Source organism: Curvibacter fontanus (genome assembly GCF_054780335.1).
Genome location: NZ_BAAGWN010000012.1, coordinates 1 through 109,469 on the forward strand (window position 1 = coordinate 1; position 109,469 = coordinate 109,469).

General features: G+C 65.8%; 117 protein-coding genes (1 of these 117 running past the window's edge). 70 read left to right on the forward strand and 47 right to left on the reverse strand.

What is annotated here, in order from left to right; all coding sequences use genetic code 11:
* Window positions 1-313: 313 nt before the first annotated feature.
* The 5 genes from ACYVH8_RS07730 (at window position 314) to ACYVH8_RS07750 (ending at window position 3,067) form a co-directional block, all read left to right on the forward strand.
* Window positions 314-775: a methyltransferase family protein gene (locus ACYVH8_RS07730; protein WP_460488268.1), complete on the forward strand. Its 462-nt coding sequence runs from the start codon at window positions 314-316 to the stop codon at window positions 773-775.
* Window positions 776-788: 13 nt separating this feature from the next.
* Window positions 789-1,322 (forward strand): DUF7482 domain-containing protein, encoded by a 534-nt coding sequence (locus ACYVH8_RS07735; protein WP_460488269.1) that lies wholly within the window; start codon window positions 789-791, stop codon window positions 1,320-1,322.
* A 107-nt stretch (window positions 1,323-1,429) separates the two neighbouring features.
* Window positions 1,430-1,876, forward strand: coding sequence for an SRPBCC family protein (locus ACYVH8_RS07740; protein ID WP_460488270.1), 447 nt, complete (start codon window positions 1,430-1,432; stop codon window positions 1,874-1,876).
* 64 nt (window positions 1,877-1,940) lie between these two features.
* Entirely contained in the window at window positions 1,941-2,360 is a 420-nt protein-coding gene (locus ACYVH8_RS07745; RefSeq protein WP_460488271.1) for a PaaI family thioesterase, read from the forward strand.
* Entirely contained in the window at window positions 2,357-3,067 is a 711-nt protein-coding gene (locus ACYVH8_RS07750; protein ID WP_460488272.1) for a DUF429 domain-containing protein, read from the forward strand. The genes ACYVH8_RS07745 and ACYVH8_RS07750 overlap by 4 nt, the downstream gene beginning before the upstream one ends.
* Window positions 3,068-3,244: 177 nt before the next feature.
* Here ACYVH8_RS07750 and ACYVH8_RS07755 read toward each other — a convergent pair whose 3' ends face one another.
* The 4 genes from ACYVH8_RS07755 to ACYVH8_RS07770 form a co-directional block, all read right to left on the reverse strand.
* Window positions 3,245-4,930: a sensor domain-containing diguanylate cyclase gene (locus ACYVH8_RS07755; protein WP_460488273.1), complete on the reverse strand. Its 1,686-nt coding sequence runs from the start codon at window positions 4,928-4,930 to the stop codon at window positions 3,245-3,247.
* Between the two features lie 122 nt (window positions 4,931-5,052).
* On the reverse strand, window positions 5,053-6,276 hold the full coding sequence (locus tag ACYVH8_RS07760; protein WP_460488274.1) for an NAD(P)H-dependent flavin oxidoreductase: 1,224 nt from the start codon (window positions 6,274-6,276) through the stop codon (window positions 5,053-5,055).
* A 117-nt stretch (window positions 6,277-6,393) separates the two neighbouring features.
* Window positions 6,394-7,935, reverse strand: coding sequence for a methyl-accepting chemotaxis protein (locus ACYVH8_RS07765; RefSeq protein ID WP_460488275.1), 1,542 nt, complete (start codon window positions 7,933-7,935; stop codon window positions 6,394-6,396).
* Window positions 7,936-8,205: 270 nt separating this feature from the next.
* Window positions 8,206-8,964, reverse strand: a complete 759-nt coding sequence (locus ACYVH8_RS07770; RefSeq protein WP_460488276.1) for an IclR family transcriptional regulator — start codon at window positions 8,962-8,964, stop codon at window positions 8,206-8,208.
* Between the two features lie 106 nt (window positions 8,965-9,070).
* Here ACYVH8_RS07770 and ACYVH8_RS07775 point away from each other — a divergent pair, with 106 nt between their 5' ends.
* Genes ACYVH8_RS07775 through ACYVH8_RS07785 form a run of 3 tightly spaced genes read left to right on the forward strand, consistent with a single transcriptional unit; the run spans window position 9,071 to window position 11,690 of the window.
* On the forward strand, window positions 9,071-10,042 hold the full coding sequence (locus tag ACYVH8_RS07775; RefSeq protein ID WP_460488277.1) for a Bug family tripartite tricarboxylate transporter substrate binding protein: 972 nt from the start codon (window positions 9,071-9,073) through the stop codon (window positions 10,040-10,042).
* 32 nt (window positions 10,043-10,074) lie between these two features.
* Entirely contained in the window at window positions 10,075-10,758 is a 684-nt protein-coding gene (locus ACYVH8_RS07780; RefSeq protein ID WP_460488278.1) for an RraA family protein, read from the forward strand.
* A gap of 2 nt (window positions 10,759-10,760) precedes the next feature.
* On the forward strand, window positions 10,761-11,690 hold the full coding sequence (locus ACYVH8_RS07785; protein WP_460488591.1) for an NAD(P)-dependent oxidoreductase: 930 nt from the start codon (window positions 10,761-10,763) through the stop codon (window positions 11,688-11,690).
* Between the two features lie 53 nt (window positions 11,691-11,743).
* On the opposite strand, the gene ACYVH8_RS07790 is transcribed toward ACYVH8_RS07785, so the two are convergent.
* Entirely contained in the window at window positions 11,744-12,667 is a 924-nt protein-coding gene (locus ACYVH8_RS07790; protein ID WP_460488279.1) for a LysR family transcriptional regulator, read from the reverse strand.
* Window positions 12,668-12,791: 124 nt separating this feature from the next.
* On the opposite strand from ACYVH8_RS07790, the gene ACYVH8_RS07795 reads away from it, so the two are divergent.
* From ACYVH8_RS07795 to ttdB, 3 genes are read left to right on the forward strand one after another with little or no spacing between them, the layout of a single operon-like run.
* The gene (locus ACYVH8_RS07795; protein ID WP_460488280.1) at window positions 12,792-13,760 is read left to right on the forward strand and encodes a Bug family tripartite tricarboxylate transporter substrate binding protein; all 969 of its coding nucleotides are present in this window, start codon (window positions 12,792-12,794) and stop codon (window positions 13,758-13,760) included.
* A gap of 29 nt (window positions 13,761-13,789) precedes the next feature.
* The gene (gene ttdA / locus ACYVH8_RS07800) at window positions 13,790-14,689 is read left to right on the forward strand and encodes a L(+)-tartrate dehydratase subunit alpha (protein ID WP_460488281.1); all 900 of its coding nucleotides are present in this window, start codon (window positions 13,790-13,792) and stop codon (window positions 14,687-14,689) included.
* The gene (gene ttdB / locus ACYVH8_RS07805) at window positions 14,686-15,294 is read left to right on the forward strand and encodes a L(+)-tartrate dehydratase subunit beta (RefSeq protein ID WP_460488282.1); all 609 of its coding nucleotides are present in this window, start codon (window positions 14,686-14,688) and stop codon (window positions 15,292-15,294) included. Before ttdA ends, ttdB begins: the two co-directional genes overlap by 4 nt.
* A 139-nt stretch (window positions 15,295-15,433) precedes the next feature.
* Here ttdB and ACYVH8_RS07810 read toward each other — a convergent pair whose 3' ends face one another.
* The 4 genes from ACYVH8_RS07810 to ACYVH8_RS07825 form a co-directional block, all read right to left on the reverse strand.
* Window positions 15,434-16,102: an RluA family pseudouridine synthase gene (locus ACYVH8_RS07810; protein WP_460488283.1), complete on the reverse strand. Its 669-nt coding sequence runs from the start codon at window positions 16,100-16,102 to the stop codon at window positions 15,434-15,436.
* Window positions 16,086-18,161 (reverse strand): PAS domain-containing hybrid sensor histidine kinase/response regulator, encoded by a 2,076-nt coding sequence (locus ACYVH8_RS07815; RefSeq protein WP_460488284.1) that lies wholly within the window; start codon window positions 18,159-18,161, stop codon window positions 16,086-16,088. The genes ACYVH8_RS07810 and ACYVH8_RS07815 overlap by 17 nt, the downstream gene beginning before the upstream one ends.
* A gap of 12 nt (window positions 18,162-18,173) precedes the next feature.
* Window positions 18,174-19,091, reverse strand: coding sequence for an adenylate/guanylate cyclase domain-containing protein (locus ACYVH8_RS07820; protein WP_460488285.1), 918 nt, complete (start codon window positions 19,089-19,091; stop codon window positions 18,174-18,176).
* A 111-nt stretch (window positions 19,092-19,202) separates the two neighbouring features.
* Entirely contained in the window at window positions 19,203-19,718 is a 516-nt protein-coding gene (locus ACYVH8_RS07825) for a 3'-5' exonuclease (protein ID WP_460488286.1), read from the reverse strand.
* 158 nt (window positions 19,719-19,876) lie between these two features.
* On the opposite strand from ACYVH8_RS07825, the gene ACYVH8_RS07830 reads away from it, so the two are divergent.
* Window positions 19,877-20,410 (forward strand): cyclic nucleotide-binding domain-containing protein, encoded by a 534-nt coding sequence (locus ACYVH8_RS07830; protein ID WP_460488287.1) that lies wholly within the window; start codon window positions 19,877-19,879, stop codon window positions 20,408-20,410.
* Between the two features lie 22 nt (window positions 20,411-20,432).
* Here the strand turns inward: ACYVH8_RS07830 and ACYVH8_RS07835 are convergent, their stop codons facing one another.
* On the reverse strand, window positions 20,433-21,398 hold the full coding sequence (locus ACYVH8_RS07835) for a MerR family transcriptional regulator (RefSeq protein ID WP_460488288.1): 966 nt from the start codon (window positions 21,396-21,398) through the stop codon (window positions 20,433-20,435).
* 163 nt (window positions 21,399-21,561) lie between these two features.
* Between ACYVH8_RS07835 and ACYVH8_RS07840 the strand changes: the two genes are divergently transcribed.
* The 8 genes from ACYVH8_RS07840 to ACYVH8_RS07875 all read left to right on the forward strand — a co-directional run bounded on the left by ACYVH8_RS07840 (window position 21,562) and on the right by ACYVH8_RS07875 (window position 28,495).
* Complete coding sequence (locus ACYVH8_RS07840) at window positions 21,562-22,854, forward strand: NAD(P)/FAD-dependent oxidoreductase (protein ID WP_460488289.1); 1,293 nt, start codon at window positions 21,562-21,564, stop codon at window positions 22,852-22,854.
* Window positions 22,851-23,639: a DUF1365 domain-containing protein gene (locus ACYVH8_RS07845; protein ID WP_460488290.1), complete on the forward strand. Its 789-nt coding sequence runs from the start codon at window positions 22,851-22,853 to the stop codon at window positions 23,637-23,639. The genes ACYVH8_RS07840 and ACYVH8_RS07845 overlap by 4 nt, the downstream gene beginning before the upstream one ends.
* Window positions 23,640-23,646: 7 nt before the next feature.
* The gene (locus ACYVH8_RS07850; RefSeq protein ID WP_460488291.1) at window positions 23,647-24,870 is read left to right on the forward strand and encodes a class I SAM-dependent methyltransferase; all 1,224 of its coding nucleotides are present in this window, start codon (window positions 23,647-23,649) and stop codon (window positions 24,868-24,870) included.
* Between the two features lie 89 nt (window positions 24,871-24,959).
* Window positions 24,960-25,415 (forward strand): chalcone isomerase family protein, encoded by a 456-nt coding sequence (locus ACYVH8_RS07855; RefSeq protein ID WP_460488292.1) that lies wholly within the window; start codon window positions 24,960-24,962, stop codon window positions 25,413-25,415.
* 13 nt (window positions 25,416-25,428) lie between these two features.
* The gene (locus ACYVH8_RS07860; protein ID WP_460488293.1) at window positions 25,429-26,703 is read left to right on the forward strand and encodes an MFS transporter; all 1,275 of its coding nucleotides are present in this window, start codon (window positions 25,429-25,431) and stop codon (window positions 26,701-26,703) included.
* Window positions 26,700-27,260, forward strand: coding sequence for a DUF3833 domain-containing protein (locus tag ACYVH8_RS07865; protein WP_460488294.1), 561 nt, complete (start codon window positions 26,700-26,702; stop codon window positions 27,258-27,260). Before ACYVH8_RS07860 ends, ACYVH8_RS07865 begins: the two co-directional genes overlap by 4 nt.
* A 3-nt stretch (window positions 27,261-27,263) precedes the next feature.
* On the forward strand, window positions 27,264-28,070 hold the full coding sequence (locus ACYVH8_RS07870) for an SDR family NAD(P)-dependent oxidoreductase (protein ID WP_460488295.1): 807 nt from the start codon (window positions 27,264-27,266) through the stop codon (window positions 28,068-28,070).
* Window positions 28,067-28,495, forward strand: coding sequence for a nuclear transport factor 2 family protein (locus tag ACYVH8_RS07875; protein WP_460488296.1), 429 nt, complete (start codon window positions 28,067-28,069; stop codon window positions 28,493-28,495). The genes ACYVH8_RS07870 and ACYVH8_RS07875 overlap by 4 nt, the downstream gene beginning before the upstream one ends.
* 1 nt (window position 28,496) lies before the next feature.
* Here the strand turns inward: ACYVH8_RS07875 and ACYVH8_RS07880 are convergent, their stop codons facing one another.
* Window positions 28,497-29,369, reverse strand: coding sequence for an NUDIX hydrolase (locus ACYVH8_RS07880; RefSeq protein ID WP_460488297.1), 873 nt, complete (start codon window positions 29,367-29,369; stop codon window positions 28,497-28,499).
* Window positions 29,370-29,451: 82 nt separating this feature from the next.
* On the opposite strand from ACYVH8_RS07880, the gene ACYVH8_RS07885 reads away from it, so the two are divergent.
* A complete protein-coding gene (locus tag ACYVH8_RS07885) occupies window positions 29,452-30,363 on the forward strand; it encodes an SDR family NAD(P)-dependent oxidoreductase (protein WP_460488298.1) in 912 nt (303 codons plus the stop codon).
* A 3-nt stretch (window positions 30,364-30,366) separates the two neighbouring features.
* Here the strand turns inward: ACYVH8_RS07885 and ACYVH8_RS07890 are convergent, their stop codons facing one another.
* On the reverse strand, window positions 30,367-30,645 hold the full coding sequence (locus tag ACYVH8_RS07890) for a hypothetical protein (protein WP_460488299.1): 279 nt from the start codon (window positions 30,643-30,645) through the stop codon (window positions 30,367-30,369).
* Between the two features lie 26 nt (window positions 30,646-30,671).
* The gene (locus tag ACYVH8_RS07895) at window positions 30,672-31,016 is read right to left on the reverse strand and encodes a DUF1294 domain-containing protein (RefSeq protein WP_460488300.1); all 345 of its coding nucleotides are present in this window, start codon (window positions 31,014-31,016) and stop codon (window positions 30,672-30,674) included.
* Window positions 31,017-31,158: 142 nt separating this feature from the next.
* On the opposite strand from ACYVH8_RS07895, the gene ACYVH8_RS07900 reads away from it, so the two are divergent.
* Window positions 31,159-31,686, forward strand: a complete 528-nt coding sequence (locus ACYVH8_RS07900; protein WP_460488301.1) for a hypothetical protein — start codon at window positions 31,159-31,161, stop codon at window positions 31,684-31,686.
* Here the strand turns inward: ACYVH8_RS07900 and ACYVH8_RS07905 are convergent.
* The gene (locus tag ACYVH8_RS07905) at window positions 31,576-31,920 is read right to left on the reverse strand and encodes an oxidoreductase-like domain-containing protein (protein ID WP_460488302.1); all 345 of its coding nucleotides are present in this window, start codon (window positions 31,918-31,920) and stop codon (window positions 31,576-31,578) included. The two genes, ACYVH8_RS07900 and ACYVH8_RS07905, sit on opposite strands and share 111 nt — an antisense overlap.
* Window positions 31,921-32,020: 100 nt before the next feature.
* On the opposite strand from ACYVH8_RS07905, the gene gshA reads away from it, so the two are divergent.
* Entirely contained in the window at window positions 32,021-33,577 is a 1,557-nt protein-coding gene (gene gshA, locus ACYVH8_RS07910; RefSeq protein WP_460488303.1) for a glutamate--cysteine ligase, read from the forward strand.
* On the opposite strand, the gene ACYVH8_RS07915 is transcribed toward gshA, so the two are convergent.
* Window positions 33,539-33,772, reverse strand: coding sequence for a hypothetical protein (locus ACYVH8_RS07915; protein ID WP_460488304.1), 234 nt, complete (start codon window positions 33,770-33,772; stop codon window positions 33,539-33,541). The two genes, gshA and ACYVH8_RS07915, sit on opposite strands and share 39 nt — an antisense overlap.
* 156 nt (window positions 33,773-33,928) lie before the next feature.
* Window positions 33,929-36,829, reverse strand: a complete 2,901-nt coding sequence (locus tag ACYVH8_RS07920; RefSeq protein WP_460488305.1) for an Rne/Rng family ribonuclease — start codon at window positions 36,827-36,829, stop codon at window positions 33,929-33,931.
* Between the two features lie 494 nt (window positions 36,830-37,323).
* Between ACYVH8_RS07920 and ACYVH8_RS07925 the strand changes: the two genes are divergently transcribed.
* From ACYVH8_RS07925 to ACYVH8_RS07940, 4 genes are all read left to right on the forward strand, one after another.
* Window positions 37,324-38,358: an RluA family pseudouridine synthase gene (locus ACYVH8_RS07925; protein ID WP_460488306.1), complete on the forward strand. Its 1,035-nt coding sequence runs from the start codon at window positions 37,324-37,326 to the stop codon at window positions 38,356-38,358.
* 7 nt (window positions 38,359-38,365) lie between these two features.
* Window positions 38,366-39,031 carry an HAD family hydrolase gene (locus ACYVH8_RS07930; RefSeq protein WP_460488307.1) on the forward strand — a complete coding sequence of 222 codons (666 nt, stop codon included), beginning with the start codon at window positions 38,366-38,368 and terminating at the stop codon, window positions 39,029-39,031.
* Between the two features lie 93 nt (window positions 39,032-39,124).
* Window positions 39,125-39,493 carry a Rieske (2Fe-2S) protein gene (locus tag ACYVH8_RS07935; RefSeq protein WP_460488308.1) on the forward strand — a complete coding sequence of 123 codons (369 nt, stop codon included), beginning with the start codon at window positions 39,125-39,127 and terminating at the stop codon, window positions 39,491-39,493.
* Between the two features lies 1 nt (window position 39,494).
* Window positions 39,495-40,475: a S49 family peptidase gene (locus ACYVH8_RS07940; protein ID WP_460488309.1), complete on the forward strand. Its 981-nt coding sequence runs from the start codon at window positions 39,495-39,497 to the stop codon at window positions 40,473-40,475.
* A 17-nt stretch (window positions 40,476-40,492) separates the two neighbouring features.
* On the opposite strand, the gene ACYVH8_RS07945 is transcribed toward ACYVH8_RS07940, so the two are convergent.
* From ACYVH8_RS07945 to ACYVH8_RS07955, 3 genes are all read right to left on the reverse strand, one after another.
* Window positions 40,493-41,686, reverse strand: a complete 1,194-nt coding sequence (locus ACYVH8_RS07945) for an HD-GYP domain-containing protein (RefSeq protein ID WP_460488310.1) — start codon at window positions 41,684-41,686, stop codon at window positions 40,493-40,495.
* A 62-nt stretch (window positions 41,687-41,748) separates the two neighbouring features.
* Window positions 41,749-42,513: an SAM-dependent methyltransferase gene (locus ACYVH8_RS07950; protein WP_460488311.1), complete on the reverse strand. Its 765-nt coding sequence runs from the start codon at window positions 42,511-42,513 to the stop codon at window positions 41,749-41,751.
* Window positions 42,510-43,112, reverse strand: a complete 603-nt coding sequence (locus ACYVH8_RS07955) for a Maf family nucleotide pyrophosphatase (RefSeq protein WP_460488312.1) — start codon at window positions 43,110-43,112, stop codon at window positions 42,510-42,512. The genes ACYVH8_RS07950 and ACYVH8_RS07955 overlap by 4 nt, the downstream gene beginning before the upstream one ends.
* A gap of 25 nt (window positions 43,113-43,137) precedes the next feature.
* On the opposite strand from ACYVH8_RS07955, the gene ACYVH8_RS07960 reads away from it, so the two are divergent.
* From ACYVH8_RS07960 to ACYVH8_RS08075, 24 genes are all read left to right on the forward strand, one after another.
* A complete protein-coding gene (locus tag ACYVH8_RS07960) occupies window positions 43,138-43,686 on the forward strand; it encodes a YceD family protein (protein WP_460488313.1) in 549 nt (182 codons plus the stop codon).
* 152 nt (window positions 43,687-43,838) lie between these two features.
* A complete protein-coding gene (gene rpmF, locus ACYVH8_RS07965; RefSeq protein WP_057676887.1) occupies window positions 43,839-44,021 on the forward strand; it encodes a 50S ribosomal protein L32 in 183 nt (60 codons plus the stop codon).
* Window positions 44,022-44,130: 109 nt separating this feature from the next.
* Window positions 44,131-45,156 carry a phosphate acyltransferase PlsX gene (plsX, locus tag ACYVH8_RS07970; RefSeq protein WP_460488314.1) on the forward strand — a complete coding sequence of 342 codons (1,026 nt, stop codon included), beginning with the start codon at window positions 44,131-44,133 and terminating at the stop codon, window positions 45,154-45,156.
* A gap of 48 nt (window positions 45,157-45,204) precedes the next feature.
* Window positions 45,205-46,182, forward strand: coding sequence for a beta-ketoacyl-ACP synthase III (locus ACYVH8_RS07975; RefSeq protein ID WP_460488315.1), 978 nt, complete (start codon window positions 45,205-45,207; stop codon window positions 46,180-46,182).
* 52 nt (window positions 46,183-46,234) lie between these two features.
* Window positions 46,235-47,185: an ACP S-malonyltransferase gene (fabD, locus tag ACYVH8_RS07980; protein WP_460488316.1), complete on the forward strand. Its 951-nt coding sequence runs from the start codon at window positions 46,235-46,237 to the stop codon at window positions 47,183-47,185.
* Window positions 47,182-47,928, forward strand: a complete 747-nt coding sequence (gene fabG, locus ACYVH8_RS07985; protein WP_460488317.1) for a 3-oxoacyl-ACP reductase FabG — start codon at window positions 47,182-47,184, stop codon at window positions 47,926-47,928. The genes fabD and fabG overlap by 4 nt, the downstream gene beginning before the upstream one ends.
* 110 nt (window positions 47,929-48,038) lie before the next feature.
* Entirely contained in the window at window positions 48,039-48,278 is a 240-nt protein-coding gene (gene acpP, locus ACYVH8_RS07990; RefSeq protein WP_174251417.1) for an acyl carrier protein, read from the forward strand.
* Between the two features lie 112 nt (window positions 48,279-48,390).
* Complete coding sequence (gene fabF, locus ACYVH8_RS07995; RefSeq protein WP_460488318.1) at window positions 48,391-49,635, forward strand: beta-ketoacyl-ACP synthase II; 1,245 nt, start codon at window positions 48,391-48,393, stop codon at window positions 49,633-49,635.
* A 68-nt stretch (window positions 49,636-49,703) separates the two neighbouring features.
* On the forward strand, window positions 49,704-50,120 hold the full coding sequence (locus ACYVH8_RS08000) for a hypothetical protein (RefSeq protein ID WP_460488319.1): 417 nt from the start codon (window positions 49,704-49,706) through the stop codon (window positions 50,118-50,120).
* Entirely contained in the window at window positions 50,114-50,740 is a 627-nt protein-coding gene (gene rpoE, locus ACYVH8_RS08005) for an RNA polymerase sigma factor RpoE (protein WP_460488592.1), read from the forward strand. The genes ACYVH8_RS08000 and rpoE overlap by 7 nt, the downstream gene beginning before the upstream one ends.
* 50 nt (window positions 50,741-50,790) lie before the next feature.
* The gene (locus tag ACYVH8_RS08010; RefSeq protein ID WP_460488320.1) at window positions 50,791-51,351 is read left to right on the forward strand and encodes a sigma-E factor negative regulatory protein; all 561 of its coding nucleotides are present in this window, start codon (window positions 50,791-50,793) and stop codon (window positions 51,349-51,351) included.
* A gap of 8 nt (window positions 51,352-51,359) precedes the next feature.
* Window positions 51,360-52,391: a MucB/RseB C-terminal domain-containing protein gene (locus ACYVH8_RS08015; protein ID WP_460488321.1), complete on the forward strand. Its 1,032-nt coding sequence runs from the start codon at window positions 51,360-51,362 to the stop codon at window positions 52,389-52,391.
* Window positions 52,392-52,510: 119 nt separating this feature from the next.
* Window positions 52,511-53,920 (forward strand): DegQ family serine endoprotease, encoded by a 1,410-nt coding sequence (locus ACYVH8_RS08020; RefSeq protein ID WP_460488322.1) that lies wholly within the window; start codon window positions 52,511-52,513, stop codon window positions 53,918-53,920.
* A gap of 499 nt (window positions 53,921-54,419) precedes the next feature.
* Window positions 54,420-56,228: a translation elongation factor 4 gene (lepA, locus tag ACYVH8_RS08025; protein ID WP_460488323.1), complete on the forward strand. Its 1,809-nt coding sequence runs from the start codon at window positions 54,420-54,422 to the stop codon at window positions 56,226-56,228.
* The gene (gene lepB / locus ACYVH8_RS08030; protein WP_460488324.1) at window positions 56,228-57,202 is read left to right on the forward strand and encodes a signal peptidase I; all 975 of its coding nucleotides are present in this window, start codon (window positions 56,228-56,230) and stop codon (window positions 57,200-57,202) included. Before lepA ends, lepB begins: the two co-directional genes overlap by 1 nt.
* 28 nt (window positions 57,203-57,230) lie before the next feature.
* A complete protein-coding gene (locus tag ACYVH8_RS08035; RefSeq protein WP_460488325.1) occupies window positions 57,231-57,587 on the forward strand; it encodes a DUF4845 domain-containing protein in 357 nt (118 codons plus the stop codon).
* 1 nt (window position 57,588) lies between these two features.
* A complete protein-coding gene (gene rnc, locus ACYVH8_RS08040) occupies window positions 57,589-58,275 on the forward strand; it encodes a ribonuclease III (RefSeq protein ID WP_460488326.1) in 687 nt (228 codons plus the stop codon).
* A gap of 4 nt (window positions 58,276-58,279) precedes the next feature.
* On the forward strand, window positions 58,280-59,215 hold the full coding sequence (era, locus tag ACYVH8_RS08045; protein ID WP_460488327.1) for a GTPase Era: 936 nt from the start codon (window positions 58,280-58,282) through the stop codon (window positions 59,213-59,215).
* Window positions 59,216-59,223: 8 nt separating this feature from the next.
* Window positions 59,224-59,973 carry a DNA repair protein RecO gene (gene recO, locus ACYVH8_RS08050; RefSeq protein ID WP_460488328.1) on the forward strand — a complete coding sequence of 250 codons (750 nt, stop codon included), beginning with the start codon at window positions 59,224-59,226 and terminating at the stop codon, window positions 59,971-59,973.
* A complete protein-coding gene (locus ACYVH8_RS08055) occupies window positions 59,970-60,719 on the forward strand; it encodes a pyridoxine 5'-phosphate synthase (RefSeq protein WP_460488329.1) in 750 nt (249 codons plus the stop codon). Before recO ends, ACYVH8_RS08055 begins: the two co-directional genes overlap by 4 nt.
* A complete protein-coding gene (acpS, locus tag ACYVH8_RS08060) occupies window positions 60,716-61,129 on the forward strand; it encodes a holo-ACP synthase (protein WP_460488330.1) in 414 nt (137 codons plus the stop codon). Before ACYVH8_RS08055 ends, acpS begins: the two co-directional genes overlap by 4 nt.
* A 10-nt stretch (window positions 61,130-61,139) precedes the next feature.
* Window positions 61,140-62,198 (forward strand): beta-N-acetylhexosaminidase, encoded by a 1,059-nt coding sequence (gene nagZ / locus ACYVH8_RS08065; protein ID WP_460488331.1) that lies wholly within the window; start codon window positions 61,140-61,142, stop codon window positions 62,196-62,198.
* Window positions 62,199-62,342: 144 nt separating this feature from the next.
* Window positions 62,343-63,890 carry a methyl-accepting chemotaxis protein gene (locus tag ACYVH8_RS08070; RefSeq protein ID WP_460488332.1) on the forward strand — a complete coding sequence of 516 codons (1,548 nt, stop codon included), beginning with the start codon at window positions 62,343-62,345 and terminating at the stop codon, window positions 63,888-63,890.
* Between the two features lie 55 nt (window positions 63,891-63,945).
* Entirely contained in the window at window positions 63,946-64,281 is a 336-nt protein-coding gene (locus ACYVH8_RS08075; RefSeq protein ID WP_460488333.1) for an antibiotic biosynthesis monooxygenase family protein, read from the forward strand.
* A gap of 9 nt (window positions 64,282-64,290) precedes the next feature.
* On the opposite strand, the gene ACYVH8_RS08080 is transcribed toward ACYVH8_RS08075, so the two are convergent.
* Entirely contained in the window at window positions 64,291-64,809 is a 519-nt protein-coding gene (locus ACYVH8_RS08080) for a YgjP-like metallopeptidase domain-containing protein (RefSeq protein WP_460488334.1), read from the reverse strand.
* Between the two features lie 24 nt (window positions 64,810-64,833).
* On the reverse strand, window positions 64,834-66,366 hold the full coding sequence (gene lysS / locus ACYVH8_RS08085) for a lysine--tRNA ligase (protein ID WP_460488335.1): 1,533 nt from the start codon (window positions 66,364-66,366) through the stop codon (window positions 64,834-64,836).
* Between the two features lie 92 nt (window positions 66,367-66,458).
* On the opposite strand from lysS, the gene ACYVH8_RS08090 reads away from it, so the two are divergent.
* Complete coding sequence (locus ACYVH8_RS08090; protein ID WP_460488336.1) at window positions 66,459-67,019, forward strand: YggT family protein; 561 nt, start codon at window positions 66,459-66,461, stop codon at window positions 67,017-67,019.
* A 52-nt stretch (window positions 67,020-67,071) separates the two neighbouring features.
* Here the strand turns inward: ACYVH8_RS08090 and accD are convergent, their stop codons facing one another.
* From accD to ACYVH8_RS08185, 19 genes are all read right to left on the reverse strand, one after another.
* On the reverse strand, window positions 67,072-67,944 hold the full coding sequence (accD, locus tag ACYVH8_RS08095) for an acetyl-CoA carboxylase, carboxyltransferase subunit beta (RefSeq protein ID WP_460488337.1): 873 nt from the start codon (window positions 67,942-67,944) through the stop codon (window positions 67,072-67,074).
* A 57-nt stretch (window positions 67,945-68,001) separates the two neighbouring features.
* Window positions 68,002-68,820, reverse strand: a complete 819-nt coding sequence (trpA, locus tag ACYVH8_RS08100) for a tryptophan synthase subunit alpha (RefSeq protein WP_460488338.1) — start codon at window positions 68,818-68,820, stop codon at window positions 68,002-68,004.
* A complete protein-coding gene (gene trpB, locus ACYVH8_RS08105; RefSeq protein WP_460488339.1) occupies window positions 68,817-70,106 on the reverse strand; it encodes a tryptophan synthase subunit beta in 1,290 nt (429 codons plus the stop codon). Before trpB ends, trpA begins: the two co-directional genes overlap by 4 nt.
* Window positions 70,107-70,112: 6 nt before the next feature.
* Entirely contained in the window at window positions 70,113-70,877 is a 765-nt protein-coding gene (locus ACYVH8_RS08110) for a phosphoribosylanthranilate isomerase (RefSeq protein WP_460488340.1), read from the reverse strand.
* Window positions 70,874-71,656, reverse strand: coding sequence for a tRNA pseudouridine(38-40) synthase TruA (gene truA / locus ACYVH8_RS08115; protein ID WP_460488341.1), 783 nt, complete (start codon window positions 71,654-71,656; stop codon window positions 70,874-70,876). Before truA ends, ACYVH8_RS08110 begins: the two co-directional genes overlap by 4 nt.
* A 30-nt stretch (window positions 71,657-71,686) precedes the next feature.
* Entirely contained in the window at window positions 71,687-74,185 is a 2,499-nt protein-coding gene (locus ACYVH8_RS08120; RefSeq protein ID WP_460488342.1) for a FimV/HubP family polar landmark protein, read from the reverse strand.
* 205 nt (window positions 74,186-74,390) lie between these two features.
* Window positions 74,391-75,530: an aspartate-semialdehyde dehydrogenase gene (gene asd / locus ACYVH8_RS08125; protein WP_460488343.1), complete on the reverse strand. Its 1,140-nt coding sequence runs from the start codon at window positions 75,528-75,530 to the stop codon at window positions 74,391-74,393.
* Window positions 75,531-75,602: 72 nt separating this feature from the next.
* Window positions 75,603-76,685 (reverse strand): 3-isopropylmalate dehydrogenase, encoded by a 1,083-nt coding sequence (leuB, locus tag ACYVH8_RS08130; RefSeq protein WP_460488344.1) that lies wholly within the window; start codon window positions 76,683-76,685, stop codon window positions 75,603-75,605.
* A gap of 153 nt (window positions 76,686-76,838) precedes the next feature.
* Window positions 76,839-77,486 carry a 3-isopropylmalate dehydratase small subunit gene (leuD, locus tag ACYVH8_RS08135; protein WP_460488345.1) on the reverse strand — a complete coding sequence of 216 codons (648 nt, stop codon included), beginning with the start codon at window positions 77,484-77,486 and terminating at the stop codon, window positions 76,839-76,841.
* Between the two features lie 155 nt (window positions 77,487-77,641).
* The gene (gene leuC, locus ACYVH8_RS08140) at window positions 77,642-79,063 is read right to left on the reverse strand and encodes a 3-isopropylmalate dehydratase large subunit (protein WP_460488346.1); all 1,422 of its coding nucleotides are present in this window, start codon (window positions 79,061-79,063) and stop codon (window positions 77,642-77,644) included.
* Between the two features lie 28 nt (window positions 79,064-79,091).
* On the reverse strand, window positions 79,092-80,015 hold the full coding sequence (locus tag ACYVH8_RS08145) for a LysR substrate-binding domain-containing protein (protein ID WP_460488347.1): 924 nt from the start codon (window positions 80,013-80,015) through the stop codon (window positions 79,092-79,094).
* Between the two features lie 139 nt (window positions 80,016-80,154).
* Window positions 80,155-80,535 (reverse strand): hypothetical protein, encoded by a 381-nt coding sequence (locus tag ACYVH8_RS08150; RefSeq protein ID WP_460488348.1) that lies wholly within the window; start codon window positions 80,533-80,535, stop codon window positions 80,155-80,157.
* A 61-nt stretch (window positions 80,536-80,596) separates the two neighbouring features.
* Entirely contained in the window at window positions 80,597-81,907 is a 1,311-nt protein-coding gene (gene gltA / locus ACYVH8_RS08155; RefSeq protein ID WP_460488349.1) for a citrate synthase, read from the reverse strand.
* Between the two features lie 9 nt (window positions 81,908-81,916).
* The gene (locus tag ACYVH8_RS08160; RefSeq protein WP_460488350.1) at window positions 81,917-82,195 is read right to left on the reverse strand and encodes an FAD assembly factor SdhE; all 279 of its coding nucleotides are present in this window, start codon (window positions 82,193-82,195) and stop codon (window positions 81,917-81,919) included.
* A 23-nt stretch (window positions 82,196-82,218) separates the two neighbouring features.
* Window positions 82,219-82,923 carry a succinate dehydrogenase iron-sulfur subunit gene (locus tag ACYVH8_RS08165; protein ID WP_460488351.1) on the reverse strand — a complete coding sequence of 235 codons (705 nt, stop codon included), beginning with the start codon at window positions 82,921-82,923 and terminating at the stop codon, window positions 82,219-82,221.
* Window positions 82,924-82,945: 22 nt separating this feature from the next.
* Complete coding sequence (gene sdhA, locus ACYVH8_RS08170) at window positions 82,946-84,742, reverse strand: succinate dehydrogenase flavoprotein subunit (RefSeq protein WP_460488352.1); 1,797 nt, start codon at window positions 84,740-84,742, stop codon at window positions 82,946-82,948.
* Window positions 84,743-84,745: 3 nt separating this feature from the next.
* On the reverse strand, window positions 84,746-85,111 hold the full coding sequence (gene sdhD, locus ACYVH8_RS08175; RefSeq protein ID WP_460488353.1) for a succinate dehydrogenase, hydrophobic membrane anchor protein: 366 nt from the start codon (window positions 85,109-85,111) through the stop codon (window positions 84,746-84,748).
* A 15-nt stretch (window positions 85,112-85,126) separates the two neighbouring features.
* Window positions 85,127-85,570, reverse strand: a complete 444-nt coding sequence (gene sdhC, locus ACYVH8_RS08180; RefSeq protein WP_460488354.1) for a succinate dehydrogenase, cytochrome b556 subunit — start codon at window positions 85,568-85,570, stop codon at window positions 85,127-85,129.
* Between the two features lie 132 nt (window positions 85,571-85,702).
* Window positions 85,703-86,500 (reverse strand): GntR family transcriptional regulator, encoded by a 798-nt coding sequence (locus ACYVH8_RS08185; protein WP_460488355.1) that lies wholly within the window; start codon window positions 86,498-86,500, stop codon window positions 85,703-85,705.
* 185 nt (window positions 86,501-86,685) lie between these two features.
* Between ACYVH8_RS08185 and ACYVH8_RS08190 the strand changes: the two genes are divergently transcribed.
* From ACYVH8_RS08190 to acnB, 3 genes are read left to right on the forward strand one after another with little or no spacing between them, the layout of a single operon-like run.
* Window positions 86,686-87,672, forward strand: a complete 987-nt coding sequence (locus tag ACYVH8_RS08190) for a malate dehydrogenase (protein ID WP_460488356.1) — start codon at window positions 86,686-86,688, stop codon at window positions 87,670-87,672.
* Between the two features lie 5 nt (window positions 87,673-87,677).
* Window positions 87,678-88,757, forward strand: a complete 1,080-nt coding sequence (locus ACYVH8_RS08195) for an HpcH/HpaI aldolase/citrate lyase family protein (protein WP_460488357.1) — start codon at window positions 87,678-87,680, stop codon at window positions 88,755-88,757.
* Between the two features lie 39 nt (window positions 88,758-88,796).
* Window positions 88,797-91,382, forward strand: a complete 2,586-nt coding sequence (gene acnB, locus ACYVH8_RS08200; protein WP_460488358.1) for a bifunctional aconitate hydratase 2/2-methylisocitrate dehydratase — start codon at window positions 88,797-88,799, stop codon at window positions 91,380-91,382.
* A 21-nt stretch (window positions 91,383-91,403) separates the two neighbouring features.
* Here the strand turns inward: acnB and ACYVH8_RS08205 are convergent, their stop codons facing one another.
* Complete coding sequence (locus ACYVH8_RS08205; RefSeq protein ID WP_460488359.1) at window positions 91,404-92,411, reverse strand: LysR family transcriptional regulator; 1,008 nt, start codon at window positions 92,409-92,411, stop codon at window positions 91,404-91,406.
* Window positions 92,412-92,514: 103 nt separating this feature from the next.
* Between ACYVH8_RS08205 and ACYVH8_RS08210 the strand changes: the two genes are divergently transcribed.
* The 6 genes from ACYVH8_RS08210 to ACYVH8_RS08235 all read left to right on the forward strand — a co-directional run bounded on the left by ACYVH8_RS08210 (window position 92,515) and on the right by ACYVH8_RS08235 (window position 97,521).
* Window positions 92,515-93,390, forward strand: coding sequence for an amidohydrolase family protein (locus ACYVH8_RS08210; RefSeq protein WP_460488360.1), 876 nt, complete (start codon window positions 92,515-92,517; stop codon window positions 93,388-93,390).
* The gene (locus tag ACYVH8_RS08215; RefSeq protein ID WP_460488361.1) at window positions 93,387-94,352 is read left to right on the forward strand and encodes a substrate-binding domain-containing protein; all 966 of its coding nucleotides are present in this window, start codon (window positions 93,387-93,389) and stop codon (window positions 94,350-94,352) included. The genes ACYVH8_RS08210 and ACYVH8_RS08215 overlap by 4 nt, the downstream gene beginning before the upstream one ends.
* Window positions 94,353-94,387: 35 nt before the next feature.
* Entirely contained in the window at window positions 94,388-95,350 is a 963-nt protein-coding gene (locus ACYVH8_RS08220) for a tripartite tricarboxylate transporter substrate-binding protein (protein ID WP_460488362.1), read from the forward strand.
* 41 nt (window positions 95,351-95,391) lie between these two features.
* Window positions 95,392-95,760, forward strand: coding sequence for a DMT family protein (locus ACYVH8_RS08225; protein WP_460488363.1), 369 nt, complete (start codon window positions 95,392-95,394; stop codon window positions 95,758-95,760).
* An 80-nt stretch (window positions 95,761-95,840) separates the two neighbouring features.
* Window positions 95,841-96,488: a DUF47 domain-containing protein gene (locus ACYVH8_RS08230; protein WP_460488364.1), complete on the forward strand. Its 648-nt coding sequence runs from the start codon at window positions 95,841-95,843 to the stop codon at window positions 96,486-96,488.
* A 19-nt stretch (window positions 96,489-96,507) separates the two neighbouring features.
* On the forward strand, window positions 96,508-97,521 hold the full coding sequence (locus tag ACYVH8_RS08235; RefSeq protein ID WP_460488365.1) for an inorganic phosphate transporter: 1,014 nt from the start codon (window positions 96,508-96,510) through the stop codon (window positions 97,519-97,521).
* 130 nt (window positions 97,522-97,651) lie between these two features.
* Here ACYVH8_RS08235 and ACYVH8_RS08240 read toward each other — a convergent pair whose 3' ends face one another.
* Window positions 97,652-98,098, reverse strand: a complete 447-nt coding sequence (locus ACYVH8_RS08240) for a hypothetical protein (protein WP_460488593.1) — start codon at window positions 98,096-98,098, stop codon at window positions 97,652-97,654.
* Between the two features lie 197 nt (window positions 98,099-98,295).
* Here ACYVH8_RS08240 and rpsP point away from each other — a divergent pair, with 197 nt between their 5' ends.
* The 6 genes from rpsP to ACYVH8_RS08270 all read left to right on the forward strand — a co-directional run bounded on the left by rpsP (window position 98,296) and on the right by ACYVH8_RS08270 (window position 102,439).
* Window positions 98,296-98,550: a 30S ribosomal protein S16 gene (gene rpsP, locus ACYVH8_RS08245; RefSeq protein WP_460488366.1), complete on the forward strand. Its 255-nt coding sequence runs from the start codon at window positions 98,296-98,298 to the stop codon at window positions 98,548-98,550.
* Window positions 98,551-98,642: 92 nt separating this feature from the next.
* Window positions 98,643-99,206 (forward strand): ribosome maturation factor RimM, encoded by a 564-nt coding sequence (rimM, locus tag ACYVH8_RS08250; protein WP_460488367.1) that lies wholly within the window; start codon window positions 98,643-98,645, stop codon window positions 99,204-99,206.
* Between the two features lie 186 nt (window positions 99,207-99,392).
* Complete coding sequence (gene trmD / locus ACYVH8_RS08255) at window positions 99,393-100,154, forward strand: tRNA (guanosine(37)-N1)-methyltransferase TrmD (protein ID WP_460488368.1); 762 nt, start codon at window positions 99,393-99,395, stop codon at window positions 100,152-100,154.
* A gap of 120 nt (window positions 100,155-100,274) precedes the next feature.
* Entirely contained in the window at window positions 100,275-100,649 is a 375-nt protein-coding gene (gene rplS / locus ACYVH8_RS08260) for a 50S ribosomal protein L19 (protein ID WP_460488369.1), read from the forward strand.
* A 68-nt stretch (window positions 100,650-100,717) separates the two neighbouring features.
* A complete protein-coding gene (locus tag ACYVH8_RS08265; protein ID WP_460488370.1) occupies window positions 100,718-101,419 on the forward strand; it encodes a CoA pyrophosphatase in 702 nt (233 codons plus the stop codon).
* Window positions 101,420-101,467: 48 nt separating this feature from the next.
* A complete protein-coding gene (locus ACYVH8_RS08270) occupies window positions 101,468-102,439 on the forward strand; it encodes a CobD/CbiB family protein (RefSeq protein WP_460488371.1) in 972 nt (323 codons plus the stop codon).
* 2 nt (window positions 102,440-102,441) lie between these two features.
* On the opposite strand, the gene rsgA is transcribed toward ACYVH8_RS08270, so the two are convergent.
* The 3 genes from rsgA to ACYVH8_RS08285 are packed head-to-tail and all read right to left on the reverse strand — an operon-like array spanning window position 102,442 to window position 105,001.
* Window positions 102,442-103,401: a ribosome small subunit-dependent GTPase A gene (gene rsgA / locus ACYVH8_RS08275; RefSeq protein ID WP_460488372.1), complete on the reverse strand. Its 960-nt coding sequence runs from the start codon at window positions 103,399-103,401 to the stop codon at window positions 102,442-102,444.
* Window positions 103,362-103,688 carry a 4a-hydroxytetrahydrobiopterin dehydratase gene (locus ACYVH8_RS08280; protein ID WP_460488373.1) on the reverse strand — a complete coding sequence of 109 codons (327 nt, stop codon included), beginning with the start codon at window positions 103,686-103,688 and terminating at the stop codon, window positions 103,362-103,364. The genes rsgA and ACYVH8_RS08280 overlap by 40 nt, the downstream gene beginning before the upstream one ends.
* The gene (locus tag ACYVH8_RS08285) at window positions 103,685-105,001 is read right to left on the reverse strand and encodes a M48 family metallopeptidase (RefSeq protein WP_460488374.1); all 1,317 of its coding nucleotides are present in this window, start codon (window positions 104,999-105,001) and stop codon (window positions 103,685-103,687) included. Before ACYVH8_RS08285 ends, ACYVH8_RS08280 begins: the two co-directional genes overlap by 4 nt.
* A gap of 37 nt (window positions 105,002-105,038) precedes the next feature.
* Here ACYVH8_RS08285 and orn point away from each other — a divergent pair, with 37 nt between their 5' ends.
* Entirely contained in the window at window positions 105,039-105,608 is a 570-nt protein-coding gene (orn, locus tag ACYVH8_RS08290; protein ID WP_460488375.1) for an oligoribonuclease, read from the forward strand.
* 253 nt (window positions 105,609-105,861) lie between these two features.
* A complete protein-coding gene (locus tag ACYVH8_RS08295; protein ID WP_460488376.1) occupies window positions 105,862-107,703 on the forward strand; it encodes a DEAD/DEAH box helicase in 1,842 nt (613 codons plus the stop codon).
* Window positions 107,704-107,760: 57 nt separating this feature from the next.
* Here ACYVH8_RS08295 and ACYVH8_RS08300 read toward each other — a convergent pair whose 3' ends face one another.
* Window positions 107,761-108,219, reverse strand: a complete 459-nt coding sequence (locus tag ACYVH8_RS08300; RefSeq protein ID WP_460488377.1) for a hypothetical protein — start codon at window positions 108,217-108,219, stop codon at window positions 107,761-107,763.
* 71 nt (window positions 108,220-108,290) lie between these two features.
* Here ACYVH8_RS08300 and ACYVH8_RS08305 point away from each other — a divergent pair, with 71 nt between their 5' ends.
* Window positions 108,291-108,437: a hypothetical protein gene (locus ACYVH8_RS08305; protein WP_460488378.1), complete on the forward strand. Its 147-nt coding sequence runs from the start codon at window positions 108,291-108,293 to the stop codon at window positions 108,435-108,437.
* Between the two features lie 55 nt (window positions 108,438-108,492).
* Here the strand turns inward: ACYVH8_RS08305 and ACYVH8_RS08310 are convergent, their stop codons facing one another.
* Window positions 108,493-109,469: the 3' portion of a M20/M25/M40 family metallo-hydrolase gene (locus ACYVH8_RS08310; RefSeq protein ID WP_460488379.1), read on the reverse strand. 274 nt of this gene lie beyond the right edge of the window; the window shows 977 of its 1,251 coding nt (coding positions 275-1,251); its start codon lies off the right edge, out of view; it ends in the stop codon at window positions 108,493-108,495.

Genomic DNA, 109,469 nt, shown 5'->3' on the forward strand with positions numbered 1-109,469 from the left:
CAAGGCGCAAGGTGCTGGCTACCAGTCCCGGATCAATGCAGCGCTTCGCATGGAAGTGGAGCGAAATTTAACTGGTCGTCCAAGAGCGACAACGCGTAAGCGCGTCGCGGCTTGACTGCGCGTTGGGCAGACATGAACCTCGGCCCTTGGAACACATCCGATTTCGAGTCCATGTCATGGCATGACGTCCACGTTCAGCTGCCGCATATACTTTGGGTCCAGGCCCGCTGACACGGGGGCATCGCATCCCCCGGCGTGATGGAATGCCTTTGGTGCAGGCCTGTTTTCCATGCCGAGGCTCAGACCCGAGAACATGCGACGGCTTGAAACCAAGATACCCGCTCCTGTGGTCACCATCGCCATCGCCGCAGCCATGTGGCTGCTGCCGCACGCAGAGCCCGTGGCCGATGCGGTCGATGTGGTGCGGCTCGCCGCCATCGACCTCAGCATGAACCTGAGCGCGCTGGTGGCCATTGCCGCCTTTGCCGGTTTCTGGCAAGCCCGGACCACGATCAATCCGCTGCAGCCCGAGCGGGCCTCGGTGCTGGTCACCCATGGCATCTACCGCTACACACGCAATCCCATGTACCTCAGCCTGCTGCTGCTGCTCGTGGCCTACGCCAGCCACCTGGGGTGCTGGGCGGCCCTGGCCGGCCCGATGGCCTACGTGGCCTACGTCACCCGCTTCCAGATCCTGCCCGAAGAGCGGGTGCTGTTGGCCAAGTTCGGCGCCGAGTACGAGGCCTACAAGCGCCGCGTACGCCGCTGGATCTGAAGCGGGATCTTCCGTGCCCATCCGCGCCATGCGTTTCCCGCACCTCTGGCTCCTGGTCTGTACCCTGTTGCCGGTGGCTTGCGCAGCCCCGCGCACCAGTGGCCCGGCCGAGACCACGCTGCCCCTGCACCGCGCCTGGGTCGACGGCCACCAGGTCGAGTACGTGACGACCGACATCTCGGACGCCGCCATGGCCCGGCAGGAGGGCGTCAACCACGTGCCGCGCCTGGCCCTGGCCCTGGGCGCACCGGGCCGCCCCGGTGTGACCGAGCGGGTCTACAAGTTCGTGAACGGCGAACAGATCACCGTCTTCCAGTCCGCGCCGCTGCCCACGGGCGGGGCCAATGCCGACCGCAGCTATAGCCCGCTGTGGCGCATGGTGCTGGTGCGCTGGCGCCAGCCCGCGGCCCCGCGCGAGCTGCGTTCCGAGGAACAGGTGCTGGCGGCGCAGGAACGGGGCGAGATCGCCCTGGAGCTCACCGGCATCGTGGTCAACTGCCCCATCACGCGCTCGGTGGACGGGCAGGCGCTCAAGGGCGTGCGCTGAACAGTACGCCCGGGGGGGTCTGCGGGGCTGACCTTTGTCGAAACCGGTCCGGCCTATTCGTCGTACAGTCTGAGGGACTGCCTCGAACCATCTGAAGGGAACACACCATGAGCACCAACACCGTCCGCCTGCACCGTGTGCTGCGCGCCCCGGCCGAACGCGTCTACCTCGCCTTCATCGATCCCGCCGCCATGACCAAGTGGCTGCCGCCGCACGGTTTCACGGGCAAGGTGCACGAGATGGACGCCAGGGTGGGCGGGGGCTACAGGATGTCCTTCACCAACTTCAGCAACGGGCAGAGCCATTCCTTCGGCGGCACCTACCTGGAGCTGGTGCCGGGAGAGCGCATCGTGCACACCGATGTCTTCGACGACCCGAACCTGCCCGGGGAAATGCGGGTCACGTTGACGTTCAAGGCCGTGTTCTGCGGCACCGAGCTCAACGTGGTGCAGGAGGGCATTCCCGAGGTCATTCCTGCCGAAGCCTGTTACCTGGGCTGGCAGGAGTCGCTCACGCTGCTGGCCCAGCTGATCGAGGCGGAGATTCCGGGCTGAGCGTGCGCGGTACCCGGCCAGCCAGCCCGCGCCGGTGTGCGCGCCATGACATCCAGGAGTTTTCATGCCCACCCTTCACGATTTCAACCAGCGCGGCGCGGCCATGTTGCCGGGGCATCTCGGCATCGTCATCACCCACATGGAGGCCGGCGAGGTGCGCGCCGAGATGCCGGTGCGCACCGAGGTGATGGCGCCCAACGGTTTCCTGCACGCGGGCAGCATCGTGACGCTGGCCGACACCTGCGCCGGCTACGGCTGCATCAACAGCCTGCCCGAGGGGGCCAGCGGCTTCACCACCGTCGAGCTCAAGTCCAACCACCTGGGCACGGCGCGCGACGGCGTGGTGCTCTGCGTGGCGCGAACCGTGCACAGCGGGCGCACCACCCAGGTCTGGGATGCGGTGGTGACGCACCGCGAGAGCGGCAAGACCCTGGCGCTGTTTCGCTGCACGCAGATGGTGCTCTACCCCAAGGCCGGCGCTTGAGCCTGGCGGGGCCCATCACCGGCGTCGATGGCTGCCCGGCGGGCTGGTACGCCGCGCATCTGCCGCCGGGCCGCAGCGAGGTCGAGGCCTGCGTCCATGCCCGCTTCGCGGACCTGCTGCGGGCCTGCCCGGCGCCGGCCTGCGTGGCGGTGGACATGCCGATCGGCCTGGGCGAGCAGGGCGAGCGCGCCTGCGACGAGGCCGCGCGCCAGCGCCTGAAGCAGCGCGGCAGTTCGGTGTTTGCGGCGCCCCTGCGGGCGGTGCTGGGCGCCGCCTCGCATGAGGAAGCGTCGGCGCGCCGCCGGGCCATCGACGGCAAGGGCATGTCCATCCAGGCCTACAACATCCTGCGCAAGGTGGAGCAGGTCGATGCCGCCTTGCGCGCCTCGGCCGCCGACGCGCTGCGCGTGCATGAGGTTCATCCCGAGCTCTGTTTCATGCAGATGAACGGCGGCCTGCCGCTGGCCCATGGCAAGAAGAGCGCCGCAGGGCGCGCGCTGCGCATCCGCCTGCTGGCGCCGCATTTCCCGGGCCAGGCCGAGCGCCTGCTGGACGGATTTCCCCGCAGGCAGGTGCAGGCCGACGACGTGCTGGACGCGCTGGCCTGCCTGTGGACGGCGCAGCGCCTGCTGCGGGGCCAGGCGCTCAGCCTGCCGGCCCGTGCGCCGCGCGACGCCTGCGGCCTGGCCATGGCCATCCACTGCTAGTAGACTGAATCCGTGAGATTCACTGGCACTCGTCTGCCCCTCGCTGTGCCATGCGGCGTTGCAAATGCTCGCCGGGCCTACGGGCCCGTCTGTGCTTTGCGCCTTGCCTGCCGCAGCGCTGGTCAGCCGCTTGCCGGCGATCTCTCAGATTCAGTCTACTAGCGCACGGCGGGGCCCCTACAGGGTCACGACCCGGTTGCGCCCCAGCTGCTTGGCGGTGTAGAGGGCCCGGTCGGCGCGCTCCAGGACCTCGGCAGCGCTCGTGTCGCTGGCCAGCGCCTGACTCAGGCCCAGGCTGACGGTGGCCTGGCCCGCCACGGCGAAGGGGGCGCTGGCCACGGTCTGGCGGATCTTCTCGGCCACGGTCAGCCCTTCCTCGTCGCTCTGGGTGTCGGGCACCAGCACGACGAATTCCTCGCCGCCATAACGCGCCACGAAATCGGTGACGCGGGTGCACTGGCTCAGCAGGCGGGCCAGCTGGCGCAGCACCTCGTCGCCGGCCTGGTGGCCGTGGCTGTCGTTGATCCGTTTGAAGTGGTCCACGTCCAGCAGGATCAGGCAGAAGCCGCGGCCCGTGCGGCGCAGCCGCTGGAAGCCCTCCACGAGCCGGGCGTCGAAACGGCGCCGGTTGTTCAGGCCGGTGAGGGCGTCGATGGTGGCCAGGCGTTCGAGCGCCTGGTTGGCCCGCGACAGCGCCTCGGTGCGGTCGCGCACCTGCAGCTCCAGCGAGGCGTTGAGGGCTTCGAGCTGTTGCTCGTGGCGCAGCAACGAGGCCGTCATGGACTGGATGGAGCCGCTGAGCTGGCTGATTTCGTGGAGCTGCCTGCCCGCCGGGTAGACCGGCTCGGCATCGCGCCGCTCGACATGGCGCACGGCCCGGGCCAGCTGTTCGATGGGCAGGCTGACGCGGGCGGCAAAGCGGTAGGCGATCAGCGAGAACAGCAGGGCCACGCCCAGGCCGAACAGCAGCAGCTGCTGGCGCAGGATCTGCACCGGCTCCAGCGCGACCTCCAGCGGCTGGCGCAGCACGACATGCCAGCCCAGCGAGACGCTGGTTGCGGCCGTGACCTCGGCCATGCTGGTGAGGTAGGCCTTGCCGTCGTCCCAGCGCAGGACTTCGTAGGGCGCGGTGCGCTGCTGGCGCGGCGGCAGCGACTTGCCGAGCTGCTTGTAGGGATAGAGGATGTTGCCCGACTTGTCGGCGATCAGCACCTCGATCTGGTGCCCGGAGGCGCTGCGGGTGACGACCGATTCTACCGTGTGGGTCACCCAGCTCCAGTGCGCATGCGCGCCCAGCACGCCGCGCAGCCGGCCCTGATCATCCAGAATGGGGGCGGCGAAGTCGATGAAGCGCAGCGGTTCGTTCGCGGCGCGCCGGGGCAACTGCCGGGCCAGCAGCAGGGCTTCGTGCACCACGCCGGTGTAGGGCCCCTTGAGCGCGGCCTGGAACCAGGGCCGCTGGTCCACCTGCAGTCCCATCAACATGCCGCCCGTGGCCTGCAGGACGCGGCCCTTGAGGTCGGCGATGCCGATCCAGGCGTATTCCTCGGAGCTCTGCTTGCGCAGATCCAGCTGCTTGCCGAGTTCGGGTGCGTGCAGATCGCCATGGGTGAAGGTGGGAATCTGGCGCAGCAGGCGGATTTCCTTGTCGCGCTCCTCCAGATTCGAGGCCAGCAGGTCGGCCGCCGAGCGCGCGCTGATGGACAGGGTCTGACCGCCGAAGTCCGCCAGCTCCTGGGTGGCGATATGCCCGACATAAAGGCCCACGCTCAGCAAGGTGGCGAGCGACAGGCCGCCGAACCAGAGGGTCAGGCGACCGCGGAAATGGCCCAGGCTGAAGTAGTGCCTCGGGGAAGATGGCATGCGCGATCCTTGTGTGACCCCCTGTCTGTCGGTTTTTTTTGGAATGCGCGCGCGCAGTGTAGGGGCAAATGCACCCGCAGCCCTGCCCGGGTCGGGCCGGCGATGCGGAATTTGTCACTTTTTCAGGCAGGCTGAAGCGTTTCCGACGGCGTCAGCAGCCTTTGCACCAGATCGCGCACGCCGCGCATCTGCGCGCCGAAGGGCAGGGCGCCGACGCCCCGGAAGAACAGGCCCTTTTTCAGGTCACCGCGCAGCGCGGCGGCGAGCTGGTGGTCGATGCAGAACTGGCCCCAGCCGGGCAGGCCGTCGCGCAGGCCGCACTGGGCCAGGCAGTCGAAGCTCTTGGTGCAGCGCGGCTTGGGGTGGGCCACGGCCTGCAGCTTGTGCTCGATCCTGAGGTAGGCGCGCAGCCAGGGTGTGGCCACCGCGCGCGCGGGCAGGCCGGCCACGCTGGTGAATTCGATCATGTCCTCTTCCTTCGCCTCGGCCAGTACGCGCTTGAACTCGGGGTGGGCGTCGCCCTCGGTGGTGACGGCAAAGGGCGTGCCCAGCTGCACGCCCGCCGCGCCCAGCGATTGCAGGCGCGCGATGTCGGCATGCGTGCGGATGCCGCCGGCGGCGATCAGCGGGATCTCCTTCTCGATACCGGCCGATCTGAGGAATTCGATGGATTGCGGGATCACGTTCTCGAAATCGAAGCGCGGGTCGTTGAGGTCGGCGATCTTCGCAGCACCCAGGTGGCCGCCGGCCAGGCGCGGATGCTCGATGACGATGGCGTCGGGCAGGCGCTTCTTGCGTTCCCATTTCTTCACGATGAGCTGCACGCCGCGCGCATCCGAGAGGATGGGGATCAGCGCCGCCCGGGGATGGTCCTGCGCCAGCTCGGGCAGGTCCAGCGGCAGGCCGGCGCCCACCACCACGGCGTCGATGCCGGCTTCGAGCGCGGCGGTGACGGAAGGCGCGTATGCGCCCACCGCGCGCATGACGTTGACAGCCAGCAGGCCCATGTCCGGTGAGAGCGCGCGCGCGGCACGGATCTCGCGCCGCAGTGCTTCTAGGTTGGCCGCGTCGATGGCGCGCTTGGCCGCCTCTGCGGCCGGCAACTGGCCGGTGGCCGCCATCAGGTCCGGGTGATGGCGGCGCAGGTCCACCGAGGACAGGGTGCCGACACCACCCAGCGCGGCCACGCTGCCGGCCAGGCGGTGTGCCGAGACACCGATGCCCATGCCGCCCTGGACGATGGGCAGCAGGGTGCGCCCGCCCAGCGTCAGCGCCCGCAGGCCGCTGTGCGCCAGCCAAGCGGCGCTGTCTGCGGGAATATGAGGAAAGCGAAGGGCAGCATGCATGAGGGGTTCCAGGCAAACGGGAACCCACGGCCCCCACGGCAGTACATGGCAGTACATGGCAGGCAGTCTAGGCAACTGCAAGCCGCAGGGTTTTGCGCTGCGTCAAGGAAAAAGACTTCAGCGCAGGCGCAATGGCGCGCTGCCCAGGCGGTAGCCGCCCACGCTGCCGGCCAGCTGGCGCGCCTGCTGCTCCAGGGCCTGGGCCGATGCGGCCGAGCGGTCCAGCACGGCGGTGTTGTCGCTGACCATCTGTTCCAGCTGCGTGATGGCGTCCTGCAGCTGGCTGAAACCCTGGTCCTGGGCCTGGCCTTCGCGTGTGATCTGCGCCATGGTTTCGGCGACCTGGCGCACCTGCCCCACCATCTCCTGCATGGTGCGGCCGGCCTGCTCGACCAGCTTGCCGCCTTCGGCCACGCTGCCGACCGAGGCATCGATGAGCTGCTTGATCTCCTTGGCCGCGGCGGCGCTGCGCCCGGCCAGGCTGCGCACCTCGCTGGCCACGACGGCAAAACCCCGACCCTGCTCGCCGGCCCGCGCCGCTTCCACCGCGGCGTTGAGCGCCAGGATATTGGTCTGGAAGGCGATGCCGTCGATCACGCCGATGATGTCGGCGATGCGGGCGGACGATGTGCGGATGTCCTGCATGGTGTCCACCACCTTGTTCACCACGGCGCCGCCGCGCTCGGCCACCTTGGCGGCTTCGGCCGCCAGGGCCTGGGCCTGGCGCCCGCTGTCATGGCTGTGCTTCAGGGCGCCGGCCAGGGCCTGCATGCTGGTCTGGGCCTGCTCCACGCGTGCCGCCTGCGGGCTGCGCCGGGCCTCGGCCTGTTCGGGGGCGGCCAATGCGCGTGTGCTGCTGGCCAGCTGCTCGGCGTCCTGGTGCACCTGCGCGATCAGCTGCTGCACGCCCTGCTGGATCTGCGCCAGGGCGGCCTGCACCTGGCCGCTTTCGTCGTGTGCGTGCGCTTCAATCGGGGTGTCGAGTTCGCCGCCGGCCAGCTGCCGCGCCGCGCGCAGGTTCTCGCGCAGGCCACGTGCGAGCGGCAGCAGCAGCCACAGGCCCCAGAGCGCGGCCAGCAGCACGGCGGCCACGCCGCAGTAGAGCAGCAGGGTGCGCGCGGCGGCGATGCTGCCGCGCTCCACGCTTTTGCGCTGCAGGGCGGTCAGGGTCTGGATGGACTGCTGCAGGGCCTTGAGCGCGGGCAGGGTCTCGCCGATGAAGAGCAGGGAGGCCTCGGGCCGCAGGTTTTCCTCGACCAGCTTGACCACACGTTCGGCCGATTCCGTATGGGCGGCGCGGTGGCGCTTGAGATCGGTCAGCACCTGGGCGTCGCTGCGCGAGCCCAGGCGCTCCAGCGTGGCCAGGGCCTGGTCGATCTGGCGGTTGGCCGCCGTCTGCTGCTCGCGGATCTGGCCGGTGGGGGCGGCGATGGGGGCGGTGATCTGCTGCTGGGTCAGGCGCGAGAGCTGCTCGGTGCTGGCCGTGATCTGCTGCGCGGCCTCGGTCTGGGCGCGGTCGCTGGCGCTCATGCGCTCGCTGGCGATACCGACCTGCTGCAGCTGTTGCAGGGCCAGCAGGGTGAGGCCTGCCAGCAGCAGCAGGGGCAGGCCCAGGGCCAGTCCGAGGCGGGTACCCAGTTTCCAGTCAGCGATACGCATGGATCCAGTCTCCTCATACGCCAACGGTCCGCGGGCCGGACGGGGCGCGCTAGGGCTTGTGCTCCTGGCGGGTGCCCCCGGCAGTCGCCTGCTGCGGCCGGTAGCTGTCGTCGATTTCGTTGAACAGCGCTTGGGCCATTGTGTCATCAGAGTCGGCACAGGGTCCAGTGCCGCTGTGCATGGCGCTGGAGGCCGGCACGAACCGCCCGCTTTTCACGTCGAACACATGCAGTGGCGGGACCGGGCCAGGGTGGCGGTGGGCAGACCGCTTCAGGGGTGCCAGTTGGAGATCACGGGCGGGGTGTCGGCGGAGCGGCTGCCGGCGAGGGCGTAGGACAACGCATTGGCCGCCCGGATCACGCTCTTCGCGTACTTTTGCAATTTTGTTGCCGAAAGCCGGGAGACCGGCCCCGAGATGCACATGGAGCCCAGCAGGCGCCAGTTCAGACCGAAGACCGGGGCCGCCACGCTGGCCACCTCGGGCTCGCGCTCACCCAGTGAGAGGTGATAGCCCCGCTTGCGGATCTCCTCGTAAGTCTCTCCGCGTTCGCCGCTGAAGGCGAGGATGACGCGCCCGGGGGCGCCCTTGTCCAGCGGCAGGCGCTCTCCGATGCGCACGTGGTGGCGCACCGCCTGGGAGCCTTCGACGCGGGCGATGCAGGCGCGGATTTTCCCCTCTCGCACGTAGAAGGTCGCGCTCTCCCCCGTCAGCTGCGCGAGTTCGCGCAGCACAGGTTCCACGGCATTGTTCACGTCGAAGCCGGCCTGGTACCTGGCGCCCAGCCAACCTGTCGCCGGCCCCAATCGCCATGGACCGTCCTCAGCCTGCACCATGTAGTTGGACAAGGCCAGCGTGCGGGCCAATCGCAGGACGGTGGTCTTGTGCATGCCTGTTCGGCGGCTCATTTCTGCCAGCGAAAGCGTGGATTCGTCGACCTGGAATGCCTCCAGCAGGGAGAGCGCGCGCGTGACGGCGGTGACCCCCTCCTCTTTGTCTTTCGGCTCGTTTCTTGGAGGATTGCGCACCATGGACCTTGTTTCATTGAGTGAAACGGCATTGTATCGAGTGCACCGAGCATCTAGAGTACCGGCGGATGGCAACCCTCGTTTGCCTGACTACAAGGAGATAAGCACCATGAAGTTTTTCAGTCGCGCCTTGATCGGCCTGATGTTCTCGTCCATCGTCGCCTCCCTGGCCCACGCACAGGCCTGGCCCGGCAAGCCGATTCGTCTGGTGGTTCCGTTTCCGGCCGGTGGAGGCACCGACATCATCGGCCGCGAGCTGACCCAGAAGATCACCGAAGCCAGCAAGTGGACTTTTATCGTTGACAACAAGCCCGGCTCGGGCGGCAATATCGGGATCGACAACATCGCGAAGTCGCCGGCGGATGGTTACAACCTCGTGCTGGGCCAGACCAGCAACCTGGCGATCAACCCCAGCCTCTATGCCAAGCTGCCCTATGACCCGGTCAAGGACCTGACGCCCATTTCCATGGTGGCCAGTGCGCCGCTGGCGCTCGTGGTCTCGGCCAACTCGCCGCTTCAAACCCTGGCAGATCTGGTGGCCGCGGCCAAGGCGCGCCCCGACCAGATCAACTTCGCCACCTCCGGTAACGGCACCGTGGCCCATCTGGCCACGGAGCTGTTCAAGAAAGAGGCCGGCATCAAGCTCGTGCACATACCCTACAAGGGCGCGGCGCAGGGCCTCAACGATGTGATCGGGGGGCAGGTGGAGGTTTACGTCTCTTCCATCCCCACCCTGATCGGACACATCAAGAACGGCAAATTGCGCGCGCTGGCCGTCACCTCCCTCAAGCGGGTGGATGACCTGCCGCAGGTCCCGACCATCGCCGAGTCCGGCTACAAGGGCTTTGAAGCCGTCACCTGGTTTGGCGTGCTGGGCCCGGCCAAGCTGCCCAGGGACATCACCGCCCGACTGAACGCCGAAATCAACAAGGCCCTGCAAACCGCCGAACTGAAGAAAAAACTGGGGGACCAGGGGGCCGATGTCGCCGGCAGCACCTCCGAGCAGTTCGCCAGGACGGTCCGTGAAGACATGGTCCGTTGGGGTGTGGTCGTGCGGGAATCCGGCGCGAAGATCGATTGAGTAACGACGACCAACAAGAAACCGATACCACCATGACACAAGCCGACATCATTCGCGACTTCGAGCGCGTCCCGCCCCAGGTCGTGACACAAGCCGCCGGGTATCAGGCGGCCATCCTGGCCGACGTGGCCGGCCGGCGTGGCGCCCTGCATGGACGCATCCGCGCCCTGCATCCCCGCGTGAAGGTCGCGGGCACGGCCTTCACCGTGGAGGTCCGCCCGGGCGACAACCTGATGATCCACGCCGCCATGTCCCTGGCCAAGCCGGGGGATGTGCTGGTGATCGACGGCAAGGGGGACCAGACCGCCGCGCTGATGGGCACCATCATGATCACGGCCTGCCGCAAGCTCGGCATCGCCGGGGTGGTCATCGACGGCGCCGTGCGGGATGCGCTGGAGCTGGAGGAAATAGGCTACCCGGTGTTCAGCGTCGGCACCAATCCGAACGGTCCGACCAAGCTGGTGCCGGGGCGCATCGGGCATCCGGTCACCGTGGGCGGCGTGACGGTCCATCCGGGCGACTTCGTCCTGGGCGATGCCGATGGCGTGGTGGTGGTCGAGCGCGACAGGATCGAGTCGCTGCTGCCCTTGGCGGCCAGGAAGGTGAAAGACGAGTCCGAACGCATCGCGGGCATCCACAAGGGCGACACCGCCGCCAAGTGGCTCGATGCCGCCTTGCGCGCCGCGGGGGTGCTCAAGGAAGGGGAGCGTCTGTGAGCATGGCGCCTGGACTGGGCAAGCCGGTGGTCCTGGTCACGGCAGCCGATCTGGCGCCGCAGGCCCTGGAGTTGCTGCGCGAATTCGAGGTGGTCTACGCGGGCAAGACACCGACCGAGGACGACATCGTGGCGCTCTGTGGCCGGCACAATCCCGTGGCCATCATCGTGCGCTACGGCGCCGTGGGCGCCCGGGCGATCGATGCCGCGCCGGCGCTGCGCGTGATCTCCAAGCACGGCAGCGGAACCGACACCATCGACAAGGTGGCGGCCCAGGCGCGCAAGGTGGAAGTATGCGCAGCAGCAGGGGCCAATGCCGCGGCTGTGGCCGAGCAGGCGCTGGCCTTGCTGCTGGCCTGCGCCAAGTCCGTACCGGCATTGAACGCACGCATGCACAGCGGCTTCTGGGACAAGGCAACGCACAAGAGCCTGGAGCTGGGCGGCCGTACCATCGGCCTGATCGGACTCGGGGCCATCGGCTTGCGATTTGCCAGGATGGTCCAGGCCCTGGACATGCGTGTCATCGGCTTCGATCCCTATGCGCGTGCCTTTCCGCCGGGGGTGGAGCCGGTGGATCTGGACACGCTGTGGCGGACATCGGATGCGATTTCGTTCCACTGCCCGCTGACCAGCGAGAACCGGAACATGCTGAACGAGAGCGCCCTGGCCTTGTGCAAACCCGGGGTCATTGTGGTGAACACCGCGCGCGGGGGATTGATCGACGAAGCGGCGCTGCTCGGTGCGTTCCGGTCGGGCCGGGTCGCCTCTGCCGGCCTGGACAGTTTTGCCGTGGAGCCCATGAGCGCAGGGCACCCGTTCCGGAACGAGGAGCGCATCGTGCTCAGTCCGCACATCGGCGGCGTCACCTCCGACGCCTACGTCAAGATGGGAGTGGCGTCGGTGGAAAATCTGCTGACCGTACTTCGTGCTTAGCTTCACTGCCTATGGCAGGCGAGCACGCTCCCCGGGATCGGGAGCCGGCGCGCCTACGCGGCGCCTGACGCCGCGGCCACGAAGTCCAGAAAGGTTTTGACGCGCAAGGACGTCCTGTGCTGCTGGGCGTAGACGGCATAGATGTCGGCGTCCGGGCTGTTGTAGCGGGGCAGCAGCTGCACCAGGCGACCCGACTGCAGGTATTTCTTCACATCCCATTCGGCCCGCAGCAGGATGCCGTGGCCGTCCAGCGCCCAGTTGACGGCAATGCCGCCGTCATTGCTCGTCAGGTTGCCCCTTACCCTCACGCTCTGGGTGGACTCGGCCCTGCTCTTGCCTTTGCCCTTGGGCGTGGAAAAGCGCCATTGCCCGTAGGCCTCATCACCCTGGCGTATGCCGATGCAGTTGTGCCGGGTGAGGTCGCCGGGGGTCTGGGGTTCCCCGTGCTTCTTCAGGTACATGGGTGACGCGACCACGACCCTGCGGTTGGCGGCGATGAACCTGGCGACGGAGCGGGAGTCCGGCGGGTTGCCGAACCGGAAGCAGATGTCGTAGGCATCGTCGCCGCTGGGTGGCGGGTTGACCGACAGCTGCAGCTGGATGTCCACCTTGGGGTATTTCCGGACGAACTCGGAAACCAGGGGGGCGATGTGGCTGCGCCCGAACCCCAGCGTTGCATTCACCCGCAGCAGTCCCTGGGGCGCGACGGTGGAGCCCAGAAGCTGGTCCTCCATCTCGCTGATGTTGCCAACGATCTTGCGTGCGTGGTCCAGATAGACCTCGCCTTCCGGCGTCAGGCCCATGCTCCGCGTGGTCCGGTTGAACAGCGGGACACCAAGCCGCGACTCCATGAGCGAGAGGCGCCTGCTGACCGCGGCCGGGGTGACGCTCAACTCGCGTGCGGTCTTGCTGATGGAGCAGGCGGTGGCCAAGGCGAGGAAGAACTCGATGTCGGCCGGGTTGATCAGCTTGGCCATATTTTTGATATCAAGTTAAGAATGCTTTGAATATTCGGCTGAATTTTAAATTCAATGCGCACTAAAGTTCAAGCCATCCGATGCCGGCAGGCTGACGAAAGCCCAAAGATCCAAGGAGACAAACATGGCTCACAAGTTCACCCTACAGGTCCTCGCCGCCGTCCTGTGCAGCGCGGCCGGATTCGCCTCGGCACAAGCCTGGCCCGCCAAAAGCGTCACGATCGTGGTCCCGTTTCCCGCGGGCGGAACGACGGATGTCCTGGCCCGCGCCGTGTCGACCAAGCTGTCGGCCGTCATCGGCCAGCCCGTGATCGTCGAGAACAAACCCGGTACAGGCGCCACCCTGGGCGCGGCCTTCGTGGCCAAGGCGCCTGCGGATGGCTACATCCTCCTGATGGGCGCGGTTCATCACACCGTGGCCACCAGCGTCTACAGGAACCTGCCGTACAGCTTTCAGAAAGACTTCGCACCCATCACGACCGTGGCACTGGTGCCCAACGTGCTGGTGGTGAGTGCCAAGGCGCCCTACACCAGCGTGAATGATCTGGTGGCCGCCGGCAAGGCATCCCCGGAGAAGCTGTCCTATGGCTCCAACGGCAACGGCACGGCGCAGCACATGATCGGCACCCAGTTCCAGATCGAAACCGGCGCCAGGGTCCTGCACGTGCCCTACAAGGGCAGCGCCCCGCTGACCACCGACCTGCTGGGTGGCCAGGTGGACATGTCTTTCGACACCATCACGCCGGTTCTCCCCTTCATCAAGGAGGGCAGGCTCAAGGCCCTGGCGGTGACCACGGCCAAGCGCTCCTCCACCCTGCCCGATGTGCCCACCCTGCAGGAATCCGGCATTCCCAACATCGCGATCGGCACCTGGTTCGGTCTGCTGGCGCCGGCCGCAACGCCCGGGAACGTGGTGGCACGGCTGAATACCGAGGTGGTCAAGATCATCCACTCGCCGGAGTTCAGGAAGCAGATGCAGGACATCGGCGCCGAGCCCGTCGGCAACAAGCCCGAAGAGATGGCCCGGCAGATCACGGAAGAGACCGAGAAGTTTGCCCAGCTGGTCAAGGCGGGCAAGGTCACCCTGGACTGAGTCCAGGCGTCGCATACCAGGAGAACCCCATGGACAAGCAAGCCGCCGCCGCCGACCTGACCCACCTGATGTCGAAGTTCACTTCCTACATCGGCAAGCGGCTCCCCACCGACGTGACCCAGAAGCTGGGGGAGCTGCGCGCGAAGGAGGTGAACTTCCTGGCCAAGGAAGTCTACGAATCCATGCGCCTGAACCAGGAAGCCGCCGACAAGCTGGACCGCCCCAGCTGCCAGGACACCGGCGTGATCCAGTACTTCCTCACGGCCGGCGCAAACTTTCCGCTGCTGGGTGAACTCGAAAGCATCCTGCTGGGCGCCACCGAAGGCGCCACCAGGGACGGCCCGCTGCGCCACAACGCGGTGGAGACCTTCGTCGAGAAGAACACCGGCACCAACACCGGCACCAAGATCCCGTGGCTGGACTGGGAGATCGTCCCCAACGACGACAGCGTCACCATCGACGTCTACATGGCCGGCGGCGGCTGCACGCTGCCGGGCGCCGCCAAGGTGCTGATGCCGGGCCAGGGTTACGAGGGCGTGGCCGAGTTCGTGTTCGACGTGATCACCTCGCGCGGCGTCAACGCCTGCCCGCCGCTGCTGGTGGGCGTGGGTGTGTCGACCTCGGCCGAAACCGCGGCACGCCTGTCGAAAAAGGCCATCCTGCGTCCGGTGACCTCGCGCCACAGCAACGACAACGCGGCCCTGATGGAAGAACTGATGACCGAAGGCCTGAACGAGCTGGGCCTGGGCCCGCAGGGCCTGACCGGCAACGCCAGCGTGATGGGCGTGAACATCGAATCGTCGGCCCGTCACCCCTCCACCATCGGCGTGGCGGTGTCCACGGGCTGCTGGGCGCACCGCCGCGGCAAGATCAGGATCCAGGCCGACATGTCTTACGAAGTCATCTCGCACGAAGGGTTCAAGCTGTGAAAAAGATACTCACCACCCCCATCCGGGACGAAGACCTGGAGTCGCTGAACATCGGTGACGTGGTCTACCTGACCGGCACCCTGGTCACCTGCCGTGACGTGGCGCATCGCCGCCTGATCGAGCTCGGCCGCGAGCTGCCGGTGGACCTCAAGGGCGGCGCCATCTTCCACGCCGGGCCGATCGTGCGGCAGAAGGAAGACGGAGAGTACGAGATGGTCTCCATCGGTCCGACCACCAGCATGCGCATGGAGAAGTTCGAGAAGGAATTCATCAGGCAGACCGGCGTGAAGCTGATCGTGGGCAAGGGCGGCATGGGGCCGGAGACCCAGGAAGGCTGTGTCGAGAACAAGGCGGTGCACGCCATCTTCCCCGGCGGTTGCGCTGTGCTCGCTGCCACTCAGGTGGAGAAGATCGAGGCCGCCGAGTGGACAGACCTGGGCATGCCCGAGACCCTGTGGGTCAACCGCGTGAGGGAGTTCGGCCCGCTGATCATCTCGATCGATACCAAGGGCAAGAACCTGATCGAGGAGAACAAGGCCATCTTCAATCAGAAGAAGAAACCCATTCTGGAGCGGATCAACGCCCAGGTGCGCTTCATCAAGTGATCGGCAGGAGACCGGGAAGCCGCCGCTTGCGGCGGCTTTTTCTTTGTCACAAAAAAACAGATGGGTGCAGGTCCATCCGGGTTGTTGATCGGCGCAATAGCCGCACCCCAAGTGCGGCCGGACTGGTCCTGCGCGCAGATCAGAAAGGGGGTGGGCTGCGCCAGCGCAGGGCGGCCCCCGTGATGGGGTGCGTGAGCGCCAGTTCGCTGGCGTGCAGCAGCAGGCGCGTGCTGCGCGCCAGGCTGTCCTCATCGGCGTAGAGCGCATCCCCGAGGATGGGGTGGCCGATGGCCTGCAGGTGCACGCGCAACTGGTGGGTGCGGCCGGTCACGGGTTCGAGTTCCAGCCGGGTCCGGGGCCGGCCCCGGGCGTCGCTTTCCTGCGCGAGCACGCGCCAGCGGGTCTGGCTGGGTTTGCCGTCGGCATCCACCCTCTGCCGCGGCCGGTTCGGCCAGTCGCTTTTCAGGGGCAGGGTGATCTCGCTCCAGGCGCCGGCGGTCGGGTCCAGGTGCCCGCTCACCACGGCCACATAACGCTTGTGCACCTCGCGTGATTCGAAGGCCATGCTGAGCCTGCGCTGCATGGCCACGCCGCGCGCCATCAGCAGCAGGCCCGAGGTGGCCATGTCCAGCCGGTGCACGATCAGCGCGTCGGGCCAATGCGCCTGCGCGCGGGTGCTGGCGCAGTCCTGCTTGTCGGCGCCACGGCCGGGCACCGCCAGCAGGCCGGCCGGTTTGTCCAGCACGAGCAGGGCCTCGTCGGCGTGCAGGCAGGAGATGCCTGCGCCAGGCTCAGGGCTTGATCTCACCTTGGATCAGGCGCTGCACGGTGTCGCAGAGCTCCGAGACGTCGTTGGGCTTGTGGATCAGCGCGCGCGCGCCGGCTTCCAGCGCGTTGGCCTCGATCTCCGGCGTGATGTAACCCGAAGCCAGGGCCATGGGCAGCTGGGGGCGGATGCGGCGCGCGTCGTTGAGCAGCTCCACGCCGCTGTAACCGGGCATGTTGTAGTCGGTCACCAGCAGGTCGTAGTCGTCGGGTTGCCCACGCAGCGCGGCCAGCGCAAGTTTCGGGTCGGTGTAGGCGCTGACCTTGAAGCCGCGCCGTCCCAGCACGCGCTCGACCAGGAAGGACAGGGCCTGGTCGTCGTCCACGTACATCACGTGACGGCCGAAGCCCATCACGGTCTGCAGGCGCGTGGGCTCGGCCGGGACCGAGGGGACGTCGTCATCGGCCACCGGGAAATAGAGGGTGAACTCGCTGCCCAGGCCGGGTGTGCTGCTCACATCCACCGTGCCCAGGTGGGTCCGCATCACGCCGTGCACCACGGCCAGACCCAGGCCCGTGCCCAGGCCCACGGGCTTGGTGGTGAAGAAGGGCTCGAAGATGCGCTGCAGGGTCTCGGGCTCCATGCCGCTGCCGCTGTCGCGCACGGCCAGGGCCACGTAGCGCCCGCCGGCCAGGCCCAGGCGCTGGCATTCCAGCAGGTCGGGGCTGGCGCTGTTGAGTTCGATGCTGACCGTGCCGCGTGTGCTGCCGATGGCGTGGATGGCGTTGGTGCACAGGTTGATCAGCGCCTGCTCGACCTGGGTGGCGTCGGCCAGCACGGCCGGCGTCTCGCGCAGGCGCACCTGGAGGTCCACCGTGGGCGGCAGCGTGACTTTCATGAGGCGCACCGATTCCTGCACCACCTCGATCAGCTGGATGGGGTGGCGTTTCGGGGTTTCGTTGCGGCTGAAGGTCAGGATCTGGCGCACCAGGTTGCGCCCGCGCCGGCCGGCCTTCTCGATCTCGCTCAGACTGACCTGCACCGGCGAGTCGGCCCCGGCATCCTGGCGCGCCAGCGTGACGTTGCCCAGGATGGCGCCCAGGATGTTGTTGAAGTCGTGCGCGATGCCACCGGCCATGGTGCCGATGGCCTGCATCTTGTGCGCCTCGCGCAGCTGGGCTTCGAGGATGTTGCGCTGCGCCTCCATCTGGCGGCGTGTCGTGAGGTCGCGCGCGAAGACGGTGGTGATGTCGCCGTCGCCCTCGGGCTGGCGCTCGCGCGAGACGCTGACCTCCAGTGCCAGCGGGTGGCCGTCGGCGGTGCGGCCGTTGACTTCGCCCAGCGTGGCCTGGGTCGAGAGGCGGGTGGCGGCGATGGCGTCGATCGATTCGGGCAGGAAACGCCCGAGCGAGGTCTTGAGCGCTTCTTCCGGCGGGCACTGGAAGAGCGCGGCGGCGGCCGGGTTGAAGACGGTGATGCGTTGTTCGGCGTCGACGCAGAGGATGGCGTCCAGGGACGAGTTGATGATGGCGGCCAGGCGGTTTTCGCTCAGGCGCAGCTCTTCGTTGCGCTGCTGCAGGGCCAGGGCGCTTTCCTGCAGGGCGCGGCGGCGTTCCTGCAGGGCGCGTCGTTCGGTCAGCAGCGGGCCCTGGTCGATCACGGCGCAGATGAAGTGGGTCAGGTCGCGGTCCTGCGAATACTGGATGCGCGCGATGTGCAGATCACCGGTGAAGCGGGCTTCCAGACCGCTGGAGAACACCACCTCGTTGGTGTCGCTGTGGCCCTGCAGCTTGGCCTCGTCCAGGGCCTGTTGCACGCGTTCGATGTGGTCGGGGGTGACCAGGGGCAGCAGGAAATTCAGCGGGGGGTCGGATTCCTTGGGGCGGAAGAGCTTGAGCGCCATGGCATTGCTCTGCTCCACCATGCCGAACTCGTCCACCACCATGAGCCCCAGGGGCACGTTGGAGAACAGGGATTCAAATCGTTCGGAGGCGCCCTCGGCGGCGATGCGGCTGAATTCGAGCGCGCTGTTCTGGGCTTCCAGTTCGGCCTGGTAGGTGCGCAGATCGTCGATCAGCTTGGGGAGGGCCCGGCGGCTCATGGCCCTGTCTCTCTAGTTGTTCTTGTTGGTGAACCAGAAGCTGACGACCGGCGCGGTCGGATCGTCGAAGGAGGCGCCCAGCGCCATCTCGCCCTTGTCCAGCAGCACGCATTCCTGGCGGCGCAGGGAGATCACGGCCGTGGAGCCGGCAAACCGCACCCAGGTGCCGTAGCTGCTGATGTCCGAGAGCACGAAGAGTTCACCGCGGCGGTCCAGCCGGGCGTGCAGGCGCGAAACGCGGGGGTCCAGCACCGCGAACTGGGCGTCGTTGCCGCGGCCGAGGAAGACCGGCATGTCCATGGCCTCGAACAGGATGTTGTGTTCGCGCCAGGTCAGCTCGATGGTGCTGGGCAGGCGGCTGCTGGGGGCGCCGACCGTTTCCAGCCCGGCCTGCATCGTCATGATCTCGGAGGTGGTCTCGCGCTGCCAGTCGATGCGGTAGACCGTGGCCGGCTCGCTCTTGCCCCGGATGTCCATGGGCCCGAGGTTGCGGAAGTTGATCTCGCCGTCGCTGTAGAGCGCGTCGATCACGCTCTCAGACGCGAAGATCTGCTCGGCGCCCGAGAGGTCGCTCAGGCGCGAGGCCATGTTGACGGCATCGCCGAAGCAGTCACCATCCTGTTCCACGACCTCGCCGCGCGCCAGGCCCACCTTGATCTGCATCTTGCTCATGCCGGGCAGGCCGCTGCTGCGCTCGCGCTGCATGCGCTGCATCTCGACCATGGCCAGCACGGCGGCCTGGTTGTCGCCAAAGGAGGCCAGCACACCGTCGCCCAGGTACTTGATGACACGGCCGCCGCGGCTCTGAAAGAGCTTGCCGATCCAGTGCGTGGTGCGGGTCACCACCTCGGCCGCTTTGGCATTGCCCAACGCTTCGAACAGCCCGGTGCTTCCGGTCAGGTCGGCAAAGACGATGGTGAGAACGGCCATGCGATCGGAATCTTCGAGAGTGTGGGTATGTTTATTATGCCGGCCCCGCCTCGCCTGCTCGCTGCCATGGGGACGACCTCTTAGACGCCGAGTATACGGGGCGTCCGGTCCTCAGGACGGCAGGGCGGCGCCCTGGCGCACACGCTGCAGGGTCAGTTGCAGCAGGCGGGCATCGGCGCTGGCGCGGTGGCGCTGGGGCCCGCGTTCATCGGCGATCTGCTGCTTGATGGCATGCCAGCGCTCGGCCTCGTCTTCCCGCAGCAGGGCGCGCAGGTTCTCCAGCTTGAAGCGCTGGCGCTGGCCGGCCGCGTCGTACAAGAGGGCCAGCCAGGTGTAATCGTGGTTCCAGCCGTCGGAGTAGACCGTTCGGCCCTGCAGTTGCTCGTTGAGCAGGGTGGCCACCTCGACCGCGGACCGGCCGCGGTTCAGCAGGGCGGGGCGGGGAATCTGGTGCAGGCGCTCGGCCTGCGGGTCCCAGTGGGTCCACTGGGGTTCAGGCCGGATCAGGGTGCAGAAGACGCGGCCGTCGGGCAGGGCGTAACCGACTTCGATGGGGTAGCTGTCGCGGCCGAAGCCGGACGCTTCCACGTCCAGCACGGCGGGCCTTGCCTCGGGGATGGGCTTCATCGCGGTCATTATGTTGAGGCTGGGGTTTCTGTGCAATCGTTCGCAAACTGCTGCGCAACGTTGCGCCGGGTTCGCCCGGAAACCCCGTCGGTGTGTAAGATGGGTAAAGGTGTTTCATGCATGCCGTCTTCCGAGGGTGTAACCAGGGCTACCAGAACATGGGTATCGATCCAGCCATCGTCCAGAACATCGCCGAGCGGGTGCGGGCCGAGATGTTGCCGCAACGTGCGGCCCCGGCCCTCAAGCTCGACCCGGCCATCATCCAGAAGATTGCGCAGAAGGTGCCGATCTTCGCCGGCATGAGCCAGCCCTGTCTGCTGGACACCCTGGCCACCGGCGAGCATTTCACCATCCAGGCCGGCGAGGCGGTGTTCCGCGAAGGCGACATGGGCAACTCCTTTTATGTGCTGATTGCCGGGGACGTGGTGGTCGAGAAACTGCGTGACGGCAAGCCGGTGGAGCTGGCCCGCCTGGGCCCCGGTGAATGCTTCGGCGAGATGGCCCTGGTGGGCAACGATGTGCGCTCGGCCACGGTGCGCGCCGCCGGTCCGCTGGTGGCCATGCGTTTCTACCGCGAGCTGATCGACGCCAACCCCGAAAGCGCCTCCGCCATCTACCGCAATATCGCCCGCATCCTGGCGTCCCGCCTGGGCGAGTCCAGCCTCATGCTGGCCGATCTGAAGAAGCGTTGACGCGGCGTCCATAAAGTCGGGTTCAGTCGGCTGCGGTTTTTTCGGGCCGGTGGCCGGCAGTCCAGGGCGCCAACAGGCCACCGATAGCCTCCAGCCTTGCCACCGTTGTCACGCCGGGAGGCGCGCGGCGCTGCAGCATGGGATGGCTGCCACCCGCCCAGAGCTGCACCTCAGCCGGCAGGCGGCTGCGCAGATCCTGCAGGCCGCGTTGCAACAGCTGCGAACTGAACGAGGGACTGAAGCTCAGGCCGACGATCTGGGCCCGGTTGGCCTGGGCCGCCTGCACGATCTCGGTCACCGGGGTCTGCGCACCCAGCGACACGCATTCGCAGCCCTCCAGCACCAGCATGATCTCGGCCATCAGCAGGCCCAGCACATGGGGTTCCTGTGGCAAGGTGGCCAGCAGCACGCGCGGCATGCCCGGGCGCGGCATGGAGGCCGTGCTGCCCAGCGCGCTGCGCAGCACGGCAATGACGCTCTCGGTGTACATGTGCTCTTCGAAGACCTGGATCTCGCCACGCACCCAGGCCTCGCCCACCAGCACATTCAGCGGCGCCAGCAGTTCGGTCAGGAAGTGGCCCAGGCCCAGGCGCAGCACGGCCTGGTTCAAGGTGCGGCGCAGGGTCATCACCTCATGGCGGCGCACCAGCATCAGGATGGCCTGCAGCTCGGGTTTGGCCAGCGCATCAGCGTCGACCGGGGCCGCCTCCTGCAGCATGGCATGCAGTTCGGCCAGGGGCAGGGGCACCACGCGCCCGGGACGCTGGCCACTGCCCAGCAGGCGCGCGATCAGGCGCAGGCGCTCGACCTGCTCGGGCGGGTAGTGCCGCTCGTCAAAAGCATCGCGCACCGGCTGCGGAAAGCCATAACGCCGCTCCCACACGCGCAGCGTGTCCTTGGAAAGACCGGTGTCGCGTTCGACCGCGGCAATAGGCAGGGCGCCGGGAATTGCAGTTCCTTTGCCTGAGTATTCGCTATGGTCTTTCACTTTTGCTATTTTTGTCTAGGACAAATAAAGATAATCTAGCCTGTAAAGTCGATATTAACGGTTTAAATAAAAATTTGTCTATGTCAAATATGAAAATCCCTGACAGACAATGTCAGGCAAGCCCAGCGCTGGCAGCTTCGAGCACACAGCCGCAGGTGCCCGCATGAAGATCGCGATTGTCGGTTCGGGCATTTCCGGCTTGGCCGTGGCCCATGCCCTGCAGGGGCAGGCGGAACTGACCCTGTTCGAAGCCGGGGACTATTTTGGCGGCCATACGCACACGGTGGACGTGACGCTGCCCACGGCGCATGGCCCCACCACCTGGGGCGTGGACACGGGCTTCCTGGTCTTCAACGAGCGCACCTATCCCAACCTGATCCGCCTGTTCGACGAACTGGACATCGCCACGGCCAAGACCGATATGTCCTTCTCGGTCCAGGCTGGTGTGACCGGCCGCCGTCTGGAATGGAATGGCGCCAGCCTCAACAGCGTGTTTGCCCAGCGGCGCAACCTGCTGAACTGGCGCTTCCTGCGCATGCTGCGCGAGGTGCTGCGTTTCAATCGCCTGGCCACCGCTCTGGCCGAAGCCGGCGCCGACGCGCAACTGGCCCAGCCCCTGGGCCCCTGGCTGGACGCGCAGGGTTTCAGCGCCGAATTCCGCGACTGGTACTTCCTGCCCATGATGGCCTGCATCTGGAGCTGCCCGACGGCGCAGATGCTGGAATTCCCGGTGGCCACCATGGTCCGCTTCTGCCACAACCACGGCCTGATCCAGGTGAACGGCCGGCCGCAGTGGTGGACGGTGACTGGCGGTGCGCGCCGTTATGTCGAGAAGATCGTGGCCCGCATCCCCGACAAGCGCCTGAACACGCCGGTGCGTTCCATCGAGCGCGACGGCCACGGCGTGACGGTCACCACCGAGCACGGCGCCCAGCGTTTCGACCAGGTCGTGCTGGCCACGCATTCCGACCAGGCCCTGGCCCTGCTGCACCAGCCCTCGGCCGAAGAGGAGCGCCTGCTCGGCGCCATCCGCTACCAGGCCAACCGTGCCGTGCTGCACACCGATGCCAGTGTGCTGCCTGAGCGCCGCCTGGCCTGGGCCGCCTGGAACTACGAGCGTGCCCCCGCCACCGGACAGGAAAACAGCCGCGTCTGCCTGCACTACCTGCTCAACCAGCTGCAGCCCCTGCCTTTCGAGCAGCCGGTACTGGTCTCGCTCAACCCCTTGCGCGAGATCGACCCGCAATATGTGCTGGGCAGCTACGACTATGCCCACCCGGTGTTCGACCTGGATGCCATCGCCGCGCAGAAGGCCTTGCCCCAGCTGCAGGGCCGCCAGTGCACCTGGTACACCGGCGCCTGGACAGGTTACGGTTTTCATGAGGACGGCCTCAAATCCGGCCTGTCGGTCGCGCAGCAACTGCTGGCACGCTTGGCGTACCGGGAGGCGGCATGAGCGATATTGGTGTGCCGCTCATCGGCCGTGGCCAAGTGCGCCACACGCGCCTGCGCCCGGCGCGCCATGCCTTTGCCTACGCCACCTTCTTCCTGATGCTGCCGCTGCGCAGCATGCGCCGCTACGGCAGCGGCGAGCTGGCGCACAACCGCGCCGGCTGGCTCAGCTTCCATGACAGCGACCACGGCGACGGCCGCAGCGCAGCCCAAGGCGGGGCCCTGGGCTGGATGGAAGAGCTGCTGCGGCGCGAAGGCATTCTTGATGCCGACGGCGAGGTCTGGTTGCACTGCTACCCGAGGGTGCTGGGCTACACCTTCAAGCCCGTGAGCTTCTGGTATTGCCACCGCGCCGACGGCACGCTGCGTGCCATTGTGGCCGAGGTCAACAACACCTTCGGCGAACGCCACTGCTACCTGCTCGATGCGCCGCGTTACGGCCAGGAGCAGCGCGCCAGCAAGGTCTTCCATGTGTCGCCGTTCTGCCGTGTGGAGGGCGAGTACCGCTTCCGTTTCCTGCGCACCGTGCGCGACGGCATGGAGCGCACCGTCGCCTGTGTCGACCTGGACGACAGCCAGGGCCTGCTGCTGCAGACCAGCGTCAGCGGCGTGCTGCAACCCTACACCACCCGCAGTGCCAGCCGTGTGCTGTGGCGCCAGCCGGCCATGACGCTGGCCTTGATCGCCCACATCCACTGGCAGGCCCTGCGCCTGTGGCTCAAGCGCGTCCCGTTCGTCCGCAAGCCGGCACCGCCGGCCGATTTCGTCACCCGTTCCCTTTCCAGCTGACATCGCCATGAACTCCACCACTGCCTCCCGCATGACGCTGCCGCGCAGCGCGCCCGCCAGTGCCCGCTCCGTCCTGCGCCTGCTCGAGCGCCTGCGCCACGGCACGCTGAGCCTGCAGTTGCCCGATGGCACGCAACTGCGCTACGGCAAGGGCGATGCGCCCCATGCCAGCCTGGTGCTGCATGACTGGGCCGTGTTCGGCGCCACCATCAAGTCCGGCGACATCGGCTTTGCCGAAAGTTACATGGCCGGCCAGTGGAGCAGCCATGATCTGGCCGCGTTGCTGCGCCTGTTCATCCGCAACCGTCAGGACCTGGAAGACCTGGTCTACGGCAGCTGGCTGGGCAGCCTGTACTACCGCCTGCGCCACCTTTTTCACCGCAACACCAAGGCCAACAGCCGCAAGAACATCCACGCCCATTACGACCTGGGCAACGCTTTCTACCGCCTGTGGCTGGACGAGACCATGAACTACTCCTCGGCCTGGTTCGAGGGCAATCTGGCCGGCGACATGGTCGCGGCCCAGCAGGCCAAGGTACGGCGCGCGTTGCGCATGGCCGGCGTGCAGCCGGGCGACCGCGTGCTGGAGATCGGCTGCGGCTGGGGCGCGCTGGCCGAGATGGCGGTCACCGAATTCGACGCCTCGCTCACCGGTGTCACGCTCAGCACCGAGCAGCTGGGCTGGGCCCAGGAACGCATGGGCAAGCTCGGCGCCGAGGCTGCCGGGCGCGCCGACCTGCGCCTGCAGGACTACCGTGACATCAACGACGGCCCCTATGACGCGGTCTGCTCCATCGAGATGATCGAGGCCGTCGGCCGGGAATACTGGCCCACCTACTTCGAAAGCGTGGCGCGCCTGCTCAAGACCGGCGGCCGCGCCTGCATCCAGAGCATCGTCATCGAGGACCGCCTGTTCGATCGTTACGTCCAGTCGACCGATTTCATCCAGCAGTACATCTTCCCCGGCGGCTGCCTGCCCTGTCCGGCCGAATTCCGCCGCCAGGCCGAGGCCGCGGGCCTGAAGGTGGTGGACGCGCTGCCCTTCGGCCCGGACTACGCCGAAACCCTGCGTCGCTGGCGCCACCAGTTCCTGGCCGAACGCCAGCGCATCCTGCCCCTCGGATTTGACGAAAGGTTCATGCACCTATGGGAGTTCTACCTCGCCTACTGCGAAGCCGCGTTCGACGAAGCCAATATCGACGTGGTGCAGTACACGCTACAAAAAATGTAGCAATTGCTGCCGGTCTGGCCCTGCTGCTGGCGATTGCGCCGGCCTGGGCCGAGATCGCCTCCGCAGCGGCAACGCCCCCCGCGCCGCTGTTGGCACAGCCACGCCAGGCCGGCAGCGGCCTCTACACCTGGTGGGGTTTCGAGGTCTACCAGGCCAGCCTGTGGGTCGAGCCCGGCTTCGATCCGCAGGCCCTGGCACGCCAGCGTTATGCGTTGGACCTGCATTACCTGCGCAACTTCAGGGGCCGCGACATTGCCGAGCGTTCCATCGCCGAGATGCGCCGTCTGGGCAGCTTCAGCGAGGCGCAGGCGCAGCGCTGGCTGCTGGCCATGCAGGCGGTTTTCCCCGACGTGGCAGCCGGCGACCGTCTGACCGGTGTGCATCTGCCCGGACGCGGTGCGCAGTTTTACGCCAACGGCGAACCCACGGGAGAAATTGCCGATCCCGAATTCGCCCGCCTGTTCTTCGGCATCTGGCTGTCGGAACAGACCTCGGCGCCCAAGTTGCGCCTGGCCCTGCTGGGCCAGTCCTTGAGCACCCGCTGAACGGCATGCTCCCATGACAGCCGCTGCCACGCTCTCTGTCGCGCAAGCCTGGCGCTACGGCCTCATGGGCCTGCCCCTGGCTTTCGTGGCGCTGCCGTTGTACGTGCTGCTGCCCAACCACTATGCGCGCGAGTTCGGTGTGCCCTTGGCCACGCTGGGGGCGCTGCTGCTGGCCACGCGCCTGGCCGACGCGCTGATCGACCCGCTGCTGGGCCGCCTGAGCGACCGGCTCTACCGCCGTTCCGCATCGGCCTTGCTGGCCTGGGCGGCGGCGGCCTGTGTGTTGATGGGTGCGGGCTTCGCGCTGCTCTTCTTTCCGCCGCTGCGCAGTGGCGGCGGCCTGCTCATCGTGAGTGCCTTGCTGCTGATGCTCACCTACGCCAGCTTCAGCGGCGTGACCCTGTCGCACCAGGCCTGGGGCGCACTGCTCGGTGGCGACGCGCTGAACCAGAGTCGCCTGGTGGCCTGGCGCGAAGGCCTGGGCCTGGTCGGTGTGCTGCTGGCATCGGTGGCGCCCGTGCTCTGGGGGCTGGAGGCCATGGTGGGTCTGTTCTGGCTGGCGCTGGGGCTGGGCTGGCTGGCCTGGCGTGCGGGGCCGCGCCCCGCGGACCACGCCCTCACGGGCACGGCAGCCGAGGCTGGCAAGCTGTGGCAACCCTGGCAGCGCGCACCCTTTCGCCGCCTGTTGGCCGTTTTCATGCTCAACGGCATTGCCAGCGCGGTGCCGGCCACCCTGGTGCTGTTTTTCGTGCAGGACCGCTTGCAGGCGCCCACCCGCATGGAACCGCTCTTTCTCGGCAGCTACTTCCTGAGCGCCGCGCTGTCCATGCCCCTGTGGCTGGCCGCCGTGCGCCGCTTCGGCCTGGCGCGCAGCTGGCTGGGCGGCATGGCGCTGGCCGTGGTCGTTTTCGCCTGGGCGGCCATGCTGGACACGGGGGACGCATGGTTTTTCATCGCCATCTGCATACTCTCGGGCGCGGCGCTCGGGGCCGATCTGGTCATGCCCGGCGCCATGCTGGCCGGCCTGATCGCCCGCGCCGGTGACCTGGGCCGCACGCAAGGCGCTTATTACGGCTGGTGGAACTTCGCCACCAAACTCAACCTGGCCCTGGCCGCCGGCCTGGCTCTTCCGCTTCTGGGCCTCTACGGCTACGCGCCCGGCGCGCGCGAACCGCAGGCCCTGCAGGCTCTCACCGCCGCCTACTGCCTGCTGCCCTGTGCGCTCAAGCTTGCAGCGGGCGGCCTGCTGTATTCATTCTTCATCCATCGCAACAAGGATTCCATATGAAACGACGTCTGCTGCTGACCGGTACCGCGGCCCTGGGCGCGGTTGCACTCTCGGGCTGCGCCTCGCCCTCCATCGCCGATTACGCGGGCGAAAAACCCGAGCTCGACCTGCGCCGTTATTTCAGCGGCACGGTCGATGCCTATGGTGTCTTCACCGACCGCTCGGGCAAGGTGGTCAAGCGTTTCACCGTGGTCATGAACTGCCGCTGGAGCGGCGAGAGCGGCCGCGAAGTGGGCGTGCTCGACGAAGACTTCACCTACTCCGACGGTACGACACAGAAGCGCGTCTGGACGCTCAAGCGCCGGCCCGGCGTGGGCGGCCAGGGCCTGTACATCGGCACCGCCGGGGACGTGGTGGGCGAGGCCCTGGGCGAGGAGCGCGGCAACGCCTTCTACTGGGCCTATGAGCTCGATCTGCCGGTGGACGGGCGCAACATCGTTGTACATTTCGAGGACTGGATGTACCAGATGAACGACCGTGTCATGCTCAACCGCGCCACCATGAGCAAATGGGGTGTGCGCCTGGGTGAAGTCACCCTGTCTTTCACCAAGCGCTGAAACATGTCCCTCAATCCCCACCTGCGTGACTGGGCCGGCAAGAGGGTCTGGCTGGTCGGCGCCTCCAGCGGCATCGGCCAGGCCTGCGCCGATCTGCTGCACGCACAAGGCGCTACGGTTTTTGTCTCGGCCCGCAAGGCAGCGCAACTCGATGCCTGGGTGGCCGCGCATCCGGGGCAGGATGCCCAGGGTCGCGTGCGTGCCATGGCCCTGCCGCTGGATGTGACGGACCGCCACGCCCTGAGGCTGGCCAGCGATGTCATCATCGAGCGCGGCCCGCTGGACCTGGTGGTTTACTGCGCCGGTTATTACCTGCCGGTCGATGCCCGGGCCTACAGCCTGGAGGAAATGCTGCGCCACGAGCAGGTCAACTACGTGGGTGCGCTCTACCTGCTGGAAGCCGTGTTGCCTCATCTGAAGCAGCAGGCCGAGCGCGGGCAGGGCGGGCATCTGAGCCTGGTCAGCAGCGTGGCGGGTTTCCGTGGCCTGCCCAGGAGCCTGGCCTACGGGCCGACCAAGGCCGCCCTCATCAACCTGGCCGAAGCCCTGTACCTGGACCTGGGTCCTCTGGGCCTGGGTGTGAGCGTGGTCAACCCCGGGTTCGTCGAAACGCCGCTGACCGCGCAGAACGACTTCAAGATGCCGGCGCTGATCACACCCGAAGTCGCCGCGCGCGAGATGCTGGCCGGCTGGGCGCGTGGTGACTTCGAGCTGCACTTTCCCAAACGCTTCACGCGCTGGCTCAAGTTCATGCGCCTGCTGCCCTACCGTCTTTATTTCCCCCTGACCCGAAAATTCACCGGACTATGAGTCACGCCGTCGAAAAAATCGCCGTCTTCTTCGAAACGCTGAGCCCGCAGGGCGTGGAGCGTTTCAGCCAGTTCTATACCGAAGACGCCTGCTTCAAGGACCCCTTCAACGAGGTGCGCGGCGTGCCGGCCATCCAGCGCATCTTTCAGCACATGTACCAGTCGCTGGATGAACCGCACTTTGTGGTCACCAACCGTCTGGTCGAAGGCGACCAGGTTTTCCTGAGCTGGGATTTTCACTTCCGTTTCCGCAACTTCAAGGCCGCCCAGTTGCAGACCATACGGGGCGCCACCCACCTGCGCCTGGCGCAGGACGGCCGCATCCGCACCCACCGCGACTACTGGGACGCGGCCGAGGAGCTCTACGAGAAGCTGCCGATGGTGGGGGGGCTGATGCGCTGGTTGAAGAAGCGCGCGAACAGCTGAGTCAGCACAACAGCACCTCGAAGCCACCCTCGGGCTGGAAGCGCTTGCCGCTGTAGCGCAGCCGCGTGGGGCCGGGCAGGGCGCGTACGCTCACGCTGTGGCGTGGATCCCCCGGGTAGCACAGCACGCGCACGCCGTTTTCATCGTCATAGGGCTCGGGCTGCACCAGGGCCGGACTTTTGCCCCGGGCCTCGGTCAGCACGCTGGCCACGCTGGCGTGGCGCGCCAGATGCGCCAGGCTCATGATCTGCGGCGGCGCCAGGTCGATGTGCCCGTCACGGTACTGTTCCAGCGCGGCGCGGGGCGCCACCCATACGCTCTCGGTCGCCTCATGGTTGTCGTGCCGTGCGGTCTGTACCGCCGGTACGGCGGCCACGAAAAAACGCGTGTCGAAACGCCTGGAACTGACCGAAGCCATCCTGGGCGTGACCCAGCGCGACCAGGGCAGCACGCTGCGGGTGTCGAGCTTGAGGCCCAGGCGGGTGAGCACCTCGGCAAAACCATGGCCCTCGCGCAGCAGCGCCGTGGCCTGTGCCACCTGCTGCGCGCTGGCATCGTGCGCGTACAGCACACCCGATTCCTCGAAGGCCTCGCGCAGCGCCGCCACGTAGCAGCTCGCGGCGAGCTCCGCCGCCGTTCCGGGTTCGCCCAGCGCACCGTGCAGCGCGGCCAGGGGCTGGTCCAGCTGGGGAATGAGCGCGGCGTCTTCGGCGTCGATCTTGCCGCCGGGAAACACATAGGCCCCGCCCAGCACGTCCGAGGCGCTGTGCCGCTTGAGCAGGAAGACCTCCAGCCCGCCGGGCGCGTCGCGCAGCATGACCACGGTGGCCGCGTCGCGGGGCGGGGTTTCGATGACGGTGCGGTTCAGTTCCATGTCGCTGTCCGTCAGGTGACCTGACGTGAAGTGTTGGTCCAGTAAGATTTGAACATACGCTGACAGTCAACAAGGAGACAGCATGATCGACTTCAAGGGCCGCGTGGCCATCGTGACCGGGGCCGGCGGTGGTCTGGGCCGCCAGCACGCGCTGGCCCTGGCCCGGCGCGGCGCCAGGGTGGTGGTGAACGATCTGGGCGGCGCGCGCGACGGCTCGGGCGGCTCGGCCGGCGCCGCGCAACAGGTGGTGGACGAGATCCGCGCCGCGGGCGGCGAGGCCATGGCCAACGCGGCCTCCGTCACCGACTTCGAGGCCGTCCAGGCCATGGTGCAGCAGGCGGTGGATGCCTGGGGCCGCGTGGACATCCTTGTCAACAACGCCGGCATCCTGCGCGACAAGACCTTCGCCAAGATGGAACTGGCCGACTTCCGCCTCGTGCTGGACGTGCACCTCATGGGCGCCGTGCACTGCTGCAAGGCGGTGTGGCCGCACATGACCGCGCAGAAATACGGCCGCATCGTGATGACGACGTCTTCCAGCGGCCTCTACGGCAACTTCGGCCAGTCCAACTACGGCGCGGCCAAGCTGGCCCTGGTCGGGCTGATGCAGACCCTCTCACTCGAAGGCGCAAAGAACGACATCCGCGTCAACTGCCTGGCCCCTACCGCCGCCACGCGCATGACCGAAGACCTCATGCCTGCCGAAGTGCTGCGCGCCCTGCAGCCCGAGGCCGTGGTCCCCGCCATGCTGGCGCTGGCCAGCGCCGATGCCCCCACGCGCACCACGCTCTGTGCGGGCGCCGGCAGCGTGGAGGCGGCCCACATCACCATGACCCGAGGCGTCTGGATCGGCCTCGACGAGAACGCCGACGTGCGCCTGCAGCAGCACCTGGCCGAAGTGCTGGACCGCACCCACGAGACGGTGCCGGGCAGCGGCAGCGCCCAGGGTACGCATGAGGTGGGGCGGGCGATGGCGATGCTGGGTAAGCAGTGAGTGTCAGCCTCGTTCGCGCATGGCGAACCACCACACTCCGGGCATTACTGGGGGCGTCAAGATGAAGGTCACAACTGCAAGCAGAAAAGCCTCGAATGCCAGGCCATAGTTTTCACTTTGCTCCGCTCGGGTTTGACCGGTTTGGAACAGGTGAATTGCCATCTGGATCTCGGTAACGATAAAGGCCGCCAGGATCGGGAATATGAAGCGGACAAGCAGGAAGATCAGATGTGTCATCCATCGATGACGCAACAGAAAGAATTTTTGTATTTGTTTTTTCATGCTTGGCCCTCTTGCGAGGGGATAAGTTATTTTGTCCAGTGCCAGTTACCTCCCCAAGGTGAACTCAGCAGAACGAAGCCGGCGATGTTGATCAGTACGGTGAGCCAGAACAGCAGCAGAAAGCGCGTCTTGCTCGTTTTGTGACGCAAGCGCTGCTGCGCGAGCAGTGCACCCGGCCAGCCACCGAGCAGGGCCAGCAGATGCAGGGTGCTCTCGCGAGTTCGCCATTGCCCCGAGCATGCGGCGGACTTGTCTCGCGCATAGACCACAAAGCAGAGCAGGCTCAGGCCCAGATAGCCTGCGCCGACCTGGAGCGGGACGTGCCAGAGCCGCGTGAGAGCCGCATAGAGCAGAAGGAAGAGCAGGAGCATGCGCGTCCCTGCAGTCTGCCACAGCGTCCGGATTCGCTGCACGTCTGTGGGCCAAGACGCATGGTGGACTATCTTTGGCCATGCGCCTGTTTGCAGGGTATTCAGGCAACCATCACCGGTCTGCACGTGAAAGAATGGTCCCGTGTCCCGATCGCTGCGCTCTGCTTGCCGGCCTTGCCTGCAAGGTCTGGTGATCTGCGGGATATTGCTGGTGACCGTGACGGGCCTGGCCGCGGAGCCCGAAGTGCCTCTGGCACCAGCCAGCGACGCGGTTTGGCAGGTGGTCGTCAGTCCCTGGACGCATCACTACCAGGCCAGGCCGGAGTACAAACAGGTGTGGGCCTTGGGGCTGGAGCGCGAGATGCCCGACCATTCCCTCTACGGCCTGGCCCTGTTTTCCAACTCCTATGGCCAGCCCAGTGCCTATGCCTACTATGGCCACGTCTTCAACAATGTCACCAGTTGGTCCGAATCGATCTACGTGAAGCTGACGGTCGGCGTGATCTACGGTTATGTCCAGCCCTATGAGGACCGGATGCTGCTGAACTACCATGGCTTCTCACCCGCCATCATTCCAGGCATCGGCTGGCGTCTCGATCCCGACTGGAGCATCCAGGCGAACTTTCCCGGCACGGAAGTTGTCATGTTCACGCTGAGCCGAGGACTCTAGACCGGCTCGGGGCTGCAGCAGCGACTCCGCTTCCTGCCGCCAGTACTCCGCTGCGGCATAAAAACCTTCCCACACGCAACCATTGCAACCCCGCCCGCAGCAGCCCGTGGGCAGGGGCGGCGGGCTGCGCAGGATCACGCTGGTGACCTGTGCCTGCTGCTGCAGAGCGGCAAACATGGCCTGGGTGTCGGCCAGCGGGCCTTGGGTTATGACGATGCTCGGACTGTCGCTCATTTGGGGAAAGGGACGGGTCTTGACCCCGCGCAGCAGGGTTTATCCCGTCATGGTAACTTCCGGGTCCGATTACAAATAGAACAGCCGCAGGATTTCCCGCATGAGCAGCCCCGTCGCCCACCCTCTCCCCGACTCCGAGCGCCTGCTGGGCATTCGCCGCGGCATCGAGAAGGAGAGCCTGCGCGCGCTGCCCGACGGCAAACTGGCGCTCACGCCGCATCCGGCCGCTCTGGGTTCGGCGCTCACGCACCCGCATATCACCACCGACTATTCCGAGTCCCAGCTCGAACTCATCACCGGTGTGCATGCCGGCGTGCAGGCCTGTCTGGACGAACTCACCGAAACCCACCAGTACACCTACCGCACCCTGCGCGATGCCGGGGAAGAGATGCTCTGGGTCTCCAGCATGCCCTGCGGCCTGCCCACGGACGAGACCATCCCCCTGGGCCGTTACGGCTCATCGAACATCGGGCGCGCCAAGAGCGTCTACCGCATGGGCCTGGGCCATCGTTATGGCCGGCGCATGCAGACCATCTCGGGCATCCACTACAACTGGTCACTGCCCGGCGTGAGCAATGCGGAGTATTTCGCGCTGATCCGCAACTTCCGTCGCCACGCCTTCCTGCTGCTCTACCTCTTCGGCGCTTCGCCCGCCCTGTGCCCCACCTTTGTCGAAGGCCGCCAGCACGAGCTGCGGTCGCTCAACGGCCAGGCGCTGTACATGCCGCACGGTACCTCGCTGCGCATGGGCCGCCTGGGTTACCAGAGCGATGCCCAGGCCTCACTGGCGGTCAGCTACAACAGCCTGGAGGGCTACGCCGCCTCGCTGCACGACGCGCTCACACGTCCCTGGCCGGCCTACGAAGCCCTGGGTGTGCTGAACCCGGGTGGTGACTACATCCAGCTCGCCACCAGCCTGCTGCAGATCGAGAACGAGTTCTACGGCACCATCCGCCCCAAACGCACCATCTTCCAGGGCGAACGTCCGCTGCACGCGCTGCGCGAGCGCGGCGTGGAGTACGTGGAAGTGCGTCTCATGGACCTGGACCCCTTCGAGCCCGTGGGCATCAACGCACAGACCATGCGTTTCCTCGATGTCTTCCTGCTGCACTGCCTGCAGAGCGAGAGCCCGCCCGACACGCCGCAGGAAATCGCCGAGCTCGCACGCAACCAGCACCTCACGGCCGCGCGCGGGCGCGAGCCGGGACTGCAACTGCTGCGCGGTGGACAAGCCGTCACGCTGAAAGACTGGGGCAGTGAACTGGTGCAGGCCTGCGAGCCCATCGCGCGCGCGCTGGATGCTGCGCACGGCGGCAGCGACTACAGCGCGGCCCTGGCCTCGGCCCGTGCCGGCCTGGCCGATCCTTCGACCCTGCCTTCGGCCCGTGTGCTGGCCGAGATGGCCAGCGGTCACGACAACTCTTTCCTGCGTTTCGTGCGCGCCCGCTCGCAGCAGACCCGTCAGGACCTGTTGGCCCGCTCGTGGACTCCGCAGCAGCAGTTGCGCTTGGAGGCGATGGCGCGCAAGTCGCTCGAAGATCAGCGCGCCATCGAGGCGGCCGACACCATGCCCTTCGAGATCTTCCGCCAGCAGTACGTTTCGCCCACGCGACTGGGGTTACCTTCTCGCGCGACGACGCAGGAAGTACTGGCCTAAAAAGGCTATTCCCAGGACGAGGGCGAACCAGCCCACGACGGCACCGCCGGTCAACAACTCCTGCACAGACGGCGAACGGCTGACGTAGGGGCCCAGGAGGATGACCACGCCGATCAGAGCGATCACGAGGCCCTTGAAGAGCAGGTCCTGATCGGCTTTGCGGCGCTCGGCCTCTTGTCGGGTTGGATTCGTCATGGGGTGATTATCGTTGCTGGTCTGGTTCTCGCTTTCTCTTTTGCTGGCTTGGCATTTGCGGGCGCACATTCCGACAACACCTCGCTAAAAACAGCGCCATGCAGAAACAGAAAAGGCACCCTAAGGTGCCTTTTCTGACTGCGAGCGCAAAGAGACTCAGCCTTGAGCAGAACCCTGCTCAAAAGGCAGCTTCATCTCCCGCAGATCCTTGCGGGTCTCGACCAGGATCAGCGGACCCTCATCGATCACCACCGGCGCCGGCCGCTCGCGCGGCACGTGCACCGGCTTGGGTTCTGCGGCAATGGCGGCCTGCACGACGGCGATCTTGTCGGCGTCGGAGTTGATCCATTGCAGGCCGGCCGTGCTGGCGATCTGGTTCAGGTCGGACAGCGGCAGGTTATAGGACGGCACGCGCGGCAGTGCACGCCCAGACTGGGCTGCTGCAGGCGCAGCGGTCTTGGCCGGAACAGGCGCGCTGCGAACTTCGGCCGCCAGCGCCGGTGTGCGCTCGGTGGCGTCGGCTGTCTCAGAGGCGGCAGCATCCTGGGCCGGGCGTTCCTGGCTTTCACCACGTTCACCGCGCTCGCCACGTTGGCGGTCACGGCCGTAACGGTCACGCGAACGGCGCTCGCGCTGGCCGTTGCTCTCGCCTTCGGGGCGGGCGTCAGCCATGGGTTGCGTGTCAGCGCCGTTCAGGGCTTCGACGGGCAGTTGCTGCTCGACAGCACCGTCCTGCGGGCGGATGTCTTCGGCGGGACGACGCTCGCCCTCGGGGCGCGGGCCACGCTCCTGGCGTTCTCCACGTTCCTGGCGCTCGCCGCGTTGCTGATCACCACGTTCGCCACGACCACGCTGCTCGCCGTTGCGCGGCGCGCGTTCCTGGCGCGGCGGCTGCTCACCGCCGGCCTCTGCCGTCTGGGGGGCGCGTTGCTCGGCATCGCCACGCTGGCCTTGACGATCACCACGTTCGCCACGGCTGCCACGTTCCTGGCGCTCGCCGCGTTGCTGATCACCACGTTCGCCACGACCACGCTGCTCGCCGTTGCGCGGCGCGCGTTCCTGGCGCGGCGGCTGCTCACCGCCGGCCTCTGCCGTCTGGGGCGCGCGTTGCTCGGCATCGCCACGCTGGCCCTGGCGCTCGCCACGGTTGCCGCGTTGTTCATTGCGCTCGCCGCGTTCCTGGCGTTCACCACGCTCGCCGCGGCCACCGCGGCCGCCACGACCCCGGCCTTCACCGCGGCCTTCGCTGCGGTTGCCGTCACGGCCGCCACGGGCTTCGCGTTTCTCTTCCTTCTTCTCGGCGAGCTTGGCCGGCTCGGCGGCCGGCTTGCTGCCGAACAGGCCCTTGAGCCAGCCGACGAAGCCTGCGCTGGCCGGCTGCTCGACCTTGCGCGCCGCGGGCTTGGCGGCCGGCTGCGGCTCGGCCACCGGCTTCGGCGCCACGATCGGAGCCGGTGCATCGGGCAGCACACCCTTGATGACCGGGGTCTGCCTGTTGGTCGGCTCCTGCGAGCGTCGTGTGACGGCGGTGGGATCCTCGATCTCCTCGACCATCTGGTAGCTGGCTTCGATGTGGTCCAGGCGCGGGTCGTCGTGCTTGAGGCGCTCGAGCTTGTAGTTCGGCGTTTCCAACGACTTGTTGGGCACCATGAGCACGTTGAGGCGCTGCTTGAGCTCGATCTTGGTGATCTCGTTGCGCTTCTCGTTGAGCAGGAAGGAGGCCACGTCCACCGGCACCTGCACATGCACGGCGGCGGTGTTGTCCTTCTGGGCCTCTTCCTGGATGATGCGCAGGATCTGCAGGGCCGAGCTCTCGGTGTCGCGGATGTGGCCGGAGCCGCCGCAACGCGGGCAGGGGATGGACGCCCCTTCGGAGAGGGCCGGGCGCAGGCGCTGGCGGCTCATTTCCATCAGGCCGAACTTGGAGATGGTGCCGAACTGCACGCGGGCGCGGTCCTGGCGCAGCGCGTCGCGCAGGCGGTTTTCCACTTCGCGGCGGTTCTTCGACTCTTCCATGTCGATGAAGTCGATCACGATCAGGCCGCCCAAATCGCGCAGGCGCATCTGGCGCGCCACTTCGTCGGCGGCTTCCAGGTTGGTGCGGGTGGCGGTTTCCTCGATGTCGCTGCCCTTGATGGCGCGCGCCGAGTTCACGTCCACCGAAACCAGGGCCTCGGTGTGGTCGATCACGATGGCGCCGCCCGAGGGCAGGGTCACGGTGCGGGCGTAGGCCGATTCGATCTGGTGTTCGATCTGGAAGCGGCTGAACAGCGGCGCGTTGTCGCGGTAGCGTTTCACGCGGGCGGCATGCTCGGGCATGACGTGCGCCATGAACTGCTGGGCCTGCTCGTACACGTCGTCGGTGTCGATCAGGATGTCGCCGATGTCGTTGTTGAAGTAATCACGGATGGCGCGGATCACCAGGCTGGATTCCTGGTAGATCAGGTAGGCGCCCTTGCCGCCCTTGGTGGCGCCGTCGATGGCGGTCCACAGCTTGAGCAGGTAGTTCAGGTCCCACTGCAGCTCGGGCGCGGCGCGGCCGATGCCGGCGGTGCGCGCGATGATGGACATGCCGTTGGGGTATTCGAGCTGATCGAGTGCTTCCTTCAGATCGGCCCGGTCGTCACCCTCGATGCGGCGGCTGACGCCACCGCCACGCGGGTTGTTGGGCATGAGCACGACATAACGGCCGGCCAGCGAGACGAAGGTGGTCAGGGCTGCGCCCTTGTTGCCGCGTTCCTCCTTTTCCACCTGGACCAGCAGTTCCTGGCCCTCCTTGATGGCGTCCTGGATGCGGGCCTGGCTGACCGAGACACCCTGCTGGAAATACTGGCGGGAGATTTCCTTGAAAGGCAGGAAACCGTGGCGGTCTTCGCCGTAGTCGACGAAGCAGGCTTCGAGCGAGGGCTCGACGCGCGTGACGACGGCCTTGTAGATATTGCCCTTGCGCTGTTCGCGCCCTTCAACCTCGATTTCGTAGTCGAGGAGCTTTTGCCCGTCGACGATGGCCAGGCGGCGTTCTTCAGCCTGCGTGGCGTTGATCAGCATCCGTTTCATGGGATGTTTTCCTTTACATCAGTACACATGCCCTGTGCGGGCGCACGATGCCGGAACTGACGCTTCGAAACGGATGGAATTGCCGGAGAACCGCAGGCTCAGGGGGTGAGCCGCGGCATAGGCGCGTGGATGGGGGCGAGGGGAGGTGAGTGTGGGGCCACCACCAACTTGGTGGCCCAGGCAGCCCGCACTGCGGGCGCTGACGGCTGACCCGTGCCGAGGAACAGCACGCGTACGCGCTGCAGGCACATGAGGTTCAGGCTCATCATCACAAACATTTCGCTTAGATCCGGCTGCCAGCTTGTGGCTGGCAGCACTGGGTATTCCGTTCAGTGTTTCAAGGCGTCGGTTGCGCCTTCCACTGGGCAGGCCACGGCAAGCAGCTGGCTTGCGGTTTGCGTACCCGGTGGTCGGTGACATCGACCTTCCAGCGCGGCCGGTGGTGTCATGTGGACTAAACTCCAGACAAATCAACCACTTACAGCGCGTCGCTAGTGAAACACATTATAGGGGGCAAATCGGCTCCCGCGAGTCCAGAAGTCAAACAGGTGACGGTCGATGAAGAATCGGCCGGCCAGCGCCTGGACAACTTCCTGCTGCGCCAGCTCAAAGGGGTGCCCAAGACCCATGTCTACCGCATCATCCGCAGCGGCGAAGTGAGGGTTAACAAAGGCCGGGCCTCTGCAGATACAAGGGTTCAGGCGGGTGATGTGGTGCGCGTGCCGCCCGTGCGCCTGTCCGAACGCGCGACGGAAAAGGCCGAGGCCATGGCGGGCCTGGTGGCCAAGGGGGCGCCGGGGAGGGAATTCCCAGTGCTGTACGAGGATGAGGCAGTGCTGGCCATCGACAAGCCGGCCGGGGTGGCCGTGCATGGCGGCTCGGGCGTGAGTTTCGGGGTGATCGAGCAGCTGCGCATGGCGCGGCCGCAGGCCAAATTCCTGGAACTGGTGCACCGGCTGGACCGCGAGACCAGCGGCATCCTGCTGCTGGCCAAGAAGCGCAGCGCCCTGAAGCACCTGCAGGACCAGTTTCGCGAGCGCGAGACCGGCAAGACCTACCTGGCCCTGGTGGCCGGGCAGTGGCCGCTGAACAAGAAGGTGCTGGACAAGCCCCTGCACAAATACCTGCTGGACGATGGCGAGCGCCGCGTCAAGGTGGTGGCGCGCGACGACCCGGAGGGCATGAAGGCCGTCACTCTGGTCAAGGTGCGCAGCCGCTCGCCGGGGGCGCCCGGCTACAGCCTGCTGGAAGTGACCATCAAGACCGGTCGCACGCACCAGATCCGCGTGCACCTGGCCTCCGAGGGGCTGCCCATCGTCGGTGACGACAAATACGGTGATTTCGAGCTCAATAAAGCGCTGCAGAAACCCACCGCCACAGCGGGGCGTGTGCCGCTCAAACGCATGTTCCTGCACGCCTGGCGTTTACAGTTCAACCATCCGGTCAGCGGCGAGCGCATCGAGTTGCTGGCCCCCTTGCCGCCGGAGCTGGAACAATTCCAGGCCCAGGTTATTCCTGACAAGACTTGAAGATTTCATGAGTTCTCGACCCAGACAGTACGACCTGATCGCCTTCGATTGGGACGGTACGCTGTTCGATTCGACCGCCATCATCACGCGTTGCATCCAGGATGCGGTGCGCGATGTGGGCGGCACCGTGCCCAGCGACAAGGACGCCGCCTACGTCATCGGCATGGGCCTGATGCAGGCGCTGGCCCATGCGGCGCCCGATGTGCCGGCCGACAAATACCCTCTGCTGGGGGAACGTTACCGTTTCCATTACATGGCGCGTCAGAACGATCTGAGCCTGTTCACGGGTGTGCTGGAGTTGCTGGCCGACCTGAAGCAACGCCACCACTGGCTGGCCGTGGCCACGGGCAAGAGCCGGCGTGGCCTGGACGAGGTGCTGCAGACGGTGCAGCTCAAGGGCGTATTCGACGGCTCGCGCACGGCCGACGAGACAGCAGGCAAACCGAACCCGCGCATGTTACAGGAGCTCATGCGCGAGTTCGGCGTGGAGCCCGATCGCACGCTGATGATCGGTGACACCACGCACGATTTGCAGATGGCGCTCAACGCCGACTGCGCCAGTGTGGGGGTGAGTTACGGCGCGCACGAACCCGAGGCCTTTCATGCCCTGCAGCCTCTGCATGTGGCCCACTCGGTGCGTGACCTGCACGACTGGCTTTTGGAAAATGCTTAGCCCCCACGGTCGTCACTGCGTGTACTCCCTGCCCCCCCGAGGGGGCCGTCGCCGTCCTTGGGGCGGCCCGGCGGACGGCGATCGCCTGACATCATGGACGAGGCCCTGATCCCCCTGTGCAATGCGGCCGACCTGGCCGACGGCGGGCTGGCCGTGCCCTTCGACGTGGTCTACGGTGGCCAGACCTGCCGCGCCTTTGCCGTACGCTACCAGGGCCGTGTGCAGGCCTACCTGAACCGCTGCACGCACGTGGCCATGGAGCTGGACTACCAGCCCAACCAGTTCTTCGACCTCACCGGGCACTGGCTGATCTGTTCCACGCACGGCGCCCTGTACTCGCCCGAAACCGGAGCCTGCCGTGGTGGACCCTGCCGCGGGGGGCTGGTCAAGATAGCCCTGACCGAGCACGATGGCGTCGTGCACTGGCATACTGCCTACAACCTGAAACCCCTCGAGTTCTGACATGAGTGACAACCTTGGCGCCGAGTCCGGCAGCCGCCAGCAAGAAACCTCCGCCACGCCCGGCTGGGAACGCGCTGTCCTGGAAAAGCTGGCTTTTGCCGCGCTGGAGGAGCAGCGCGCCGCGCGCCGCTGGAAAATCATCAGCCGCCTGACCACACTGGCGATCCTGCTCCTGCTGGCCTGGCTGGTGTTCGGCCTGAGCCAGAGTGGCAATGCCCCCAGCACGCGTCACACCGCGCTGGTGGAAATCAAGGGCGAAATTGCCTCGGACAGCGAAGCCAGCGCCGACCTGGTGGTGGCCGCCATCCGTAATGCTTTCGAAGACCAGGGTGCGCAAGCCGTGGTGCTGCTGATCAACTCCCCCGGGGGCAGCCCGGTGCAGGCCGGCATCATCAATGACGAGATCCGCCGCCTCAAGGCCAAGCACAGGAAGCCGGTGTATGCGGTGGTGGAAGAGTCCTGCGCTTCGGCGGCCTACTACATCGCCGTTTCGGCCGACAAGATCTACGTCGACAAGGCCAGCATCGTGGGCAGCATCGGCGTGCTGATGGACGGTTTCGGTTTCACCGGTCTGATGGACAAGCTGGGCGTCGAGCGCCGCCTCATGACGGCGGGCGAGAACAAGGGTTTTCTCGACCCCTTCAGTCCGCAGACCGAGAAGCAGCGCGCCTTCGCCCAGGCCATGCTGGACCAGATCCACAAGCAGTTCATCGGTGTCGTCAAGGAAGGGCGTGGCAAGCGTCTGAAGGAAACGCCCGATATGTTCAGCGGCCTGTTCTGGACCGGCCAGCAGGCCGTGGACCTGGGCCTGGCCGACCATCTCGGCAACCTGGACTACGTGGCGCGCGAGGTGGTCCAGGCCGAGGAGATCGTCGACTACACGCGCCATCCGAACGTGGCCGAGCGCCTGATCAAGCGTTTCGGTTCGGCCATCGGCGAAGGCTCGGTCAAGGCCCTGCGCGCCCAGCCGGCCTGGCGCTGAGCGCCTTCATTCCCCGCTCAGGCGGCGGAAGCGGGCCCGGGGCTCGCTTCCGCAGTGGGGGCAAGCTGGTTGTAGCCATAGATCCGCTCGGGTGGCATGCGGGCGACCAGTGACTTGTCGGCCACGCTGCCGACGATGGCGTAGGCTGGCAAAGACGTATCGCGCTGCACGGTGTGCACCGAAGGCTGACCCCGCTCATCGGTGATGGCGGCCACCAGCGGGCATTTCACACTGTCGGTGCGTCGCATCACGACGCCGATTTCACCGCAGGCCAGCTTCACCACCTCACCCGGTGGGTAGAGCCCGAACTCCTTGATGACGGCCGAGGAGAGCGGGCCGCCGTGATCTTCGCGGAACAGCTGCCGCGCCGCCTCCTGGATCGGCAGCGCGGTGCGCAGCTTGCGCCGGCTGATCTTGGCGGTGAAGACATCGGCGACACGCAGCGCAATGGCCAGGTCGCAGGGGTCCGCGCGGCCCTGCGGATAGCCCGTGCCGTCGGCATGCTCATGGTGCTGGGCGATGGCGGCGAGCCAGTCGCCATCGGTGACGCCGGCTTCGCTCAGCCAGCGCACGGCCAGTTCCGGGTGGGCCTGGATCTGGATTTTCTGGCTTTCGCGCATGGGCTCATCCTGCTCGGCCATCACACCCTGCAGTTGCAGGATGGACAGGTTCATGGTGAGTGCGGCGTGCATCAGGCTCAGAAGCCTGGCTTGCGGCCATTGCAGCCGGCGCGCCATCAACAGGCAGAGGACGGCGGTGTGGATGGCGTGGTTGTAGCCGTAGTAATAAAGATGGGCCGATTCCTGCCGCACCACGTGGTACAGGGCCATGTCCACATCCTGGTCCACCAGCGCCATCAGCCGGGCGGAAAAATCGGTGATCTGGCCAGGGGGTGGTGCGCTCTCGGGCTGATCGCCCAGGATTTGGCGCAGCTCCTGCGCCGTCTGGTCCCACAGGCTGAACAGGTTCTGCGGGCGCTTCAGGGCAGAAAGGTTGGCGCGCTCCTGCGCGGCCATCTCGTCCTGGTGGGCGACCGCGCGGGCTTCCTCGATGTCGACAAACGCACCCCGTGTCAGCAACTCTTCAAGCTGCTCTTCGCTTTCGATGACATAACCCCGCGACAGCAGGAGCCGGGTACTCTCGTCACGCACGCTCCATGGCAGGGGTTCGCCCAGACGGACCTTCGAGCGAGGCAGTCGCAGCAGTTTCATGGTGAACCATTATGAGGACGATTCCTCCAGGCAACAAGTCAGACGCGGGCCGTGTGCGGTTTTCAACGCCCGATCGCGAAGACGGCGGGGGTGTCCCTGCCGGGGGCTGGTGTTTGCTGTTTCCAGTGCTTGACCGTGTGGCTGCGCACCTGAGCCCCCGCCAGGGTCAGGCCGCTGGCCACGGCCAGGCGCGTGTTGTGCTGCAAGGTCTTGAGCAGGGCATCCTGTAGGGCGGCATTGCGGTAGGGCGTTTCGATGAAAAGCTGGGTCTGTCCGCTCTTGAGCGCTAGCGATTCCAGCTCACGGATGCGTGTCACCCGCTCGACGGCGTCCTGGGGCAGATAACCCACAAAGGCGAAGTTCTGGCCCGACAAACCGCTGGCGGCCAGCGCCAAGAGCAGCGAGACCGGACCCACCAGCGGCACGACTTCGATGCCCAATTCGTGCGCGGCACGTACCACCGAAGAACCCGGATCGGCCACGGCGGGCATGCCGGCTTCACTCAGCAGCCCCAGATCCTGGCCAGCCAACGCCGGGGCCAGCAGCGGCCGGGCGTCGAAACTCGTGCTGCCGTGGTCGCCCTTCTTGTGGACCTCTCGCGGCAGTTCCTGGATGTCCAGTGACTGGATCGAGCCCACCAGAGGATGCAGTTCACCTACGCGCTTGAGATAGGCGCGGGCGCTCTTGGCGTTCTCGCAGATCCAGTGCTGCAGGCGTGCGGCCACGGCCAGGGTGCCAGCAGGCAGCACCTCGGTCAGCGGCGTTTGGGTGCTGCAGCCGAAGTCCAGCGGCGCTGGCACCAGATAGAGCCTGCCGGGCGTACTCATGCTGTGCCCAGCAGGGACAGACCGGCCGCGCGCAGCAGGCGGGCCGTGCGTATCAGTGGCAGGCCGACCAGCGCGGTCGGGTCATCGCTCTCGATGGCGTCGAGCAGGGCGATGCCCAGACCCTCGCTTTTGGCGCTGCCGGCGCAGTCATAGGGGGTCTCGGCACGCAGATAGCTTTCGATCTCGGCGTCTGTCAGATCGCGAAAGCGCACGCGCGCCGGCGCCAGTTCGATCTGCCCGAAACCGGTCTCGACGCAGACCACGGCCACGGCGGTCTGGAAGATCACGGTGCGGCCGCGCATGCGGCGCAACTGGGCCACGGCGCGTTCGTGCGTGCCGGGCTTGCCCAGCGGCTCGCCGCCCAGGTCGGCCACCTGGTCCGAACCGATGACCACGGCCGACGGGTGGCGTGTGGCCACTGCGCGCGCCTTGGCCAGGGCCAGCCGCAGGGCCAGGTCGCGCGGGTTTTCGCCGGGCTGGGGGGTTTCATCGACCGCAGGCGAGATCACTTCGAAAGGCAGGCGCAGGCGCTGCAGCAGTTCGCGCCGGTAGGTCGAGGTGGAGCCGAGGATCAGGGGGCGGGGGGCGGGGGCGCTCATGCGGTGATTCTCTTACACTGCGGGCATGACACCAGAGTTTCATGCCCACCGCCTGGATATCAAGGCTTTTGCCCAGGCCGGTGGCGTCCTGTCCGGCCGGGATTTGCTATCAAAATATGAGCGATTACTGTCGGAAACCGGTGGCTTGGGCGCCGAGCGCCCGGTCCGCTGGGAAGCCCGGGGCGCGTTGCGCACTGACGCCAGTGGGTATGCCCAAGTCTGGTTGCATCTGAGCGCCGAGGTCGGCCTGCCCATGACTTGTCAGCGCTGCCTGGGGCCGGCTGACATCGAACTCGCGGTGGCGCGTGACTTCCGTTTTGTGGCCAGCGAAGAGCAGGCCGAGGCCGAGGATGAGGCGGCCGAGGAAGACGTGCTGGCCTTGACCCGCGAGTTCAATCTGCAGGAGCTGATCGAAGACGAGCTGCTGATGGAGTTGCCCGTGGTGCCGCGCCACGAGGTGTGCCCCACCGAAGTCAAACTGGCTGCCCAGGACGCGGATTTCGAGGCGGCCCAGGCTGAAAAGCCCAACCCCTTTGCCGCCTTGGCAGGCCTGAAAGGCGCCAGGAAGGGCTGAGGGCCGGGCCCGCTTTGCAAAACTGGGGTCAAATCAACAAGTTAGGCTATAATTCATGGTTTCGCGCAGACCCAAGCTGTGCCGATCCCGTCCAACCCTTGAACCACCTGTGCCGAGCGTCCGTCGCGCGGCCTGATTACCAGGAGCCAACCATGGCAGTCCAGCAAAACAAGAAGTCGCCTTCCAAGCGCGGCATGCACCGTTCGCACAACGCCCTGAACGTGCCCGGCATCGCTGTCGAGCCGACCACGGGTGAGACCCATCTGCGCCACCACATCAGCCCCAACGGTTTCTACCGTGGCCGCAAGGTGCTGAAGACCAAGTCCGAAGCCTGATCATCTCAGGTTCCAGAGGGCCCGACGCTACACCCTATGTAGCTCGGGCCTTTGTCTTGATGCCGATCCTCTTTTCGGTTCCTGTCGCGCCTGAACGCGCTGCCTGCCCATGATCACCATCGCTGTGGACTGCATGGGGGGCGACCACGGCCCACGCGTCACGCTGGCGGCGTGCCGCAACTTCCTTGACCATCATCCCGAGGCCGAGCTGCTTCTCGTCGGCCTGCCCGACCGCCTGGGCGGTCCGATCCATGCGCGCGCGCGTATCGTTGCCGCCAGCGAAGTGGTGGGCATGGACGACCCGATCGAGGTGGCCTTGCGCCGCAAGAAGGATTCGTCCATGCGTGTGGCCATCGAGCAGGTCAAGACCGGTGCGGCCCAGGCGGCGGTTTCGGCGGGCAATACCGGCGCACTGATGGCCATTGCCCGTTATGTGCTCAAGACGCTGGAGGGTATTGACCGTCCGGCCATTGCCACCCAACTCCCCAATGCCAAGGGTGGCGCCACCACGGTGCTGGACCTGGGGGCCAATGTGGATTGCTCGGCCGAACACCTGCTGCAGTTTGCGGTCATGGGCTCGGCCTTGGTGTCGGCCTTGCGTGACGAGTCCAATCCTTCGGTTGGTCTGCTCAATATTGGTGAAGAAGTCATCAAAGGCAATGAAGTCATCAAAAAAGCGGGAGAACTTCTTCGATCTGCTGCCAACTCGGGTGATCTGAATTTCTATGGCAATGTCGAGGGCAACGATATCTTCAAGGGGACGACCGATATCGTGGTTTGCGATGGCTTTGTGGGCAACGTCGCTTTGAAGGCCGTGGAAGGTATGGCATCAATGATCGGTGGTTTCCTCAAGCAGGAATTCTCTCGAAACATCTTTACCAAATTGGCTGCGATTTGCGCCTATCCCGCACTTTCTGCGCTTAAAAAGCGCATGGACTACCGTCGTTACAACGGCGCGGCCCTGCTGGGGCTGCGTGGTCTGGTCTTCAAGAGCCATGGCTCGGCCGACGAAATGGCTTTTGAGCAGGCGCTGAACCGCGCGTATGATGCAGCCCGGAACAAGCTGCTCGAACGGGTCCAGGCCCGCATCGCGCATGCCGCTCCGCTGCTGGCCGGCGTGGCCGCCGCGGAGTAGCCGGGGCGGGCCGTCGGCCCGCCACCGGAACTACAAACAGAACCCTACATGAGTCGCTATTCCCGAATCACTGGTACTGGCAGCTTTTTGCCGCCCAAACGCCTGAGCAACGCCGATCTGGTCGCCCAACTGGCCGCTGACGGTATTGAAAGCTCCGATGAGTGGATCGTCGAGCGCACCGGTATCCGGGCGCGCCACTTTGCCGCTGCCGGTGTGACCAGCAGCGACCTGGGGGTCGAGGCCGCACGCCGTGCACTGGACGCGGCCGGGGTGGCTGCCCAGGACATCGACCTGATCATCGTGGCGACTTCGACGCCGGACATGGTGTTCCCCTCGGTCGCCTGCATCCTGCAGAACAAGATTGGCGCCAATGGCTGCCCGGCTTTTGACGTGCAGGCGGTGTGCAGCGGATTTGTCTATGCCCTGACCGTGGCCGATGCCATGATCAAGGCCGGCACGGCCAGCAAGGCGCTGGTGGTGGGGGCGGAAGTGTTCTCGCGCATCATCGATTTCAAGGACCGCACCACCTGCGTGCTGTTCGGCGACGGCGCCGGCGCCGTGGTGCTGGAGGCCTCGGATGAGCCTGGCATCCTGGCCAGTGATCTGCATGCCGACGGCAAGCACGTGGGCATCCTGTGCACGCCCGGGCATGTGTCTGGCGGCCAGGTGCTGGGGGATCCTTTCCTCAAGATGGACGGCCAGGCCGTGTTCAAGCTCGCCGTGGGCGTGCTGGAAGACGCCGCACGCGCCGTGCTGGCCAAGGCCGGCAAGCAGGAGAGCGGCATCGACTGGCTGATTCCGCACCAGGCCAATATCCGCATCATGCAGAGCACAGCCAAGAAGCTCAAGCTGCCCATGGACAAGGTCATCGTCACTGTCGATCAGCACGGCAACACTTCGGCCGCTTCGATCCCGCTGGCGCTGGACGCCGGCGTGCGCAGTGGCCGCGTCAAGTCGGGTGAACTGGTCATGCTCGAAGGCGTGGGTGGCGGTTTCACCTGGGGCGCTGTCCTGCTGAAAATGTAGGCAGGAATGCCGCACGCAGCTCCATTCCAAAGCACAACATCAATTCAATACCATGAAACCGTTTGCCTTTGTCTTTCCGGGCCAGGGGTCGCAGTCGGTCGGCATGCTTGACGCCTGGGGTGAGCGTGCCGAAGTGCGCGAAGCGCTGCAGGAAGCTTCCGATGCCCTGGGCGAAAACCTGGGCCAGCTGATCAAGGCGGGCCCCAAGGAGGCCTTGGCGCTCACGACCAATACCCAGCCGGTGATGCTGGTGGCCGGCGTTGTTGCCTACCGTGTCTGGATGAGCGAAACCGGTGTGACCCCGGCGGCCGTGGCCGGCCATTCGCTGGGCGAGTATTCGGCCATGGTGGCCGCTGGCGTGTTGACGCTGTCGCAAGCCGTGCCGCTGGTGCGCTTCCGCGCCCAGGCCATGCAGGAAGCCGTACCGGTGGGCACCGGCGCCATGGCAGCCATTCTGGGCATGGAGGCAGCCAAGGTGATCGCGGGTTGCGCCGAAGCGGCACAGTCCTTCGGCCCGAATTCAAACGAAGTGGTCGAGGCCGTCAATTTCAACGACCCGGCCCAGACCGTGATCGCCGGCTCCAAGGCAGCGGTCGAGAAGGCTTGTGAGGTGCTCAAGGCCAACGGCGCCAAACGCGCCTTGCCGCTGCCGGTGTCCGCTCCTTTTCACTCCAGCCTCATGAAGCCCGCGGCCGAAAAACTGCGTGAGCGCCTGGAAGAGGTGGAATTCGGCGAGCCCCGAATCACTCTGGTCAACAACATCGACGTGGCGGTCGAGGTCGATGCCGACCGCATCCGCGACGCCCTGTACCGCCAGGCTTTCGGCCCGGTGCGCTGGGTGGAGTGCGTGCAGGCCATCAAGGCGCACGGCATCGCCCACATTGTGGAATGCGGTCCGGGCAAGGTGCTGGCCGGCATGGTCAGGCGCATCGACGCGGAACTGACCGGACTGCCCCTGCTGGATCCCGCCACATTGGCAGAAGTCAAAGGAGCTTTGGCATGAGTGAAACGACGTTCGACGGCCAGGTGGCTTTGGTGACGGGTGCATCCCGCGGTATCGGCGCAGCCATCGCCCATGAGCTGGCCCTGCGTGGCCTCAAGGTCATCGGCACGGCCACCAGCGACGAGGGTGCTGCCAGGATCGGCGCTGCCCTGGCCGCCTTCAAGGATTGCAAGGGCATCAAGCTCAACGTGAACGACGCTGCCGGTTGCGAAGCGGCGATCGAGACCATCGTCAAGGAACAGGGTGCTCTGCACGTGCTGGTCAACAACGCCGGCATCACCCGCGACAATCTGGCCATGCGCATGAAAGACAGCGAGTGGGACGAGGTGCTGGACACCAATCTCAAGGCCGTGTTCCGCATGAGCCGCGCCGTGATGCGCACCATGATGAAGCAGCGGTATGGCCGCATCATCAGCATCACTTCGGTGGTGGGTGCTTCGGGCAATGCGGGTCAGGCCAATTACGCAGCCGCCAAAGCCGGCGTGACCGGCATGACGCGTGCGCTGGCGCGCGAGCTCGGTTCGCGTAACATCACGGTCAACTGCGTGGCGCCCGGTTTCATCGAGACCGACATGACGGCGCATCTGCCCGACGCGCAGCAAAAAGCCCTGTTGGGCCAGATCCCGCTGGGTCATCTGGGTAAACCGGCCGATATTGCACACGCTGTGGCCTATCTGGCCTCGCCGCAAGCCGCTTATGTGACGGGGCAGGAGCTGCACGTCAACGGCGGCATGCATATGTAAGTAACGCAAGCAAGGTTCAAGCCGTTTATCCGTACGGCAGACAGCCCGGGAAAACCCTTTTCCCGGGCCAGCTAAAATCACGGATTCATTTACAACCCTCTGAGGGAAACATGAGCGATATCGAAGCACGCGTCAAGAAAATCATTGCCGAACAACTCGGTGTGGAAGAGTCCCAGGTGACCAGCGAGAAGGCTTTCGTGGCTGATCTGGGCGCCGACTCCCTGGATACCGTCGAGCTGGTGATGGCACTGGAAGACGAGTTCGGCATCGAGATCCCGGACGAAGACGCCGAGAAGATCACGACAGTGCAAAACGCCATCGATTACGCCAAGGCGCACCAGAAGGCCTGATGGCCGTCCGGCGGCACATGCGTACCGTGTGTCCACCCTGCAAGCGGCCTGCCCAAAGAGAGGGCACCTCCCGCTTGCGGCGGTTTCCCTTTCCTAGCCAGCATATCCATCTATGTCTCGTCGTCGTGTCGTCGTCACAGGCCTGGGCTGCATCAGCCCGGTCGGTAATACCGTGGCCGAGTCCTGGTCCAGCCTGCTGGCCGGCCGCTCCGGCATTGATCTGATCACCAAATTCGATGCCAGCGCTTTCGCCTGCAAATTCGCCGGCGAGGTCAAGGGTTTCGAACTGGAGAAGTACATCGGCAGCAAGGAAGCGCGCACGATGGACACCTTCATCCATTACGGTGTTGCTGCGGCCATGCAGGCGGTGGAGGACTCAGGCCTGCCCACCGGCGAGGGGCTGGGGGAAGAAGAGTCGGTGCGCATCGGTTGTCTGATCGGTTCGGGCATCGGCGGCCTGCCGCTGATCGAGGAGACGCATGCCGAGTACACCAGCCGCGGTCCGCGCCGCATCTCGCCCTTCTTCGTGCCTGCCTCCATCATCAACATGATCTCCGGTCATGTCTCGATGCGTTATGGTTTCAAGGGGCCGAACCTGGCCATCGTGACGGCCTGCACCACGGGCTTGCACAGCATCGGCCAGGCCGGGCGCCTGATCGAGTACGGTGACGCTGACGTGATGATTGCCGGGGGTTCCGAGGCCACCGTGTCGCCCCTGGGTGTCGGTGGTTTTGCCGCCATGCGCGCCCTGTCCACTCGCAACGACGACCCCAAGACGGCTTCGCGCCCCTGGGACAAGGACCGCGATGGCTTCGTGCTGGGCGAGGGCGCTGGTGTCCTGGTGCTGGAAGAGTACGAACACGCCAAGGCCCGCGGCGCCAAGATCTATGCCGAACTGAGCGGTTTTGGCATGAGCGCCGATGCCGGCCACATGACTGCGCCGAACATGGATGGTCCGCGTCGCGCCATGCTGGGCGCCCTGCGCAATGCCGGCGTCAACGCCGACCAGGTCGATTACCTCAACGCCCACGGCACGTCCACGCCCCTGGGCGATATCAATGAATCCAATGCCATCAAGGCGGCGCTGGGTGATCACGCGAAGAAGGTGGTGGTCAATTCGACCAAATCCATGACGGGCCACCTGCTGGGCGGCGCCGGTGGCATCGAGTCGGTGTTCACGGTGCTGGCGCTGCATCACCAGAAGAGCCCGCCGACCATCAACATCTTCAACCAGGATCCGGAGTGTGATCTCGATTACTGCGCCAACACCGCGCGGGATGTGAAGATCGACGTCGCGGTGAAGAACAACTTCGGCTTCGGCGGAACCAACGGTACCCTGGTCTTCAAGCGCGCCTGACGCGCAGAATCCACCAGCGACACATGCACAGCGCCCCAGCGGTTTCCTATCCGGTGGGGCGTTCTTCCATGCGCACAGCCTGTCTGCTGTCGCCCTGGCTGCTGGCGGGGCTGGTCTGTGCCGCCTGGGCTCTGCAGTCCGATCTCTTCTCCACCGCCCACGGCCTGGCCTTGCTCTTGTGGCTGAGTGGCGCGCGGCTGGTCCATGCCGCGCTGAGCCGGCCGGCCGAGGGTCTGCTGGCCTGGGACGGCCAGAACTGGAACTGGGAGTCCCCCGGGATGCAATCTGCCGGTCAGGTTCACCGGCGCCTGGATTGGCAGCGCGGGCTGCTGCTGGAATTCCTGCCGCTGGCTGGCCGCAGCTTCTGGCTCTGGGTCGAGCGGGGGACGGCGCCCCAGCAGTGGGAGGGCTTGCGGCGTGCCGTGTACGCGCCTGTGGCATCGGCCCCGTCGGTCGTGCCGGTGCAGCAGGAGACCGGATCGTGAAGGACAGTCCGTCCCCGGCCGGCGACAGCGATGCCCTGCTGGTGGCGCGCACCCTGAGCGGTGACAGCCGGGCTTTCGAACTGCTGGTGATCAAGTACCAGCGCCGCATTCAGCGCCTGATCGCACGCATGGTGCGCGACGTCGATCTGGTGGAGGACATCGCGCAGGAGACCTTTATCCGGGCCTACCGGGCGCTGCACCAGTTCCGCGGTGAGGCCCAGTTCTACACCTGGCTTTACCGTATTGCCGTCAATACGGCCAAGAAAACCCTGCTCGACTTCAAGAACGACCCCCTGGTGACCGAGGCGGCCTTGCGGCCAGCCGGCGACGACGATGAAACTTTTCAGCCCGGAAATGAACCAATAGCAGAAGAAACGCCCGAAACCCTGCTGGCTGCGCGCGAAATCGCCGAAGCCGTGCAGGCCGCTCTGGACGCGCTGCCGGAGGATCTGCGCCAAGCCGTGACGCTGCGCGAGATCGAGGGCTTGAGCTACGAGGATATTGCCGCCGTGATGGCGTGTCCGATCGGCACGGTTCGCTCACGCATTTTTCGAGCACGCGAGGCGATTTCGGCCAAGGTGCGTCCGATGCTGGAGCGCCAGACCGGCAAACGTTGGTAGGAACAGAGATGCAAGACACCCAGAGGCAGCCTGCTGATCAGGCACATGAATTGGCTTCGGCGCTGGCCGACGGCGAATTGCGGGGCGCTGAGCTCATCCATGCCCTGGCCGCCTTGCAGTCCGGTGCTGAGGCGCAAGCCTGCTGGCACAGTTACCACCTGGTCGGTGATGTGATGCGTGCGGGGGCCGGCGCGGCCATCGGAGCGCATGATGCCGCCTTCATGGCGCGCCTGCGCGAGCGGCTGCAGTTTGAGGCCCGCCACCCATTGGGGGAGGCCCAGGCCAGCCGGGTGGTTCCGCAGCCCAGTGCCAACGACAGCGTCTGGCGCTGGAAGCTGGTGGCCGGTCTGAGCTCGCTGTCCGTGGTGGCTGTGCTGGCCTGGCAATTGGCCGTTCCGTCGCCGAAGGTCGTGCAGCTGGCTTCCCCGGGGGCGATGTCCGCGCAACAACAGGCCTTGGTGGCACAGGCTGGTGCTGAAGCCCCTGTCATGATCCGTGACCCGCGGCTGGACCAGCTGATCGCTGCGCATCAGCAGCTCGGTGGCACCTCGGCTCTGCAGATGCCGGCGGGTTTCCTGCGCAACGCCACCTTCGAGCGCCCGGCACGCTGAATCCGTCCATGGTCATGCTCCGTCTGACATTCTTGTTCTGGTCTCGCCTGCTGCTGCTGGCGGTCTCGCTCTCCGGGCTGGCGCTGCCGGTCCGCGCTGAGCAGGCCGCTGGCGCCTCCCGGGCCGCACCGCGCGAACGCAGCATTTCCGAGTGGCTGCTGCGCATGCACGAGGCCTCGCGCCGCCGCGCCTACATCGGCACGCTGGTGGTGTCTTCAGGCGGCAGCATCGCCAGTTCTCGGGTCTGGCATGTGTGTGATGGCCAGCAGCAGATGGAGCGCGTGGAATCGCTGACCGGCACGCCACGCTCGACCTTCCGGCGCAACGACGAGGTGATCACCTTCTCGCCGCAGAGCCGCGTGGCCGTGGTGGAAAAGCGAGAGGCCCTGGGCCTGTTCCCGCACCTGCTCAAGTCTGTGGATGCATCGATCGAACGGTTTTACAGCGCCAGCCCGCAGGGCAGTGAGCGCGTGGCCGGTTTCGAGGCCGACATTGTCCAGTTGGCGCCCAAGGATGGCTTGCGCTTCGGTTACCGGATCTGGAGCGAGAAACGCAGTGGTCTGGTCGTCAAGCTGCAGACCCTGGACGCCCAGGGCAGGGTGCTGGAACAGGTGGCTTTCTCCGAACTGCAACTGGATGCGCCAGTCAGCATGGACAAACTCAGCCGCATGATGGGTAATACCGAAGGCTACAAGGTGGAAACCCCCGCTTTGGTCAAAACGACGCCGGCCACCGAGGGGTGGCGGCTGGCCCAGGAGGTGCCCGGCTTCCGTCCCATGAGTTGCTACCGGCGCCCCTCGGCCTCCGGTGAGGAGGCCGTGCAGTGGGTGTTTTCCGATGGCCTGGCTTCGGTCTCCTTTTTCATCGAGGCCTATGATCCTCGCCGGCATGGACAGGAAGGGCAGCAGACTCTGGGCGCCACCCATGCCCTGGTGCGTCGTATGCAGGGTGGCGGCAAGGCCTGGTGGCTCACGCTTGTGGGTGAGGTTCCGGCCCAGACCTTGCAGGCTTTTGCCCAGGGGTTGGAGCGCGTGCCATGAAATCACGGGCCCACGGCATTCCAGTTTTGTTTTTATCGTTTGATCACATGAGGTTCAAGATGTCTGCGATGGCTTTACCGATGCCTGCCCAATTCAGGCGCAAGCTGTACACATGGGGGATGGCCCTGCTGCTGCTGGTGGTTGGCTACGCTGTGAGCGGCACGGCCGCTGCCCAGGGGCGCGGCCTGCCGGATTTCACCGAACTCGTTGATCAGGTCGGGCCTTCGGTCGTCAATATCCGGACCCTGGAGAAGGTCAGTGCGCGTAGCGCCGAAGACGGCGCGACGGACGAAGAGATGCTGGAGTTCTTCCGGCGCTTCGGTCTGCCGGTGCCACCGAACGTTCCGCGCCAGACGCCGCGTTCGGGCCGGCCCCAGCCTGAGGACCAGCCGCGCGGCGTGGGCTCGGGTTTCATCGTCTCGGCGGACGGTTACATCATGACCAATGCGCATGTGGTGGATGGCGCCGACGAGGTCATCGTCACGCTGACGGACAAGCGCGAGTTCAAGGCCAAGATCGTCGGCGCCGACAAGCGCACCGATGTGGCCGTCGTGAAGATCGAGACCACGGGCCTGCCGGCGGTCAAGGTGGGTGATGTGAGCCGCCTCAAGGTCGGCGAATGGGTCATGGCCATCGGCTCACCCTTCGGCCTGGAGAACACCGTGACGGCCGGTATCGTCAGCGCCAAGCAGCGTGACACGGGTGACTATCTGGCCCTGATCCAGACCGACGTAGCGATCAATCCCGGCAATTCGGGCGGGCCGCTGATCAATCTGCGCGGCGAGGTGGTGGGCATCAACAGCCAGATCTATTCGCGCTCGGGTGGTTACATGGGCATTGCCTTTGCCATCCCGATCGACGAGGCGATCCGCGTCAGCGAGCAGCTGCGGGCCAGCGGGCGCGTGACGCGCGGGCGCATCGGCGTGCAGATCGACCAGGTGACCAAGGAGGTGGCCGAGGCCATCGGTCTGGGCAAGCCTCAGGGCGCGCTGGTGCGCGGGGTGGAGAGCGGTTCGCCGGCCGAGAAGGCCGGTGTGGAGGCTGGCGACATCATCACCCGGGTCGATGGCAAGGCGATCGAGAAATCGACCGATCTGCCGCGCATGGTGGGCGGCCTCAAGCCGGGCACACGCAGCACCCTGACGGTGTTCCGCCGTGGCGCCAGCAAGGACCTGTCGGTCACCATTGGTGAATTCGAGGTCGAGAAACCGGTGGCGCGCAAGGAGCGCGAGGACAAACCGCGTTCCGGCGCAGCGCCGACGCTGGGCTTGACGGTGACCGATCTGAGCGAGGCCCAGAAAAAGGAACTCAGGCTCAAGGGGGGGGTGCGGGTCGAGTCGGCTGTCGAGGCGGCTGCCCGCGCCGGTTTGCGCGAGGGGGATGTGATCATGGCCCTGGCCAATGTCGAGGTGAGCAGCGTGCGTGAATTCGAGGCCTTGCTGGGCAAACTGGAGAAAGGCAAGCCTGTGCATGTGCTGTTCCGCCGTGGGGAATGGGCCCAATATGCGGTGATCCGGCCCCAGCGCTGAACCTTGGCGCATCAGACCCCCAACCCGACTCGGGCTGGGGGTTATCGCTTTTTCGCCCATGGACTCAAAAATTTCTCTAAAAATTCCCCGATATCTTTTTCAGAATATAAGTTTGTATTTACTGACTTAATTGCCGGAAAAGGACAATTTGGTTAGAATACAGAAGGGCCAGACGCTCATTACGTGCATATAGCTTGGCTCCGAATCCACCATGCGGGATCTATGGACCTCCATACAGAGGGATCCACAGATCACCCACAAGTTGTTCAGGCCCATCGCCTTGAAATCTGTTGATAAACTGTTAATAAAATCCTGTTGTGACGTCGCAACGACGGAAATTTGCGATTTTTCGGACTGTACGGGGCACCCTTTTTGCCTACAATGAAGCTCCAACTATCGCAGTTGCCATAGATTGTTGGTTCAGGGCGCGTCACTACCCGACGCGCCCTTTTTTCTTGCCTGCGCCTTTTTAAATTCAACCACTTAAGCGTTTCCCTTGATGAAGCACATCAGAAATTTTTCGATCATTGCGCACATCGATCATGGCAAATCGACGCTGGCTGACAGGCTGATCCAGCGTTGTGGCGGACTCGAAGATCGCGAGATGGAGGCACAGGTGCTCGACTCCATGGATATCGAAAAAGAGCGTGGGATAACCATCAAGGCGCAGACCGCTGCGCTGCAATACAAGGCCCGGGACGGCCAGGTCTACAACCTGAATCTGATCGACACACCCGGCCACGTGGACTTCTCGTACGAGGTCAGCCGCTCCTTGTCCGCCTGCGAGGGTGCGCTGCTGGTGGTTGATGCCAGCCAGGGTGTGGAAGCACAGACGGTGGCCAACTGCTACACCGCCCTGGACCTGGGTGTGGAGGTGGTGCCGGTGCTCAACAAGATGGATCTGCCCAATGCCGATCCCGAGAATGCCAAGGCCGAGATCGAGGACGTGATCGGCATCGACGCCGACGACGCCATCCCCTGCTCGGCCAAGACCGGCATGGGCGTGGACGACATCCTGGAGGCCATCGTGGCCCGGATTCCGGCGCCCAAGGGCCAGGCGGACGGTCCCCTGCGCGCCATGATCGTCGACAGCTGGTTCGACAGCTACGTTGGCGTGGTCATGCTGGTGCGGGTGGTCGATGGTCGGCTGCTCAAGGGCGAGCGCATCAGGCTGATGGCCGCCAATGCCGTTTATGAAGCCGGCAGCCTGGGCGTGTTCACTCCGGCCAATCAGCCGCGTGAGTCGCTGCGGGCCGGAGAAGTGGGTTACATCATTGCCGGTATCCGGGAGTTGCAGGCGGCCAAGGTGGGCGATACCGTGACGCTGGAAAAGAAGCTGCCCAACAATGCCGGGCCAGCCAGCGAGGCGCTGCCCGGTTTCAAGGAGATCCAGCCGCAGGTGTTTGCCGGTCTGTACCCGACCGAGGCGAATCAGTACGAAGCCCTGCGAGACAGCCTGGAGAAGCTCAAGCTCAACGATGCCTCCCTGCATTTCGAGCCCGAGGTGTCGCAGGCCCTGGGTTTTGGTTTCCGCTGTGGTTTCCTGGGCCTGCTGCACATGGAGATCGTGCAGGAACGGCTGGAGCGTGAGTTCGACCAGGACCTGATCACCACCGCGCCCAGCGTGGTCTACCAGGTGCTCCGGGGAGACGGCGAGGTCCTCATGGTCGAGAACCCGTCCAAGATGCCTGATCAGAGCCAGCTCCAGGAGATCCGCGAGCCCATCGTGACCGTGCATCTGTACATGCCGCAGGAATATGTGGGCCCGGTCATGACCCTGGCCAACCAGAAGCGCGGCGTGCAGCTCAACATGGCCTACCACGGCCGCCAGGTCATGCTGACCTATGAGCTGCCCCTGGGTGAGATCGTGCTGGACTTCTTCGACAAGCTCAAGTCGGTGAGCCGTGGTTACGCCAGCATGGACTATGAGTTCAAGGAATACCGGGCCTCCGACGTGGTCAAGGTCGACATCCTGCTCAACGGCGACAAGGTCGACGCCCTGTCCATCATCGTGCACCGCAGCCAGGCGCCTTACCGTGGCCGTGCCGTGGCGGCCAAGATGCGCGAGATCATCAGCCGCCAGCAGTTCGACGTGGCCATCCAGGCGGCCATCGGCGCGAACATCATCGCGCGCGAGAACATCAAGGCCTTGCGCAAGAACGTGCTGGCAAAATGCTACGGCGGTGACATCAGCCGCAAGCGCAAGCTCCTCGAGAAACAAAAAGCAGGCAAGAAACGCATGAAACAGATCGGTTCGGTGGAAGTGCCCCAGGAAGCCTTCCTGGCGATTTTGCAGGTGGAGGATTGATGCAGATACTGACCTCCATGGTGCTGGCGGCTTTCGCTGGCTATATAGGCGCCTGGTATTTCGGCGTGATCGAAGGCAACTTCGCACTCCTGCTGTTCCTGGCCTCGGTCGTGACGGGCCTGTACTGGCTGGCCGAGCGCTTTCATTTCCTGCCGCGACGCCAGGCCGCGGCGGCCCGACTGGAGGCCGAGGCCTTGCAGCGGCGCACAGGCCTGCAGCAGCAGGGCATCGCCGTGGACGAGGGCGGGGAAGTGGCCCAGGCGCGCGAGCGGCTGCTGCTGCAACCCTGGTGGCTGGACTGGACCGCCGGACTGTTTCCGGTGATCGTGGTGGTTTTCCTGCTGCGTTCCTTCCTGTTCGAGCCTTTCAAGATCCCGTCCGGCTCCATGATTCCCACGCTGCTGGTGGGCGACCTGATCCTGGTCAACAAATACCACTATGGCATCCGCCTGCCGGTGCTCAACACCAAGCTGACCGAGGGTAGCAAGCCCCAGCGCGGCGATGTCATGGTCTTCCGCTACCCGCCGCGACCCAGCCAGGACTACATCAAGCGAGTGGTCGGCGTGCCGGGTGACGAGGTGGCCTACCTCAACAAGCGCCTGACCATCAACGGCCAGCCGGTGGCCACCAGTGAATTGCCCGAGTTCTTCGACGAGGAAGCCATGCGTTACTTCAAGCAGTATGGCGAGGCCCTGGGGGAGAAACCGCATCGCATGATTGTTGACGGCGAGCGGCGCGGTGGTTTTTCCGAGGCCGAAATCGGCGATTTCCCTTCCAGGCAGAACTGCCGCTACAGCGTTGAAGGGGTGGTCTGCAAGGTGCCTGAGGGGCACTATTTCATGATGGGCGACAATCGCGATAATTCGCTGGATTCGCGTTACTGGGGCTTTGTTCCGGACCAGAACATCGTGGGCAAGGCCTTTTTTGTCTGGATGAATTTCGGTAACCTGAAGCGTATTGGTTCGTTCAATTGAGATCAATGACAGTCAGACAGGGGAAACTATGGCAAGGCAACTGAAGTCGGGGCAGCGTGGCATCACCTTTATCGGCCTGCTTTTCATCGGCGGCATCCTGGCGGTGAGCGGGGTGATATTTGCACAGATCGTCCCGACCCTGATCGAGCTGCAGGCCATCCACAAGGCCTCCAAGAAGGCGGCGGCCGAGGGCAGCACCGTGGCAGATGTGCGCGCTGTTTTTGACAGGGCAGCCAGTATTGATGCCATCACATCCATCGAAGGCAAGGACCTCACAGTGACCAAGATCGGTGACAAGATCGTGGTCAGCTTCGCCTATCAGCGCGAAATCCATCTGGCCGGTCCGGCCTGGCTGACCCTGAAGTACGAAGGAAGCACCAAATAGCGTGGCCGATGGTCTGACTGCGTTGCAGGAGCGCCTGCAGCATCCATTTTCCAATCCGGCATTGCTGGCGCGTGCGGTCACGCACCGCAGTTTCGCGGCCGATCACAACGAGCGCCTGGAATTCTTGGGAGACTCCGTCCTCAACCTGGCCGTTTCCGATCTGCTGTACCAGCGACTCAGTGCCTTGCCGGAAGGCGACCTTTCGCGCATACGCGCGAATCTGGTCAAACAGGACACCTTGCATCAACTGGCCGTGGGGCTGGGTTTGTCCGAGGTCGTGCGCCTGGGCGAGGGCGAGGTCCGCTCCGGCGGCAGCCGCAGGCCCTCGATCCTGGCCGATGCCCTGGAGGCTTTGATCGGCGCGGTCTACCTCGATGCCGGTTATGCCGCAGCCCAGGGCTTGGTCCATCGCCTTTTTCAGGCCGTGGAAATCAACCCTCAGATGCAGGCCAGTGCCAAGGATGCCAAGACCGAATTGCAGGAGTGGTTGCAGGCGCGTAAATTCAAGCTGCCGCTGTACCGGGTGGTGGGTACGCTGGGGGCAGCCCACCGACAGACTTTCGACATCGAGTGCGAAGTTTCCGAGTTGAACCTCAACGAGCGCGGCATCGGCAACTCGCGCCGGGCCGGTGAGCAGGCAGCTGCGGCCGCTATGCTGCAATCCCTCAAGACGCGGGACAAGGGTTGAGTCGATGGACAACATGGCAGCAAACCCGTCCTCCGAAGCGCCGCATCGCTGCGGTCTGGTGGCCATCGTCGGTAAACCCAACGTTGGCAAGTCCACCCTGCTCAACGCCCTGGTCGGGCAGAAAATCAGCATCACCTCGCGTAAGGCGCAGACCACGCGCCACCGCATCACCGGCATGCGCACCCTGGGCGCTACCCAGTTTGTCTTTGTCGACACTCCTGGATTCCAGACGCGGCACAACAACGCCCTGAACCGCGCCTTGAACAAGACCGTGCAGGGCGCCGTGGGTGATGTGGATCTGCTGGTTTTTGTGGTCGAAGCCGGTCAGTTCAACCAGGCCGATGAGCGTGTGCTCAAGCTCCTGGGCGAAGGTGTGCCCGTGCTGCTGCTGGCCAACAAACTGGACACCGTCAACCGCCGCGTCGAGATCGCGCCCTGGCTGCAGGAAATGCAGCAACGCCATCCTTTTGCTGAAATCGTGCCCATGTCGGCCAAGAACGCCAAGGACATCGAGCGACTGCTGGGCATCTGCGAGAAATACCTGCCCGAGCAGGAGTGGTGGTATGCCGAGGACGAGCTGACCGACCGCAGCGAGAAATTCCTGGCCTCGGAAACCGTGCGGGAGAAACTGTTCCGTCTGACCGGCGACGAGCTGCCCTACACATCGACTGTGGTGATCGACAAGTTCGAAGAGGAAGCGCCACAGAAAAAGGGTCAGAAACGCCTGCTGCGCATCGCAGCCACCATCGTCGTGGAGCGCGACGGTCACAAAGCCATGGTGATCGGGGACAAGGGCGAGCGCATCAAACGCATCGGTACCGAGACCCGCGTCGAGCTGGAGAAACTCATGGATGCCAAGGTTTTCATCGAACTCTGGGTCAAGGTGCGCTCAGGCTGGGCGGATGACGAGGCGCGCGTGCGCTCCTTTGGCTACGAGTGATGTGCTGAATGGTGACCCGGCGCATCAGTGATGAACCGGCCTATGTGCTGCACCGCTACGACTGGAGCGAGACCAGCCTGATCCTGGAGGTGTTCACGCGCCATCATGGCCGTATCGCCCTGGTGGCCAAGGGGGCCAAGCGCCCGAGCTCCAGTTTTCGTCCCGTGCTCCTGCCGCTCCAGCCCCTTCAGCTGGCTTATGGCGGTGAGGCCGAGATTCGCACGCTCAAGGGCGCCGAATGGATGGGCGGCCATGTCATGCCCACCGGTGAGTCGCTTCTGTCGGGTTATTACCTGAACGAACTGTTGCTGCAATTGCTGGCACGTGACGACCCACATCCAGCCCTCTTCGATGTCTATGCGAATGTGGTGCGTGTCCTGGCCTCCGAACACGAGGAAGTGCTGCAGGCCGCCCTGCGCACCTTCGAGTTGCTGCTGCTGCGAGAGATTGGTCTGTTGCCGCGGCTCGATGTCCAGACCCTGACGCTGGCGCCCTTGCAGACCGATGTCCAGTACGTGCTGGTACCGGAAGGCGGCCTGCGCACGCGCAGCGAATCGGATCGTGCGGGCCTGAGCGGCACGCAGTGGCTGGCCTTGCAGGCGGTGCTGGAATCCGGGGCGCCTTTTACCGACACCTTGCGTGCCTGTGCCGCCGTGATGAACGAGCTGAAGCCGCAGCTGCGCGTTCTGCTCCATTACCATTGCGGGGTGTCCACGCTGCGTACGCGGCAGATGATGGTGGATCTCCAAAGCCTATGACATCCAAAACAGCCCTGTCCGTCAACGTCAACAAGGTGGCCCTGGTGCGCAACACGCGCCACTTGGGCATACCCAGCGTCATGCGTGCGGCCACGTTGTGCCTGCAGGCCGGGGCGCATGGCATCACGGTCCACCCGCGACCGGACGAGCGCCACATTCGAGCGCAGGACGTGTTCGACCTGGCCACCCTGCTGAAGGACTGGCCGGATCGCGAATTCAATATCGAGGGCAATCCCTTCCATAACCTGATGGACTTCATCCGCCAGGTGCGGCCGCAGCAAGCCACCTTTGTGCCCGACGCCGAAGGCCAGTTCACCAGCGACCATGGCTGGAATTTTCCACAGGATGCCGAGCGGCTGCGCCCGCTGATCGCCGAGTGCCATGCCCTGGGCGTGCGTGTCAGCCTGTTCATGGACCCGGTCCCGGAGCAGATGGCGCAGGCCCAAGCCGTGGGCGCCGATCGCGTCGAGCTGTACACCGAGCCTTATGCCGCGTCCTGGGGCCGAGCCGAGCAGACGGTTCAGTTGCAGCGCTACGCGACTGCAGCCCGGACTGCGCTGGATGCGGGCCTGGGCGTGAATGCCGGTCACGACCTCAACCGTGACAACCTCGGCGAATTCCTGCGCCGGGTGCCCGGTGTGGCCGAGGTGTCGATCGGCCATGCCTTGATCGCCGATGCGCTGGAGCTGGGCTACGCTGCCACGGTTCAGGGTTACCTGCGCTGCATCGCCGAAGTGCCCAGATGATCTACGGCATCGGCACCGATATCTGCGACGTGCGGCGTATCCGCCTGAGCGTCGAACGCCATGGCGAGCGATTTGCCCGGCGTGTGCTCAGCGATGCCGAATTCATCCTTTGGAAGGCACGCAGCGTGCGCTGGCCCGAACGCGGTTTGCGCTACCTGGCCACCCGTTTTTCGGCGAAGGAGGCCTTTTCCAAGGCGATCGGCACGGGCATGCGCTTGCCCATGACCTGGCGCTCCTGCGAGATAAGCAACCTGCCCAGTGGCAAGCCCGTCATCGTGTTGCACGGTGAGCTCAAGACCTGGTTCGAGGCGCAGGGCTTGAGCGCCCATGTCAGTGTGACCGACGAGACCGATTACGCGGCCAGTTTTGTGGTGGTCGAGCAAGCATCCGACGAACGATCCCCTCACTGACGAGAACTGTATGAGCCAGCATGCACCCCTGATCATCGACATTGCAGGCGCCAAGTTGAGCGCTGAGGACCAGCGTCGTCTGGCGCATCCCCTGGTTGGCGGTTTGATCCTGTTCAGCCGCAACTGGCAGGACCGGGCCCAGCTGTCCGCCCTGTGCGCCGACATCAGGCGCATCCGGGCCGACCTGCTGATCTGCGTCGACCATGAGGGCGGCCGCGTACAGCGCTTCAAGACCGGGGGATTCACCCATCTGCCGCCCATGCGCGCCCTGGGGGCGTTGTGGTTACGCGATCAGCTGGGCGCCACCAACGCCGCCACCGCCTGCGGTCAGGTGCTGGCCAGTGAGTTGCGCGCCTGCGGCGTGGATTTCAGCTTCACCCCGGTGCTGGACCTGGACTACGGCGAGAGCGGTGTGATCGGCGACCGCGCCTTCGGTCGCGACCCGCGTGTCGTCACACTGCTGGCCAAGAGCCTGATGCATGGCCTGCGACTGGCCGGTTTGGCCAGCTGCGGCAAGCATTTTCCCGGACACGGTTACGTCAAGGCGGATTCACACACCGAGATCCCGGTGGACAGACGCACTCTCAAGGCCATCCTGGCCGACGACGCCGCGCCCTATGGCTGGCTCAGTACTTCGCTGGACAGCGTGATGCCGGCCCACGTGATCTACCCCAAGGTCGATGCGCGGCCGGCGGGTTTCTCCGGAAAGTGGCTGGGTGAGATCCTGCGCGGTCGCCTGCGGTTCCAGGGGGCCGTCTTCAGCGATGACCTCAGCATGGCGGGCGCCCGCATGATCGACGGCCGCCAGGTCGGCTACACCGAGGCCGCCGTGACAGCGCTGAACGCCGGCTGCGACATGGTGCTGCTGTGCAACCAGTCGCTCGATGGCGGGCAGGCGGTGGACGAACTGATTGCCGGCATGACCGAGGCGCAGATCAAGGGCCAGTGGCAACCCGACGAGGCGGGGGAGGCCCGTCGCCTGGCACTGCTGCCTCAGACACCGGCGCCCGACTGGGATGAACTCATGGTCAGCCCGGCCTACATGCACGCGCTGGACCTGATCCCCTGAGTCCCGGTCGACATTCCGTGCGTCACGAAACCGAAATACAAGGGTCATAGACTTTCCCGGCACTCATTGCAGATCATGGTTGACCTGCGGTATCGGGGAGTTTGGATGACGAGTCTGAAGTTGACGCTGGTTCAGCGGATCGGGATGACCATTGCGTTGCTGGTCGGCGTGTTTCTGGTGGTGGGCGCTTTCACGGCCTGGTCCGTAAAAGGCATCCAGGCTCAGACCCACCAGACCGTGGACACGGATCTGGCCCAACTGGTGCGCATGGCTGCGGTCCAGGAAAACCTGTTGAAACTGCGCCGCGCCGAAAAGGATATTTCCATCGATCTGCTGATGAAGATGGAGCGGGTCCCGCAGCGCATCGCCGAGTGGAAGCAGCATGGTGAAGCGGTGACGGCTCAACTGCTCGCCGCCATCGAGGCCGAGCGCGATCCGGCCCTGGCGCAGATGCTCCTGGAGGGCCGGGCGCGTCAGGACACTTACATCGCTCAGGTCGGTCGCACCATCGCCAGGATCGAGCGGCACGAAATCCTCGATCAGGCGACCTTCGAAGAGGAGATCCAGCAGCCCGTGCTGTCTGCCCTGGCGGCCGAAGCCCGGATCAGCCAGGCGATCGAGCAGAACCGCCGGCTGACCGAGGCCGGCGGGGAAAGGGTGAATGCGGCCGTCTATCAACTGACCTGGCTGTTGGGGGTGGGCCTGGCATTCGCCGTGCTCAGCGGTCTGGCGCTGGGTGGCGTCCTGCTGGCGCGGATCCGCCAGCCGCTGGCCCAGCTGACCGAAGGCATCACGCGCGTCAAATCGGGCGATCTGTCACGCGCGGTGCAGGTTCGTTCCGAGGACGAGCTGGGCCGCATGTCGCAGGATTTCAATGGCATGGTCGATGCCTTGCAGGCGATGGTGCTGGATGTCCGGCTGGCCGCCGACAGCATCACGGGGGCCAGCGCGCAGATTGCCAGCGGCAACCTGGACCTGAGCACGCGTACCGAACAGGCGGCGGCCAGCCTGCAGCAGGCGGCCGCTTCGCTCGATGCCCTGACCGCCACGGTGCGCACCATGGCCGAGTCGGCGCGATCTGCCAGCCACATGGCCAGTGCCGCAGCCAGCTCCGCCGGACAGGGTGGCGAGCTGGTCCAGCAGGTCGTGCACAGCATGCAGGGCATCCAGGCCTCCAGCAGCCGGATTGCCGATATCACGGCGGTGATCGACAGCATCGCATTCCAGACCAACATCCTGGCGCTCAATGCGGCCGTGGAAGCGGCACGGGCCGGGGAGCAGGGTCGTGGATTTGCCGTGGTGGCCGGTGAGGTGCGCCTGCTGGCGCAGCGTTCGGCAGAGGCGGCACGCGAGATCAGGGGACTGATCGAGGCCAGCCGTGCCGAAGTGGCTGCGGGATCCCGGCAGGTCGAGGACGCCGGCCGAGCCATGGCGCAGATCGTGCAGCAGGTGGCCGAGGTGAGCCGCATGATCCAGGCCATCACGCAGGATGCCAGTGTGCAGTCGAGCGAGATCGGCGGCGTCAACCAGTCCATGGGCCAGCTTGAACAGATGACCCAGCAGAACGCAGCCCTGGTCGAGCAGGCGGCCGCGGCTTCTGCCAGCCTCCAGGATCAGGCCGATCGCATGGCCGGGGCGATGCGCCGCTTCGTCGTGAACCGGGACCGCCAGCCCTTGCTGCTGACGGTGTGATGCGGACCTCCGCGCACGCGGCGGGGCTACACTGCGGCCTGCATCAGGAGCCCCCATGTCGAAGCAAGCGTTCGCACAGCTGCCCGCAGCGCCTTATTACGCCGTGATCTTCTCGTCCTTGAGGACGGCCGGTGACCAGGGCTATGAACAGACCGCTGAGCGCATGGTCGAGCTGGCCTCGGCCCAGCCAGGCTTCCTCGGGGCCGAGAGTGTGCGGGGCGCCGACGGCTTCGGCATCACGGTGTCTTACTGGGAGTCCGAGGCGGCGATCAGGGCCTGGCGCGAGCAGGCCGAGCACCGCATCGCACAGGAGAGCGGCCGCGCACGCTGGTACGAACACTACGAGATCCGTATCGCCCGGATCGAACGGGCCTACGGCAAACCATCCTGATCTCGATGGTCAGGAGTTGCCCGGCTGATCTGGCCAGTCCAGGCGCCCGCTGGCCTCGGCGTAGGTGAGATACAGGCGCAGATCGAATTCGATCTGGTGGTAGTCCGGCTCCATGTGAGTGCACAGCTGGTAGAAGGCCTTGTCATGGGCCTGGACCTTCAGATGGGCCAGTTCATGCACCGCAATCATCTTCAGGAATTCGACCGGCACGTCCCGGAACAGGGTGGCGATGCGGATCTCGCGTTTGGCTTTCAGCCTGCGGCCTTGCACGCGCGAGATGCTGGTGTGCGTGCCCAGCGCGTGCTGGATCACGTGCAGCTTGTTGTCGAAGCAGACTTTGTTCAAGGGTTCGGCGCTGCGCAGGAACTCCGCCTTGAGGTTCTGCACGTAATCGAACAGGGCACGGTCGGTGCGGATGCCGTGCCGGCGCTCGTATTTGCCCAGCAGCAGCTCCCCCAGACGGCCCTGGGTGAGCAGTTGCCGGACCTGGCTCTGAATCTGCTGCGGATAGCCCGACAGATATTTCACTGTGGCTGTCGGTGCGGAACTGGCTCAACCTTCGCGGCGCAGCGCCGGGAAGAGGATCACGTCGCGGATGCTGGGGCTGTCGGTCAGCAGCATCATCAGGCGGTCGATGCCGATGCCGCAGCCGCCCGTGGGCGGCATGCCGTATTCGAGCGCCCGCACGAAGTCGTGGTCGAAGAACATGGCCTCGTCGTCGCCGCTGTCCTTGGCGGCCACCTGGCTCTGGAAGCGGGCGGCCTGCTCTTCGGCGTCGTTCAGCTCGGAGAAGCCGTTGCCGAACTCGCGGCCGGTGATGTAGAGCTCGAAGCGCTCGGTCATGTCCGGTCGCGTGTCGCTGGCGCGCGCCAAGGGCGAGATTTCCACCGGATGTTCGCAGATGAAAGTAGGCTGCCAGAGCTTTTCTTCCACTGTCTCCTCGAAGTACAGCACCTGCAGCGATGAGAGCGAGCGGGTTGAGAGCTTGTGCTTTTCCTCGCTCATGCCGAGTTTGCGCAGAGCCTTGATCAGCCAGTCGCTGTCGTCGACATAGGCGCTGCCGGCCTCGCTGTGACGGATGATGGCCTCGCGGATGGTCAGGCGCTCGAAGGGCTGGGCCAGGTTCACCGGCTTGCCGCCATAGCTCAGTTGCAGCGTCCCGGTGGCCTGCTGGGCGGCATGGCGCACCAGGCCTTCCGTGAAGGTCATGAGGTCCTGGTAGTCCCAGTAGGCCGCATAGAACTCCATCATCGTGAACTCGGGGTTGTGACGCACCGAGATGCCTTCGTTGCGGAAGTTGCGGTTGATCTCGAACACGCGCTCGAAACCGCCCACGATCAGGCGCTTGAGGTAGAGCTCGGGCGCGATGCGCAGGAACATCTCCTGGTCCAGCGCATTGTGGTGCGTCACGAAGGGCTTGGCGTTGGCGCCGCCGGGGATCGGGTGCAGCATGGGCGTCTCGACCTCCAGGAAGCCGTGCGTGACCATGAACTCGCGGATCGAGCTCACGGCCCTGCTGCGCGCGACGAAACGCTTGCGCGACTCCTCGTCGGTCATCAGGTCGACATAACGCTGGCGGTACTTGACCTCCTGGTCGGCCACGCCGTGGAACTTGTCGGGCATGGGGCGCAGGCTCTTGGTCAGCAGGCGCACGCTGCTGGCCTGGACGGAGAGCTCGCCGGTCTTGGTCTTGAAGACCAGGCCTTCGGCCGCCACGATGTCGCCCAGGTCCCAGTGCTTGAAGGCCTCGTAGACTTCCTCACCCACCTCGTCGCGCTTGACGTAGATCTGGATGCGCCCGCTGCTGTCCTGCAGGGTGGCGAAGCTGGCCTTGCCCATGACACGCTTGAGCATCATGCGGCCGGCCACGCTGGCGCGGCTGGCCTGCTCCTGCAGGCCCTCGGGGGTCTGGCCGGCGTGGGCGGCAAAGAGGTCGGCGGCCCGGTTGGCGGGCTTGAAGTCGTTGGGGAAGGCCGGTCCCTTGCCCTCGGCCTGCTGCTGGCGGATGGCCTTGAGCTTCTCGCGCCGCTCGGCGATGAGCTGATTTTCGTCCTGGGCGGGGGCAGCGGTGTGTTGTTCTGACATGAGAGAGCCGGGTTGGAGGTGGCCCTGAGAGAGGGCCAGAACCCGCTATTTTAATGACGCTATGATTTGGCCAACTTTCCACCCAGAACCCCATGCTGTTCCAGATCTTTTCCCTGCTGCTCGAAGTGGTCGCCGGCGTGCTCGGCGGGGCCTGCCTGCTGCGCCTGTACATGCAACACCAGCGCATCCCCACGTCGGCGCGTTCGGGCAACCCGCTGGGCCGTTTTGTCTTTGCTCTGACCGACTGGCTGGTGCTGCCGCTGCGCCGATTCGTGCCGGCGGCCGGCCGCTGGGACCTGGCCAGCCTGGTGGCAGCCTGGCTGATCGAGCTGGCCATGTTTTCGCTGATCTGGGTCTTCACCAGCTTTGTGGCCAGCTATGTCTCGGTGCTGATCCTGGCCGCCTTCGGCGTGCTGCGTCTCGTGATTTCGGGCCTGACGGGCCTGGTGATCGTCTATGCGGTCCTGTCCTGGGTGCAGTCCCATACGGTGCTGTCCGACATCATCGAGCGCCTGGTGGCGCCCTTTCTGGCGCCGATCCGCCGCTTCGTGCCGCTGGTGGGCGGGGTGGACCTGTCGCCTCTGGTGCTGCTGGTCTTGCTGCAGGTGGCGGCCATCGTGCTGAATCACCTGCAGGGACTGGCGCTGTTGTAAAGAAAAAGCCGGCGCGAGGCCGGCTTGGGTAAGGCAGAAGCGGCCGCGTGTGTCAGATCACGGCATCGGCCGGCTGGCGCTGCAGCATGGCCAGGGTGTTGGCCACGGTCTTGCGCAGTTCACGGCGGTCGCAGATGAAATCCACGGCGCCCTTTTCCTGCAGGAACTCGGCGCGCTGGAAGCCCTCGGGCAGCTTCACGCGCACGGTGGATTCGATCACGCGGGGACCGGCAAAGCCGATCAGGGCCTTGGGCTCGGCGATCACCACGTCACCCAGGAAAGCGAAACCGGCGCTCACGCCGCCCATGGTGGGGTCGGTCAGCACGCTGATGTAGGGCAGTTTCTTCTTGGCCAGGCGGGTCAGGGCGGCGTTGGTCTTGGCCATCTGCATGAGCGAGAGCAGGCCCTCCTGCATGCGGGCGCCACCGGTGGCGGTGAAGCACAGGAAAGGCACTTTCTGCTCGATGGCGGTCTCGACGCCGCGCACGAAACGCTCGCCGACGACCGAGCCCATGGAGCCGCCCATGAAGCCGAATTCGAAGCAGGCCGCCACCAGGCTGATGCCGTGCACGGCGCCGCCCATGACCACCAGGGCGTCGGTCTCGCCGGTGGCTTCGAGGGCCTCTTTCAGGCGTTCGGGATACTTGCGACTGTCCTTGAACTTCAGGGCGTCGACCGGCAGCACTTCCTGGCCGACTTCAAAGCGGCCCTCGTTGTCCAGGAAGAGGTTGAGGCGCGTGCGCGCATCGATGCGATGGTGGTGACTGCAGGTCGGGCAGACGTTCTGGTTCTGCTCCAGATCGGTCTTGTAGAGCACGGACTCGCAGCTCGGGCATTTGATCCACAGACCCTCGGGCACGCTGCGGCGGTCGGCCGGGTCGGTGTGCTGGATTTTCGGGGGCAGAAGTTTTTCGAGCCAACTCATGGGATGCTTCCTTTAATTGGGGTCAGATTCCAACGACGGTCAGGCGCAAGACTGGGATTATGAATCCAAAGCCTGGCGAATTTCCCGCAGGAAATCCGAGGCTACGGTAACGACCTGTGCCCGCGGCAGCGGGTCGATCAGCTGGATGATGCGGCTGCCGATCACCACGGCGTCGGCCACCCGGCCCACGGCCTTGGCGCTGGCCGCGTCACGGATGCCGAAACCCACGCCCACCGGCACCTTCACGTGCTGGCGGATGCGCGGCAGCATGGCTTCCACCGCGCCGGTATCCAGTGTGCCGGCGCCGGTCACGCCCTTGAGAGAGACGTAGTACACATAGCCGCTGGCCACACGGGCCACCTGGGCCATGCGCTCGTCCGTGCTGGTGGGCGCCAGCAGGAAAATCAGGTCCAGGCCGTGCGTTTTCAGCGCAGCAGCGAAACCCTCGCATTCTTCGGGCGGGTAGTCCACCACCAGCACGCCGTCGACCCCGGCCGCGGAGGCATCGCGCGCGAAGGCATCGGGGCCGCTGGCCTGGTGCAACTGGTCATAACGCTCGATCGGATTGGCGTAGCCCATCAGCACGACGGGGGTGCTGCTGTTTTTTTGCCGGAAGACGCGCACCATCTCCAGCACCTGGCGCAGGCCGATGCCGGCGGCCAGGGCCTTGTCACCTGCCGCCTGGATGACCGGGCCGTCGGCGCTGGGGTCGGAGAAGGGCACGCCCAGTTCGATCACATCGGATCCTGCGGCCACCATGCCGTGCATGAGCTCGGGCGTGATGTCCGGATAGGGATAGCCGGCCGTGATGAAGGGGATCAGGGCCTTGCGCTTGCTGGTCTGCAGCGCGGCGAAAGTGGAGGCGATGCGGCTCATTTCTTCAACTCGATCTTCTGTTCGGCCATGCCACCTTTGACGGCCTGGCCCTTGCAACTGGGGCGGCAGTAGAAGTCGGCCTGGCTCAGGTCGGCCACGGTGCCGATATCCTTGTCGCCCCGGCCCGAGAGGTTGAGCAGGATGGACTGGTCGGGCCGCATGGTTTTGGCCAGCTTGATGGCATAGGCCACCGCATGGCTCGATTCCAGGGCGGGGATGATGCCTTCGGTGCGGCAGAGGTAGTGGAAGGCGGCCAGGGCCTCGGTGTCGGTGATGCCCACGTACTCGGCGCGGCCGATGTCCTTCAGGTAGGCGTGCTCGGGACCAACGCCGGGGTAGTCCAGACCGGCGCTGATGCTGTGCGTCTCGGTGACCTGGCCGTCCTCGTTTTGCAGCACGTAGGTTCGGTTGCCGTGCAGCACGCCCGGGCTGCCACGCTGCAGCGAGGCCGAGTGCTTGCCGCTGTCCATGCCTTCGCCAGCCGCTTCCACGCCGATCAGGCGCGTCTGCTCGTGCTGGATGTAGGGGTGGAAGATGCCCATGGCGTTGCTGCCGCCACCGACGCAGGCCACCACCGCATCAGGTTGTGCGGACTTGCAGCCCGTGCGCTGCAGCATCTCGGGCATCTGCACCAGGCATTCCTCGCCGATCACGCTCTGGAAGTCGCGCACCATCATGGGATAGGGGTGCGGGCCGGCCACGGTGCCGATGATGTAGAAGGTGTTGTCCACGTTGGCGACCCAGTCGCGCATGGCCTCGTTGAGCGCGTCCTTCAGTGTCTTGCTGCCGGATTCGACCGGCACCACGGTGGCGCCCAGCAGCTTCATGCGGTAGACGTTGGGGCTCTGGCGCTTGACGTCCTCCGAGCCCATGTAGACCACGCATTCCAGGCCGTAGCGCGCGCAGATGGTGGCCGTGGCCACGCCGTGCTGGCCGGCGCCGGTCTCGGCAATGATGCGCGTCTTGCCCATGCGTTTGGCGAGCATGGCCTGGCCGATGGTGTTGTTGATCTTGTGGGCGCCGGTGTGGTTGAGGTCTTCGCGCTTGAGGAAGATCTGGGCGCCACCCTGCTCGCGGCTCATGCGCGCGGCATGGTAGACCGGCGAGGGGCGGCCGACGAAGTGCGCCAGCTCGTACTTGAACTCGGCCATGAAGGCCGGTTCGTGCTGGTACCGGGCGTAGGCCTCGCGCAACTGGTTGATGGCGTGGGTCAGGGTTTCACTGACGAAGCTGCCGCCATAGATACCGAAATGACCCTTGGGGTCGGGCTGGTGGTATTCAAACATGTGGGACTAACCTGCAATGGGTTTGTCGGCGGCACGCACGGCCGCGACAAACTGGTGGATCTTGTCGGCACTCTTGATGCCCTTGGAGGCTTCGACGCCGGAGCTCACATCGACGGCCAGCGACTTACAGCGCGGGCGCAGCTGCGTGATGCCATCGGCCACGTTTGCAGGCGTGAGTCCACCACTCAAGACGAGGTGAGCGTCGACGCTTGGAGGAAGAAGTGACCAATCGAATGCCTTGCCGCCGCCCCCGAACCCCTCGACATCGGCGTCGAGCAGGATGGCCTGGGCGGCCGAGTAATCCAGCGCGTATTTTACGAGGTCGAAGCCCCGGCCGGCTTCCCCCACCGGAATGCGGGCGGCGCGCAGGAAAGGGCGGGTGCCGGCAGCTGCCAGGCACTGGGCCGGCGTCTCGTCGCCATGGAACTGCAGGGTGGCGGTCGGGGCGAGGTCACAGGCGGCCCGGATGGCCTCCGGGCTGGCGTTGACGACCAGCAGCACCGGCGTCACGAAGGGGGGCAGGCGGCGGGCCAGCTCGGCGGCGCGCTGGGGCGTGACGAAACGGGGGCTCTTCCCGTAAAGCACAAACCCCACGGCGTCAGCCCCGGCGGTCACGGCCGCGTCCACGTCCATTTCACGCGTCAGGCCGCAGATCTTGATCCGGGTGCGGGAAACCCCCAATCCGCCGCCGGGCCGTCCCAAGGCGGATTGCGCCCCCTCGGGGGGCAGCGCAGCAGACACAGTCGCAAGCGTGGGGGCCTTTTCAGTCATGGCAACCAATCATACGCAGGGGTGTGCTCGGGCAGGCCCCAGCGGGCTTCGTAGCGCGGGCCCAGGAAGTACAAGCCGTCAGGCGCGAAGGTGGGGGCGGCGGCATCGCGGCTGCGCGCGGCCAGTACCTCGGCCATCCACCCCGGGGGCTGTTTGCCCTGGCCGATGACGATGAGGCAGCCCATGAGGTTGCGGATCATGTGGTGCAGAAAGGCACTGGCCTCGAACTCGAAACGCCAGTAGGCGCCGCGCCGGCGGATCTCGATGCGCAGCATGTTCTTGACCGGTGTCAGGGCCTGGCAGGCCGAGGCGCGGAAGGAGGTGAAATCGTGCTCGCCCAGCAGGTGCCGGGCAGCTTCCTGCATGCGTTTCAGGTCCAGGGGCTGGAAGACCCAGCCGACGCGATGGGCGTCGATGCTGGGCCGCACGGGGGATTCGAGCAGCAGATAGGCGTAACGGCGCGAGGTGGCGCTGGCGCGGCAGTGGAACTCTTGCGGGACGATCTGCGCCCACTGGACGGCGATGTCACGCGGCAGGAAGCTGTTGCTGCCGCGGACCCAGGCATAGGGTGTGCGCTCGGCCGTGGTATCGAAGTGCACCACCTGCATCAGGCCGTGGACGCCGGCGTCGGTGCGGCCGGCGCAGAGGGTGGAGATGCGCTGGTCGGCGAACTGCCCCAGCGCCTTTTCAAGCTGATCCTGAACCGTGCGACCCGAGGGCTGGCTCTGCCAGCCCTCGTAGGAATGGCCGTCGTAGCTGACGCCGAGGGCGACCCTCACGACTTGGCCTGCACGGATGCCCCGGCTGGATCAGCCGAGCTGAGCCAGGGCCTTCTGGGCGCGGGCCTTCATGTCGCCCGAAGCCTCGGCGATGATTTCCTCGATCAGGGCGCGAGCACCGTCGGTGTCACCGATGGCCTTGAACTCGTCGGCCAGCGCCAGCTTGGTGCCCAGCGGGTCATCCGAGCCGGTGCCGGGTTCCACGGAGGGCGTGCCCAGGTCGAGCGAGAGCCCGCCCATGTCGAAGTTCATCAGGTTGGCCCCGGCGGGCGCCGCTGCCGCCGGGCTGCTGATCTGCGGCAGCGGCGGTGCTTCGAAGGCCAGGCCGTTGCCGGGCGCGGTGGCGATCGGTGCGGGCAAGGTGGCGGCCGAGGGGGCCGATGCACGAGACTCGGCTTCGTCGAGCGAGAAGTCCAGGTCCAGGTCCAGGTCCGTGCCGGCGCTCGCAGCGGGGGCCGGTGCGGCCTGACGCACGGGCTGCGTGGACGCATAGCTGCTGGGGGCGGCCTGCAGGGGGGCGGGCGCCGATGCGGGCGGCTCACCACCCGGGTGGTAGGCTTCATTGTTCGGGTCGATGCCGCGACCCAGTTCGCAGATCTGCTCCCATTCCGGGCCGCTGCCACCGGTGACCTTGTAGGCTTCCTTGGCGATCACGCCGAAGTTCTTGACATCACGTCGCTTGGCGTAGATCTCCAGCAGTTTCTGGTGGATGGCGACGCGGCTCGGGTGATTGCGCAGCGCCTCCTTGAGGATTTCCTCGGCCTGAAGGTCACGGCCATAAGCGAGATAGACATCGGCTTCGGCGACGGGGTCGACATCGTCGCCAGCATCGAGCTGGCTGGGCGAATAGACCATGGACGAGGAGCTGCTGGCGCCGTTGTCATTGGTGTCAACCCGTTGGCCGCCGCTGGCGCCGAAAAAAGAGTCGGGCTGGAGACGGCTCTCCAGGTAGGCGCTGTCGACTTGTCCGGCATTCTTGCGCTGACGGCTGCGGTAGAAGGCCAGACCGGCCAGCAGGGCCACCAGACCACCGGCCGCGGCCGGGATCAGCGGGTTGTCCATCAATTCGTCCAGCAGCGAGGACTCCTCGGCGACGGGCGCCGGCATGGGGGCCGATGCAGCCGGACGCGGAGCCGGTGCAGCCGCTTTGGGCGCCGATGCGGCTGCGACCGGCGCCGGGGCAGGCGGGGGCGTCACGGGTGCTGCCGCGACTTGCGGCGCCGGGGCCGGTGTCGCTGCCGGTGCAGAGGCGACCTGAGCTGTTGCCGGCGCAGCAGGTGCCGCTGGTTTGGTGGCGGGCGCCGGGGCCGGCGTTGCCGCCTTGCTGAGTTTTTCAAGCTCGGCCACGTTCTTGGACAGTTCCTCGGTACGGGCCGCGGCATCCTTGGCGCTGCGTTCCTTCACCAGCTTGTCTTCCGGGGCCTGGGTCTGGACGGAGCCCTTGGACAGGGTCAGCTTGTCGGGAGCGGTGGTCGCCGGTTTCTTTTCCTCGACCTGGGTCTGCACGGCGCCGCTGGTTTTGCGGTCGGCGCTGGCTTCCGGGCTGACCGGGGCGCTGCTGGCCAGACGGCGGCGGAATTCGTTGAAGTCCTTGCTCTGGGTCTGCAGGATCTGGCGGGCCTCGTCGGCCGGCGTGGCCTGGGCTTCTTCAGCGCCAGGCATGTCCAGTACAGCGCCCTTGCGCAGCCGGTTGACGTTGCCGCCGATGAAAGCTTCAGGGTTGCTGCGCAACATCGCCACCAGCATCTGGTCCAGGGACACGTCCGACGGTTTCTGGGCCAGCGCCAGCCTGCCGGCCGTGTCGCCGGCCTTGACGGTGACGGACTGCTTGCCAGCCACGGCAGGCGGGGGCGGCTCCGCTCTCTTCGGAGGCTCGGCGGCGGCCATGGGGGGCGGGCTGGATTCAGCGGCCGGGGCGCTGGCTGTTTCGGCAGCAGGCTTCGCGGCTTCTTGTACGGCGGGAGCGGGTGCTGGTTCTGCAGTCGCTGCTGCCGGCGCAGGCACGGGGGCCGGAGCCGCAGCAGCTTCGGCGGGGGCTGCCGGCGGAGCGATGCGGATCGGCACGGAGCTGACCTGGGGCGCCTGCGGCACGGCAGCCTGGGCGCCGTTGAGGATCGGCGGATCGAAGAGCATCGTGTAGTCGCGCACGATGCGCCCGGAGGACCAGTTGGCCTCGAGGATCAGGTCCACATAAGGTTCGTTGACAGCGCGCGCATTGCTCAGGCGCAGGTACTGCTGTCCGTTGGCGCGTTTCTGCAGGGAGATCTGCAAGCCGTTAAGGGCCGAGCTGTACTCCATGCCACTGGCGCGGAACGTGTCCGGCAGGGCCACACGGGGCCTGAGCGATGAGGCTTCGTCCTCGCTGATTTCCAGGATTTCGATCTCGGCGCGCAGCGGTTCGCCCAGCGCTGACTGGACCATGATGCGCCCCAGGGAGAGCGCAGCAGCCTGCGAGCCCCACAAACCCAGAACCGTGGCAGAGGCAATCGCCAGGGCGGTTCTTTGCCAGCGTTGTGACTTAGCAATCAATTTAGGGGCCTCCGATGCTCGGGCGAGGTAGGGGTGAACTTCACGGTTTGCAGTCCAAAACCATGATCATGAAACTGGAAAAGTACCTTAACATCAATACGTTAGCCTGACAAGCTGAGAAAGCGCTTAACTTTCTTGGCCTAAGCGCCTTGCTCTGGTCCGGCCTATGTTTGTTGTTGACGGACAACGAATATCTGTCTCTGCCTCAGGCCTGCAAGAGGATGCGCAACATACGGCGCAGCGGCTCGGCAGCCCCCCACAGGAGTTGATCGCCCACCGTGAAGGCGCCCAGGTAGTCGTTGCCCATGGCCAGCTTGTGCAGGCGACCGACCGGCACGGTCAGCGTGCCCGTCACGGCGGCAGGCGTGAGTTCACGCTCGGTGCTTTCGCGCTGGTTGGGGACCACTTTCACCCAGTCGTTGGCGCCGGCCAGCAGGCCTTCGATCTCGGCCAGGGGCACGTCCTTCTTGAGCTTGACGGTCAGGCCCTGCGAGTGGCAGCGCATGGCGCCGATGCGCACGCACAGGCCGTCGATCGGGATGCTGCCGGCGCTGCGGAAGGCCGGCTTGCCCAGGATCTTGTTGCACTCGGCGCCGCCCTTCCACTCTTCCTTGCTTTGGCCGTGCTCGACGGGCACGTCGATCCAGGGGATCAGGCTGCCGGCCAGGGCCGTGTTGCGGAAGTTCTTTGTGGGAAAAGCTGCGCCGCGCATGGTGGCGGCCACCTTGCGGTCGATGTCCAGGATGGCCGAGGCCGGGTCGGCCAGCTCGGTTTTGACGGCGTCGTGCAGGGCGCCCATCTGGCTCAGCAGTTCGCGCATGTTCTGCGCACCGGCGCCCGAGGCGGCCTGGTAGGTCATGGCGCTGACCCATTCGACCAGGCCGGCCTTGAACAGGCCGCCCATGCCCATGAGCATCAGGCTCACGGTGCAGTTGCCGCCGATCCAGTTGCGGCCGCCCTGGGCGAGCGACTGGTCGATCACGTGGCGGTTCACGGGGTCCAGGATGATGACGGCATCGTCGGCCATGCGCAGGGCCGAGGCGGCGTCGATCCAGTGGCCCTTCCAGCCGGCCGCGCGCAGCTTGGGGTACACCTCTTTCGTGTAGTCACCGCCCTGGCAGGTCAGGACGATGTCGCATTTCCTGAGGTCCTCGATGCTGTTGGCGTCCTTGAGGGTGGTTTCGTTCTTCGCTTGCGCCGGGGCCTTGCCGCCGGCATTCGACGTGGAGAAGAACACGGGCTCGATCAGCGCGAAGTCACCTTCGGCCTGCATGCGGTCCATCAGGACCGAACCCACCATGCCTCGCCAGCCGACGAGACCGACGACATTACCTACCTTGCTCATCACATGCCCTTTCAATCAAATCCTGTTTACCCGGCTCGTCGGCCGGGAGGGCGTGACGAACCGGGAGCTGCCTCAGCCCTTGGTTTTCGTAATGGCGGCGACCACCGCGTCGCCCATTTCGCGGGTGCCGACCTTGGTGGTGCCTGCCGACCAGATGTCTGCCGTGCGCAGCCCGGAGGCGAGCACATGCTTGACGGCCGACTCGATACGGTCGGCAGCCTGGACTTGGTTGAGCGAGAAGCGGAGCATCATGGCAGCAGACAGTATTGTAGCCAGAGGGTTCGCAATACCCTTGCCGGCGATGTCCGGGGCGCTGCCGTGGCTGGGCTCGTACAGGCCCTGGTTCTTGCTGTTGAGGCTGGCCGAGGGCAGCATGCCGATGGAGCCGGTCAGCATGGCGGCCTCGTCCGAGAGGATGTCGCCGAACATATTGCCGGTGACGATCACGTCGAAGCTCTTGGGTGCCTTGACCAGCTGCATGGCGGCGTTGTCCACGTACATATGGCTCAGTTCCACGTCCGGGTACTGGGCGTGCACCTCGGTGACCACGTCCTTCCAGAACTGGAAGGTCTCGAGCACATTGGCCTTGTCCACGCTGGTGACTCGTCTGTTGCGCTTGCGCGCGGCCTGGAAGGCGGTGTGGGCGATGCGCTCGATCTCGGGCTTGCTGTAGCGCATGGTATCGAAGGCTTCTTCGGCGCCGGGGAAGTGGCCGTCCACGGCCGTACGGCGGCCGCGCGGCTGGCCGAAATAGATGTCACCCGTGAGTTCGCGCACGATCAGGATGTCCAGGCCGGCGATCAACTCGGGCTTGAGGCTGGAGGCGCCGACGAGTTCTTCGTAGCAGATGGCGGGGCGGAAGTTGGCGTACAGGCCCAGGTGCTTGCGCAGGCCCAGGATGGCCTGCTCGGGACGCAGGGCGCGTTCGAGCTTGTCGTACTTCCAGTCGCCCACGGCGCCGAAGAGGATGGCGTCGGACGCCTTGGCCAGGTTCAGCGTGGACTCGGGCAGCGGGTGGCCCGCAGCCTCGTAGGCCGCGCCGCCCACGGGGGCGGTTTCCATCTCGAACTTCAGGTCGAGTGCCTGGAGGACCTTGACGGCCTCGGCCACGATTTCGGTACCGATGCCGTCACCCGGCAGAACTGCGATTTTCATGTGTGTCTCTTTTTCAGTGGTGGGTTTGCGTCGCCGATGACGAAATGACCTCGCCGCTGCGCGGCCTGGATGATGCGGGCTGGGCCCGCATGACTTCAGTCATTTCGTCATGGAGGCCGCGCAGCGGCGAAGTCATGCCCGCGCCAGCGGGCGTCATTGCATGGTGTGGGCCAGCCACGGTTTTTTCGCCAGGCGTTCAGCCTCGTAGGCGGCGATCTTGTCCTTGTGGCGCAGGGTCAGGCCGATGTCGTCGAAACCGTTGAGCAGGCAGTACTTGCGGAAGGGCTGCACGTCGAAGGGCAGCTCCTCGCCCTGCGCCTTGATCACTACCTGGCGCTCCAGGTCGATGGTCAGGGTGTAGCCGGGGAAGGCCGTGCACTCGTCAAACAGCCGGGCCACCACGGCTTCGGGCAGCACGATGGGCAGCAGGCCGTTCTTGAAGCAGTTGTTGAAGAAGATGTCGGCGAAGCTGGGCGCGATCAGGGCACGAAAGCCGTACTGGTCCAGCGCCCAGGGCGCGTGCTCGCGCGAGGAGCCGCAGCCGAAGTTCTTGCGCGCCAGCAGCACGGAGGCGCCTTGGTAGCGCGGCTGGTTCAGCACGAAGTCCGGGTTGGGGCGGCGAGCGGCCGGGTCCTGGCCCGGGTAGCCGGGGTCCAGGTAACGCCATTCGTCGAAGAGGTTGGGGCCGAAGCCCGTCTTGCGGATCGACTTCAGGAACTGCTTGGGGATGATGGCGTCGGTGTCGACGTTCTCGCGGTCCATGGGGGCCACGAGGCCTTTGTGCACGGTGAACTTGTTCATTTGATGCTCCGTTCTGCGTTGCACGAACTGCGACGCATAAAGTGGTCGTACCGGGGAACGCCGTGGAACCGGCTTTGCCGGGCCACTGGCGTTGCCCCCTTGAGGGGGGAAGCGGCCACACGAAGTGGGCAAGCTGCGGGGGGGAGCTTCATGCTTCAGGAGAACTTGCGGATGTCGACAAAGTGGCCGTGCACGGCAGCGGCGGCGGCCATGGCCGGGCTGACCAGGTGGGTGCGGCCACCGGCGCCCTGGCGCCCTTCGAAGTTGCGGTTGCTGGTGGAGGCGCAGCGCTCGCCGGGCTCCAGGCGGTCGGCGTTCATGGCCAGGCACATGGAGCAGCCGGGTTCACGCCATTCGAAGCCCGCGGCCTTGAAGATCTGGTCCAGGCCTTCGCGCTCGGCCTGTTCCTTGACCTGGCCCGAACCGGGCACGACCAGCGCCAGCTTGACGTCCTTGGAGACTTTCTGGCCCAGTTTCTTGACCACGGCGGCGGCCTCGCGCATGTCCTCGATGCGGCTGTTGGTGCAGGAGCCGATGAAGACCTTGTCGATGGTGATGTCGGCCAGCGGCTTGCCGGGCTCCAGGCCCATGTAGGTGAGGGCGCGTTCGATGGCGCCGCGCTTGTTGGCGTCCTTTTCCTTGTCCGGATCGGGCACACGGCCGTCGATGCCCAGCACCATTTCGGGCGAGGTGCCCCAGGTGACTTGCGGCAGGATCTGCGTGGCGTCGAGTTCGACCACGGTGTCGAACTTCGCGTCCGGGTCGGACTGCAGGGTCTTCCAGTAGGCGGCGGCCTGGTCCCATTCCACGCCCGTCGGGGAGAGCGGGCGACCACGGACGTACTCGATGGTCTTCTCGTCCACGGCCACCAGGCCGGCGCGCGCGCCCCCTTCGATGGCCATGTTGCAGACCGTCATGCGGCCTTCCATGGACAGGGCGCGGATGGCCGAGCCCGCGAACTCGATGGTGTAGCCCGTGCCTCCTGCTGTTCCGATTTTTCCAATGATCGCCAGCACGATGTCCTTGGCGGTGACGCCCTTGGCCACGCTACCCTCCACCTTGATGAGCATGTTCCTGGCCTTCTTGGCCAGCAGGGTCTGCGTGGCCATCACATGCTCGACCTCGCTGGTGCCGATGCCGTGGGCCAGCGCGCCGAAGGCGCCGTGGGTGGAGGTGTGGCTGTCACCGCAGACGACCGTCATGCCCGGCAGGGTGGCGCCGTTCTCGGGGCCGATCACGTGCACGATGCCCTGGCGCTTGGACAGGAAGGGGAAGAAGGCGGCGGCGCCGGACTCCTTGATGTTGGCGTCCAGCGTGGTGATCTGTTCCTTGCTGATCGGGTCGGCGATGCCGTCGTAGCCCAGGTCCCAGCCCGTGGTCGGGGTGTTGTGGTCGGCAGTGGCCACGATGGAGCTCACGCGCCAGACCTTGCGGCCGGCCTGGCGCAGGCCTTCGAAAGCCTGCGGGCTGGTGACTTCATGGACCAGATGGCGGTCGATGTAGAGGACGGCGGTGCCGTCTTCCTCGGTGTGGACGACGTGCTCGTCCCAGATCTTGTCGTAAAGGGTGCGTCCCATGGTGTGTGTCCTCGGCAGGGTCATGATTTTAGGTGCTGGCCGGTGCGGCTGTGAGGTGGTCCACCAGCAGCCGCGCGGTGACGGGCAGGGTGGAGAAATCGCGGGCGACCAGCGCGATGCGGCGGCGGGCCCAGTCGTCCTTGAGAGGCACGCAGGCGAGGGCGCCTACGCCGTGCATGAGCTCGAAGGCGCGGCGCGGCATCACGCCCACGCCCAGGCCGTTGTGGATCATGCGGCACATGGCGTCCAGGCCCGTGACGTGGATGCGCAGGCGGATGCTGCGGCCTGCGTCAGCGGCGGCCTGACGCATGGCCAGGTAAATGGAGCTGGTGGCGTGCAGACCCACATGGTCCCAGTCCAGGGTCTGCACGAAGTCGATGGCGCCGGCCGAGGCCAGCGCATGGCCCTGAGGCACGATGAGCACGAGCTGATCCTGCCGGTAGGGCAGGGTCTGCAACTCCCCCGTGCCGACCGCCACATTGCAGACGCCGAGGTCGGCCGCGCCTTCCTGCACGGCGCGCACGACCTCGGTGCTCAGATGCTCTTCGAGATCGATCTTGACCTGCTCGTGCTGGCGAATGAAGGCGCCCAGGTCTTCGGGCAGGAACTGCACGATGGCCGAGATGCTGGCATGCACACGCACATGGCCGCGCACGCCGTCCACGTACTCGCTGAGTTCGCCCTGCATCTTCTCCAGGCTGTAGAGCACGGAGCGCGCATGGTGCAGCAGGCTTTCACCAGCCGGCGTGAGGTCCACGCCGCGCGTGTGCCGATACAGCAGCGGGGTGCCCAGCGTGGTTTCGAGGTCGGCCAGGCGTTTGCTGATGGCCGAGGCGGCGATGAATTCGCGTTCGGCCGCGCGGCCGATGCTGCCCAGTTCGCAGACGGCCACGAACAGCTGCAGGGACGTGAGGTCCATGCGGCGAGCGAAGCTGCGATCGGCGGTTTTCATCGGGCGGATACGGGTTTGCCATCGCGTTTGGCGATGAGTTTCCCGATTTTCCCTTATGGGGAGGATGTTTGTCATCGTGTTTCGCGATGACTGTGCTGCCTGGCGGGTGATGCCGGCGGTCGGGTTCCGGTGGTGAGGCTCAGTCGACGATCAAGGCGCAATCCAGCACGCGCACGCGGTGGTCGACGTAATAACCACCGAACTCGGTGTAGCGCAGCACGAGACGCCGGCAGGCTTGGCAGCGCCAGACATCGCAGCGGTTGTAGGGAAACCAGGCCAGGGCCACCGGGGCGGCGGGGTCGTCATAACGGGTGCCGGCGGGGTGGTATTCCTCGAAGGTCGGCTCGTAGACTTCGGGGTCACGCAGGGTGGCGAGCCGGGTCATGAGCGCGGCGGGCCAGCGTTCTTCGGTCAGGCTGCTCCAGCCGGCGTAGGCGCCCAGGCCGCAGGCGCACGGGGCCGTGCCCGGGGCTTCGGCCTGCAGGGCACGCAGTTCGGCGGGGCGCTGGATCTGTTTCATACGAGAGATTCCCAAAGAACAACCCGCCGACGTTGCCGTGCGGCGGGTTGTTCTGCGCGGCTTAGCGCTTGGCCAGCGGCGGCACGTCGCGGCGCGGGGAGCCGGTGAAGAGCTGGCGCGGACGGCCGATCTTGTACTCGGGGTCGCTGATCATCTCGTTGAGCTGGGCGATCCAGCCCACGGTGCGGGCCAGGGAGAAGATGCCGGTGAACAGGTTGACCGGGATGCCGATGGCGCGCTGCACGATGCCGGAGTAGAAGTCCACGTTCGGGTAGAGCTTGCGCTGCACGAAGTAGTCGTCTTCCAGCGCGATCTTTTCCAGGGCCATGGCCAGCTTGAACAGCGGGTCGTTTTCCAGGCCCATCTCCTGCAGCACTTCCTTGCAGGTTTCCTGCATGAGCTTGGCGCGCGGGTCGTAGTTCTTGTAGACGCGGTGACCGAAGCCCATGAGCTTGACGCCCGAGTTCTTGTCCTTGGCCTGCTTGATGAATTCGCCGATCTTCTCGACGCCGCCGTTGTTCTGGATATCACCGAGCATATTGAGCGCCGCTTCGTTGGCGCCGCCGTGGGCCGGGCCCCAGAGGCAGGCCACACCGGCGGCGATGGCGGCAAACGGGTTGGTGCCGGAGGAGCCACACAGGCGCACCGTGGAGGTGGAGGCGTTCTGCTCGTGGTCGGCGTGCAGGATGAAGATGCGGTCCAGCGCGCGCTCGAGCACGGGGTTGACCTTGTAATCCTCGCAGGGCGTGCCGAACATCATGCGCAGGAAGTTGCCGGCATAGCTCAGGTCGTTGCGCGGGTACATATAGGGCTGGCCCACGCCGTACTTGTAGGCCATGGCCACCAGGGTGGGCATCTTGGCGATCAGGCGGATGGCGGCAATCTCGCGGTGTTCGGGATTGTTGATGTCCGTGCTGTCGTGGTAGAAGGCCGACAGGGCGCCGACCAGGCCGGTCAGCACGGCCATGGGGTGGGCGTCGCGGCGGAAACCCCGCAGGAAGAACTGCATCTGCTCGTTGACCATGGTGTGCATGGTCACGCGCCGGGTGAACTCGGTCTTCTTGGCGGCATTGGGCAGGTCACCGTAGAGCAGCAGGTGGCAGGTTTCCATGAAGTCGCACTGGGTGGCCAGCTGCTCGATGGGGTAGCCGCGGTACAGCAGCTCGCCCTTGTCGCCATCGATGTAGGTGATGGCCGACTGGCAGGAGGCTGTGGACAGGAAGCCCGGGTCATAGGTGAACATGCCGGTCTGGCCGTAGAGCTTGCGGATGTCGATCACGTCCGGGCCGATATTGCCCTGGTAGACCGGCAGCTCCATGCTGGGGGTGCCGTTACTGAACGACAGGGTGGCTTTGTTGTCAGCGAGTTTCATGGGGACCTTTCAACGGGTTTCTCTCAACATCATCAATACTTCTTGCACATCCGGGCGATCGAGTTCAGGACTGACCGTGGCCAGGGGCTTGCGGCCCAGATGCAGGTCCAGCAGGTCGTTGTCGCTCAGGTCCATCAGGGCGTTCAGGCCCTGCGACTGTCGCACGTTCAGCGTGGACTCGAACTTGCGGAAAAAACGCTCGATGAAGAGATCGTTCTCGAGCAGGCCCCGGCGGCAGCGCCACTTCAGCTTGCTCAGTGCTCTTTCGTCGATCAGTTCATTGTCCACGGTGGTCTGCTCGGTCCGATTCCTTACACCGCGCGGGCGACCATCATTTCCTTGATCTTGCCGATGGCCTTGGTCGGGTTCAGGCCCTTGGGGCAGACGTCGACGCAGTTCATGATGGTGTGGCAACGGAACAGGCGGTAGGGATCTTCCAGATTGTCCAGGCGCTCGGCGGTGGCCTCGTCGCGGCTGTCGGCGATGAAGCGATAGGCCTGCAAGAGGCCGGCCGGGCCGACGAACTTGTCCGGGTTCCACCAGAAGCTCGGGCAGCTGGTGGAACAGCTGGCGCACAGGATGCACTCGTACAGGCCGTTGAGCTCCTCGCGCTCCTCGGGGCTCTGCAGGCGTTCCTTCTCCGGCGGCACGTTGTCGTTGACCAGGTAGGGCTTGATGGAGTGGTATTGCTTGAAGAACTGCGTCATGTCCACGATCAGGTCGCGCACCACCGGCAGGCCAGGCAGGGGCTTGAGCACCACGGTGCCCTTGAGCGTGTTCATGTTCGTCAGGCAGGCCAGGCCGTTCTTGCCGTTGATGTTCATGGCGTCCGAACCGCACACGCCCTCGCGGCAGGAGCGGCGGAAGGACAGGGTGGGGTCGACCGCCTTGAGCTTGACCAGGGCGTCGAGCAGCATGCGCTCGTGACCGTCGAGTTCGACCTCGAGGGTCTGCATATAGGGCTTGGCGTCCTTGTCCGGGTCGTAACGGTAGATCTGGAATGTGCGTAGGGTCATGATGGTCTCTCGGCGTGGCGGCTTAGAAGGTGCGAACCTTGGGCGGGACAGAGTCGACCGTCAGCGGCTTGAGGTTGACGGGCTTGTAGCTCAGGCTGTTGTTCGCGCTGTGCCACAGGGTGTGTTTCATCCAGTTGGCATCGTCGCGGCCCAGCGGCGCCACCGGATCGTCGGCCGGGCGCTCGTAGTCATAGACGGTGTGGGCGCCACGGCATTCCTTGCGGGCTGCGGCCGAAACCATGGTGGCCTGGGCGCACTCGATCAGGTTCTCGACTTCCAGCGCCTCGATGCGCGCGGTGTTGAAGACCTTGGAGTTGTCCTTCAGGCCGATGTGCTTGCTGCGCTCGCGCAGGGCGGCGATCTTCTTCACACCTTCGTCCATGCCGACCTGGGTGCGGAACACACCCGCATGCTGCTGCATGGTGGCGCGGATGTCGTTGGCCACGTTCTGCGCGTACTCGCCGCTGCCGGCGGCGTCCAGGCGCGCCAGGCGGGCCTGGGTGCGGTCGGTGGCGTCGGCCGGCAGCGGCTTGTGCGATTTGGTGCGCGAGGCGAACTCGACGATGTGGTTGCCGGCCGCGCGGCCGAAGACCAGCAGGTCCAGCAGGGAGTTGGTGCCCAGGCGGTTGGCGCCGTGCACCGAGACGCAGGAGCACTCGCCCACCGCGTACAGGCCGTTGACGACCTTGCTGCCGCTGCCGTCATTCGTCACGACCTGGCCGTTGATGTTGGTCGGGATGCCGCCCATCTGGTAGTGGATGGTGGGCACCACGGGGATCGGCTCCTTGGTGATGTCAACGTTGGCGAAGTTGTGGCCGATCTCGTAGACCGAAGGCAGGCGCTTGTGGATGTCCTCGGCGCCGATGTGGGTCATGTCGAGCAGGATGTAGTCCTTGTTCGGCCCGCAGCCACGGCCTTCCTTGATCTCCTGGTCCATGGAGCGCGAGACGAAATCGCGCGGGGCCAGGTCCTTGAGCGTCGGGGCATAACGCTCCATGAAACGCTCGCCCTTGCTGTTGCGCAGGATGGCGCCTTCGCCGCGGCAGCCTTCGGTCAGCAGCACGCCGGCGCCGGCCACGCCGGTAGGGTGGAACTGCCAGAACTCCATGTCCTGCAGCGGGATGCCGGCGCGTGCCGCCATGCCCAGGCCGTCACCGGTGTTGATGAAGGCGTTGGTGGAGGCGGCGAAGATGCGGCCCGCGCCGCCGGTGGCCAGCAGCACGGTCTTGGCGTGCAGCACGTGCAGGTCGCCGGTTTCCATTTCCAGGGCGGTCACACCCACCACGTCGCCTTCGGCGTCACGGACCAGGTCCAGCGCCATCCATTCGACGAAGAACTGCGTGCGTGCCTCGACGTTCTTCTGGTAAAGCGTGTGCAGCATGGCGTGACCGGTGCGGTCGGCTGCGGCGCAGGCGCGTTGCACGGGCTTTTCGCCGTAGTTGGCCGTGTGGCCGCCGAAAGGGCGCTGGTAGATGGTGCCGTCAGGGTTGCGGTCAAAGGGCATGCCCATGTGCTCCAGGTCGTACACGACCTTGGGTGCTTCGCGGCACATGAATTCGATGGCGTCCTGGTCGCCGAGCCAGTCGGAACCCTTGACGGTGTCGTAGAAGTGGTAGTGCCAGTTGTCCTCTGACATGTTGCCGAGGGACGCGCCGATGCCGCCCTGGGCGGCGACGGTGTGCGAGCGGGTCGGGAAGACCTTGGACAGTACGGCCACGTTCAGACCGGCGCGGGCCAGTTGCAGCGAGGCCCGCATGCCGGAGCCGCCGGCCCCGACGATGACCACGTCAAATTTACGCTTGGAGATGGGATAGGACATGGCTCAGAGTCTCCACAGGACTTGGATGGCCCAGCCGGCGCAGCCGACCAGCCAGACGATGGTGAATACCTGCAGGGACAGGCGCAGCCAGACCGGCTTGATGTAATCCATCCAGATGTCGCGCATGCCGACCCAGACGTGCCAGGCCAGTGCAACGATGACGGCGAAGGTCAGCACCTTCATCCACTGGGCGGCGAAGATGCCGGCCCAGACCTCATAAGCGATGGGGCCGCGGGTGAACAGGACCTGGGCCAGCACCAGAAAGGTGAACAGGACCATCAGGGCCGCGGTGATGCGCTGGCTGAGCCAGTCACGCAGGCCGTAGTGCGCGCCGACGACGAGACGCTTGGAGCCGTAATTGACAGACATGCTTGCTCCTTGTGCTCAGTAGAGGCCGAACAGCTTGGCGCCCAGCACCACCGTCAGGGCGATGCTGAGGACCAGGGTGACGAGGGCCGAAATGCGGCCGAACTCCTTGCTCACCGCATGGGCCACGTCCATCCAGAGGTGACGCAGGCCGGCGATGATGTGGTGCAGGTAGGCCCAGATCAGGGCCAGTGCCACCAGCTTGAAGAACCAGCCCGGCACAAAACCGAGGCCGACGCTGAACAGGGCGCTGAAGCGGGCATAGGAGTATTCGGAGCTCACCGAGGTGTCGAACATCCAGATGATGAGGGGCAGCAGGAGGAACATCAGGGCGCCGCTGACGCGGTGCAGGATGGACACAATACCGGCCAGGGGCAAACGGTAGGAGGGGAGGTCCTTGAGCGCATGGATGTTGCGGAACTCGGGGCGCTGCGGCCGGGTGGGAGTGGCAAGCTCAGTCATGGTGGACTTTCTGTGGATGTAACCGCTTGGTAATTTTCGAGCGTCGGCAGTGGCAAATTCTATTGCAATGCAGCATTCAAATCAGTTGTGTCACCGATTCATTCTGGGGCCTGCGGCTGGTAACCAAGTTTCTCAACTCAGCACATTGCGGTAGTGGTGGGTGTCGGTCAGGTACAGGCCGCGGCGCAATTCCATGGGCACGTCGTTGTAGGTGTAGGCGATGCGCTCGACGCTCAGCAGCGGGGTGTTCTTGGCGACCTTCAGCAGGGCGCCCTGGGCCGCGTCGGGCAGCACAGCGCGTATCTTCTCCTCGGCGCGCACCATGCGCACGCCGAACTCGGTTTCAAACAGTTCGTACATATGGCCGTGATGCTGGCTCAGGCGTTCGGCCGTCAGGCCCTTGAAGGGCGTGCCGGGCAGCCACAGGTCTTCGAGGATGGTCGGGCGCCCGGCGAAGGACAGCACACGCCGTGCCTGCAGCACGCTGTCGCCGGTGCGCAGCGCCAGCGCGCGCGCGATCTCGGCGCTGGCGCGCAGGCGCTTGCAGTCGATGATGTTGCGCTCGGCCGGGCCCTCGCTCTGGCGGTCGCCCTGATCGGGCATCAGGCGCAGAAAACGGTATTGCACATGCTGTTCGGCATGGGTGGCCACGAAGGTGCCCTTGCCCTGGCGGCGCACCAGCAGGTTCTCGGCGGCGAGTTCGTCGATGGCCTTGCGCACCGTGCCCTGGCTGACCCGGTAGCGCGCGGCCAGGTCCATCTCGCTGGGGATGGCTTCCCCGGGTTTCCATTCGCCCGATTGCAGGCTTTGCAGGATCAGGCCCTTGATCTGCTGGTACAGGGGGCTGAAGGCCGGTGTCGGCAGCCCCGCCGCGCCGGTGTCGGCGGCGGCCGGAGTGCTGTCAGCGAGGGTGCTTGCGCTGGAGTTCATACGGGTGGCCGGGCGGTTGAGAGGGGGCTGAATCAGCTTGGATCATATCTTATATAAGACATAAGACAAATTGATAAATCAGGGTTTTCGCGCTACACTCGCGGGGTACATCCGGGGTAGCGCCGACCCGCCGTGCGGCGGGCTCCGCGGTCCTTGTTTCCTCATCACTATCTGGAGTTTCCACCATGAGCAAAAAGCCCGTCCGCGTCGCCGTCACCGGCGCCGCCGGTCAAATCGGTTACGCCCTGCTGTTCCGCATTGCCTCCGGCGAAATGCTGGGCAAGGATCAGCCCGTCATCCTGCAACTGCTGGAAATTCCCGACGAGAAGGCCCAGAAGGCGCTCAAGGGTGTGATGATGGAACTGGACGACTGCGCCTTCCCGCTGCTGGCAGGCATGGAAGCCCACAGCGACCCGATGACCGCGTTCAAGGACACCGACTACGCCCTGCTGGTGGGCTCGCGTCCGCGCGGCCCGGGCATGGAGCGTGCGGAGCTGCTGGCCGTCAACGGCGCCATCTTCACGGCCCAGGGCAAGGCCCTGAACGCCGTGGCCTCGCGCAAGGTCAAGGTGCTGGTGGTCGGCAACCCCGCCAACACCAATGCCTACATCGCCATGAAGAGCGCGCCCGACCTGCCGCGCAAGAACTTCACCGCCATGCTGCGCCTGGACCACAACCGCGCCGCCAGCCAGATCGCCGCCAAGACCGGCAAGGCCGTGGCCGACATCGAGAAGCTCACGGTCTGGGGCAACCACTCGCCCACCATGTACGCCGACTACCGCTTCGCCACCATCAAGGGCGAAAGCGTGGCCAAGATGATCAACGACCAGGAATGGAACGCCAACGTCTTCCTGCCCACCGTGGGCAAGCGCGGCGCGGCCATCATCGAGGCGCGCGGCCTGTCCTCCGCTGCATCGGCTGCCAACGCCGCCATCGACCACATGCGCGACTGGGCCCTGGGCACCAACGGCAAATGGGTCACCATGGGCATTCCGTCGGACGGCCAGTACGGCATCCCGAAGGACGTCATGTTCGGTTTCCCCGTCACCTGCGAAGGCGGCGAGTACAAGCTGGTCGAGGGCCTAGCCATCGACGAGTTCAGCCAGAAGTGCATAGCCAAGACCCTGGCCGAACTGGTGGGTGAGCAGGACGGCGTGAAGCACCTGCTGTAATTTCCATGGCTCACCCGCGCGACATCCTCCTCGGCGCCCAGGCCTCGGCCGGCTTCCTGCCGGTCTGCGACCATTACAGCGGCGTGGAGGTGCGCATGCGCAAGAGTCTGCAACTGCAGGCCGAGATGACGGCCGAGTTCGGCACCTGCGTCTTTGACGTCTCGCTCGATTGCGAGGACGGCGCGCCCGTGGGTGGCGAGCATGACCATGCGCAGATGGTGGTGGCGCTGGCCAATGAAGCACAGGCCAGTGCGCGCAAGGCGGCCTTGCCTGCAACGCCGCGCATTGCGGTGCGCGTGCACCCGGTGGACCATGCGGCCTTCGAGGCCGACGTGGCCGCCATCGTCGGCGGTGCCGGTGCTGCCCTGTGCCACCTCATGATCCCCAAGGTCGAGACGGTGGCCGATGTGGAGCGCGCCGTGGCTGCGGTTGATGCGGCGGCACGTGGCGCCGGCCGGCGTGATCCATTGCCCTTGCAGGTGCTGCTGGAGTCGCCGGCCGCAGTGCATCGCGCCTTCGACATCGCCGCGCATCCGCGCGTGCAGTCCATCAGCTTCGGCCTCATGGATTTCGTCTCGGCGCACGGCGGGGCCATCCCCGACAGCGCCATGAGTTCACGGCCCGACAGTGTGACGGGCGAGCTGGGCCAGTTCAGCCACCCGCTGGTACGTCGTGCCAAGCTCATGATCGCCTCGGCCTGCCATGCACACGGCAAGGTGCCCTCGCATTGTGTGGTGACCGAGTTCAGCGACGTCGGAGCCATGAAGGCCGCAGCCCGCAAGGCCGCGCGCGAGTTCGGTTACACGCGCATGTGGAGCATCCACCCGAGCCAGATCCGTCCCATCCTGGAGGCGCTGGCACCGAGTGGGGCCGACATCGAGCGCGCCGCTGCCATCGTCCAGGCGGCCGAACAGGCGCAGTGGGCTCCCGTGAGTCACGAAGGGCAGTTGCACGACCGTGCCAGCTACCGCTATTTCTGGCAGGTGCTGGAGCGCGCCCATCAGACCGGGCGTGTCCTGCCCGCTGCCATGCAAGCTTATTTCGCGACCCCGGTCGCCTTGAACCCGCCCGCTGTTCCCGCCTGAGGCGGGGGCATATTTTGAATTTGCTAAGAAGGAGTCACCATGTTGCAAGCCTACCGCGTCCATGTCGCTGAACGAGCCGCACTCGGCATTCCCCCGCTGCCGCTGACGGCCAAGCAGACCGGCGAGCTGATCGAACTGCTGAAGAATCCGCCCAAGGGTGAGGAGACCACCCTGGTCGACTTGATCACGCACCGCGTGCCCGCCGGCGTGGACGATGCAGCCAAGGTCAAGGCCAGCTACCTGGCCGCCGTGGCCCATGGCAGCGAGAAATGCGCGCTGATCTCGCGCGAGAAGGCCACCGAGCTGCTGGGCACCATGCTGGGTGGCTACAACCTGACCCCCCTGATCGACCTGCTGGACGATGCCCAGGTGGGCAAGGTTGCCGCAGAGGGCCTGAAGAAGACCCTGCTGATGTTCGACCAGTTCCATGACGTGCAGGAAAAAGCCGCCAAGGGCAATGCCAACGCCAAGGCCGTGGTCCAGAGCTGGGCCGATGCCGAATGGTTCACCAGCCGCCCCGAAGTGCCCAAGAGCATCACCCTCACCGTGCTCAAGGTGACCGGCGAGACCAACACCGACGACCTGTCGCCCGCCCCCGACGCCTGGAGCCGCCCCGACATTCCGCTGCACGCCCTGGCCATGCTGAAGAACAAGCGCGACGGCATCACCCCCGAGGAAGACGGCAAGCGCGGTCCGATCAAGTTCATCGAGGACCTGCGCGCCCGCGGCAACCTGGTGGCCTACGTCGGCGACGTGGTCGGCACCGGTTCCTCGCGCAAGTCGGCGACCAACAGCGTGCTGTGGTTTACCGGGGAAGACATTCCCTTCGTGCCGAACAAGCGTTTCGGTGGCGTCTGCCTGGGCTCCAAGATCGCTCCGATCTTCTACAACACCATGGAAGACGCCGGTGCCCTGCCGATCGAGCTGGACGTGAGCCAGATGAACATGGGCGATGTGATCGAGCTGCGCCCCTATGAAGGCAAGGCCCTCAAGGACGGCAAGGTCATCGCCGAATTCACGGTCCGCAGCGAGGTGCTGTTCGACGAGGTGCGTGCCGGCGGCCGCATCCCGCTGATCATCGGCCGCGGCCTGACCGGCAAGGCGCGCGAAGCCCTGGGTCTGCCCCCGAGCACCCTGTTCCGCCTGCCGCAAGTGCCCAAGGCCACGGGCAAGGGTTTCACGCTGGCGCAGAAGATGGTCGGCCGCGCCTGCGGCCTGCCCGAAGGCAAGGGCGTGCTGCCCGGCACCTATTGCGAACCCAAGATGACCTCGGTCGGTTCGCAGGACACCACGGGCACGATGACCCGCGACGAGCTCAAGGACCTGGCCTGCCTGGGCTTCAGCTCCGACCTCGTGATGCAGTCCTTCTGCCACACCGCCGCTTACCCGAAGCCGGTGGACGTGAAGATGCACCACGAGCTGCCAGAGTTCATGAGCAACCGCGGCGGCATCTCGCTCAAGCCCGGCGACGGCATCATCCACAGCTGGCTCAACCGCATGCTGCTGCCCGACACCGTGGGCACCGGCGGCGACAGCCACACCCGTTTCCCCATCGGCATCTCCTTCCCGGCCGGTTCCGGCCTGGTAGCCTTCGCGGCCGCCACCGGCGTGATGCCGCTGGACATGCCCGAGTCGGTGCTGGTGCGCTTCAAGGGCAAGATGCAGCCCGGCGTCACCCTGCGTGACCTGGTGCACGCCATTCCGCTCTATGGCATCAAGCAGGGCCTGCTGACGGTCGAGAAGAAGGGCAAGAAGAACGCCTTCTCCGGCCGTATCCTCGAGATCGAGGGTTTGCCCGACCTGAAGGTGGAACAGGCCTTCGAACTGGCCGATGCCTCGGCCGAGCGCTCGGCTGCCGGTTGCACGGTGGCGCTGAACAAGGAGCCGATCATCGAGTACATCAACAGCAATATCGTGCTGCTGAAGAACCTGATCGCCAATGGCTACCACGACGAGCGCACCATCAGCCGCCGCATCAAGGCCATGGAAGCCTGGCTGGCCAAGCCGGACCTGCTCAAGGCCGACAAGGACGCCGAGTACGCCCACGTGGTCGAGATCGACCTGGCGGAGATCACCGAGCCCATCGTCTGCTGCCCGAACGATCCGGACGACGCCAAGACCCTGTCCGACGTGGCCGGCGCCAAGATCGACGAGGTCTTCATCGGCTCCTGCATGACCAATATCGGCCACTTCCGCGCCGCGTCCAAGCTGCTCGAAGGCAAGAAGGACATCCCGGTCAAGCTGTGGATGGCCCCGCCGACCAAGATGGATGCGCAGCAGCTCAGCGAAGAAGGCCACTACGGCGTCTTCGGCGCGGCCGGCGCCCGCATGGAGATGCCGGGCTGCAGCCTGTGCATGGGCAACCAGGCACAGGTGAAGGAGGGCGCCACCGTGATGTCCACCAGCACCCGCAACTTCCCCAACCGCCTGGGCAAGAACACCAATGTCTACCTCGGCTCGGCCGAGCTGGCCGCCATCTGCTCCAAGCTGGGTCGCATCCCGACCAAGGCCGAGTACCAGGCCGATATGGGTGTCCTGTCCGCCAACGGCGACAAGGTCTACAAGTACCTGAACTTCGACCAGATCAGCGAATACAAGGACGTGGCCGACAAGGTCACGGCCTGAACGCGCAGACCCGCTTGCGGGTCAGCCCTGCATCGGCGACGGTGCAGGGTTTTTTTTCACCCGGCGCCGGGGTGGTGCGGGCGGAGCGGGCTCGGGGCGCACGGCCAGGCTGGCCTCTTCGATGCACCGCATCAGCGTCGTTGCGGCCGGTGTGAGCGGCCGCTGGCGGCTCCAGACCAGGCCGATGGGACGCAGCACGTCGGGCAGGTTCAGCGGCAGCATGACCAGCTGGCCCAGGTCGCTGTAGTGTTTGGCCACACTCAGCGAGAGCAGGCCCACGGCCGGGGCGTCCTGCAGATAGGTGGCGATCACGTGCACCGAGAGGGTCTCGATGCAGTTGCTGGGTATGGCCAGGCCGTGGGTCTGGAAAGCGGTCTCCAGCGGTTCGCGCGGCAGCGAGCCTGGGGGCGGTAGCACCCAGGGCTGGTCGGCGAGGTCCTCCCAGCTCAGATCGCGGCGCTGGGCCAGCGGGTGCTGCCGGCCGACCACGACGGTGCTGGCCTGTTCGAACAGTGGCAGTTCGGCCAGGTCGTCGGCCTGGTGCCGCGGCGGCAGACGGCCCACGATCAGGTCCACATGGCCGCGCCGCAGCTCGGGCAGCAGCGTTTCGATCGCGCCTTCAAACACCTCCACCGTCGTCAGCGGCGCCTGCTGCTTGAGCCGCAGCAGGGCCTTGGGCACCAGGGCCGGGGTCATGGCAGGCAGGGCGCCCAGCGTGGTCTTGCCTGAGGCGCCCGAACGCAGGGCGCGCAGATCGTCGCGGGCCTTGGCCAGGGTGCGCAGCATCTCGCGCGCATGGTTGATCAGGCAGACGCCATAGACATTGGGCTGCACACCGCGCGCCGTGCGGTCGAAGAGCTTGAAGCCCAGGCCGCGTTCGAGTTCACCCAAGGCCAGCGAGACGGCGGGCTGCGTGATGTTGAGGCTGGCAGCCACCTGACCCAGATGGCGCAGATCGTCCAGCGCCACCAGCAGTTGCAGGTGGCGCGGCTTGAGGTTGGCTCGGATGTACCAGTCGAGTTGGGCCATGGCAAGATATTAGCAAACACTAATGTGATACGCCAATTAACTCAGTTGATTGCTTATTTGATTGACTGCATGATCGCGCCAGTTCCAAACCCGAGGAGATGGTGTGAGTTTCCGACGTCCCCGTACCGTGATCGACGTGCACACGCACGTGATCGCCAGTGATCCTGTCCGTTATCCCCTGGCTCCGCTGTCCGGCCATCAGTCCGAATGGTCGCGCGAGCGGCCCGTGAGTGATGTGCAGATGATCCAGGCCATGGAGGCCGCCGGCATCGCCCGCGTGTCCCTGGTGCAGGCCTCGACCTGCTACGGCAACGACAACAGCTATGTGGCCGATTCCGTGGCCGCCTACCCCGAGCGTTTTTCGGGTGTGTTTTCCGCCAGCCTGACCGATCCTGATGCGATCGACCGCATCGCCTACTGGCGCAGCCGCGGCCTGCGCAGCCTGCGTGTGTTCATCGCGGGTCACACCGCGTCCGACCAGGGCGCGCGCCTGGACGACCCGCGCGCCTACCCGGCCTGGGCCTACGCGCAGGAGCAGCGCATCCCGATCAATGTGCAGCTGCGCGCCGACGGCTTGCCGCAACTTGTGGCTCTGCTGGACCGCTTCCCCAAGACCATCGTGCTGCTCGACCACTTCGCGCGCCCGGTGCTCGGCGACGGTGCGCCCTATGCGCAGGCCAACAGCCTCTGGGATCTGGCCCGTTACGAGAACCTCGTGTTCAAGTACACCACGCACAATGTGCGCGAGTCGGCCGTGGCGCCGGCCACGCAGGACAGTTTTGCCCAGCGCATGGTGGCCGCGTTCGGCGCCAAGCGCATCGCCTGGGGCTCGAACTTTCCGGCCTCCAAGGGCTCGCTGGCCGGTCTGCTCGATGAAGCCCTGTTGGCCACGGCCTCGCTCAGCGATGAAGACCGCGACTGGATCTTCGCCGGCACGGCGCAGCGTGTGTACCCTGAACTGGCAGGAGCGGCGGCATGAGCGCCGCTCGGCCGCCCGAAGGCGCTCGCACCGCAGCCCGTCAGGGCGAAGGTAACCCAATGAGCGCGGTGCTGAGCCCCGTGTCCCTGCGCATGCTGCTGGGCAGTTACCACAACACCCTGCCGCTCAAGCAGGGCGCGCTGCATACACCGATGCTCAACATTGAATTCGACCCCGTCAAGGTGGCCAACCGCGCCTTCAAGAAGGCCGTGCGCGAACTGGCCTACGACTTTGCCGAGCTGGCCCTGGTGACCTTCCTGCAGGCCAAGGCCGCGGGCAAGCCGCTGGTGCTCATGCCCTCGGTGCTGGGCGAGGGCCGTTTTCAGCACCACTGCCTGGTCTGCAACGCCGAGCGTGGCCGCATCACGCCGTCCGGTCTGGCGGGCAAGCGCATCGGCATCCGCGCCAATTCGCAGACCACCGTGACCTGGGTGCGCGGCATCCTGGCCGATGACTATGGTGTGGACCTGAGCCGCATCCACTGGGTGACCTTCGAGGACGGCCATGTGGCCGAGTTCCCTGATCCGCCGGGCATGGAGCGCGCGGCGGCCGACAAGAAGCAGGTCGACATGCTGTACTCCGGCGAGCTGGACCTGGCCATCCTCGGCAGCGACCTGCCTGACGACCCGCGCCTGCAGTCCGTGATCCCCGATCCGCAAACCGCTGCGCGCGACTGGTCGCAGCGTACCGGTGCGCTGACCATCAACCACATGATGGCCGTGGACATGACGCTGTGCCGCGACCGGCCCGACGTGGTGCGTGAGGTCTACCGCCTGCTGCAGGAAAGCAAGCGCCTGGCCGGTCTGCCCGACGGCGACCGCGACATGACGCCCTCCGGTCTCGAGCCCAATCGCCAGGCGCTCGAGATCCTGATCCGCTACACGCATGCGCAGGGTCTCATTCCGCGCCGTTTCAGCGTCGACGAACTGTTCGACGAGACCACCCGTTATCTGCCCGCCTGAGCCGGGCCGCATGTTTTAAAACAGGAGACACCGTCATGAGAAAGATACTGACCCTCGCCCTGGCCGGTCTGGCCCTGCTGCAGTCGCCGCTGGCCCAGGCCCAGGCCGGCGGGGCCATCACACGCATCATCAGCCCCTTCGCGGCCGGTGGCGCGCGCGAGGTGCTGGCGCGCACCTTCTATCAAGAGTTCGGCTCGGCCATGGGCCAGACCGTGATCATCGAGAGCAAGCCCGGTGCGGGCGGCGCGATCGGCACCGTGTTTGTCGGCCGTGCCGAGCCCGATGGCCGCACGCTGCTGATGGCCGCGTCCAGCCACTTCGTGACCGCGGCCACCGGCGCCAAGCCGGTCTACGACCCGATCAAGGAGTTCGTGCCTGTGGCCGAGATCGGCACGCAGAACTATGTGTTCATCATCAGCGCCGCGCTGCCGACCAAGAACGTGACCGAGTTCGTGCGTTATGCCAAGCAGCATGCGGGCGAGTTGAACTACGGTTCGGCCGGCGTGGGCAGCTCCACGCACCTGGCCATGGCCTATTTCATCAGCGTGGCCGGCATCGACATGCTGCACGTGCCCTACAAGTCCACGCAGGAAGCCGCCAACGACGTGATCGGCGGCCGCGCCCATGCCGTGATCGTGCCCAGCGCGGGTGTGGTGGCCTATGCCAACAACCCCAAGCTGCGCATCATCGGCGTGACCTCGAAGACGCGTTCGGCCCTGCTGCCCAACGTGCCGGCCATCGCACAGGACGGGCTGCCGGCTTATGAGTTCGAATCCTGGTTCGGGGTGCTGGCCCCGGCCGGCACCCCGCCGGTCCTGGTGGAGAAGCTCAACACCGCGATCAACAAGGCCCTGGCCAACCCCGAGGTCAAGACCCGTCTCGCGGCCCAGGGCGTGACGCCGGTGCCGGGCAGCGCCGCGGCTTTCAACAAGGTGTTCCTGGCTGACCATGCGCTGATGAACCGCGTGGTCAAGGATGCCAAGCTCACGGCCGAATAAGCCGCCGTCCACGGCGGCCCAGCCGGCTGGATAATGCCGGCATGAATCTTCTCGCTGCCCAGCCTTACACGACGCAGACGGTCCTGCTGCTGCTGGCCAGCAATGTCTTCATGACCCTGGCCTGGTACGGGCATCTCAAGAACATGGCCACGGCGCCCTGGTATGCCGCGGCGCTGGTGAGCTGGGGTATCGCCCTGTTCGAGTACCTGCTGCAGGTGCCGGCCAACCGCATCGGCTTCCAGCAGGCGGGGTTCACGGTCGGCCAGCTCAAGATCGTGCAGGAGGTCATCACGCTCAGCGTTTTCGTGCCCTTTGCCGTGATGTACCTCAAGGAGCCCCTCAAGCTCGATTACCTGTGGGCGGCACTGTGCATGGTCGGGGCCGTGTATTTCATTTTCCGTTCGGCCTGAGACGCCAGCGGACCGGTGGAGCCCCGGGTAAACTCCAAGCCAAGCCGGTCCAGCGACCGAACCAGAAACAGGAGTGCCCCATGCTGTTTGGAAAACTGATGCCGCGCGACGGCAATTTCTTCGAGATGTTCAACCAGCATGCGGACCGCATCGTGGAAGCGGCGCATGCCTTTTCCCAGCTGGTGGCCCACTACGGCGATCACAATCTGCGCGAGCAGTACACCCGTGAGGTGGACAACGCCGAGCGCGCCGCCGACCGCATCACCCACGAGGTCAACAAGGCCCTGCACAAGACCTTCATCACGCCGATCGACCGCGAACAGATCCATACGCTGATCAACACCATGGACGACGTGGCCGACCTGCTGCAGGACGCCACCGAGACCATGGCCCTGTACGACGTACGCCACATGACCGAGGAGATCGTGCGCCTCACCGAGCTCAGCGTGAAGTGCTGCGAACGCGTGAAGGACGCGGTTTCCCTGCTGGGCAATATCGGCGAGGCCAAGACGGCCGAAGCGGCGCTCAAGACCTGCGAGGAGATCGACCGCCTGGAGTCCGACGCCGACCGCGTGATGCGCACCGCCATGAGCAAGCTGTTCCGCGAGGAGCCCGACGTGCGCGAGGTCATCAAGCTCAAGGCCATTTATGAGCTGCTGGAGACCGTGACCGACAAGTGCGAGGACGTGGCCAACGCGATCGAGGGCATCGTCCTCGAGAACGCCTGAAGCGGGGACTGTCCCTTCCATGGAAAACATTCCGCAAGCCGCCCTCGGGGTGATCATCCTGCTGGTGTTCCTGGCGCTGGCCTTCGACTTCATGAACGGTTTTCATGATGCGGCCAATTCCATCGCCACCGTCGTGTCCACCGGCGTGCTCAAGCCCGGTCAGGCCGTGCTGTTCGCCGCCTTCTTCAACGTCGTGGCCATCTTCATCTTCCACCTCAGCGTGGCGGCCACGGTGGGCAAGGGCATCGTGCAGCCGGGCGTGGTCGACACGCACGTGGTGTTCGGCGCCCTGATCGGCGCCATCAGCTGGAACCTGATCACCTGGTACTACGGCATCCCCAGCAGTTCCTCGCACGCCCTGATCGGCGGCATCGTGGGCGCCGTGATCGGCAAGGCCGGCACCGAGGCCTTGCTGTCTTCCGGCATCCTCAAGACCGTGGTGTTCATTTTTGTTTCTCCGGCTCTCGGTTTCCTGCTGGGCTCGCTGATGATGTTGCTGGTGGCCTGGCTGTTCCGCCGCACCACACCGTCTCGTGTGGACGGTTGGTTCCGCCGCCTGCAGTTGGTCTCGGCGGGGGCCTACAGCCTGGGGCATGGCGGCAACGATGCGCAAAAGACCATCGGTATCATCTGGATGCTGCTGATCGCCACCGGCTACGTGACTTCGACCGACGCCTCGCCGCCGTCCTGGGTGGTGGTGAGTTGTTACCTGGCCATCGGCCTGGGCACCATGTTCGGCGGCTGGCGCATCGTCAAGACCATGGGCCAGAAGATCACCAAGCTCAAGCCGGTCGGCGGTTTCTGCGCCGAGACGGGCGGCGCCATGACCCTGTTCCTGGCGACGGCCCTGGGCATCCCGGTGTCCACCACCCATACCATCACGGGGGCCATCGTGGGCGTGGGTTCGGCACAGCGTGCCAGTGCGGTGCGCTGGGGTATCGCCGGCAACATTGTCTGGGCCTGGATCTTCACCATCCCGGCCACCGCTTTCGTGGCCATCGTGGCCTACTGGGTCAGCCTGGGCCTCTTCTGAGAACCTGCGAATAAATCTCTACTGCGCGCCGTCCGCCTTGCGCTCGGACCGCTCGCTGCGATTTCTTTCACAAGTTCAGAGTCCCGCTGTCATTTGGTAAAAGAAAAGGGCCTGTCGGCCCTTTTCTTTTTTACTGGCTGATCTTGCGGGCTTCCTCGATCTGGTATTCGAAATAGCGCTGGAAGCTGAAGGCGATGCTGGACATCAGCACCGTGGTGCCCACCAGCAGGGCGCAGGCGACGGCGCCTATGGTCAGCCAGCCGGTGCCGCCAGCCGGTGCATCGGCCGGGGCCTGCGGGTTGTGGCGGGCGTTCCACTTCTCCGGTGTCATCAGGCCGTAGACGATGGCGTTGAGCGCACAGCCGGCCATGGTGAAACCCAGCAGGGGGATCAGCACCCAGCTCCAGGAATCGTCCAGCCCGTACGCCAGCGCACGTTCGATGCCGTACAGGCCCAGGGCGGTGGGGATGGGCAAGAGCCAGCCGATCGGGTCATAAAAACCGTGCAGATAGAAGCGGTGCAGGCCCAGGGGGCCGGCCAGAAAGGCCAGCCAGGCGGCCATGGTCTTGTTTTTCAGCATGGGCTTATTGTGCCGGCAATGGGGGGTGTTTGAGCGGCGGTGCTCCAGGTCATGGCGCGGGCAGGCCGGCACAGGCTATAATCGCAGGCTCTTCGGTGTGTCGCTGGCCGGGTGGCCAGTCGCGTGTCTCAAACATCGGAAGAATCGCGGCGTGCAGCTTTTGCGGCATGCTTCACCCACCCAAAGGACAAATCATGGTCGTGATTCGACTTTCCCGTGGCGGCGCCAAGGCCCGTCCGTTTTTCAACATCGTCGTGACCGACAAGCGTAACCGTCGTGACGGCAGCTTCATCGAGCGCATCGGTTTCTACAACCCGATCGCCACCGCCAGCGAGGAAAGCATCCGCATTGCCCAGGATCGTCTGACCTACTGGCTGGGCGTCGGTGCCCAGGCTTCCCCTACCGTGGAGCGCCTGATCAAGCAGTCGGCTGCCAAGAAGGCCGCCTGATCTGACCCCCACGCTTGACGCTTCGCGTGCTGCGCTGCCCCCGAGGGGGCCCAGTCACCTTGGGGCGGCCAGGCGGTGACTGAACCTGTCCCATGACGCTTGCGCTTGAAGCCGCTGAATTGCCAGCGGACGCCATCGAAGTCGGGCGCATCCTGGATGCCTGGGGCATCAAGGGCTGGTTCAAGGTTCAGTCCTACAGCGCCTCTGCGGAGGCGCTGTTTTCTTCCAAGCGCTGGTTCCTGCTGCCGTCTGAAAGAGGCGCCAAAACCTTTACCGGCCCGGTGCAGCTGTCCATCAAGGAAGCGAAGGAACATTCGGATTCGGTCGTCGCCATGGCGCACGACGTGCCCGACCGCGATACCGCCGAGGCCCTGCGCGGCGCCCGCATCTTCGTGGCCCGCTCCAGCTTTCCCACGCCCGACTCGGACGAGTACTACTGGGTCGACCTGATCGGTCTGGACGTGGTCAACCGCGAAAACCTGCATCTGGGGACGGTGCAGGAGTTGCTGTCCACGGGGCCGCAGACCGTGCTGGTGATCGCGTACGAGCAGGATGGCAAGCCGGCCGAGCGCATGATTCCTTTTGTGTCCGCCTATGTCGACGGGGTGGACCTGCCGGCGCGCCGCATCCGCGTCGACTGGCAGCCTGATTATTAAATGGCCCCCACGCTTGTCACTGCGAGTGCTGCGCTGGTCGTGTCGCCGCGAGACGTGGCGCCTCTTCCTCCCGTCCCAACCTGCGCAGGCAGGCTGGGAGCCGCGGTCGTCAGCCCCTCGGGGGCCGTCGTCGCCTTGGGGCGGCCCGGCGGCGACTGAGCCTTTGCGTTGTCGGAAGATCAGCCCATGCGCTTCGACGTCCTGACCCTGTTCCCCGAACTGTTTGCGCCGCTGCTGACCAGCGGCATCACGCGCCGCGCCTATGAGTCCGGCCAGGTCGAGGTGCACCTGCACAATCCGCGCGACCACGCCGAAGGCAATTACCGCCGGGTCGACGACAGGCCGTTTGGCGGTGGTCCCGGCATGCTCATGATGGCCGAGCCGCTCACGCGGTGTCTGCAGCAGGCCCAGGCCCAGCGGGCCGCGCGCGCGCCGGTTGTGCTGTTTTCCCCTCTGGGCCGGCCTCTGGACCATGCCCAGGTGGAATGCTGGGCAAGCGGCGAGGGGGCGGTGCTGGTCTGCGGTCGCTACGAGGGCATAGACCAGCGTTTCATCGACACCCACGTGGACGAGCAGATCAGTCTGGGGGATTTCGTGCTCTCGGGTGGTGAGATCGCTGCCATGGCCCTGCTGGACGCCGTGGCCCGCCTGCAGCCCGGCGTGCTGGGCGACGCCGACAGCCATGCTCTGGACAGCTTCAACCCGGCCCTGGACGGCCTGCTGGATTGCCCGCACTACACCCGGCCCGAGTCCTGGGCCGGGCAGGACGTGCCCGAGGTGCTGCTGTCCGGCCACCATGGGCAGATCGAGCGCTGGCGCCGTGAGCAGCGCCTGGCCCTGACGGCCAGGCTGCGCCCTGAGCTGATCGCCCAGGCCCGCGCCGCCGGCCGCCTGAGCCGGCAGGACGAGGCCTTCCTGGCCGCCGCCCTGCCCAAGCCCCTGGCCTGAAGCGGGCGCTTCCTGCTATAATTGCAGGCTGCCCGATCCTCTGGCCGGCTGGCAGACCATGGTGGTCTGACTTTGGTTCCCCGTGAACCGTATGCGCGGACAAGATCCTTAGAGGTAAACATGAACCTGATCCAGACCCTCGAGCAAGAGGAAATCGCCCGCCTGGGCAAGAAAATCCCCGAATTCGCCCCCGGTGACACCGTCATCGTGAACGTGAACGTGGTCGAAGGCACCCGCAAGCGCGTGCAGGCCTACGAAGGCGTGGTGATCGCCAAGCGCAACCGTGGCCTCAACAGCGGCTTCACCGTGCGCAAGATCTCCAGCGGCGAAGGCGTGGAACGTACTTTCCAGACCTACAGCCCGCTGATCGCCAGCATCGAAGTCAAGCGCCGCGGTGATGTGCGTCGTGCCAAGCTGTACTACCTGCGCGACCGCAGCGGCAAGTCGGCCCGTATCAAGGAAAAGCTGGTCAGCAAGACTGCCGCCGCAGAATAAGCCCCGGCCCGCTGCCCGAACAAGCCGCCCTCGCTTCTGCCCGGGCGGCTTTTTTATGGTCCCGAACGATGTCTTCCGCCGATCACATCACCCCCCTGTCCAAGCTGCCCAACTTCGATCCGCGCACCGTGCCGGTGATCGGGGTGGACACTCACCTGCCTTGGGTGCCCGCTGAGCGCCTGCAGGCCCAGGCCTTGCGCCAGCGTTTCGAGGCCCCGCCGGCTTGGGAGCCCGAGGTGAGGGCCGAGCCGCGTTTCACGCAGCGCAAGCCGGTGCAGGCCGCCGTGCTCCTGCCCCTGGTGGCCCGGGCCGAGCCCACGCTCTTGCTGACCCAGCGCACCAGCCACCTGGCCCATCACTCCGGCCAGATCGCCTTTCCTGGCGGCAAGGTGGACGCCACCGATGCCAATGCCATCGCCGCCGCCTTGCGTGAGGCCGAGGAGGAGGTGGGCCTCACGCGCGATTACGTGCAGGTGCTGGGCACCTTGCCCGTGTACACCACGGGCACGGCTTTCGTCATCACTCCGGTCGTGGCCTGGGTGCGGCCCGGCTTCACGCTGAGGCCCAATGAGGGCGAGGTGGCCGATGTGTTCGAAGTGCCGCTGTCCTTCCTGCTCGACCCGGCCAACCACCGGCGCCACGCCTTCGAGTTCGAGGGTTTGCGTCGCGAATGGTTCTCCATGCCCTGGCAGGACGCCGACACCGAGCGCTACATCTGGGGCGCCACGGCCGGCATGCTGCGCAATTTTTACCGATTCATGGCGGCCTGAGCGAGCGCCGCAAGCAGCGCGTCAGGCAGCCGTCGCTATGATCGAGCCATGAGTTTTTTCTCCATCCTGCTGGCTCTGCTGATCGAACAGGCGCGTCCGCTGGCGCGCGGCAACGCAGTGCATGCGGGCATGCGCAGCTGGTTGCGCTGGGTGGTGCGCAAGCTCGACGCAGGCAAACGCTCGCACGGCTGGCTGGCCTGGAGTATTGCCGTGCTCCTGCCCAGCGGGATTGCCTTGCTGGTCTATTGGCTGTTGTACACCTTCGTGGGCTGGCCGCTGGCCATGCTCTGGAACGTGGCTGTGCTCTACGTCACCCTGGGCTTTCGCCAGTTTAGCCACCACTTCACTGCCATCCGCGACGCGCTTGTGGTCGGCGATGAGCAGGAGGCGCGCCGCCTGCTGGCCGAATGGCGGCAGATCGATGCCAGCGAACTGCCGCCGCGCGAGATCATCCGCCACGTCCTCGAATTTTCCGTGCTGGCGGCGCATCGCCACGTCTTCGGCGTGCTGAGCTGGTTCATCGTGCTGGCCGTTCTGGGTCTGGGCCCGGCCGGCGCCGTGCTCTATCGCCTGGCCGAGTTCGTCACGCGCTACTGGCCCCACGTTTCACGGCGCCAGACGCCTTCGGTCAGCGAGGCCGCCTGCGCCGCCGCGGCACGTGCCTGGCAGTGGGTGGATTGGCTGCCCGCACGCATCACGGCGCTGGGTTTTGCCGTGGTCGGCAGTTTCGAGGACGCCGTCGACAACTGGCGTCGTTACGAATCCCTGCCCGAGAGCGCAGGCGTGGGCGGCAACGATGGCCTGATCGTGGCCGCCACGGCCGGCGCCATCAATGTGCGCCTGGGCACCACGGCCATGGCCCAGCAAGAGACCCTGGCCCAGTCCGACATGCCGGCCGCCTCGGCCCGGTTTGAGCCGCAGCTGGCCCATCTGCGCAGCATCGTGGGGCTGGTCTGGCGTTCGGTCGTGCTGTGGATGCTGCTGCTGGCGTTGCTCACCCTCGCGCGCCTGATCGGCTGATCCTAATAACGGGGCGCCTGAGACAGTTCGGCGTGCAGCTCGCCATAAATCCGGTAGCGTGAGGGGCTGATGCCCGGACCTCCCGCCTGCTTGTCCACCACCGCGATCACGCCGCAGCCCGGCTCGTGCAGGTGGCTGCAGTTGTAGAAACGACACTCTCCTGCGTGCGTGCGCAGATCCGGCATCAGGCCGGCCAGCTGTGCCGCTTCGATGTGCTGCAGACCGAATTCCTGGAAACCCGGTGAATCGATCAGCGCCGTGCTGCGCGCGCCGTCCACCCAGTACCAGCGGGTGCTGGTGGTGGTGTGCTTGCCGGAGTTCAGCGCGGTCGAGATCTCGCCGGTCTGCGCCTGCGCGCCCGGCACCAGGCGATTGATCAGCGTGCTTTTGCCCGCACCCGAGGGGCCCAGCACCAGAGTGGAGCGCCCCTGCAGCTGCGTCCGCAAGGCCGACAGCCCGCTGTCGCCCTGCGCCTTCAAGCCCAGCGGCAAGACGGTGTAGCCCATGCGCCGGTACGGCTCCAACCGGTCCCAGGCGCGCGCAAAAAGCTCGGCCAGATCGCTCTTGTTGAGCACGATCAGCGGCGTGATGCGCTCGGCCTCGGCGGCGATCAGGGCGCGCGCCAGCTGACTCTCGGAAAACTCGGGTTCGGCGGCGATCAGGATCAGCACCTGGTCCAGGTTGGCGGCAAAACTCTTGGTGCGGAGTTCGTCCTGACGATAAAAGAGATTGCGCCGCTCCTCCACCTTCTCGATGCTGCCTTCGTCGGTGCTGGCCAGCCAGAGCACGCGGTCCCCCACCACGGCCTGGTTCTTCTTGCCACGCGGGTGGCAGATCAACTGCCGGCCCTCGGGGGTCTCCACCACCACATGACGGCCATGGCTGGCGATCACCAGGCCACGGTCCAGCTCGGGGGGGCTGCTCAAGTGTGGCCCCGCAGCGCGTCGACCTGGGCTGCGCAATCAAAGTCGATGCGCGTGATGCCACCGGCATCGTGCGTGCGCCAGCTGACCGTGCAGTGCCTGTAATTCAGCAGCAGGTCCGGATGGTGGTCACGCTGCTGTGCGATCCAGGCCACGGCATTGGCGAAGGCCATGACCTCGTGGAAGTTGCCGAATTCGTAGCGCCGGCTGATGGCGAGTTCGGGGCCATCGCCCTGCAGGGTCCAGCCGGGGTGCTGCGCCAGTTGGGTCACGATTTCCGTCGGCCCCAGGGCCCGGCGTGACGGTGCCTGCGGCGCGCTGCTCATGCCGTGCCCAGTCGCGCCAGGCGTTGGCTGGCTGGTGGGTGGGAATAGTAGAAGGCCACGTAGAGCGGGTCGGGTGTCAGGGTCGAGGCATTGTCCTCGTAGAGCTTGAGCAGGGCGCTGGCCAGTTCCCGGCCATTGGTCTGCGCCGCGGCGTAGGCGTCGGCCTCGAACTCGTGCTTGCGCGAGGACAGGGCCATGAGGGGCGCGATGAAGAAACTGAACACCGGGGAAACCAGCACGAAGAGCAGCAGGGCCAGGGCGTCGTTGGGGACGGCGTCGGCTGAGCTCAGTGTGGGCACCAGCAGCTGCAGGCTGGGCGTGACGCCCAGGCCCGTGTAGAACCAGGCCTGTGTGGCCAGCCAGCCCAGCAGGGCGAAGCCGGCCAGGCTCAGGGCAAAGAGGCTCACGATGCGCTTGAGGATGTGCTTGTGCTTGAAGTGGCCGAGCTCGTGCGCCAGCACGGCGTCCACCTCGCCCGGGCTGAGCTTGGACAGCAGGGTGTCGAAGAAGACCACGCGCTTGGCGGCGCCGAAACCCGTGAAGTAGGCGTTGGCGTGGGCGCTGCGGCGGCTGCCGTCCATCACGAACAGGCCCTTGGCGGAAAAACCGCAGCGCTGCATCAGCGCGGTCACACGGGTCTTCAGGGTCTCGTCTTCCAGCGGCTGGAACTTGTTGAACAGCGGGGCGATGAAGGTCGGGTAGATCAGCAGCAGCAGCAGGTTGAAACCCATCCAGACGCCCCAGGCCCAGAGCCACCAAAGGCTGCCGGTGGAGCCCATGAGCCAGAGGATGAGGGCGGCGATGGGCAGGCCGATCAGAGCGCCCAGGACAGTGGATTTCACGAGGTCGCCCAGCCAGAGCCCGAGTGTCATCTTGTTGAAACCGAAGCGCTGCTCGATCACGAAGGTCTGGTACAGCGTGATCGGCAGTTCGATCAGGCTGCCGATCAGCACGAAGCCGGTGATCAGCGCCAGCTGCTGCAGCATGCCGCCGCCCAGCCAGGCCAGCAGGGCCTGGTTCAGCGCATCCAGGCCGCCCAGCAGCGTCCAACCCAGCAGCAGGGCGGCACCCACGGCCGTTTCCAGCAGGCCGAAACGTACCTTGGTCACCGTGTAGTCGGCGGCCTTCTGATGCGCAGCCAGCGGCATGGTGCCGGCAAAGGCGGGCGGCACATCAGCACGGTGGCTGGCCACATGGCGTACCTGGCGTGCGGCCAGCCAGAATTTCAGGGTCAGGCCCAGCAGCAGGGCGGCGGCGAAGACCAGGGTCAGCGTCAGGCTGGGGTTGAAGGAGGTAGCGGTAGCGGCGTTCATGGAGGGCGAGTTTAGGCCATCGGCGACAATCCGCGGCATGAGCGACAACGTTACCCCACTGAAGAAATCCGATCTCAACCTGGTCTGGCTCGATTGCGAGATGACCGGCCTGGACCCCGAGAAAGAACGGATCATCGAAATCGCGGTCATCGTGACCGGCCCCAACCTGGAGCCGCGCATCGAAGGTCCGGTGCTGGTGATCCACCAGGACGACGACATCCTGGGCAAGATGGACGCCTGGAACAAGGGCACGCACGGCCGCAGCGGCCTGATCGACAAGGTCAAGGCATCCACCGTTACCGAAGCCGAAGCCGAAGCCCAGCTGATCGCCTTCCTGGCCAAGTACGTGCCCAAGGGCGTCTCGCCCATGTGCGGCAACAGCATCGGTCAGGACCGGCGTTTCCTGGTCAGGTACATGCCCAAACTGGAAGCTTTCTTCCACTACCGCAATGTCGACGTCAGCACCTTCAAGGAGCTGGCCAAGCGCTGGAAACCCCAGGTCTACAACGCCTTCAAGAAAGCCCAGAAACACACGGCCCTGGCCGATGTGCACGAGTCCATCGACGAACTGCTGCACTACCGGGAACACTTCCTCAAGCTGGGCTGAAACGGGTCGGCAGCAAACGATTAGGTGAAAACCCTGATCTGTGCCATAATTCGCATTGCGCTGCAAAACGCGGCGCTTTTCGCGCATCTCCCCTCACACACCGGACTCCGGTTCCGATCTTCACGATCGTCAATCTGAATGAGTCCCCGGTGCCGGCCACTACCGGTGCAGGTTTTGTTTGATGGTTGATGTCTTTTAACCATCAGCGAAACACCCGCAGTCCCTGCGGTGTTCGCGTGTGAGAAAAAACTAAATGACCGACGCTTTTGAAGTGACGGGCGAATTTGCGCCTGTCGAATCCATTCTTTCCACCGACACCGCCGTGGCGGTCGAGGCCGAAGTGAGCCAGGCTCCCAACGGTTTTGTGCAGCTGGGCCTGGCGCCCGAGCTGGTGCAGGCCGTGGCCGACCTGGGCTACACCCAGCCCACCACCGTGCAGGAACGCGCCATTCCCCTGGCCATGCCCTCGGGCGCTGCCGGCGAAGCCCAGCGCTACATCGACCTCATGGTCTCCAGCCAGACCGGCAGCGGCAAGACCGCGGCCTTCCTGCTGCCCGTGCTGCACACCCTGCTCCGGCAGCAGGCCCAGGCTGCTGAAAACGAGCGTGCCGCCTACGAGCGCGCTGCTGCCGAGGCCGCCGCCAAGGGCGAACCGGCTCCGAAGCGCCCCAAGCGCCAGGACCCGACCAACCCGCGCCATTTCAAGGCCGCCGCACCCGGCGCCCTGATCCTGTGCCCGACGCGCGAACTCGCCCAGCAGGTGGCGCACGACGCCATCGAGCTGGTCAAGCATTGCCGCGGCCTGCGCATTGCCAATGTGGTGGGCGGCATGCCCTACCAGCTCCAAATCGCCAAGCTGCAGAACGCCAACCTCGTGGTGGCCACCCCCGGCCGCCTGCTGGACCTGCAACGCTCCATGCAGATCAAGCTGGACCAGGTGCAGTTCCTGGTGGTGGACGAGGCCGACCGCATGCTCGACCTGGGCTTCTCCGATGACCTCGCCGAAGTCAACCAGCTGACCGCCCAGCGCCGCCAGACCATGATGTTCAGCGCGACCTTCGCGCCGCGCATCCAGCAGCTGGCCATGCGCGTGATGCACGACAACGGTTCGGGCGTGAAGAAGGTGCAGATCGACTCCCCGCAGGAAAAGCACGTCAACATCAAGCAGACCCTGTTCTGGGCCGACAACGCCCAGCACAAGCGCCAGCTGCTGGACCACTGGCTGCGCGATGCCTCGATCGACCAGGCCATCGTGTTCGCCAGCACCCAGGTGGAGTGTGACGGCCTGGCCAACGACCTGCAACAAGATGGCTTCTCCGCCGTCGCGCTGCACGGCGCCCTGAGCCAGGGCCTGCGCAACCGCCGCCTGATGGCGCTGCGCCAGGGCCAGGTGCAGATCCTGGTGGCCACCGACGTCGCCGCGCGCGGCATCGACGTGCCCACCATCACCCACGTCTTCAACTTCGGCCTGCCGATGAAGGCCGAGGACTACACGCACCGCATCGGCCGCACCGGCCGCGCCGGACGTGATGGCCTGGCCATCACCTTCGCCGAGTTCCGTGACCGTCGCAAGATCTTCGACATCGAGGCCTACAGCAAGCAGCCCATCAAGGCGGAAGTCATTCCCGGCATGGAGCCCAAGCAGCGCATGCCCGAGTCGCGTCCCGGCTCCAACTTCGGTGGCCGCAACAGCCGTGGCGGCAACGACAGCTTCTCGCGCGACCGCAAGTTCGGCGGCGCAGGGGCCCCCCGTGGCGGCTTCGGCGGCGGCAACAGCCGTGGCGGTGATTTTGGCGGTGCGCCCCGTGCCGGTTTCGGCGACCGCGATGCACGCGGCCCCTACCAGGCCCGTGATGGCGGTTATCAGAATCGGGGCCACGAGGGCGCGCCCGAAGGCCGCAGCTACGAGCGCAAGGGCGGTTTCAACGACCGCTTCGCGGGCGACGGCCGCCGTGAAGGCGCCGCGCCGCGCGGCGATTTCGCGGCACGCAAGCCGGCCTTTGGCAAGCCTTCGTTCGCCAAGCCCGGCACCGGTACCGGCAAGGTCTTCGTGCCGCGTGACGCTGCCAAGCGTTCCCCGCGTCCGGTCCGCTGATTTTCAGTCGACCTGAATCCAACCCGCCCGCAGCGATGCCGGCGGGTTTTTTCCTGCCTACTCGAGGCGCAGGCTCTTGTCGCTGACCACCAGGCGCTTGCCTGCGGGTGGCGTGAGCCAGGCACGGGCCGGACCCGGTTCCAGGCCGTAGGCGAAGCTGACGGGGCCGCCCGCAGCGCCACCGTAGCCGCTGGCTTCGCCCAGGGCGGTGAAGGGCAGCTGGGCCTGCATGCCATCGGTGCAGCGCAGGTTGACGGTGCCGCTGCTGGTGGCGGTGTAGCGCATCGTGCCCATGCAGCTGAGGGCAGGGCCGGCGGCGGTCTGCATTTCCAGGGTGCCGCTGCGGTCGGTGTAGAGCAGGGCCTGGCCTGTCAGCAGCTTGTCGCCCACCACAGCCCAGGCCGGCGAGGGCGTGGCCAGCACACGCATGGTCGCGTCGTTCACAGCGGCGCAACCGCCCAGCAGCAAAGCCCCTGCGAGCAGGAGGACCGGATGGGCGTGTGCATGGCATTTCATGATGGGCCCATCATAGAATACCGGCCAGCGGGCACAAGACCCGGCTCGATTTCCAAAAGTAAAGACGTCGTATGGACAATGAAACCACCATGCCCGGTCTGCTGACCTTGCCAGCAGACTTGGACACGCAGGCCCGCAAAGAAGGCGGGCGGCCACTGTACAAGCTGATCTTCGTGCTGGCGGTGCTGGTGCTGGGCGCCTTGTTGTACCTGGTCTGAGCCGCCCGCCCAGCAGACCGGACGCTCCCGGCCTCCGATACGCCGGGGGCTCATTTCAGTTCAGCAAGTCGTGCAGGGTGCGCGCCATCACCCGGGTGGCGCGCTGCAGGTCGGCCAGATCGATATGCTCGTCGGCGCGCTTGGCATTGCTTTCGCGCACGGTGCGCGGCCCTGCGCCGTAGATGACACCCGGAATCCCACGCTCCACGTACAGCCGCACATCGGTGTACAGCGGTGTGCCCACCGCGGGGATGGGTTCGCCAAACACCTCCTGGCCGTGTTTCTGGATGGCCTGCACCAGGGGCTGGTTGCCCGGCAGTGCTTGCATGGCCCGGGCCAGCAGGATGCGACGCACCGCGACCTGCAGGGCCTGGCCGCCGCGTGGCGGCGCGAAGCTGCGCACGGCGTCGGCGATGGTCAGTCTTAGCGCGGCTTCCACTTCGGCCGGGTTTTCCTCGGGGATCATGCGCCGGTCGAGCTTGAAGACCACCTTGCCGGGCACGACGTTGGTGTTGGTGCCGCCCTGGATCAGGCCGACGTTCAGATAGGGGTGCGTGATGCCGCTCACCTTGGAGCGGACCTGCAGATAGTCGGCATTGAGCCGGTAGAGCGCGGCCAGGATATGCGTTGCGCCCTGCAGCGCGTCGATGCCGCTGTCGGGGATGGCCGCGTGCGCCATATCCCCTTGCACGGTCACCTCCAGTTGCAGGCAGCCGTTGTGGGCCGTGACCACCTGGTAGCTGAAGCCGGCGGCGACCATGAGGTCGGGTTTCGTCAGGCCATGGCTGAGCAGCCAGCCCGGGCCCAGTTCGCCGCCGAACTCCTCGTCATAGGTGAAGTGCAGTTCGATGCAACCGCGCGTGGGTTGGGCCACGGCTTCCAGCGCGCGCACGGCATGGGTGTAGGTGGCGAAATCGCACTTGCTGACGGCGGTGGCGCGGCCGTACATCTTGCCGTCGACGATCTCGGCGCCATAGGGCGGGTGTGTCCAGCCTTCACCCGGGGGCACAACGTCACCGTGGGCATTGAGGG

Excerpts from the sequence above, each read along its gene's own strand:
- ACYVH8_RS07730 (WP_460488268.1), top strand. The coding sequence starts at position 314 with ATGCGACGGCTTGAAACCAAGATACCCGCTCCTGTGGTCACCATCGCC.
- ACYVH8_RS07740 (WP_460488270.1), top strand. The coding sequence starts at position 1,430 with ATGAGCACCAACACCGTCCGCCTGCACCGTGTGCTGCGCGCCCCGGCC.
- ACYVH8_RS07745 (WP_460488271.1), top strand. The coding sequence starts at position 1,941 with ATGCCCACCCTTCACGATTTCAACCAGCGCGGCGCGGCCATGTTGCCG.
- ACYVH8_RS07755 (WP_460488273.1), bottom strand. The coding sequence starts at position 4,930 with ATGCCATCTTCCCCGAGGCACTACTTCAGCCTGGGCCATTTCCGCGGT.
- ACYVH8_RS07760 (WP_460488274.1), bottom strand. The coding sequence starts at position 6,276 with ATGCATGCTGCCCTTCGCTTTCCTCATATTCCCGCAGACAGCGCCGCT.
- ACYVH8_RS07765 (WP_460488275.1), bottom strand. The coding sequence starts at position 7,935 with ATGCGTATCGCTGACTGGAAACTGGGTACCCGCCTCGGACTGGCCCTG.
- ACYVH8_RS07770 (WP_460488276.1), bottom strand. The coding sequence starts at position 8,964 with ATGGTGCGCAATCCTCCAAGAAACGAGCCGAAAGACAAAGAGGAGGGG.
- ACYVH8_RS07775 (WP_460488277.1), top strand. The coding sequence starts at position 9,071 with ATGAAGTTTTTCAGTCGCGCCTTGATCGGCCTGATGTTCTCGTCCATC.
- ACYVH8_RS07780 (WP_460488278.1), top strand. The coding sequence starts at position 10,075 with ATGACACAAGCCGACATCATTCGCGACTTCGAGCGCGTCCCGCCCCAG.
- ACYVH8_RS07785 (WP_460488591.1), top strand. The coding sequence starts at position 10,761 with ATGGCGCCTGGACTGGGCAAGCCGGTGGTCCTGGTCACGGCAGCCGAT.
- ACYVH8_RS07790 (WP_460488279.1), bottom strand. The coding sequence starts at position 12,667 with ATGGCCAAGCTGATCAACCCGGCCGACATCGAGTTCTTCCTCGCCTTG.
- ACYVH8_RS07795 (WP_460488280.1), top strand. The coding sequence starts at position 12,792 with ATGGCTCACAAGTTCACCCTACAGGTCCTCGCCGCCGTCCTGTGCAGC.
- ttdA (WP_460488281.1), top strand. The coding sequence starts at position 13,790 with ATGGACAAGCAAGCCGCCGCCGCCGACCTGACCCACCTGATGTCGAAG.
- ACYVH8_RS07815 (WP_460488284.1), bottom strand. The coding sequence starts at position 18,161 with ATGAGCCGCCGGGCCCTCCCCAAGCTGATCGACGATCTGCGCACCTAC.
- ACYVH8_RS07820 (WP_460488285.1), bottom strand. The coding sequence starts at position 19,091 with ATGGCCGTTCTCACCATCGTCTTTGCCGACCTGACCGGAAGCACCGGG.
- ACYVH8_RS07825 (WP_460488286.1), bottom strand. The coding sequence starts at position 19,718 with ATGAAGCCCATCCCCGAGGCAAGGCCCGCCGTGCTGGACGTGGAAGCG.
- ACYVH8_RS07830 (WP_460488287.1), top strand. The coding sequence starts at position 19,877 with ATGGGTATCGATCCAGCCATCGTCCAGAACATCGCCGAGCGGGTGCGG.
- ACYVH8_RS07840 (WP_460488289.1), top strand. The coding sequence starts at position 21,562 with ATGAAGATCGCGATTGTCGGTTCGGGCATTTCCGGCTTGGCCGTGGCC.
- ACYVH8_RS07845 (WP_460488290.1), top strand. The coding sequence starts at position 22,851 with ATGAGCGATATTGGTGTGCCGCTCATCGGCCGTGGCCAAGTGCGCCAC.
- ACYVH8_RS07850 (WP_460488291.1), top strand. The coding sequence starts at position 23,647 with ATGAACTCCACCACTGCCTCCCGCATGACGCTGCCGCGCAGCGCGCCC.
- ACYVH8_RS07860 (WP_460488293.1), top strand. The coding sequence starts at position 25,429 with ATGACAGCCGCTGCCACGCTCTCTGTCGCGCAAGCCTGGCGCTACGGC.
- ACYVH8_RS07865 (WP_460488294.1), top strand. The coding sequence starts at position 26,700 with ATGAAACGACGTCTGCTGCTGACCGGTACCGCGGCCCTGGGCGCGGTT.
- ACYVH8_RS07870 (WP_460488295.1), top strand. The coding sequence starts at position 27,264 with ATGTCCCTCAATCCCCACCTGCGTGACTGGGCCGGCAAGAGGGTCTGG.
- ACYVH8_RS07875 (WP_460488296.1), top strand. The coding sequence starts at position 28,067 with ATGAGTCACGCCGTCGAAAAAATCGCCGTCTTCTTCGAAACGCTGAGC.
- ACYVH8_RS07880 (WP_460488297.1), bottom strand. The coding sequence starts at position 29,369 with ATGGAACTGAACCGCACCGTCATCGAAACCCCGCCCCGCGACGCGGCC.
- ACYVH8_RS07885 (WP_460488298.1), top strand. The coding sequence starts at position 29,452 with ATGATCGACTTCAAGGGCCGCGTGGCCATCGTGACCGGGGCCGGCGGT.
- ACYVH8_RS07890 (WP_460488299.1), bottom strand. The coding sequence starts at position 30,645 with ATGAAAAAACAAATACAAAAATTCTTTCTGTTGCGTCATCGATGGATG.
- ACYVH8_RS07895 (WP_460488300.1), bottom strand. The coding sequence starts at position 31,016 with ATGCTCCTGCTCTTCCTTCTGCTCTATGCGGCTCTCACGCGGCTCTGG.
- ACYVH8_RS07905 (WP_460488302.1), bottom strand. The coding sequence starts at position 31,920 with ATGAGCGACAGTCCGAGCATCGTCATAACCCAAGGCCCGCTGGCCGAC.
- gshA (WP_460488303.1), top strand. The coding sequence starts at position 32,021 with ATGAGCAGCCCCGTCGCCCACCCTCTCCCCGACTCCGAGCGCCTGCTG.
- ACYVH8_RS07915 (WP_460488304.1), bottom strand. The coding sequence starts at position 33,772 with ATGACGAATCCAACCCGACAAGAGGCCGAGCGCCGCAAAGCCGATCAG.
- ACYVH8_RS07920 (WP_460488305.1), bottom strand. The coding sequence starts at position 36,829 with ATGAAACGGATGCTGATCAACGCCACGCAGGCTGAAGAACGCCGCCTG.
- ACYVH8_RS07930 (WP_460488307.1), top strand. The coding sequence starts at position 38,366 with ATGAGTTCTCGACCCAGACAGTACGACCTGATCGCCTTCGATTGGGAC.
- ACYVH8_RS07935 (WP_460488308.1), top strand. The coding sequence starts at position 39,125 with ATGGACGAGGCCCTGATCCCCCTGTGCAATGCGGCCGACCTGGCCGAC.
- ACYVH8_RS07940 (WP_460488309.1), top strand. The coding sequence starts at position 39,495 with ATGAGTGACAACCTTGGCGCCGAGTCCGGCAGCCGCCAGCAAGAAACC.
- ACYVH8_RS07945 (WP_460488310.1), bottom strand. The coding sequence starts at position 41,686 with ATGAAACTGCTGCGACTGCCTCGCTCGAAGGTCCGTCTGGGCGAACCC.
- ACYVH8_RS07950 (WP_460488311.1), bottom strand. The coding sequence starts at position 42,513 with ATGAGTACGCCCGGCAGGCTCTATCTGGTGCCAGCGCCGCTGGACTTC.
- ACYVH8_RS07955 (WP_460488312.1), bottom strand. The coding sequence starts at position 43,112 with ATGAGCGCCCCCGCCCCCCGCCCCCTGATCCTCGGCTCCACCTCGACC.
- ACYVH8_RS07960 (WP_460488313.1), top strand. The coding sequence starts at position 43,138 with ATGACACCAGAGTTTCATGCCCACCGCCTGGATATCAAGGCTTTTGCC.
- rpmF (WP_057676887.1), top strand. The coding sequence starts at position 43,839 with ATGGCAGTCCAGCAAAACAAGAAGTCGCCTTCCAAGCGCGGCATGCAC.
- plsX (WP_460488314.1), top strand. The coding sequence starts at position 44,131 with ATGATCACCATCGCTGTGGACTGCATGGGGGGCGACCACGGCCCACGC.
- ACYVH8_RS07975 (WP_460488315.1), top strand. The coding sequence starts at position 45,205 with ATGAGTCGCTATTCCCGAATCACTGGTACTGGCAGCTTTTTGCCGCCC.
- fabD (WP_460488316.1), top strand. The coding sequence starts at position 46,235 with ATGAAACCGTTTGCCTTTGTCTTTCCGGGCCAGGGGTCGCAGTCGGTC.
- fabG (WP_460488317.1), top strand. The coding sequence starts at position 47,182 with ATGAGTGAAACGACGTTCGACGGCCAGGTGGCTTTGGTGACGGGTGCA.
- acpP (WP_174251417.1), top strand. The coding sequence starts at position 48,039 with ATGAGCGATATCGAAGCACGCGTCAAGAAAATCATTGCCGAACAACTC.
- fabF (WP_460488318.1), top strand. The coding sequence starts at position 48,391 with ATGTCTCGTCGTCGTGTCGTCGTCACAGGCCTGGGCTGCATCAGCCCG.
- ACYVH8_RS08000 (WP_460488319.1), top strand. The coding sequence starts at position 49,704 with ATGCGCACAGCCTGTCTGCTGTCGCCCTGGCTGCTGGCGGGGCTGGTC.
- ACYVH8_RS08015 (WP_460488321.1), top strand. The coding sequence starts at position 51,360 with ATGGTCATGCTCCGTCTGACATTCTTGTTCTGGTCTCGCCTGCTGCTG.
- ACYVH8_RS08020 (WP_460488322.1), top strand. The coding sequence starts at position 52,511 with ATGGCCCTGCTGCTGCTGGTGGTTGGCTACGCTGTGAGCGGCACGGCC.
- lepA (WP_460488323.1), top strand. The coding sequence starts at position 54,420 with ATGAAGCACATCAGAAATTTTTCGATCATTGCGCACATCGATCATGGC.
- lepB (WP_460488324.1), top strand. The coding sequence starts at position 56,228 with ATGCAGATACTGACCTCCATGGTGCTGGCGGCTTTCGCTGGCTATATA.
- ACYVH8_RS08035 (WP_460488325.1), top strand. The coding sequence starts at position 57,231 with ATGGCAAGGCAACTGAAGTCGGGGCAGCGTGGCATCACCTTTATCGGC.
- era (WP_460488327.1), top strand. The coding sequence starts at position 58,280 with ATGGACAACATGGCAGCAAACCCGTCCTCCGAAGCGCCGCATCGCTGC.
- recO (WP_460488328.1), top strand. The coding sequence starts at position 59,224 with ATGGTGACCCGGCGCATCAGTGATGAACCGGCCTATGTGCTGCACCGC.
- ACYVH8_RS08055 (WP_460488329.1), top strand. The coding sequence starts at position 59,970 with ATGACATCCAAAACAGCCCTGTCCGTCAACGTCAACAAGGTGGCCCTG.
- acpS (WP_460488330.1), top strand. The coding sequence starts at position 60,716 with ATGATCTACGGCATCGGCACCGATATCTGCGACGTGCGGCGTATCCGC.
- nagZ (WP_460488331.1), top strand. The coding sequence starts at position 61,140 with ATGAGCCAGCATGCACCCCTGATCATCGACATTGCAGGCGCCAAGTTG.
- ACYVH8_RS08070 (WP_460488332.1), top strand. The coding sequence starts at position 62,343 with ATGACCATTGCGTTGCTGGTCGGCGTGTTTCTGGTGGTGGGCGCTTTC.
- ACYVH8_RS08075 (WP_460488333.1), top strand. The coding sequence starts at position 63,946 with ATGTCGAAGCAAGCGTTCGCACAGCTGCCCGCAGCGCCTTATTACGCC.
- lysS (WP_460488335.1), bottom strand. The coding sequence starts at position 66,366 with ATGTCAGAACAACACACCGCTGCCCCCGCCCAGGACGAAAATCAGCTC.
- ACYVH8_RS08090 (WP_460488336.1), top strand. The coding sequence starts at position 66,459 with ATGCTGTTCCAGATCTTTTCCCTGCTGCTCGAAGTGGTCGCCGGCGTG.
- accD (WP_460488337.1), bottom strand. The coding sequence starts at position 67,944 with ATGAGTTGGCTCGAAAAACTTCTGCCCCCGAAAATCCAGCACACCGAC.
- trpA (WP_460488338.1), bottom strand. The coding sequence starts at position 68,820 with ATGAGCCGCATCGCCTCCACTTTCGCCGCGCTGCAGACCAGCAAGCGC.
- trpB (WP_460488339.1), bottom strand. The coding sequence starts at position 70,106 with ATGTTTGAATACCACCAGCCCGACCCCAAGGGTCATTTCGGTATCTAT.
- ACYVH8_RS08110 (WP_460488340.1), bottom strand. The coding sequence starts at position 70,877 with ATGACTGAAAAGGCCCCCACGCTTGCGACTGTGTCTGCTGCGCTGCCC.
- asd (WP_460488343.1), bottom strand. The coding sequence starts at position 75,530 with ATGAGCAAGGTAGGTAATGTCGTCGGTCTCGTCGGCTGGCGAGGCATG.
- leuB (WP_460488344.1), bottom strand. The coding sequence starts at position 76,685 with ATGAAAATCGCAGTTCTGCCGGGTGACGGCATCGGTACCGAAATCGTG.
- leuD (WP_460488345.1), bottom strand. The coding sequence starts at position 77,486 with ATGAACAAGTTCACCGTGCACAAAGGCCTCGTGGCCCCCATGGACCGC.
- leuC (WP_460488346.1), bottom strand. The coding sequence starts at position 79,063 with ATGGGACGCACCCTTTACGACAAGATCTGGGACGAGCACGTCGTCCAC.
- ACYVH8_RS08145 (WP_460488347.1), bottom strand. The coding sequence starts at position 80,015 with ATGAAAACCGCCGATCGCAGCTTCGCTCGCCGCATGGACCTCACGTCC.
- ACYVH8_RS08150 (WP_460488348.1), bottom strand. The coding sequence starts at position 80,535 with ATGAAACAGATCCAGCGCCCCGCCGAACTGCGTGCCCTGCAGGCCGAA.
- gltA (WP_460488349.1), bottom strand. The coding sequence starts at position 81,907 with ATGAAACTCGCTGACAACAAAGCCACCCTGTCGTTCAGTAACGGCACC.
- ACYVH8_RS08165 (WP_460488351.1), bottom strand. The coding sequence starts at position 82,923 with ATGACCCTACGCACATTCCAGATCTACCGTTACGACCCGGACAAGGAC.
- sdhA (WP_460488352.1), bottom strand. The coding sequence starts at position 84,742 with ATGTCCTATCCCATCTCCAAGCGTAAATTTGACGTGGTCATCGTCGGG.
- sdhD (WP_460488353.1), bottom strand. The coding sequence starts at position 85,111 with ATGTCTGTCAATTACGGCTCCAAGCGTCTCGTCGTCGGCGCGCACTAC.
- sdhC (WP_460488354.1), bottom strand. The coding sequence starts at position 85,570 with ATGACTGAGCTTGCCACTCCCACCCGGCCGCAGCGCCCCGAGTTCCGC.
- ACYVH8_RS08185 (WP_460488355.1), bottom strand. The coding sequence starts at position 86,500 with ATGAACTCCAGCGCAAGCACCCTCGCTGACAGCACTCCGGCCGCCGCC.
- ACYVH8_RS08190 (WP_460488356.1), top strand. The coding sequence starts at position 86,686 with ATGAGCAAAAAGCCCGTCCGCGTCGCCGTCACCGGCGCCGCCGGTCAA.
- ACYVH8_RS08195 (WP_460488357.1), top strand. The coding sequence starts at position 87,678 with ATGGCTCACCCGCGCGACATCCTCCTCGGCGCCCAGGCCTCGGCCGGC.
- acnB (WP_460488358.1), top strand. The coding sequence starts at position 88,797 with ATGTTGCAAGCCTACCGCGTCCATGTCGCTGAACGAGCCGCACTCGGC.
- ACYVH8_RS08205 (WP_460488359.1), bottom strand. The coding sequence starts at position 92,411 with ATGGCCCAACTCGACTGGTACATCCGAGCCAACCTCAAGCCGCGCCAC.
- ACYVH8_RS08215 (WP_460488361.1), top strand. The coding sequence starts at position 93,387 with ATGAGCGCCGCTCGGCCGCCCGAAGGCGCTCGCACCGCAGCCCGTCAG.
- ACYVH8_RS08220 (WP_460488362.1), top strand. The coding sequence starts at position 94,388 with ATGAGAAAGATACTGACCCTCGCCCTGGCCGGTCTGGCCCTGCTGCAG.
- ACYVH8_RS08225 (WP_460488363.1), top strand. The coding sequence starts at position 95,392 with ATGAATCTTCTCGCTGCCCAGCCTTACACGACGCAGACGGTCCTGCTG.
- ACYVH8_RS08230 (WP_460488364.1), top strand. The coding sequence starts at position 95,841 with ATGCTGTTTGGAAAACTGATGCCGCGCGACGGCAATTTCTTCGAGATG.
- ACYVH8_RS08235 (WP_460488365.1), top strand. The coding sequence starts at position 96,508 with ATGGAAAACATTCCGCAAGCCGCCCTCGGGGTGATCATCCTGCTGGTG.
- rpsP (WP_460488366.1), top strand. The coding sequence starts at position 98,296 with ATGGTCGTGATTCGACTTTCCCGTGGCGGCGCCAAGGCCCGTCCGTTT.
- rimM (WP_460488367.1), top strand. The coding sequence starts at position 98,643 with ATGACGCTTGCGCTTGAAGCCGCTGAATTGCCAGCGGACGCCATCGAA.
- trmD (WP_460488368.1), top strand. The coding sequence starts at position 99,393 with ATGCGCTTCGACGTCCTGACCCTGTTCCCCGAACTGTTTGCGCCGCTG.
- rplS (WP_460488369.1), top strand. The coding sequence starts at position 100,275 with ATGAACCTGATCCAGACCCTCGAGCAAGAGGAAATCGCCCGCCTGGGC.
- ACYVH8_RS08265 (WP_460488370.1), top strand. The coding sequence starts at position 100,718 with ATGTCTTCCGCCGATCACATCACCCCCCTGTCCAAGCTGCCCAACTTC.
- ACYVH8_RS08270 (WP_460488371.1), top strand. The coding sequence starts at position 101,468 with ATGAGTTTTTTCTCCATCCTGCTGGCTCTGCTGATCGAACAGGCGCGT.
- ACYVH8_RS08280 (WP_460488373.1), bottom strand. The coding sequence starts at position 103,688 with ATGAGCAGCGCGCCGCAGGCACCGTCACGCCGGGCCCTGGGGCCGACG.
- ACYVH8_RS08285 (WP_460488374.1), bottom strand. The coding sequence starts at position 105,001 with ATGAACGCCGCTACCGCTACCTCCTTCAACCCCAGCCTGACGCTGACC.
- orn (WP_460488375.1), top strand. The coding sequence starts at position 105,039 with ATGAGCGACAACGTTACCCCACTGAAGAAATCCGATCTCAACCTGGTC.
- ACYVH8_RS08295 (WP_460488376.1), top strand. The coding sequence starts at position 105,862 with ATGACCGACGCTTTTGAAGTGACGGGCGAATTTGCGCCTGTCGAATCC.
- ACYVH8_RS08300 (WP_460488377.1), bottom strand. The coding sequence starts at position 108,219 with ATGAAATGCCATGCACACGCCCATCCGGTCCTCCTGCTCGCAGGGGCT.
- ACYVH8_RS08305 (WP_460488378.1), top strand. The coding sequence starts at position 108,291 with ATGGACAATGAAACCACCATGCCCGGTCTGCTGACCTTGCCAGCAGAC.